Source organism: Tardiphaga robiniae, assembly GCF_001618955.1.
Lineage (GTDB): Bacteria > Pseudomonadota > Alphaproteobacteria > Rhizobiales > Xanthobacteraceae > Tardiphaga > Tardiphaga robiniae_A.
The window spans coordinates 545566-660908 of record NZ_LVYV01000001.1; the positions used below are offsets into that span (position 1 = coordinate 545566).

The following is a 115343-nucleotide window of genomic DNA, read 5'->3' on the forward strand; positions in this document are numbered from 1 at the left end:
ACTACCTCGCCAAGCGCGACTCTGGCTGGATGGGTCAGATCTACTCGTTCCTGGGCCTCACCACCGGCGTGATCGTGCACGGCCTCGACGATGCCGAGCGTCAGGCGGCATATGCCTGCGACATCACCTACGGCACCAACAACGAATACGGCTTCGATTATCTGCGCGACAACATGAAGTACCGGCTGGAGGACATGGTCCAGCGCAAGCACTTCTATGCCATCGTCGACGAAGTCGACTCGATCCTGATCGACGAAGCGCGTACACCGCTGATCATCTCCGGCCCGCTCGACGACCGCTCGGAATTCTACAACACCATCGACACCTTCCTGCCCAAGCTCGAAAAGACCACCGACTTCGAGGTCGACGAGAAGCAGCGCACCGTGACGCTGACCGAAGCCGGTATGGAGAAGATCGAAACCCTGCTGCGCGATGCCGGCCAGCTCAAGGGCGAGAACCTGTACGATGTCGAGAACGTCTCCGTCGTGCATCACATCAATCAGGCGCTGCGCGCCCACTCGCTGTTCAACCGCGACAAGGACTACATCGTCCGCGACGACGAAGTGATCATCATCGACGAATTCACCGGCCGCATGATGCAGGGCCGCCGCTATTCGGAAGGCCTGCACCAGGCGCTGGAAGCCAAGGAACATGTGACGGTCCAGCCGGAAAACCAGACGCTGGCCTCGATCACGTTCCAGAACTACTTCCGCATGTACAAGAAGCTGGCCGGCATGACCGGTACGGCGCTGACCGAAGCGGACGAACTGTTCGACATCTACAAGCTCGAAGTCGTCGAAGTGCCCACCAATGTCGGCATCGGCCGCATGGACGAGGACGACGAGGTCTATCGCACCCAGGACGAGAAGCACGCCGCCATCCTCGCCGAGATCGAGCGCGCCAATGCGCGGATGCAGCCGGTGCTGGTCGGCACCGCCTCGATCGAAAAGTCCGAGGTGCTTGGCGAGTATCTGCTGAAGAACGGCTACAAGCTGATCGACTTCACCAAGCCGAAGGCGATGGACAAGCTCTATGCGGCCGCGCGTTCCGGCAAGCCGGCGAAACTGTTCGCGGTGCTGAATGCACGCTTCCACGAGCAGGAAGCCTATATCGTCGCCGAAGCCGGCGTCCCCGGCGCCATCACCATCGCCACCAACATGGCCGGCCGCGGCACCGACATCAAACTCGGCGGTTCGGTCGAGATGCGCGCGCAGATCGAAACCGCCGATATCGCCGACGAGGCCGAGAAGGCCGCCAAGATCGCCGAGATCAAGGCCGAGATCGAGCGTTTCCGCGAAATCGTGCTGAACGCCAAGGAAGTGGTCGAGATCGAGCCCGCCAAGGGCAGCAAGCCGGCCAAGACCGTCGAGAAGCCCGGCGGCCTCTACATCATGGGCTCCGAGCGCCATGAGTCGCGCCGCATCGATAACCAGCTCCGCGGCCGCTCCGGACGTCAGGGCGACCCTGGCCGGTCCAAGTTCTTCCTGTCACTGGAAGACGACCTGATGCGCATCTTCGGTTCGGATCGTCTCGATACGATGCTGACCCGCCTCGGCCTCAAGGAGGGCGAGGCCATCATCCATCCGTGGATCAACAAGGCGCTTGAAAAGGCCCAGCAGAAGGTCGAAGCGCGCAACTTCGACATCCGCAAGAACCTGCTCAAATATGACGACGTGCAGAACGACCAGCGCAAGGTGATCTTCGAGCAGCGCGTCGATCTGATGCAGAACGACAGCGTCGCCGAGACCGTCAACGATATGCGCCGCGCCTTCGTCGAGGACCTCGTCACCAAGCACGTGCCGGAAAACCAGTATGCCGAGCAGTGGGACGTGGCCGGCCTGAAGGAAGAGCTCAAGCGCGTGCTCGACCTCGATCTTCCGGTGGACGAATGGGCCAAGGAAGAAGGCATCGCCGACGAAGAGCTGCTCAACCGTATCGAGCAGAAGGCCGACGAGCACATGGCCGCGAAGGTCGCCCAGTGGGGCCCCGACGTGATGCGTTACGTCGAGAAGACGATCCTGCTGCAGACGCTGGATCATCTGTGGCGCGAGCATCTGGTGATGCTGGATCACCTGCGTCAGGTCATCGGCCTGCGCGGCTACGGCCAGCGCGATCCGCTGCAGGAATACAAGGCGGAAGCCTTCAACCTGTTCGAAGCCATGATCTCCAACCTGCGCGAGGCCGTCACCGCGCAATTGATGCGCGTCGAAATCGTGCCGCCGGACGTGCAGCCCGAGCTGCCTGTCATGGAGGCGCACAAGCTCGACTACAACACTGGCGAGGACGAAATGGCCTTCGCCAATGCGGCGCTGGCACCGATGGGCCAGCAGCAGCCCGCCGCCGCCCGCGATCCGAACAACCAGGACACCTGGGGCAAGGTCGGCCGCAACGAAGATTGCCCCTGCGGCTCCGGCAAGAAGTTCAAGCATTGCCACGGGCGGTATGCGTAAGGCGAGTTGGGCGAGCGGGGCTGCTGTTGGCTTGAACGGATAGTTCATCGCCTGCGGCACCCCCATCCCCGCCCCTTCCCCGCAAGGGGGGGAAGGGAGTCACAGCGTTCGGCTCAGGCGAAAGCGATCACCACAGTCTTTGAGATGTCCCGCGCTCTGCACTGCTCAAATTCGCAGTAAGTTGGCGCCGCTCTCAGCGCTCCCTTCCCCCTTGCGGGGAAGGGTCGGGGATGGGGGTCACCACGCTCTGAATGACCTGAAGCACTCCGTCGATATTCTCCAAAACGTCGTGATTCCAGAACCGCAACACACGATAGCCGGGGGCTTCGATATACGCCGTGCGCTTGGCATCAGCCTCACGCTGCCAATCATGCTGACCACCATCGAGCTCGATGACGAGCTTCGCCTTTCGGCTTGCGAAATCGACAATGAATGGGCCAATCGGCGCCTGACGCCTGAAATGCGAACCTGCGAGCGCGATGTCATGGCGAAGCCGCGGCCATAGAACACGCTCGGCATTCGTGGGCTCGGTGCGCATTTTGCGCGCGAAGTATCTTTGACGATCTTCCATTGCGGCTGACCCGATCGACAGGCCTTCGCTCGTGGCATCCCCATCCCCAACCCTTCCCCGCCTAGCAAAGCTTCGCTTCGTGCGAGAGGACGGGAGCAGGGGCGGCAGCGTTTCAGGATTTCAGCACGAAATAAGCTGGCGACAAAGCCACCGGGCTTCTACGGATCAGAAGATGAGTTAGAGAGAGCGACGCGCCTCAGCGCATCGCCGAGAAGCGATCCGTGAACGAATTCGCGGACACGACCGGGGCTGCGCCTGACAGCGCGGCTGTGCCGGCACCGCCGCCGGAAACCGGCGCGGATGGTTCGGCCGACAGTGTCGGCTTGAGCGGCGGGCGCGCGGTGGCGACGAGCGGTGCGGGTGCAGCGGTCGGCTTCGCTGCAGCTACAGAAGCAGGCGTCGCAGGAGCAGCCGACGGACCAGCCTTGCTGGCGACGGCCTTCGGCTTGGCGGCTGGTGTCGGCACGGGAACAGCTGGAGCCGTAGTTGCGGTCGCTGTCGTTTCCGAACCGCCGATACCGACCTTCTTGGCGAGATTGCTGAAGAAGCCACCATCCGACGAGGCCGACGCAACACGCGTGGAGGGCACGGCGACGACGGGTTCTTCCGATGCTGCGAACAGCGACGCCGAATAGGAGGCTGTCGCTGCGGCGGTCGCCTTCGGCGGATTGACGTGCGGCGGAATGGTGCCCGGTGCGCGCGAATAGGCGGCGGTCTGCACGCCCGGCGGCTCTGGATCCGACAGGCCGGTGGCGCCATCGGGCAACTTGGAGGCGAAGACGCGGTTCATGCCGCCGTCGATATCGGGACGGCGCTGCGCGACCGGCGTACCCTTGGCGACCAGTTCGGCAATCTTCGCATCATCCTGTGCCTGCTTGGCACTGACGGCATCAGCGATCTCGGACGGGATCTGGTAGACCGGGCACTTGGCCGAGGCATTGAACACCAACGGCTTGGTCGATCCCGCAGGCGCGGCCGGATCGAACACATACTTGTTCTCGCAGAACTCGACCTTCGGCTCCTGCCGCGTCACTTCGAAATGATCATAGCCCTGCTTGATCATCTTCCAGAACGGCATGTTCGGGTTGTTGCGATGCTTGGCCATGTTGACCGGCGTCATCTTGAACGGAAACGCCGCGAACTGGAACGAGCGCTGCCCGCCGAAGAAAGACTCACGCCCCAGCGAATAGATCTCGGCGATCTGTTCGTCGGTCATGGCGAAACAGCCGCGCGATGAGCAATCGCCATGCACCATCAGCTGCGAACCGGTGCGTCCCAGCGACTTGTCGAAGGCGTTGGGGAAACCGGTATTGAACGAGAGATAGTAGGACGAGCGCGGATTCATCTGCGCCGGCGTGATCGCATAGAAACCTTCCGGTGCCTGACGATCGCCTTCCTTGACCTTCGGACCGAGGTCGCCGGACCAGCGGCAGATCGGATAGGTCTTCAGCAGCGCAAACTGGCCGGAGCGATTCTGCTTCCAGACTTCGAGTTCGGCTTCCTGCTTGAACACACGAACCAGCATCGGCGACTGTAGGTCCATGTCCTTTTCAGTCATCTCGGCGACGAGCTTGGGAGGAACAGGCTGGTTCGCCTTCGCGTTGCTGGCGAGCGACATGTCTTCGCCGTTGCAGCCGGCCAGCACCACGCCTGTCGCAAGTACGACCGACGTCAGCAGCGCGCGAACAAGCGAGCGATGTTTCAAAGCCAAGCTCCGCAGCCGACGGGACGTCGACACCCCAAGGAATAAAGACAAATGAGCCCTTATTCGTACGCAAATATTAGCCTTAAGGCCCCCCGCTCGCAAGGCAACTGGCCGTGAGCGGCAGGTTCCCTTCTGGCGATGGTCAACAGAGATTGAAGATCTCAGGCCGGGCGGAATTGCGGCGGTATCTGGCGGGAAGGCGAATTAAGCAGGCGGCGATGGGTTATGCTTAATGGTTTGGCAGCGCTCTCGGCCATTGTGGCCGGGCTTGTCCTGGCCATCCACGTCTTTGTTCACTCGACGCCCAAGACGTGGATGCCCGGCACATCCAGCGAAGCTCGCTTCGCGCTGGCCGGGCACGACGAACATTGGCAATCGCGTGGACGATCTCGGAGCGCCTCAGGAGCCCCGGACCACGGTCTTCAAGTAGTTGTACGCCTTGATGATTTCGATCAACCGGTCCTCGGTGGAGCGGTCGCCGCCATTGGCGTCGGGGTGGTGCTGCTTCACCAGCGCCTTGTACTGCGCCTTGACGTCGTCCAGCGTCGCGCTGGGGCCGAGACCCATGACCTGCAGCGCCTTGCGCTCGGCATTGAATATCTTGCGGGTCTCTTCCTTGATCGGCTGCTGCGGCTTGCGGGCCCGGCCGCGCCCCATACCCATGCCGTTCATCTCGTTGAACATGGCGAACGGATCGATTGCGCCGTCGAGATCGGGCTGCCCGGCCTTGGTTTTGTCCGCAGAACCATTGGCGCCCATCTTCCAGGTCGGACGATGGCCGGTCAGCGCATCCTTCTGGTACTTGGCGACCGCGTCCGGAGCCATGCCCTGGAAGAAGTTGTAGCCCTGATTGTATTCGCGGACATGGTTCAGGCAGAAGTGCCAGTATTCCTTGTCCTGCGCGCGGCCCTTGGGCGCACGGTGCGGACCCTTGTTCTTGCACTCGGGCCACTCGCACAGGATAGCTTCCTCGCGCGCAGCGGCCTGCTGCTTCGCGCTCAGCTTGTTCGGCTTGATACGGATGCTGTCGAAGAATTTGGATGAGTCGATGGGCATGGCTGACTATGACAACGCAATGCAAAAAGCTTCAAGTCTTGACATTCGGATTACCTCATTCGGCGCCTGCGCCGCACCAAAATGGTCGCCACATCGTGATTGACCATGAGCGGGGCGAACCGCTAAGCCGGCCATCATGACCATGAAAGATAACATCACAAAGAAGCTGACAGAGGCTTTCGCGCCCCTCAGCCTCGACGTGACCGATGAATCGCATCTGCATGCCGGTCACATGGGCCACCGCCCGGAGGGTGAAACCCACTTCAGGGTCAATATTGTGTCGGAGGCCTTCGAAGGGAAGAGCCGGATCGACCGCCATCGCATGATCAACGAACTGTTGGCGGCGGAACTCGCGGGAACGGTACATGCGCTGGCGCTGAAACCGCAGACGCCGACCGAAGCGAGCTAGGTTTCGTCGCGGCACCCTACACCGTCATTCCGGGGCGCGAGCGCCGCTTGGCGATCGCGAACCTCAGCCACTCCACTTGGAGTGGCGGGGAATCTCAGCATGGAGAGTCTCCAACAGCGCCAAGCCATGTCCAGCTTCCGGGTTCGCGTGCGCGAAGACACGCCCGCGCCCCGGAATGACGAGTGTGGGTTTCCTACTTCTTCAGCGACGCGATCGCCTCGAGGACGTTCGGCTTCAGCCCGGCGCCGCCCGCATCCAGATGTTCGAAGATCTTCTTCCGCATGCGCGGATCCCAGAACTTCTTGATGTGCTCGGCAATGCCGGCCACGGCGTGATCGTGGCCCTGGCTGTTGAAGAAGTCGCCGATCTGGTTGGCCATATAGATCAGCCGGTCAGGCGACGTCGATGTGTGGGTGTCCATGCTCTTGCCCTGATGCATCCGCGGTGACGCCGTGCTGACGCACGCGGTGCTGATGTGTGAAAACTTCGAACCCGTCGCTGCGCGCGATCGCGGCCAACGTAATGCCCGCGGCCTCCGCCATGCGGATGGCCAGCGCGGTGGGCGCCGAGACCGACACCATGAGCGGCGCGCCGATGGCAGCCGTCTTCTGCACCATCTCGACGGAGACGCGGCTGGTCAGCAACACCATGCCCTGCCCTGCATCGACCTTGGCCTGCGCCAGCGCGCCGGCCAGCTTGTCGAGCGCATTGTGACGGCCGACATCCTCACGCAACGCGATGATGCTGTCGGCCGGCGTCCAGAACGCCGCGGCGTGCACGGCGCGGGTCTGGATGTTGACCTTCTGCAGCGGCGACAGCGTCTCCATCGCCGCCATGATCTGGTCGAAGGAGAACACGCCGCCGGGCGCGACGATGGCCGCCGGCTTAACGGCTTCCGAGATCGAGTCGATGCCGCACAGACCGCAGCCCGTCGGCCCCGCGATCTGCCGGCGCCGCGCGCTGATGCTCTCGGCCTTCTCGCCTGCGAGCCACATGCGCAGCTCAACGCCATCGTCGAATTCAACGGCCTCGAAACTCTCGATCTCGTCGATCGAGGTGACCACGCCTTCGCTCAGGCTGAAGCCATAGGCGAAGTCGCGATAGTCCTGCGGCGTCCCCATCATGACGGCATAGGTGCCACCATTATAGGTGATCGCCAGCGCGGTCTCTTCCGGCACCGCGCGCAGCCCCTCGCTGACGCCGGACTGGCGCCAGATCTTGCGGGGGACTGAGCGAACCGGCTCGTGCATCTCTGGTTTCCAGACCTACTCCGCCGCTTCCACGACAGGCATGGCGATCCGGCGCGACTGGCGGGCCTGCTCGTCATATTCCTTCTGCCACTCGGACGGACCGTTCGAGGGCGAGATCTGCACCGCCGTCACCTTGTATTCCGGGCAATTGGTGGCCCAGTCCGAGAACTCGGTGGTGATGACGTTGGCCTGCGTGGTCGGGTGATGGAAGGTCGTATAGACCACGCCCGGCGCCATACGCTCGGTGATCAGCGCCCGCAGCGTTGTCTCACCGGCGCGGCTCTGCAGCTTCACCCAGTCGCCGTCGCGGATGCCACGCAGCTCGGCGTCATGCGGATGCAGCTCCAGACGATCCTCTTCATGCCAGACCACATTCTCGGTGCGCCGTGTCTGCGCGCCGACATTGTACTGGCTGAGAATACGGCCGGTGGTGAGCAGCAGCGGGAAGCGCGGCCCGGTACGCTCGTCAGTGGCGATGTATTCGGTGAGCATGAACTTGCCCTTGCCGCGCACGAAGCCGTCCATATGCATGATTGGCGTGCCCAGAGGCTGCTTCTCGTTACACGGCCACTGCACCGAACCAACTTCCTCGAGCTTCGCATAGGAGACGCCGGCGAAAGTCGGCGTCAGCGCCGCGATTTCGTCCATGATCTCCGAGGGGTGATTGTAGGACATCTCATAGCCGAGTGCCTTGGCGAATCCCAAGGTCACTTCCCAGTCCTCAAGACCATTTTTCGGCGACATCACCTTGCGGACGCGCTGGATGCGACGTTCGGCATTGGTGAAAGTGCCGTTCTTCTCCAGGAACGTGGAGCCCGGGAAGAACACATGGGCGTAGTTCGCGGTCTCGTTCAGGAACAGGTCGTGGACGATGACACATTCCATCGCTGACAGCGCGGCAACCACATGCTTGGTATTGGGATCGGACTGCAGGATGTCCTCGCCCTGCACGTACAGGCCCATGAAGGTGCCTTCCGTGGCAGCATCGAACATGTTGGGAATGCGCAGGCCCGGCTCACTGTTGAGCTTGACGTTCCACATCGCTTCGAACTGCTCGCGCACCGCATCGCCCGAGATGTGGCGATAGCCCGGCAACTCGTGCGGGAACGAGCCCATGTCGCAGGAGCCCTGCACGTTGTTCTGGCCGCGCAGCGGATTCACGCCGACGCCGGGACGGCCGATATTGCCGGTCGCCATCGCGAGGTTCGCGATCGCGATTACGGTGGTCGAACCCTGGCTGTGCTCGGTGACGCCGAGACCGTAATAGATCGCACCGTTGCCACCGGTGGCAAACAAACGGGCAGCGGCGCGCAGCTCCTTCGGATCGACGCCGGTCATGATGGCGGTGGCTTCCGGACTGTGGTTCGGCTGCGCGACGAAGGCCGCCCAGTCCTCGAACTCGCTCCAGTCACAGCGCTCGCGGATAAAGGTCTCGTCGGCGAGGCCTTCGGTGACGATGACATGGGCCAGCGCGGTGAGCACGGCGACATTGGTGCCGGGCATTAGGGGCAGATGGTGCTGTGCCTCGATATGGGCCGAGCGCACGATATCGGTTTGGCGCGGATCGACCACGATCAGCTTGGCGCCGGCGCGCAAACGCTTCTTCAGGCGCGACGCAAACACCGGATGGCCATCGGTCGGGTTCGCACCAATGATCATCACGACGTCGGTGTCTTCCACCGAGTCGAAATCCTGCGTGCCGGCCGAGGTGCCGAAGGTTGAGGACAGGCCGTAGCCGGTCGGCGAATGGCAAACGCGCGCGCAGGTATCGACGTTGTTGTTGCCGAAGCCGGCGCGGATCAGCTTCTGCACCACGAATACTTCTTCATTGGTGCAGCGCGACGAGGTGATGCCGCCGATGGAGTCCTTGCCGTGTTTGGCCTGGATGCCCTTGAACTTCTTGGCCGCGAAATTGAAGGCCTCATCCCATGACACTTCCTGCCATGGATCGGTGATCTTCTCGCGGATCATCGGATTGAGGATGCGCTCCTTGTGGTTCGCATAGCCCCAGGCGAAACGGCCCTTGACGCAGGAATGGCCGCGATTGGCCTTGCCGTCCTTGTACGGCACCATGCGCACCAGTTCTTCACCTCGCATTTCCGCCTTGAAGGTACAGCCGACGCCGCAATAGGCACAGGTGGTCACAGCGGAGTGCTCAGGCTGGCCGATCTCGATCACGGCCTTCTCGGTCAGCGTCGCGGTCGGACAGGCCTGCACGCAGGCGCCGCAGGAGACGCATTCCGAACCCAGGAAGCTCTCGCTCATGCCTGGCGAGACGCGGCTCTCGAATCCGCGGCCGGAAATCGTCAGCGCGAAAGTGCCCTGTACTTCTTCGCAGGCGCGGACGCAGCGCGAGCAAACGATGCACTTGGAGGGGTCATATGTGAAGTACGGATTGGATTCATCCTTCGCCATCCAGTGATCGTTTTCGCAGGCTTCCGGCGAATTGTGGGTGTGTTTCGGGCCAGACTTGGCGAACACATGGTTCTCGCCGTCATAGCCGTAGCGCACGTCGCGCAGGCCGACGGCACCGGCCATATCCTGCAATTCGCAATCACCATTGGCGGCGCAGGTGAGACAGTCGAGCGGATGGTCGGAGATATAGAGCTCCATCACGCCCTTACGCAGCGCCGCGAGCCGCGCATTCTGGGTATGAACCACGAGGCCTTCCATGGCCGGCGTGGTGCAGGAGGCCGGCGTGCCGGCGCGGCCTTCGATCTCGACGAGACAGAGGCGGCAGGAGCCGAAGGCATCCACCATGTCGGTGGCGCAGAGTTTCGGAATCTGCGTGCCCATCTCCATGGCGGCGCGCATGATTGAGGTGCCCTCGGGCACCGAGACGCTCTGCCCGTCGATGGTCAGCGTGACCATCTTTTCGGACTTCGAGCGTGGCGTACCAAAATCGATTTCGTGAACGAGCGACATGTGTAGCTCCTTTACTCTGCGGCCTGAAGGCGCGTGGGCACCGGGCCGAAATCATCAGGGAAATGTTTCAATGCGCTCATCACCGGATACGGCGTGAAGCCGCCCAGCGCGCAGAGCGAGCCGAACTTCATGGTGTTGCTGAGGTCCTGCAGCACGGCGATGTTCTCGGCGACGCGTTCACCGCGGCGAATCTTGTCGATGGTCTCGACGCCGCGGGTGGAGCCGATGCGGCATGGCGTGCATTTGCCGCAGGATTCGATGGCACAGAATTCCATCGCAAAGCGCGCCTGCTTCGACATGTCGACGGTGTCGTCGAACACCACGATGCCGCCATGGCCGATCAGGCCGTCGCGCTTGGCAAAAGCCTCGTAGTCGAATGGCGTGTCGAACAATTCGCGCGGGAAGTAGGCCCCGAGCGGACCGCCGACCTGCACCGCGCGGACCGGCTTGCCGGTGAAGGTGCCGCCGCCGATATCATCAATCAGCTCACCCAGCGTGATGCCGAAAGCGACTTCGAAGAGGCCGCCGAACTTGATGTTACCCGCGAGTTGGATCGGCATCGTGCCACGCGAGCGGCCCATACCGTAATCCGCATAGGCCTTGGCGCCGTTGTCGAGGATGAACGGGATCGCCGCAAACGAGAGGACGTTGTTGATGACCGTCGGCTTGCCGAACAGGCCTTTATGCGCCGGCAGCGGCGGCTTGGCGCGGACGATGCCGCGACGGCCTTCGAGCGACTCCAGCAGTGAGGTCTCCTCGCCGCAGACATAGGCGCCGGCGCCGACGCGGACTTCGAGATCGAATGCGTGCGCCGAGCCGCGAATCTTGTCGCCGAGGTAACCGGCGCGCTTGGCGGCAGCGATACCCTCATTCATCGCCTCGACGGCATGCGGATATTCCGAACGGATATAGATGTAGCCCTTGGTGGCGCCCACCGCGATGCCGGCAATGGTCATGCCTTCGATCACCACGAAGGGATCGCCTTCCATGATCATGCGGTCGGCGAAGGTGCCGCTGTCGCCCTCGTCCGCATTGCAGACGATGAATTTGCGATCGGCTTTGGTATCGGCAACGGTCTTCCACTTGATGCCGGTCGGGAAGCCGGCGCCGCCGCGGCCACGCAGGCCGGATGTGGTGACGTCGGCAATGATGCCGGCGCTATCCAGCGTCAGCGCGCGCGCGAGGCCCCTGTAGCCATCATGCGCGATGTAATCCTCGACCGACCGGGGATCGACGACGCCGCAGCGCACAAAGGTCAGACGCGTCTGCTTCTTGAGCCACGGAATCTCCTCCGCGACACCAAGACGCAGCGCGTGAGAGCCGTTTGCGACCATCGCATCGAGCACCGACGCAACGTCTTTCTCTTCGACCGGCCCGAAGGCGACACGGCCTTCCGGCGTCGCGACTTCGATCATCGGCTCCAGCCACAGCAATCCGCGCGAACCGGGGCGAATGATCTCGATTGCGAGCTTGCGCGTCGCGGCCTGGGCCTCGAAGGCAGAGACAAGTTCATCGGCGCCGACCGATACCGCAGCCGCGTCACGCGGGATGTAGATCTTGAGAGTCTTGTCAGACGATGTCATCGCTGTGCCTCCGCGACCAGCGCATCGATGCGCTTCTCATCGAGGCGGCCAACCAGACGACCATCGAGCATCGCCGATGGCGCCGTGGCGCAGAGCCCGAGGCAATAGATCGGCTCCAATGTAACGCGCTGATCCGCCGTCGTGTTTCCAAACTTTACACCCAATTTCGCTTCCGCGCGCGCCGCAAGTGCATCGCCGCCAGCCGCCTGGCAAGCCTCAGCGCGGCAGATCTTCAGCACATGCTTGCCGGCCGGCTCGTGGCGGAAGTCGTGATAGAAAGTGAACACGCCATGGACCTCGGCGCGCGACAGGTTGCGCGCCAGCGCGATCATCGGGATCGCCGGCTCCGGCACATAACCGAAGGCTTCCTGCATCGCATGCAGGATCACGATCACGCCGCCTTCCACATGGGACAGGCTCTCGATGATCTCGGTGCCTCGGTCGGCACTCCAAGACTCATAAGCATTGGGCTCGTAGGCTGCGTTCATCCCGGTACTCGATTGATCTTATGACTGGAAACCAATCAAAATTGGAATCGATCCAAAGATCAATAAAGCTGTCTCATGCTGCGATACGGAAACGGTATCGACACCCGGCGAAATCGATGAATTTGAAATGGTTAGCTTGGTTGCAACGCAGCAATTGCAGCGCCCGAAACGAAGATCTTACGCCTCCAGCGACGGCGCCACCTCCCGGGCGATCTGCACCAGAGTCGCCACCAGCGGGGTCATGGGATCGCGCTGGGGCACCACGAGGCCGACGCCATAATTCACCACAGGATCAACGATCGGGATCATGCGCACCGAGTCATTGGCGGTCAGACCCAGCGTCTCCGCCAGCTTGGCCGGCATCACGCTGGCCCAGCGGCCGGTCTTCACATGGGTATAGAGCACGATAATCGAGTTCGACGTCAGCATCGGCATCGCCTCGGCGCCGACCGACTTCAGGGCACGATCGATGATGCGTCGATTCTGCATGTCGGGGGTCAGCAAGCACAGCGGCACCTGGCCGACTTCGGACCAGGTGACACTCTTGCGATCGCCGAACATGCTGTCCGGCGAGGTCAGCAGCCGGTAGCTTTCTTTATAAAGCGGGATCGAACGCACTTTGCCGAGCGGTTCGTTCTCGATGTAGGTCAGGCCCGCATCGACTTCGAGATTTTCAAGCAGGCCGAGCACAGCCGTGGAGGTGCAGGACACGATGCGAAACCGCACATCGGGATGCCGCGCGCGAAACGGTGTCGTCAGCGAGGCGACCATGCCGAGCACCGTGGGAATTGCGGCGATGCGGATCTCGCCGGACAGACTGTCCTTGAGGCCGTTGATTTCCTGCTTCATCGCGCGAGCATCGCCGACGATGCGGCGTGCCCAGTCGAGGGCGCGTTCGCCTTCCGGCGTAAACCCCTGGAAGCGCGAGCCGCGCTGCACCAACATCACGCCGAGCATGTCCTCGAGCTGCTTGAGGCTGGTGGACATGGTGGGCTGCGTCACGCCGCAGGCTTCCGCGGCGCGGCCGAAATGCCGTTCCTTCGCCAGCGACAACAGCAGTTCAAGTTTTTCGATCAAGGGACGTCCCGCTCCGACCACATCATTTTTGCCGAGGTGCGGCGCGACGATCGCGTGTGTGGCCTTCGGTGCCCGCCCTCGGGGCAAAGCATATGGTGCGAAGCCGCTTTGCCGCAACCATCGCAGCAGGGCGAGCAGAGATCAGCCCCGGCCAAGCTTCCCGCTTCAAGATATAATCTGGTTGGGGTCTTTGGGGCGGTCTGCTTCGTCGCGGGGTCCAAGGCCCCGGCGACGACAGCAAACGGCAAGTACGATCAGCAAGAAGGCTGATCCGAGATCAACCCAGGCGGCTGATCTGCTCTTCGGTCACGACACGCTCGATGTTCTCGGACTTGCTCTTGATCCGGTAACGCGGGCGACCATCGGCTTCGATCGGAAGGCGAGATGTGATGGTGTAGATGCTGCGTTCCTTGATGGTGGAACGGCCCTGCGGCCCCTGCAGCTGGTGGTGAACGTCCTCATTAATTGCGTAGTTATGCGCCATTATTCATACTCTCCACGATGAGCGGCTTTTAGCCACAACTTGCTCAAAAAGCAAGAAATCTCTAGCAATTTCGGTCAGATAGCTCGTCAGTCCTGATATGCAACGATGGGCGACAGGTCATAATTTGGATGTCTCTGCGACAGATCCCATCTCATGCTGCCGATCCGGTCAGCAGCAATTCTGTCGTTTTCAGAGGGGGTTGGACTGATTCAAGGGCGTGCCGCCATGACACAGTTCCCGCGCCCTGGCCGCGTTAGCAATAATCGTGGAATACCAGCCGGGCCACTCGAATTGACCCAAAAAAGCCGAAAAACCACCGGCAGGGCATTGCCGGTGGTTTCGGAGATTTACAGCAGAGTGCGCGAGTCTCCTCGAAGACTTAGGGCCGTCAAAAAATTTGCCGGCTGCGCACGAAAATATTACATGAGCCAGAATGTTGAGCGCAATACCTGATTTGCTCAATCAAATATATTATTGGCCGCTATCGTGAGCGGAAAACATGATGTGGCCCGGCGCCAGCCCTGCCCGGGCCCGCTCGGCCATCTTGCGAAATGCCGTTTCGATATCACGCGCCAGACGCCGGGTGTCAAAGGTCGGCATCTTCAGACGATTGGCCAATAACTTCTCCCGGATCGACGACAACCGCTCGGGATTTTCCGCCAGTTCGATCGCCATGCACTCATAGTCGTCTCGCTTCGCCGTAATCAGCTCCGGCACACCCAGATTCTGCAGAAGACTCGCGGCGACGCGCCCTGCAAAGGTTTCTCCACGACACGTCAGCAACGGCAATCCAGCCCATAATGCGTCGCTCGCTGTGGTATGCGCGTTGTACGGCAACGTATCGAGAAACAGATCCGCACAACGATGTCGCGCCAGGTGCTCGGCCGGCGACATGCGCGCGGCAAAGACCAGACGCGCGGGGTCGATGCCCCGCAATTCCGCTTCGCGGCGCAGATTCGCCACAGCCGCAGCGCTGTCCTCCAGCAGCCAGAGAACGCTACCGTCAACGGCTGAGAGAATCCGCGTCCAGCTATCGAAGACATCGGGCGTGATCTTGTAGGCACTGTTGAAACAACAGAACACGAAGCCCTGCGCAGGCAAACCGACCTCGGCACGCGTGAATGCACGCGTCGATATCTCCCGGCGATCGTCATTGGCCTGATAGCAATTCGGCAGCCAGGCCACTTTCTCGCTATAGAATTGCCGGTGCTGGGGCGGCAGGACGTGCTGATCGGCGAGGATGTAATCCATGAAACCCGCGCCGAGCGTACCGGGAAAGCCGAGATAATTGACCTGGACCGGCGCGGCCCTGCGCGCGAATACGCCGGTGCGCTGCTCGCCGAAATAGCCGTTGAGATTGACGAGGATGTCGATGCGCTGCGCACGAATGGCGTTCACCGCCTGCGGATCGCTCAGTGTGGAGATATCGACGATCCCATCCACGGCGCCAGCGATGCGTCGCCTGATGTCGCTGCCGTCGTCATACCCGTTGTCGATGGCGAAAATCTCGAACGCGCTTTTGTCGTGCTGCTCCAGCACACCGACCAGCAGCAGCGAGGTCGCCTGCTGTCGAAATTCACCCGAGAGATAGCCGACGCGAATTTTTGCATTCGGCCCGGTCGGGGACGCACGCAGCGGTGGAGCTTGCATGGGAAAACGCGAGGCGTTGGTCAGCTCGGCGCAGCGCTGCAGACTGCGTTCCGAGATCGCAACGCCTTGCCAGCCGAACGGCTCGGCGGCCAGTTTGCCGGCTATGAGATCAGCCTCGATCTCGGCAATCAGCGCATTCGCGTCATGCCAGTCGCAGATCAGCATCTTCTGATGCAGCAGATTGCCTTTCAGCAGCGGCATGTCTGGATTGAGCTGACGCGCGCGGCCATAGGCCTCCACCGCTTCAGCCGGCATCCGCATCTGGCCAAAGACGTAGCCGCGGCCAAACCACGCTTCTGCCAGATCGGGCTGCAAGGCGAGCGCCGACTCGCAAGCCGCGAGGGCCTCGTCATAGCGCTTCAACTCCGCCAGCGACTTGCTCTTGTTGAAGAAGGCTGCGGCATAGCGCGGCTGGAGCGCCAGCGCGCGATCGAAATCAGCCAGCGCAGCCGGGTAGTCGCGCAGATCGTTCAGAACCGTGCCACGGTTATTCAGCGTTTCGGCATTGCCGGGATTGAGCGCCAACGCTTCGGCGAAGCGCTGCAGCGCCTCATCTGGCCGGTTCAGCGCCTTCAGCACCAGACCGTAATTGTAGAACGTAGCATCCGATGTTGCATTGATGCGCAGGGCGGCTTTCAGATGCGGTTCGGCCTCCGCATGGCGCTTCAGCGCGACCAGCACGATGGCGAGAATATTCAGCGCCGGGAAATGCTTCGGATCCTTGCGCAAGAACTTGCTGAACCCGCGCTCGGCCTCCTGGAGGCGGCCCTGCTGGAAGGCGGCGAATGCGCTTTGAAACAGTTCAGCTGGAGACGCCATGATCCTGCGGAGTTCGGGCTTTGCGGCTTGCGTGGCCGGGGCCACGCCGCCCGGTATAGACGCCCGCCTCTGCGGCGTCGAGAACGCCGACACGCCCTGATGGAAACGATTCCACACAAGCAAAAACCCCCGGCAGTTTCCTGCCGGGGGTCTTTGTTTCAAAGACTGGTCGTCGTGAGACGATCAGAATTAGAAGGAGCGCAGGATCTGCACCGAACCGTTGTAGAGGTTCTGGTCGGCCGTGTTGAGAACGGTACCGGCTGGCTTGCCCGACATGCTCGTCACGGTGTAGGTGCCGTTCAGGTTCTGATCCAGACGGCTGTAGGTGAACTGAGCCGACAGGGTCAGGTTCTGAACCGGTGTCCAAGCGGTACGGGTGCCGATCTGGGCGAGACCCAGGTCGAAGTTACCCGTGCCAGCGAACACACCTGCACGAGAAGCTGCAGCTGCCGACGAGTTGGTACCCGGGCCACCGGTGGTCAGGCCCTGGAAGGCGGCCATCATCAGGTCGTTGCCGGAGCCGTACGAGATATGGCTGTAGTTGCCGAACAGCGACGTACGCCAAGCCGGGTTCCAGTAATGCTCGTAGAAAGCGCTAACTTCCCAAGCGGAACTCTGGATGATCTGACCGCCGGTGGTGTACACGCCGTCCAGAACATAGCCGAAGCCGAGGGTGTTGCCATCAACCTTGGCGTAACGGCCACCACCCGAGGTGTCGGTCGTGCCACCGAAGACGTACTTGGCAGCGCCCTTGCCGTACGACGCTTCGATCTTCAAGCTGTCGCCTGCGCCGGTGGGCAGGTTCTTGAACTCGACCGCGCCGCTCACAGCGAAGCCATACTTGTCGTCAGCATGGCCGGTTGCTTCGTTCGCGCCGTAGAAGCCCGGGGTTGCAGCGTGCATCGCAGCAGCGAAGTGCAGGGTTCCCCAAGCCTGATCGAGGCGGATATTGCCGACGATGTCAGGAATGTGGTTGCCGCCGTAGGAGTTACCCAGGAAGGTGTTCGAGCTCGTGCCGTAGAAGGCACCCGTGAACGAGGCCGCGCCGGGACCAACGATGAAGGAGTTGGTGTTCCAGAGACCGGCGTTGCGGTAGGCCGATGCGTTTTCGATCGAGATCGTGCCCGACACGCCGTTACCGAATGAAGCGGTGTAAGCGAGCTGCGGGATACCGGTCGCGTTGTTCGAACCAGCGTTGAAGCCCGACGAGATGTACGGCTTGGCGAGCGCCCACTGGGGATCGAACTGGGAGACGGCCTTACCGAAGGTGAAGCCGGCGAACTGGATGAAGGCGTAGTCGACTTCGGTGTAACCGCCAGCGATCGATTCACGATCCTGGAGGAAGTCGAACTGAATGTTCGCGTAGGTACGAACCACGCCGTATTCGGTCGCGGTGCGGGTGTCCGTCGTCAAGTTGACGCGTTCACGGGTCGAGAAATAGTTCTTGGTCCAGAGATTGTTGCCACCGGCACCACCCTGCCAGAACGGCACGTCGTAGGTGCTGCCGTTGAACGCAACGTCCAAACGGATCGCGCCGCCGATCTTGATGCAGGTATCGGTGCCCGGGATGTAGTAGAAGCCTGCGCCGTAGAGCGAGCAGATCTTCACGTATTCCACTGCCTTGGCCTTCACCGGAAGATCGGCTGCCTGAGCTCCGCCGATGGCGATCAGACCCGCCGCCGAGCCGAGGATAAGGCTCTTAATCATCGTCATGTTAAACCTCCAAGTTGTCCAAAAGGGAAGGTTCCGGATCTGCCAGGCGCGTGCGCCCGAAGATTTAGTCCCCCAAGTCCCCAAACTAACCGCTCAAGTACTTCGCGCTTTCGGAAACACCCGCATAACGCGAGGCACTCAAGCGAACTACTTCAACGGGACGACTGAGGGTTTCCCCATCGCCGGAACTGAGAATGCCTGCGCAATTCTTAGAAGCAAAATACTTTATGAACTCAGGTAACTTTATCGCGATGCAGTGTGGTTTCCCGGCAACACACGAAATCGTGGTTTGCGCGTCACAATTCACTGATACAATTATAGAATTCTGAGAAGTGTGGGACAATGGAATGGCCGGCGGGGCGACAGCGACTATGCGTGGGGGATCTGCGGGCTGGAACGAAAATGAGCTTTCTATTTGGGTGACCGGCCAGAATCAGGAGATCATCCGACAGTTCATCTGGGACATCGCGTCGATCAACGTTCATCTTGAGGGAATCCGCCAGTTCTGGGCCAAGGAGCTCGGCATCAGCGGGCCGCAATGGATGATCCTGATGGCCGTCAGCGACCTCGATCGTGGCAACGGCGTGCCGGTCAAGGATGTGTCCGCCATGCTCCACGTCGACCCCTCCTTCGTCACCACCCAATCCAAGATGCTCGAGAAGAATGGCTTCATGCGGCGCGTCGCGTCCCGCGAGGATGCCCGCGTCGTGCTGATGTCGCTGTCCGACAAGGCCAGCAAGAAGATCTCCGCGCTATCGACCCGCAGGGAGTCGCTCGGGGATTTCATTCTCAGCGATTTCGACGAGCAGGCCTTGAAGGAGATCGCGCAGCACATGTCCCAGCTCAAGAATCGCCTCGAAAAGGCGACACTGATGCTGGAAGTCGAGAGCTGAAGAAAGCCTGACTAACTTAAAGAGATCCTGCCGAAGACGTCGTCAGGGCGGCCGAGCACTGCCCCAAGCGTGACCTCTACTTCGTCCTTGAGTCCAGACGATCGACAATCCAGTCAAAAATGAACTCGTTGCCCACTGTCGGAATATCGATCTGGGCGGGCGGGGCCACCGTTTCCGACGCGCGGAAGATCTTCAGTTCGATGTCGAGGCCGTTTTGTTTCATGACGCGGCAACATTCCGTGACGTGATCGACATCGAGCCAGTCGCGCTCGCCCATCGCAACCAGGACCGGGCATTTGATATTGGCGGCAACGCTGCTGCTGTTGAAGCCCTCGATTTCACTCGGACAGCCCAGACCAGCCCGGCCTGAAATGCGGCTGGCAATAAATGCGCGCTCGTGGAGCTCCCAGATTCCGGCATCGCAAACAGCTGCTGCAAAGCGGTCGTCGAGATTGGCCCCGCGCGTCGCAAAGGCAGCTCCCAGGCCGTCTCCGAAGATCGCAATTCGCTCTTGATCAATATCGCTGCGGTCGGCCAGGAAATCGACCCAGCCGCTGATCGCCGTTTCGACCTCATACCGACAAGGCGACCCGATCATCTCCTGGCTGTAGGATTGACCGGGCAAATCGACGAGCAACAGCGAGAGACCGCGGTCCAGCGCGTAGCTGGGCACCCTGTGCAGATGCTCTTCCTTGTAGTGGCCCTGCCCGACGACGCAGAGAACGACCGGCAGCGGCCGCGTCGCGCGCGGCGCAGGAACGAAGTATCCCTGCAACACACCGTCCCGCCACGGGATCTCGACGACCTCGCCGGCAGGCGTTGCATGCTGCACGTAAAGTCGGGCGCAATCCTGCATCAAGGCAATGGCGGCGCCCTGCCGCGGATCGCTGCAAGCGAGCATGACCTGAGCGGTGCGATAGTAGTTGGCCGCGCGCAGCCAGTTGCTCAGCGCCGTCGGGATGCGGCCGCTGGTCAGCGCCTCCGCGGCGCGGTCACGGTTGGTATCAGCCGCGCTATGCCATTCGCGATACCAGCTCTCGTCATCGCGCGGATTGATGCGCTCCGCCGCCAGGAAACATTCCGAAACGGTACTTCCGCCTTCCTGGGCCGCGCGCAGCACGCGCAGGAACTGCAGCGAAAAGTCTTCATGGCCAGGCCATTGCTGCCAGCCACGTGCTTGCGACGACGGGATGGCCCTGCCGAAATCGATAATGGTCACATCCCTGGCCCTTGACGGAGATCACTTGGAAGATCGACGAGAAGCATGGGTCTTGCGCCCATTTTTGTACTGGCCAAACACACTCGGGAGTCTGACTTTTCAGCAGTATTATCCGCGCTTTACGAGGGGGCAAGCATGATTATTATACCGCAACTGCACCAATTGAATGCTGCAGCGCCAACGAATTCTGCATCCAGGCCCGATGCCGCGTAACTCTCGCGACGGCTTGTTACTTCGGGACGATGGCCTGTGCGTCGACCCAGATTTGCGCATCGCTTTCGCGCGCCGGATAGCGTCGCAAACCCCTGCTCGGCCAGCCCGGCGACATACTGCCGTCTGCCAGATCGAACCAGGCGAGATGACGCGGACAGTGCAGCCGGCGATCAGCGACGCGGCCAAGACTGAGATCGGCCTGCTCATGTGGACAGGCGCGCTCGCAGGCGTAGATCGTCTCACCATCCTGCACGATGAGAACACCGAGGCCAGCAACGTTGACGCAAACGATCGTCTGTTCGGTCAGGCGCTCGCGCGAACAGACCGCGATCCAACGGGAGGGATCTCCGTCATCCGCCAAGATAGGCCCGTCGGACATGCTCGTTCTCGATCAGCTCCGCGCCGGCGCCCGACAGCACGACACGGCCGGACTCCAGCAGATAGGCATGATCGCACATCTCGAGCGCGGCGAAGGCATTCTGCTCAACGAGCAAAACAGTCGTGCCGGCATCGCGGATCGCGCGAATGATCGCAAAGGTGCGCTCGACGATGTTGGGCGCGAGACCAAGCGACGGTTCATCGAACATCACCAGGCGCGGCCGCGACATCAGCGCGCGACCGATCGCCAGCATCTGCTGCTCGCCGCCGGACAACGTCCCTGCCGCCTGCTTGCGGCGTTCGGCGAGGCGCGGGAATTCGCCATAGATGCGGTCGCGGTCCACCGCGACTTCGGATGTGTCGGAGCGCAGATAGGCGCCCATGTCGAGATTTTCGGCGACTGTCATGTGCGGAAATACACGACGCCCTTCCGGGCAATGCGCGATACCCTTCGTGAGCACCCGCTGCGCGCCGATGCCGGTGATATCTTCACCGTCGAAATGCAGGCTGCCGGAGCGCGACGGCACGAGGCCCGAGATCGCGCGCAACGTCGTGCTCTTGCCGGCGCCGTTAGCGCCGATCAGCGCCACGAGCTGGCCAGCCTTGACCGAGAGCGAAATGCCCTTGAGGGCCGAGATCTGGCCATAGGCGCAGACCATGTCACGTATCTCAAGCATGGACCGCGACCTCCTTGACCACATCCTTCGCGCCCTGACCGAGATAGGCTTCAATCACTGCGGGATTCTTGCGGATTTCATCGGGCGGTCCCTCAGCGATGATGCGGCCGTAATTCAGCACGACGATGCGATCCGACACGCTCATCACCATCGGCATGTCGTGCTCGACCAAGAGGATCGTGACGCCACGATCCCGGATATTGCGGATCAGCTGCACGAAAGTATGCGTCTCCGACGCGTTCATGCCGGACACAGGCTCGTCCAGCAGCAGCATCTTCGGCTGCGCGGCGAGCGCCAGCGCGACACCGACGAGACGCTGCTCGCCATAGGAGAGTGAGCCGGCGAGATCGTTGGCGCGCGCCTCGAGTCCGATCCAGCGCACCAGCTCGGCGGCACGTGCACGCTGCGCCTTCTCCGACGCGCGGGCACGCGGCAAGCCGAGAATCGCCTCGGCGAGGCCGAGCTTGCCTTTAAGCTCGCCTTGGCGATGCAGGCCGATCAGGACGTTGTCGTAGACGGTGTCGTTAGGAAACACGCTGGTGCGCTGAAAGGTGCGGATCAGGCCGAGATCCGCGATTTCATGCGGTTTCTTGCCCTTGAGGTCCGCGCCGCAATAGTTCACCGCGCCCTTGGCGGGCGTGAGGAAGCCGGTCATGACGTTGAAAGCCGTGGTCTTGCCGGCGCCGTTCGGCCCAATCAGGCTGACGATCTCGCCTTTGTTGACATGGAAGTTCATGTCCGAGATCGCGACGAGGCCGCCGAAATGGACCGCGACATGTTCAATGCTGAGTACTGTCTCGGCCATCACGCGTGCTCCTCGGCGGTGCGTTCGGAGACGGCGACGGACGCCCGTCTGGTTCCGCCGGCCCGGGCCAAACCGAGTTTCGCGGCAAGCGACGGCACGATGCCGCGCGGCATGACGAACAGGATGACGATCAGCACCACGCCATAGGTGATCCACTGTGCCTCCGGCGGCATGATCGGCCGCAGGAACACGGGCAGCAGGCCAAAGATGACGCCGCCGACGACAGGCCCGGCCAGCGATCCCTTGCCGCCTGACACCACCATGATCACCATGGTGACCGTCGAGATGAAAGCGAATACGTCGGGATCGATGATGCGGATGTAATGCGCGTAAAGGCTTCCCGCCGCGCCGGCGATACCGGCAGAGATCACCGCGGCCAAGGTCAGCGTCTTGGTGACATCGATGCCAACGGCAACCGCGAGCGTCTCGTTCTCCATCAGCCCGCGCATGGCGCGGCCGTAGTGGGAGTGAACGAGACGCGAGATCAGGAAGTACGAAATCGCGGCGACGGCGAGCACAAGATAATAATTGTGAAACTTGGTCTTCAGCACGAGATAACCAAGCCCCGGCAGACCTATGGTGATGGACGGAATATTGGTCAGCGCCAGCGGGCCTTGCGTCAGTTCGACCCAGTTCAGGGCGACCAGTCGCACCACTTCAGCGAATGAGATCGTGACAATGACGAAATAGGCGCCGCGCACGCTGAAGGACAGGCGTCCAACCAGATAGCCGCAGAAGCCCGAGATGACGATCGCCAGAAGGAAGCCTGCAATCGGCGGCCACGGCACGTGAACGATATGGAAATCACCGTAGATCGGCACATCGAATCCCAGCGATGTCAGCGCGCTGACATAGGCGCCGATGCCGAAGAAGGCGATGTGACCGAGGCTGAGTTGCCCGGTGAAACCGAGGAGCAGATTCAGGCTCATGGCGCCGATAATGAAGATGCCGGTGGTGATCAGCGCATTGAGCAGATACGGATCCGTCAGCCACATCGGCACAGAGGCAAAGAAGGCGAGACAGAGGAGCGTGACGATCTGTTTCATCCGACGCGCTCCGCCCGTGCGAACAGCCCGGTGGGTTTGAAGATCAGCACCATGATGATGATCAGGAAGCCCATGGCATCGCGATAGCCCGATGACACGTAGCCGGCACCGAGTTCTTCCGCCAATGCGAGAATGAAACCGCCGATCACAGCGCCGGTGATATTGCCGAGGCCGCCGAGAATGACGATAGCGAAGGCCTTCACCGCAGCGAGATCGCCCATCTGCGGGAACACGACATAGACCGGACCGAGCAAGGCACCGGCGGCGGCGGCAAGGCTCGATCCGATGGCAAAGGTGGAGGTGTAGATCAGGCTGACATTGACGCCCATCAGCGCCGCAGTGTCGGAATCCTGGAAGGTCGCGCGCATCGCCTTGCCGAGCTTGGTCAGGTTGATCAGCGAATAAGCCAGCACGATCAGCAGCGCGGCCGCAAATAGCACGAACAGGCGCAGCCACGACACGGACACCGGCCCGATCACCAGCGGTGCGTCGGGAAACGGATTATCGATCGACTTGGCGACACCGCCCCAGATCCACAGCGCGCCGGACTGCATCGCAATCCATGCACCGATCATCACCAGCATGGTGGTGTCGATATCAGCACCGCGCAGCGGTCGGAGCAAGGTAATTTCGATGAGAGCACCCAGCAGCCAGCCGGCGACGATCGCCACCGGCAGCGCGAGAAAGAAGTTCAGGCCGAGCTGATGCACGACAATGAACATCATATAGGCACCGAACGTGTAGAGAATGCCGTGGGTGAAGTTCACCACGTTCATGATGCCGAAGATCAGCGTCAGCCCGATGCCGAGCAGGGCATAGGTGCCGCCGAGCACAAGCATATTGACGAGGTGTTGGAGAAGCTGGTCCACGATCTATCCTTCTTGGTCATTCCGGGATTCGTGCGGGCGGCGCTTGCCGACCGTGACGAAGACCCGGAATCCCGCAGTGTTCATCCATGTCGAGGTTCCGGGTTCGCCCGCAGCTTGTGCTGCGGACGTCCCGGAACGACGAGTTTCGGATCAGAGATCCTTCATCACGATCTTGCCGCCAGAGATCTCGACCAGATAGACGTTCGGGAAGCTCTGGCCACTCTCCTGACCTGTAGGACCCGACTTCTTGAAGATGATGTCGCCGTTCAGTCCCTTGACGTCGATCTTCCAGAGCGCGTCCTTGATCGCTGCGGGCTCGGCCTTGCCAGCCTTCTCGATGGCTGCCGCGATGGTGCGGATACCGTCATAGCCGCGGAAGCTCTCGGTGCAGCCGGCGAAATCGAAGCCGCGCTTCTTCCACTCGTTGATGAAATAGGTGGTGGCTTCCGGGTTCGGCGTCTTTTCCGGCATCCAAGGCAAGAAGGTGGTCAGATGCATGGTGTCGTTGGCAGCGGCACCGGCCTGCGCGATGATCTGGTCGGGATTCTGCGAACCACCCGTGGTGATAATCCGCTTCTTCAGGCCGAGCGCTGCCGCCTGCTTGAAGATCAGCGTGAGCTGGTCGACCGCCGCCGTGATGATCACGGTCTCGGAGTCGGTTGCCTTGATCTTGGCGAGCTGCGCGCTCATGTCCTGCGCTGACTGGTCCATGGTCTCGACCAGACCGATGGTGATGCCTTTTTCCTTCATCATCTTGCTGAAGTCCTCGGCAGTACCGCGGCCCCAGTCATTGTTGATGACAAGGAAGTCCACTTTCTTCAGCGCCAGCTTGTCGACGATGTTCTTGAACGCCGCGGCCTCGACAAAGGACGGCGGCGAGATGCGGAACACGTAAGGATTGCCCGAGGTGGTGATCTTGCCGGCCGACGAGGTCTCGACGACCATCGCGGTTTCGTATTCGACCAGCTTCGGCATCACGGCAAGCGTGAGACTCGAGCCCCAAGCGCCGAGCATGACGGGTACCTTGTCGCGGGTGATCAGCTTCTCGGCGACGGCAGCGGCTTCCGTCGGATTGCTCTTGTTATCTTCGATGACGAGCTCGATCTTCTTGCCGAGCAGGCCGCCCTTGGCGTTGATTTCGTCGGCTGCGATCTTGGCGCCATTGACGACATAGGTACCCGAGGCGGCGAAGGCGCCGGTTAGCGGCTCATTGACGCCGATCTTGATGGTTTGCGCAGTGGCGGCGCTGCTCAGGAAAGCAATGGCCAGGGCGGTCGCCGAGGCGGCTTTGATGGTCCGTATCATATGGTCCTCCGGTGTTACGCTGATGAAGCTTGCGCAGTCCAACCCCGCCGTTCGCATGTCCAAGCGAACGTCGATCTCTCACGCTGATCCTCCGCGCCCGGTGAGGCGGCGAACGACATGCATCGCGCGCTCACGCAGGAGACCGAGGATTAACGAAACACCATTCAGATCGGCTGCCGCTGACGGCGCCGATCTCACATCGCCCGACAGGCGGCGATCGAGATTGCCTGCGAATTCCGCGACCAGCCGCGCCGCGAGATCGCGCACCAGCCCGCTGCGACCGACCTGCGCCAGCACGCCGGTGAGGCTGTAGCCGATGGTGAGTTCGACCCGCGTCGCTGCGCCTTTATCAAGCGGCACCAACCGGTAACGGATTTCGCCCTGGGTCGTGGAGCGGCTACGCTGGTCGTTACCAACGCCGAGAATACGCCCCGAAAGATTGGCTTCGTCGCGCTCGACGCGAGCCGCACCGTTGAAGTTCGCGGAGATGGGACCGATCTTGACGCGGATCGCGCCTTCGACGCGTTCGGGCTTTGGTGTACCGACCAGCGTGGCGCCGGGCAGGCACGAGGCGACGGCCGCGATGTCGTCGAACAGCGCGAACACTTTCGCGGATGGATGCGCGACGGTGAATTGCTGCTCAAGCGTCGTTGATGGCGTGAAGTCGGGGATGTCGAGCGGTGCGACAGCTTCCGACGGGGCATGCACAACAGGCTTTGCCACTGCAAGCTTTTGCGAACTGACGCAGGTCGCATGGCCCGACCCCGCCGGCCCCAGCACCTTGCGGCCGCCATCCGGTTCCGGCGCAATATCGCGCGCACGGCGTTCGGAGATCACCGACTGCACGGCGCGGACGATGCCCACATAGCCGGTGCACCGGCACAGATTGCCTGACATCCCGATGCGGATCTGCTGCTCGTCGGCATCCGGCAAGCGCTTCACCAGATCGCGCGCCGAGACCAGCATGCCCGGCGTGCAGTAACCGCACTGCAAGGCGTGCTCGCGCGTGAAGGCCGCCCGCAATTCGTCGGCGATCTCGTCGTCATCGAGCCCCTCGATGGTGGTGACGTCGGCGCCGTCGCAGGCCACCGCATAGGTGATGCAGGACCGCGTCGGCACGCCATCGACGAGGATCGTGCAGGCGCCGCAGACGCCATGTTCGCAGCCGAGATGCGTGCCGGTGAGATCGAGCATGTCGCGCATCAGGTCGGCGAGACTCGTGCGCGGCTCGATGTCCTTCTTCACAGCGCGGGTGTTGACGGTGAGTTCGACCGAATTCATGCCGCCGCCTCCGCAACAGCGCGGCGTAGAATGGTGACGTGAATATGCCGGTCGGCGGCATCGCTCATGCCGGCCTTCGCCAGCAGACTATCGGCGACGCGCGCGTCAAAGCGGGTCTTGAAATCACCGGCTATCCGGCCGCCGAACAGTTCTTCGGCATTCTCAACGATGATCGGCGCGGCCTCGACCGCGCCGATGACGACACGCGCGCGGCCAGCTTCGGGATCGATCAGCACGGCGCCGATGGCATGGGCAAATTCGCCCGTTTTGCGACAGCTCTTCACATATCCCCAACGCGCAGAGGCCGACATCACCGGCACACGCACGGCCTCCAGCATCTCGCCGGGCTGCAGCATGCTTTCGAGCGCACCGAGCATGAAGTCCTTCATCGCTATCAGCCGCACACCCTTGGCGCTACGCAGCGACAGCGTTGCGCCGAGTGCCGCAAACGTCGAGACCCAATCGGCCGAGGGATCGGCATGGCTGAGGGAGCCGCCGACGGTGCCGCGGTTGCGTACCGCGCGATAGGCGATGGCGCTGGCCACACGCTGCATGGCGCCGCGGGTGACGTCGGGAACACGGCCATCCTCGATATCGGCATGGGTCACACATGCACCGATCACCAGCTCGTTGCCGGCGACTTCCACATGCTTCAGCTCGGCAAGCCCGGTGATATCGACGATGGTGTCAGGTGCGACGAGGCGCAGGTTCAACATCGGCCCCAGCGACTGGCCGCCGGCCATGATCTTGACCACACCGTCACTGCTGGCCATTGCGGCCAGAGCTGAGGCGATATCGCGCGGGCGTTCATAGGCGAAGGGTGCCGGCTTCATGCGGCCGGCCTTTCTGCGTCGCGCGCGGCGAGGATGCCTTGCAGCACGCGGCGCGGCGTGATCGGCGACTGCAGCATCTCGACGCCGAGACTGCGCAGTGCATCGTTGACCGCATTGCCGATCGCCGCCGGCGGCGCAATCGCCCCGCCCTCGCCGATGCCCTTGACACCAAACTTGGTGTAAGGCGACGGCGTTTCCATGTGATCGAGCCACGGCGCCGGCACTTCGGTCGGACCCGGCAGCAGATAATCAGCAAGCGTCGTATTCAGCGGCTGGCCGGCACGATCGAACGGCATTTCCTCATAGAGCGCCGTGCCGATGCCCTGCGCGAGGCCGCCATAGATCTGGCCGTCGACGATCATCGGATTGACCAGCACACCGCCGTCCTCGACGATGACATAATCGAGAATTTCCACATCGCCCAAATCAGGATCGACGGCGACAGTTACTGCATGCGCGGCATAGCTGAAGGTGCCGCTGTCGCGCTGCGGCTTGTAGCCGGAAGTCGCTTCCAGCCCACCCGGGTCGACATCGCCCGGCAGATCCTGCGGGCGGCGGTACCAGGTGTGCGCGATTTCCTTCAGCGTGACGCTGCCATTGGGGCCGCGAATTTCGCCGTCCACCAGCACCACGCTGGCTTCATCGACCTGCAGCAGCTTGGCCCCGATCTTCTTGGCGCGTTCGCCGAGTTCGTGACAGGCGGTCGCCACCGCGCCACCGGCCATCACCATGCAGCGCGAGCCCCAGGTTCCGGTCGAATACGGCGTCATCGCCGTATCGCCATGCACAACGCGAACTTTTGCGACATCGACGCCAAGCATTTCGAACGCGACCTGCGACAGCGTCGTCTCAAGGCCCTGCCCGTGCGAGTGCACGCCGACTTTCAGCTCAAGCCCACCATCAGGCGTCAATCGCGCCGTGGCCTGTTCATGTCCGGGCACCATGGGAATGCCCCAGCCGGAATAGACAGAGGTGCCGTGCGCAGCTTGCTCGCAATAGATCGACAGGCCGACACCGATCAGACGGCCGTCCTTCTCGCCCTTGCGCTGACGCGCGCGAATGCCGTCGATATCAATCTGCGCGACCGCACGACGTAGTGCTTCGGGATAATCGCCGCTGTCGAAATGCTTCTTGGTGATGTTGTCGAACGGCATCTGCTCCGGCCGCACCAGATTGCGCAGACGAACGACGCCGGGCTCAAGCCCTGCCTCAGCCGCAACGAGATCGAGCATCAGCTCCAGCGCAAAACACACGCCCGTACGCGCGACGCCGCGATAGGGGAGGATTGGACATTTGTTGGTCGCCACCGAATAGGTCCGGCAGCGATAGGCCGGCATCTGATAGGGCCCGGGCAGGATGCTGACCACCTGCGCCGCCTCGAGGCAGGCGGAGAACGGGTAAGACGAGTAAGCGCCAGAATCGACGGTGGCTTCGCAATCGATGCCGCGCAACGTGCCGTCGTGATCGGCATAGACGGTGATCTTGTAGTGATGCTCGCGGCAATTCGCAGCCGCAACCAGATGCTCGCGACGATCCTCGATCCAGCGCACCGGGAAGCCACGCTTCATGGTCAGCCATGACAGGCAGACTTCTTCGGGCAGCAGGATGCCCTTGTGACCAAAGCCACCGCCGACATCCGGCGAAACGATTCTGATCTGTCCTTGATCCATCTCAAGGCAATCAGACAGACCGTTGCGCACAATGTGCGGCATCTGACTGCCCGTATAGAGCGTGAGCTGATCGAGACGATGATCGAACGTGGCGATGACACCCCGACCTTCGAGCGGCGACATGCATTGCCGCGCGGTCGAGATTTCGCGCGTCACCTTGATCGGTGCGTCGAGAGCGCTGGAGATATCGAGCTCGAAGAAGCTTTCGAGAAAGACATTGTCGCCCCAGTGCTCATGCACCAGCGGCGAGCCGGGCTCGCGCGCTTTCAACATGTCGTAGACGGCGGGCAATTCTTCGAGATCGAGCGTAACGGAGGCCGCGATATCCTCGGCCTCCGCACGCGTCGGCGCGACACACATGGCAACGAGTTCGCCGACCTGACGAATTTTATCGGTCGCCAGGATCGGCTGGTCGGACGGCTTGAAGCCGGCCAATCCCGTGATCGCACGAATCGGCTTGATGCCGACCAGATCGGCCGACGTGAACACCACGTCGCGATAGCGCTCGGGAATATGGATCGCGCGGATTCGCGCATGTGCCAGCGGACTGCGAACGAATGCGACGTCCTGCAATCCGGCCAGCCTGATATCGCCGACGAATTGCCCGCGCCCGCGCATGAGGCGATCGTCTTCCTTGCGCGGCACGCGCGCGCCGACGCCCTGCTTTGAAGCAGGCGCGGCAGAAGACAGATCGCGCTCATTGCGCATCGACGAACCCCCAGCGTCTTTCACGAATGTGCGTGGAACCTCAGGCCGCAACGGCCTGAGGCAGGATCGGCGCGATCGGATCGAAGCGGGTGCCGGCACGCAGGCAGAAGGCCGGCTGCAGCAGGCCGTTCGAAATCACCTCGGTATTCTCGTTGTCGCGCAGGATGTAGCGGCCGGGCTTCTCGACCAGCACCGAGACATCGGCATCCATGCCGACTTTCAGCGAACCGATCTTGTCCGACATGCCTATCATCTTGGCCGGGTTCGACGTCACCATCGGCACCACCTGCTCCAGCGTCAGGCCGAGCGAAATCATCGAGCTCATCGCCTGCACCAGGCTGAACTTGGCCTGGCCCTTGAACGGATGGTTCTCGTCGTCCTCGTGTTCATCCGGCGTGCCGGCAGGCGCGGGCACCTCGGTGTTATAGCCATGAATATCGGCGCCGAGCGTGTTCGGCACGATACCGGCCGCAATCGCCTTCTTGGCGAGGCGATAGGAGAAGTGGCTGCCATGACCCACGTCGATCTTGAGGCCGCGATCGATCGCCGCCTGGATCACTGGATGCACCTCGCCTTCGCGATTGACGAAGCCGCCGGGATGCCGCGTGAACGGATGCGCCAGCACGTCGCCTTCCTTCAGCAGCGGAATCACGCGCTCCAGAATCGTATCGACGTCCTCGCCATTGGTACCTGACTCCGGCAGCCCCCAAAGCTGACCGAAATGCACATAGACTGGCAGCTCGGCGCGCTTGCCTATTTCTGCCGCCATTTCCAGCACGCGAATGCCCCAGCGCGCGAAGCCGCCGATTTCAGCATGGGCCTTGATGCCGCGCACCAGATCGCGATTGGCGATCGCCGACTTCACGGTGGCGTCGATGTCGACGCCGTCCGGGCTGTAGAGGTTGGGATAGAAGTGACCTTCGAGACCGCCGACCAGATAGGCCGACAGAAACGCGTAGACCCTCGATTTCGCTGGCTCGGCGATGAAGTGGCGGAAGCCCGGCAGTGTCATGCAGGACGGACCGCCCTGATCGATCAGGGTGGTGACACCGGACTGCACGCCGACCATGTCGGGCTGCATGCCGAAACGACCACTGACATACTGAAAGACATGCGCATGAGTATCGATCATGCCCGGCAGCACCAGCTTGCCGGTGACATCGACGACGTCCTTCGCGCTGGTCGGCAGAATATCGGACTGCACAGCCGCGATCTTGCCATTGCGGATGGCGACATCCTTGATGCCGTCGATGCCGGCTGCGGGATCGATAACGCGACCACCGCGCAGCAGCAGGTCGAATGAGGCAGTAACAGACATGGCGATCTCCTTACGCTCTGGCGGAATTTAGAGGCCCACCAAAATACGAAGCATACTTCGTATTTTACAAAAGCAAAGTCCGTGCCATAAACATTGCGATGCGGTAGTTTTTCAACGCGCTCGCACCATACGAGCAGTAGCCGACACAAGGAGAGACTGCGTTGCCCCAGGCCAAACCGCGCCGTGACAAGCCCGTCCACAAGCCCTGGCCGCTGGCCCAGCGACCGGGATTTTTGATCAGACGGCTACACCAGATCCATGTCGCGCTGTTCCAGGAAGCCTGCAGTGCCTTCGAGATGACGCCACTCCAATACAGCCTGCTGTCCGCATTGGCGGCGCGCGGAACGGCCGATCAAACCAGCTTAGCTGCTGATATTGCTCTGGATCGCACGACGACGACGGGCGCGCTGAAGCGACTCGAAGCACGCAGGCTGGTCGAGCGTCCGGTCAGCGACGACGACCGCCGCGCCCGCATCTGCCGGCTCACACCGGCCGGTGCAGCCCTGCTCGACAAGATCGAGACCGCCGCACGCGAGGCGCACCGCGCCACGCTCGGCAACCTCACCAAGACGGAACAGACTGCGTTTATTGCCATGATGCAGCGCATTGTCGCAGCGAACAGCAGCCGCGACGGAGCCGCTGATCTATCGGTTTAAAGGTCGCCGAGACGGCTCTTTCCTGATTAGAACGACTATAAATTAATCAACCTGATCGCGGCGCAGGCAGACAATTATTCAGGACCGCAGCATCAGCCGTTCATCAGGCGGTGCGATTTCGGTGACGAGATCGCGGATTAGCGCCTTTTTCGGCAGCGGCGCCAGCGTCGTCATTCCCTCTTTGAGCCGAACCGTGCAGGCGTAATCGACCTTGCCGTCGATCAGCATCATGCATTCCTTGCACGCATTCGCATTGATGCAGGAGAAGCGAAACGCCAGCGAGGGATCCATGCTGCGCCTGATGGCGCGCAAGCCATCGAGAATGGACTGGCCGTGTTCGAAGGGAATGTCGAACGTGTCCTGATGCGGCGTTGCGCCGAGTGCGCCGCGCTGAATGCTGAGCGTCGCCTTCATGCGGCAGCCTTTCCGGTGGTGGGCATCACTTTGCGCAGGGTCATGTCGCCATCCGCCATCGCAACAATCTGGTTGACGCTCCACGCATCGTTCAGACCGAGATGATCATCACGCTGATGCGCGCCGCGGCTTTCGGTGCGCGCGAGTGCCGGCACGGCGACGGACTGCGCGACGGCGAACATGTTGCGGAGATCGAGCCAGTCCGCCCGCACGGGATCGAAGGCTTCGACCGACGCGAACGGTGTGTCGCCGATATCGGCCTTCAATTGTGCGATGGCCGATATTGCCGAACGCAATTTCGCATCGGTGCGGAACGGACCGACATCGTCAGCCATTACGGCCTGTAGCTTCACGATAACCGCTGCGGGATTTGGCGCATCACGTTTGCTGGCACTGCGCAGCAGATCGATTGCAGATTTCGCCGCATCGGCTGACCACATCGACGCATTCTGCTTCGCGCGTTCCGCAGCGCTGCGCCCCGCCCGCGCGCCGAACACGAAGGCTTCGGTGATCGCATTGCCTGAGAGCCGGTTGGCGCCATTGGCGCCGCCGACCGCTTCGCCGCAAGCGAAGAGGCCGGGCACGCCGGTCGCCATCATCTCGTCCACGCGAATGCCGCCCATATGATAATGCGCGATCGGCGCAACCTCGACCGGGCGCTGCGCGAGATCGATGCCGTTTTCGGCAAGGCGATCTACCACCGGCCCGAACGCCTTGCGGATCTCGGCTTCCGGCACATGCTGGAAACTGAGATAGGCGCCGCCGGCTGGGCTACCACGGCCGGCCTCGACTTCCTTGGTGATGGCATAGGTCGCGAGATCACGCGTGAGCTTGTAGGTGCCGTCGCTGCGCGCGTCCTTGGTCGCATAATCCGCCTCGAATTCGCGCATCTCGGAGTTCAAGAGCTTGCCGCCGAGCTTGTAGCGGAACGGGTCCCACATGATCGGATCCATGCCGACCAGCCGCGGCGCGAGATGGCCGATGGGGAAGAACTGCACGAATTCCATGTCGATCAGTTCGGCGCCTGCGCGCAAGGCAAGCGCATAACCGTCGCCGCCCATATTCGATGACGCACTGTTGCGGCGATAGAGCCCTGTGAGGCCGCCCGTCGCGATCACCACGGCCTTCGCCGCCAACGTCACCGCTTGCCCCGTCGGCAGATGCAGCGCCGTGGCGCCGCAGGCTTCGCCATAGCGCAGCGCGATGTCCACGATAGTGAGATCGCCGATACGGCGAATGCCGCTAGCGTTATTGAGCTGCGTGCGCAGCGTCTTCGACACCGCAGGACCAGTGGAGAGAAAATCCACATAAGCACAGCGCGGCCGATCATGGCCCGGCGCCTGCGCCTGTTTGATATGGCCGTCCTCGCGCGCCCAGCCGACCTTCCACGCATCCATCTCGCGCAGCCGCTGCGGGCCGTCTTCGCAGAGCAATGCCGCGAGACGCTCGTCGCAGAGCCCGCGACCGGCGGCGAGCGTGTCGGCGAAATGATGCTCCCAGTGATCCGGCGTCTGCTCGCCCAAGGCGGCTGCGACCGTCATCTGCGCCATGACAGTGGCACCGCCGCGCCCGATCAGGCTGCGATCGGCGAGAATGACCGACGCGCCACCCTTCGCTGCTTCCAGCGCGGCATACATGCCGGCGCCCCCGGCGCCGATCACGAGAACATCGGCTTCGAGATGGGCGGGAACCAAAGTATTGGGAGGAGGTGATGTCATGATCGGGCGAGTGTCTCTTCAAACGATAGCTTTGTCAGCAACCATCGTGCCAACATCACTACCGGGCCGCTTGAATGTAAGGCATTTTTGCCTTACATTGCTGGAACCAGTTTCTGCAGGAGGTCGCGATGAGTGTGCTGACGGTCACCGCCAAGGGACAGGTCACCCTGCGCAAGGACCTGCTCGATCATCTCGGTGTCCAGCCCGGCGAGAAGATCTCGATCGACAAACTCCCGGACGGCCGGATCGAGGTCAAGGCCGCGCGTCCGACGGGCAAGATTTCTGACGCCTTCGGCTTTTTGAAGAAGAAAGACAGCCCGTCCTTGTCGATCGATGAGATGAACAGGATCGCTGCGCGTGGCTGGGCTGGCAAACGATGAAGATCACGGCCGATACCAATATTCTGGTGCGAGCCGTAACGGGGGATCATGCCTTGCAGAGCAAGGCCGCTCAATCGGCTCTGGCAAAAGCGGAACTGGTCGCTTTGACGATTCCGACGCTGTGCGAATTGGTCTGGGTGCTATCGCAGGGTTACAAGATTGCGACGCCTGACATTTCAGAAACGATCCGACGTCTCGTCAATGGCGACAACGTCACCGTCAATCGGCCCGCCGTCGATGCGGGCCTGGCCATGCTCGATGCCGGCGGAGATTTCGCCGACGGCGCAATTGCCTATGAGGGAAGATGGCTCGGCGCAGTGACCTTTCTGTCATTCGACAAGAAGGCCGTGAAGCTGATGAGCGGGCAAGGAGAGACAGCGCAGCTGCTAGGCTAAGCGCTGTGCTCGCCTTTCGTCAGATCTCCGTGCGCAGGATCGCCCGCGCCAGCGTCTGTGCACGCGGAACGATACTCTCGATATCCAGCCACTCCAGATCGGTGTGCACATTGCCGCCGACGGGGCCGAGACCACAGAGCGTAGGCGTGCCCACGCTGGCGGTGAAACCGGAATCTGCGCAACCACCGGCAAATTCACCGGTCAGCGTGGTGAGACCCGAGTCGACAGCGGCCGCCTGATAGGCCTCGAACATTGCCTTGGCGGCGGCGTCCTGCACCAGCGGCAGGAATTCGCCGTTGATGTGCAGTTTCGCCGACGTGCCCGGCACGGTCGACGTCGCGATGATCTTTTCGATGGCGCCCATGATGGTCGCGCGATCGGCCGGATCGATGTAACGGAAATCGATCTCACCTTCGGCATGGGGCGCCGTGGTGTTGACCGACTGGCCGCCCGACACCAGGCCGACATTCAGCGTGATGCCCTTGTCCATATCGGTCAGTGCATGAATCTGCACGATCTTGTGCGCGAGTTCGCCGATGGCGCTGATGCCGACCGAGAAGTTGTTGCCGGAATGCGCGGCCTTGCCGAAGACTTCAAAGCGCATGAACACGCCGCCCTTGCGACCAGTGGTGATGTTGCCGGTCGGACGCCCAGGCTCCGAATTATAGACAGCGCGCGCGGCGCGGCCCTCGCGCTCGATGATCGGCCGTGACGAGCGCGACGCGATCTCTTCATCGCCGGTGATCAGCAGCTTGATCGGACACGGCGCCGCGTCGAACTTCTTCAATGCCGCGGCAACGAACACGTTGATGACGACGCCAGCCTTCATGTCGGCAACGCCCGGACCATGGGCAAGATTGCCCTTGATGGTGAAGGGACGCTTGGCGACTTCGCCTTTCGGAAACACCGTATCGCGATGGCCCATCAGCAGGACTGGCTTTTCGTTGCTGCCCGGCTTGCTGATCAGTCCATGCACCGCATCGCCATAGACATCATGCGGCTCGCGCCAGGTTTCGATGCCGTATTCGGCGAAGTGCTGTTCGAAACGAGCGCCGACGGCATCAACGCCTTCCTTGTCGAAGGAGCCGGAATCGATGTTCACGACGTCGCGGAGCAGGTCGATCATTGGCTGCTTTTGCGAGGCCAGCCAATCAATGATCTTGGTTTCCGTAGTATTCGACATGAATTGTCCTTCGGTCACTCTTGAGCGCTTGCGTCGCGCGTTGTTATTTGGCCATCGCCACGGCAGGTGCGGCACTTTCCTGCTTGCGCATCATCATGCGCGCAATGGCTTCGCCGATCGCCACCGTGGTGAAATGGGTATTGGCACGGCAGTCCGACGGCATGATCGACGCATCGGCGACGCGCAGACCTTTGAGGCCCTTCACGGTTCCATCCGGATTGACCACGCCACCCGTGTCCTTGAAGCCGGTCATGCGGCAGGTGCCGGCGGCATGCTGGATATCGCCGGTGTCACGGCGCAGCACGGCTTCGAGCTCGCGCGTCGGCAGCGCCGCCGCCTGCGACAGCGTCATGTCCGTATCGGTCAAGCGGATCCAGTCAGCGATGCCGGCCAGCGCCGGCTGCGTGGTGATCACGGCAAGCCGCTTCACGGCATCGACCATGCGCAGCATGTCGCGGGGGTCAGCCAGCATGTTCTCCTCGACGATCGGGTCGATCGACGCATCGGTGGATGCGAGCTTCAGCGTGCCGCGCGAGAAGGCATTGAACAGACCGGCACCAATCGCACCGGGATTACCGATGCCGCGATGATTGAACGCGATCAGGATCATGTCGCGCTTGCCGCCGTCGGCCAGGCCAGACGAATAGGTGACGCAGCAATTGGTGTGGCGGGTATCCTTGTCTTCCGGCGCGACATCGTCATGCAGCTTGATCGTGGTGCGGAACAGCGGATGGTCGAAGAAATTCCGGCCGACGGGCAGATCGCATTCCACGGTGATGCCCATGTCCTTCAGCTCGTCCGCCGGCCCGACGCCCGAACGCAGCAGGATCGCCGGACTGTGGATCGAGCCGCCGCATAGCACGATCTCGCGCGCGCTGATTTCCTGCGTGCCCTGCCCCTCGATGTGCACGATCACACCGGTCGCCTGACCGTCCTTGATCACGACGCGCTCGACGAGCGCATGCCCGCGGATTTCGAGATTGGCGCGGCCGCGCGCCGGCTCGAGATAGGCTTCATTGGTGGAGATACGGCGCAGATCGCGGCTGTTGATCGGATAGCAGGCCACGCCCTCGCCATCCGGCCCGTTGACGTCGTCGCACCAGGCGTAGCCCGAAGCCAGCGCCGCATCGCGCAAGCCCTTGTCGATCGGGCCCCATGTCTCCGGCGGCGCGCGATAGACCGGCAGCGGACCACCGCGGCCATGGCCGGGCCTGTCGCCGAATTCCAGATCGTCCTCGATCACCGAGAACAGCGGCATGATCTCCTTGGCGGACCAGCCGGTGCAGCCCAGGGCCGCCCATTCGTCGAACGCATCGGCCACGCCGCGGATCGCGATCTGGCCGTTCATCATCGACGAGCCGCCAAGGCCCTTGCCGCGCCAATAAAAGCGCTGGTCCTGCCCGGCGACGCGGCGCGAATGCAGCTGCGGCCACTGCCACTTCTCCTGGAATTCGCGCTGGTGGATGATCGGGATCGGGTTTGGCGTGGTCACTTCCCACGGCGCATCCCCCGCGCGCCAGTCGAGGCCGGCCTCCAGCAGCAGCACGCGCGTGGCAGGATTTTCGGAGAGCCTGGCAGCCACGGCAGCGCCGGCAGATCCACCGCCGACGACGATCACATCATACATAGTGCTTCATTTCTCTCTGCTGCGGCGCCTGCGCCGATCTTGACCGGCCGAACGCGTGCAAAATCCGTTCCCGCCATTATGCGCCCGGCGCACAGCAGACGCTAGCAGGCGGGCTGCAGAGGCAACACGCGGCAAAGGCATGGCGGTTCGAAAGATATGGCCATAAGTTGTGGCAGTGATGGATTGAATGGAAAGAACCGCCTCAGAGGGGATCGCCGGGCTTCTTCGTAGGCGGATCGTCATCAAGAATGGCACGCCAGCCGGCGCCATCGAGATCATCGAACTGGCCCGATCTCAGCGACCACATGAAGGCCCACAGGCCGAGCAACCCGAGCGCAAGCGCCAGCGGCACGAGGACGACGAGGGACTGCATGGTTGGACCCTATTTCAGCACGAGGCGATTCTTCGACAGGAACATGCGCTCGCCCCCCACCTCGCCTTCCAGCACCAGATCCCACAGGCCCGGCGCCAGTTCGGCAATCTTGCCGCGATAGATCGCGCCGCCCATGTCGACGAGCTCAACCGGCCGGTCCGCGCGACGATCCGCCGGCCGCTCCAGCCGCCCGGTGAAGGCTAATCCCGCGATCGGATTGCCGTTACGATCGCGCGCTTCGACACGGACGGCGGCATCACCTGCAGCATCGCGCTCGACCTGCGCGCTGACCTTCCAGCCGCGACTGCTCTGGCCGCGCGCGGCCTCGATCTCGTTGCCGTAAGCGAGGCTCGCTGTATAGGGACTATCCACCTCGACACCCGGCAGCGTCTCCAGCGCGAATTTCATCATGACGACATTGACACCGATGATCATGCCGAAGAACAAAACCAGGCAGATCAGGACGAACCGGCCGGTGATCGGACGAGGTGCGGCAACGGCGGCGCTCATGCTGTTCTCCTTTACGGTGCAACGAAATGATCGGTCGCCGACGCCATGTCGCCATGGACGGCATCGGTGACACGCATCACCAGCGGGAGCGACTTCTCGGAATTGCCTGCTGCAGGCGCCGTCACCAGTACACGCAGTTCGGTGGTCTGGTCGCGGCCCAGCACAATCTCCGGGCGGCCTGACGACACCGCATCCATGCCCACGACATGCACAGTGGCATTGACCGGCCCGTTGACATCGAGCGTGACCACGCGGCCAGCGCCACGCTTGTTGAGCAGCCGCACCGTATAGGCATTGCGGATCGAGCCGTCGCTGAGGCGCACGGCAACCGGATTACGATCGTGCAGCACATTGATGTCGAGCAGCGAGCGGTTCAGCAGCGCATAGAGCATAACGGCGCCGACGACAGCGATGAGACCGGTATAGACGATCGTACGCGGCCGAATGATGCGCGTGATTTCGGGCTTGCCCGCCTTGCGCCTGGCAATGTTGATATCGGTGTCATAGCCGATCAACCGGGTCGGCCGGCCGATCCTGGTCATCACGCCGTCGCAGGCGTCGATACACAATCCGCACTGGATACAATCCATCTGTAGTCCGTTGCGGATATCGATGCCCACCGGGCAGACATTCACGCACTGATGGCAATCGATGCAGTCGCCGGCAGGCTGGCCGAGCGCACGCAACTCCGCAGCCTTCTTTAGCGAGGTCCGTTGCTCGCCGCGATCGGTCTTGTAGGTGACGTTGAGCGCCCATTCGTCGGTGAGGGCCGCCTGGATGCGCGGCCACGGGCACATATAGAGACAGACCTGCTCGCGCATCCAGCCGGCCAGTGTGTAGGTCGTTGCCGTCAGGATCGCGATCCAGATATAAGCCAGCGTCGGTGCCTGGAACGTCACGAGTTCCCTCACCAGCGTGGGCGCATCGTTGAAATAGAGCACCCAGGCGCCGCCGGTCCACCATGCGATCAGGAGCCAGATCGAATGCTTCATCGTCAGTTCGACGAAACGCTGCAGCGTGAGACCCTCGGCTTCCTTCTTCATCCGCTCACGGCGATCGCCTTCGATCAAGCGTTCGACGGCAAAAAACAAATCGGTCCAGACTGTCTGCGGACAGAGATAGCCGCACCAGACGCGACCACCGACGGCATTCATCAGGAACAGCGTGAGGGCGGCAAGGATCAGCAGGCCGGTGAAGAAATAGACTTCCTGCGGCCACAGCTCGATGAAAAAGAAATAGAAGCGACTGTTCGGCAGGTCGACCAGCACCGCCTGATCGGGGGCACCGGGACCGCGGTTCCAGCGCACGAAAGGCAGCAGATAATAGATGCCAAGGCAGACCGCCATCAGCGCCCATTTGACGTTGCGATACCTGCCGGAGACCTTCTGCGGAAAAACCTTCTTCTGCGCCGCATAGAGCGGGCCGTAGTCGAATTCCTCGGGCGCAACGGGCTTGTTCATCGGAGGTCACTCTTGTCTCTGGAATGACCCTAGACTTCGCCGGTGCGGTGCAATTGATGTACGTCAAACGCGCGAGCTCGATTGCCCGCGCGCGCTATGACTTATTGTCCACCCCCCAGCGAATGGACATAGACTGTCAGCGCCTTGATGGTCGCCAGGTCGAGACGGCCGATCCAGGCCGGCATCACGCCGCTGCGGCCATTGGTGATGGTCTCGACAATCGTCGCCTCATCCGAACCGTAGAGCCAGATATTGTCGGTCAGGTTCGGTGCACCTATGTCCGGATTGCCCTTGCCGGCATCGCCATGGCACGAGGCGCAGTTGTCGGCGAACAGCTTCTGGCCGATATTGGCGTCGTAACCCTTGGCCGTCGGCAATCTCGACAGCGAGCGCACGTAGTTCGCAACCGTCTCGATCTCCGGCTTCTTCAACATGCCGTCGCGGCCGAAGGCGAGCATGGCGCCTTCATGCGATTCCGCATGGGCGGAACGCGCGCCGAACTGGATGGTCTTCTCGATCTGCTCCAGTGTGCCGCCCCACAGCCAGTCGTCATCGTTCAGGTTGGGGAAGCCCTTGGCACCGGCCGCACCAGTGCCGTGACACGGCGCACAATTGTCGCCGAACACCACACGGCCTCTGGCGCGCCCCAGTGCCAGCAGCGCCGGGTCCTTCTCGATTTCCGCGAGCGGTGCAGCGCCGAGCACCGCCATCTTACCTCCGCGGATCTTCTCGAGATTGGCGAGATCGACGGCGACATCCGCACGCGACGAATAGCCCGCAACGCCTTTGCTGTGACCCCAGATCATCGGCCAGGTCGGATACACCACCCAATAGCCGATCGCCCACACGATAGTGAGATAAAAGGTCATTACCCACCAGCGCGGCAGCGGCGTATTGAGTTCCTTGATGCCGTCCCAGGAGTGACCTGTGGTGGTCTTACCGGTGGCCTTGTCGAATTCGCCTTCGTGATCGCTCATGATCTGATCAATCCTCTCGCAACGGCTGACGCGCGGCGGCGTCAAACATCGCCTTGTTGCGGGGCCACAATGCGTAAGTCAGAATTGCGATGAAGATTCCGACAAAGACCGGCGTCCAGAATGTGAGGACGAGGTTCGACGCGAAGTTCTCGACGGTCAGGATTGCGCGCATGCTTCCATCTCCTCAGCGGAGGTTTGCTTTTTCGTTGTAGAGTTTGAAATCGACCAGCGTACCCAGCATCTGCAGATAGGCGACCAGTGCATCCATCTCGGTGGGCAGACCCGGCTTGCCGTCGAAGTTACGTGCCACCGATTTCGGGTAGCGCTTGAGCAGCGCGTCGGTATCGCCATTGTCGGGATCGGCCTGGGTCTTCATGTCCGCCACCGCATTGACGATCTGATCATCCGTATAGGGCACACCCACCGCACGGTTGGTGCTCAGATGATCGGCGATGTTCTCGGTGCTGACAGGCGTCTCGGCCAGGAACTTGTAAGACGGCATCACCGATTGCGGCACGATGGCGCGCGGATTGCTCAGATGCGTGACGTGCCATTCATCGGAATATTTCGCGCCGACACGCGCGAGATCCGGACCGGTGCGCTTCGAGCCCCACTGGAACGGATGGTCATACATGCTCTCCGCCGCCAGCGAGTAATGCCCGTAACGTTCGACCTCGTCACGCAGCGGCCGCACCATTTGAGAATGGCAGAGATAGCAGCCCTCGCGGACATAGACGTTGCGCCCGGCGAGTTCGAGCGGTGTATAGGGCCGCATGCCCTCGACGGCCTCGATGGTGCTCTTCAGATAGAACAGCGGCGCGATCTCGACGATGCCACCGATGGCGATGACGAGAATGATGCCCACGATCAGGACGATCGAGTTCTTCTCGAAGATTTGGTGCCGGCTCCAGAACGACATGATTGATCCTCACTCAGCCGGCTGCAGCGTGGCGCCGGGGCGCGATAGCACGCCCTCTTCCGCTTCGCCGACCCGCACGGTCATCCACAAATTCCAGGCCATGATCAGCGCACCGATCAGGAACAGTCCGCCGCCCGCGGCGCGGATGATGTAGAACGGGTGCATCGCCTCGACGCTTTCAATGAAGGAATATTCGAGGAAGCCCAGCGACGTGTAGGCACGCCACATCAGTCCCTGCAGGATGCCCGACACCCACATCGCGGAGATGTAGAGAACGATGCCGAGCGTCGCGATCCAGAAGTGCCACTCGACCAGCTTCAGGCTGTAGAGCCCCTTGCGATTCCACAGCCAAGGCACGAGGCAATACAGCGCACCGAAGGAGACGAAGCCGACCCAGCCGAGCGCACCGGAATGCACATGACCGATGGTCCAGTCGGTATAGTGGCTGAGCGAATTGACCACCTTGATGGACATCAGTGGACCTTCGAAGGTCGCCATGCCGTAGAACGCCACCGACACCACCAGCATACGCAGCACCGGATCGGTGCGCAGCTTGTCCCACGCGCCGGACAGCGTCATGAGGCCATTGATCATGCCGCCCCAGGACGGCATCCACAGCATGATCGAGAAGGTCATGCCGAGCGTCTGCGTCCAGTCGGGCAAAGCCGAATAGTGCAGGTGATGCGGACCGGCCCAGATATAGAGGAAGATGATCGCCCAGAAGTGCACGATGGACAGCCGATAGGAATAGACCGGCCGCTCGGCGCGCTTCGGAATGAAGTAATACATGATGGCGAGGAAGCCGGCGGTGAGGAAGAAGCCCACCGCGTTGTGGCCGTACCACCACTGGAACATGGCATCCTGCACGCCGGCCCAGGCGACATACGACTTGGAGCCGAAGACCGAGACGGGCAGCGCAAGGTTATTGCCGAGATGCAGCACCGCGATGGTGATGATGAAGGCGAGATAGAACCAGTTGGCGACGAAGATATGCGGTTCCTTGCGCTTCACGAGCGTCATCAGGAACACCAGCAGATAAGTCACCCAGACGATGGTCAGCCAGAGATCGGCATACCATTCCGGTTCGGCATACTCCTTGGATTGCGTGACGCCGAGCAAATAGCCGGTGCCGGCAATGACGATGAAGAAATTATAGCCGAGCACTACGAACCACGGCGCAAGATCGCCAGCGAGACGGGTACGGCAGGTCTTCTGCACCACGAAGAAGGACGTCGCGATCAGCACGTTGCCGCCGAAGGCGAACACCACCGCCGAGGTATGCAGCGGCCGCAGCCGGCCGAACGAGGTCCAGGGCAGATTGAAATTCAGATCGGGCCATGCGAGCTGCAAGGCGATTAGCAGCCCCACCGTGAAGCCGGAGATGCCCCAGAACACCGAGGCCACAGTGGCGAATTTGATCGGCCCGAAATTGTAATTCGGCCGCCCGTCGATCTCCTGCGGCGGCAATGCGCCGCGCTCGAAATAGCGATTGAGGATGACGAACACGGAGGCCAGGCTGGCGAAGCCGGCCAGCGTCACGTGAAAGGCATAGGCTGCATCTTCCGCCTTGGCCGCTGCGATGATGGAGAGAAATACGGTGACCGCGAGGATCACGGTCAGACCGGCCTCGCCGATCGTCATCCACTTCACGCTGTCAGTCTGGTTCGTCATGATGATTCTTTCCCGAGCACGCACCCATCAATCACGGCGGCGCGCTCAGTGAATTGATTGAAATCAAAGTTGGGGGAAGCTCGCGCACGCGCGGCATGATGCGTCAGGCGAGAGCGGGAGCCGCGACGGCTTCGGTGTCCAGTAGCCGGATGCGGCCCGGCAGAATCTCGATCGCGCCGCGGCGTTCGAGCTTGGCCAGCGTCCGGCACACAGTCTCGACGGTGAGGCCGAGATGATCGGCGATATCGCGCCGGCTCATCGGCACCGGCAGCGGATCGACATCGCGACCGAGCCGTGCCAGCCGGTCGCGCCAGTGCGTCAGGAACACGATAAGCTTCTCTTCCGCTGCACGGCGGCCCAGCGAAAACATCTTGTCATGCGCGTCGGCGATCTCGGTCGCCATCAGCGCGACGATCTCGTTCAGCACATAGGGCCGGTGACTGGCAAATTGCGCGAATTTCTCACGCGGGATTTCCCAGACCACTGCAGGACCGATTGCAGCGGCGGACACTTCATGATGCCCCTGCGTTGCGATCTCGAGGATGTCGCCCGGCAGCGCAAAACTTGTGATCTGGCGACGATTATCGCATTCGGTCCTGTAGATGCCGACCACACCCTCGACCACGCTGAAGCATTTGCCCGCCGGCGCTCCCTGCGTGAACAGGACATCCTGCGAAGTATAGGGCACCCGCTCGCCCAGGGTCATCAACTGGCGCAGATCGGCGGCGCCCAGATGAGACAGGAAGCCGCCCGGCTGCGCAGCCGCATTCGCACAAGGCGCAGCGAACGACGATGCAGCCATCAGCTTTGTCATGCGCTCCCCGGGTTTCGTTGGCCTCGCGGAAGTGCGGGGCACTTTTGGATAACCGGATCAGCGCGGCACACATTGATACACATCAATCGCCTCTTACCTCTCCCCGCATCTTGCGCGGGGAGAGGTCGGGTCGCGCGCATCGCGCGTGATCCGGGTGAGGGACGGCGCACTGCAGTTGCCGCCTAGCAAGACCTATCGAATCGAAGAAGCGGAGATGGCAGTGGCTGAGGTGCCACGCCCCTCACCCCACCCCTCTCCCCGCGCAGAGCGGGGAGAGGGAGCCGGCCGCGTCTGCCGCAACTATTCAACTCTAACGCGGCCGGATGAAACTAAAACATCTCGCTTTCGATGGCCGCAACCGTCCCGGCATCGAGCAGATGCGCACCCCAGCCGCGTTTCGCCAGCACATGCGACAGCCCCGGCGACACTAGCAGCAACAGCGCAGTCATCATCAGCGGCGCTACGCTGAGCCGGTCGATGCGCACCGGCGTGAGCTCTTCGGTGCTGCCGGCATAGTCGCCACGGCGACACCAGATATCGCGGCAAATGCATAGCAGATCTCGCCTGTCGCCGCCGCGCTGCGCACTGCCGAGCAGCACCTGCATGGCCTGATGCGTGACGACGCCCTCGCGCGTCGCCGGTGCGACATCCGGCGTCTCGCCAAGCGAGATGCGCAGCAGCAGATCGACCAGATCGACGCCGGCGAGCCAGGCGGCCATCGGCTCCACCAGCCGCGGATTGCAGTCGATATAGAATGGCCCGCTGTCATCGTCCGGCATGATGAAGTCGATCGACAGCGCGCCGTGCCAGGCGAGATGCCTACCGATGGCCGCGAGATCGCCGCGCACGCGGTCTCGCCGCACGCTGCGCTTGATGGCATCGCCACCCCCGGCACCCTCCATGATCTGGCGAGTGACGTGAAAGCCGACCAGTTCGCCGCGGCAGAACACGCCCTGCGCCTTCTCGGTCGCGCCCGCGGCATGGGCCTGCACCAGCACCTCACCGGCAAAGTGGTTGCCAACCTCAAGCTCTGTCGATGCCAACGCAAGGTCAGCACCGTCACGCACCACCCAGACGCCGCGGCTCGCAGTGCCGATGGCGGTCTTGATAACGCAGGGGAAGCGGACAGCGTTGCGGAGCACGTCAGCGCCGGCGACGATCTGGGTCTCGGGTTGCGGCAATCCAAGCTCGCTCAGCATACGGCTGAAACCGGCCTTGCTATGCGCCGCCCGGTAGCTCGCGAAGGACGGCAAGGCCAGGCCGGCCAGCGGCCTCAGCCGCTCCTGCACTTTCGCGAACAGGAAGCCCTGTTCGTGGACTGGCAGTAGTACGTCATAGTCGCCCGTCGCCAGCAGGCCTTCGATGAACCGCAGGAAGCCCAGGGGATTTTCCCGCATTCCCGGGCAGCGGTGATACATGCGGACAAATCGCGAGAACCGCGCCAGCCCGGCAGCGGCGGGATCGCAGACATCTACCACATGGCCGGCGAGGCCGAGCACGGTGACAGCCTCCCGCGCGGAGGTGCTGGTGCCTTCCGACAGCAGGATCCGCAGCGGCTTAAAATTCGGGCTGCTCGTCATCATGCTCAATCATGTCGCATTCCCGGGCCGTGGTCGCGTTTCCCGCTGCTGCCCTGCACGGGCCGCAACACCTGCATGTCGCAGTGCTGATAGACATTAACCTGCTGAGAACGTAGGCATAGCGCACCTTTTCGAGGCTGCAAAAAGCGGCCATCAGCCGCCTTGGTGGAAACGCATATGGTCGATATTCCGGCCTCGACCTCGCATCTCGCGTCGCGTGACCACGTCCCTTCGGCGACGCGGACGCTGACGGCGATTTCCACTGCGCATTGGGTCAGTCACTTCCACATCTTCGTGCTGCCAATGCTGTTCCCGTTCCTGAAGGACCGGCTCGGTGTCGGCTATATCGAACTCGGCTTCGCCCTCACCACTTTCGCTGTCGTCTCCGGCCTCACTCAGGCGCCGATCGGCTATCTCGTTGACCGCATCGGCGCACGCAAGATCCTGATCCTCGGCGTCATGCTCGGCGGCTGCGCGCTGATCGCGCTCGGCCTGTTGCTCAGCTATCCCGCGCTGATCGTCTGCGCCGCGCTGCTCGGCCTCGCCAACAGCGTCTATCATCCGGCCGACTACGCCATCCTCGCCGCGCATATGGACGAGTCGAAGATGGGCCGCGCATTCTCAATCCACACATTCGCAGGCTTTGTCGGCGGCGCGGTCGCGCCTCCCCTGATGGCGGCACTGCTGGTTGGTATCGGCGGCCAGGGCGCGCTGATCGTCGCGGGCGCCATCGGCGTGGCGATTGCACTGATGCTGATCGTGGTCAGCATTCCCGATGCCGGCGCGATGGCTGATGGCGATGACGCCAAAAATGCGGAGACGCCCAAGGTCAGCATGATGACCCCGGCGATCCTGATGCTGACGCTGTTCTTCACACTGCTGTCGCTGTCGCAGAATGGCATCAACAGCTTCGGCATCGTCGCGCTGATGAACGGCTACGGCACATCGCTGTCATCGGCGAACATCGCCCTCACCGCTTTCCTCGCGGCCAGCGCCGTCGGCGTGCTTGCCGGCGGCTGGCTGGCCGATCGGACCAGACACCACAGCCGCGTCGCCGCCGTTTGTTTCACGATCAATGCCGCCATCATCTGTGCCATCGCAGTATTCACGCTGCCGACGCCGGTGATCGTCGCGGCCATGACCACCGCGGGCTTCCTCGGCGGCGTGCTGACACCGTCGCGCGACATGCTGGTGCGCGAGGCCGCCCCTCCCGGCGCCGCCGGCCGCGCCTTCGGCATCGTCTCCACCGGCTTCAATTTCGGCGGCATCATCAGCCCCATCCTGTTCGGCTGGTTCATGGATCACGCGCTGCCGCATTGGGTGTTCGGCGCCTCCGCCTGCTTCATGGCGGCGACGGTGCTGCTGGCGCTGGTGTCGGAGCGCAAGCGATAACGGGTTGTCGTCCCCGCCTGCGTGGGGACGGCGGGGAGCGGTTCTGTTATAGTCTCCGCCGCATGCTCACGGTTCGCCATCTCACCAAATCCTATCGTTCAGCCCAGGAACAGGTCGCCGTGTTGCGCGGCGTCGATCTCAGCGTTGCCGCCGGCGAGAGCGTGGCGCTGACCGGCGAATCCGGCAGCGGCAAGAGCACGCTGCTGCATCTGATCGCCGGTCTCGATGAAGCCGACGGCGGCGAGATCACCCTTGGCGACATCGTCGTCACCGGCCTCCACGATTCCGCGCGCGCCGCGCTGCGCCGCGACCGGCTCGGCCTCGTATTCCAGCAATTCAACCTGATCCCGTCGCTGTCGGTCGCCGACAATCTGGCATTTCAGGCGCGCATCTCCGGCAAGCACGACGCAGCCTGGCAACGCGAACTCACCGAGCGCCTCGGCCTCGGCGCGCTGCTCAAGCGCTATCCCGAACAGCTCTCCGGCGGCCAACAACAGCGAGTCGCCATCGGCCGCGCGCTGGCCTCGAAACCGCTGTTGCTGCTCGCCGATGAACCCACCGGCAATCTCGACGAGAACACGGCTGACGAAGTCTTGGGGCTGGCGCGCGATCTCGTAGCCCGCACTGGCTGCGGTTTCCTGATGGTGACCCATAGCGAGCGTCTTGCTGCGACGCTGGATCGCCGCATCCATCTTCATGCCGGATTGATCGCGTGAGACGCGCGCTCTGGATCCTTGCGGTACTGCTCAGCCACTGGCGCCGGCATCCGATGCAGTTCGCGACGCTCCTGATCGGATTGATCGCCGCTACCGCATTGTGGAGCGGCGTGCAGGCGCTCAACCAGCAGGCCCGCACCAGCTATGACCGCGCCGCCGCGGCCTTCGGCGGAACGCGCACGCCGATGCTGGTCGCAACCAATGGCGGCGCGTTTTCGCAACAGCTCTTTGTCGATCTCCGCCGCGCGGGCTGGCCGGTGTCCCCTGTGGTCGAAGGCCGCATCTCCATTGGCGGCCGCTCGGTGCGCCTGCTCGGCATCGAGCCGGTGACCATGCCTGTCGAAGCCAGCGCTGCGACGGAGATCGGCAGGACGGGAGCACAGGCCTTTCTGACGCCGCCCGGGCAAGCCCTGATCGCGCCGGAAACACTGGCCAGCCTCGGCCTCACCGAGGGCGCAACGCCCGCGCTCAATGACGGAGCACTGCTGCCGCCCCTGAAGCTGCAGCCGCAACTCGCACCCGGCGTCCTCGTGGTCGATATCGGCATCGCCCAGAAACTGCTGAAGATGCCGGACCAGATTTCGCGCCTGCTGATCGGTAGTACCAAGGGTCCACGCGCATCGCTCGGCAGCGTCGTCGGCGATCGGTTGCGGCTGGTGAAGCCCGATGCCGAGACAGACCTCGAACGTCTCACCGACAGTTTCCATCTCAATCTCACCGCCTTCGGCCTGCTGTCCTTCTTCGTCGGGCTGTTCATCGTCAATTCGGCCATCGGCCTCGGCTTCGAACAGCGCCTGCCTATGCTGCGCACCTTGCGTGCCTGCGGCGTCTCAGCGCGGCAGCTCAACAGCGTGCTGGTGCTGGAGCTTGTCAGCATCGCGCTGATCGCCGGCGTCATCGGTCTCGTCTGCGGCTATTTCATCGCCGCATCGCTGCTGCCCGATGTTGCGGCCAGCCTGCGCGGACTCTATGGCGCGCAGATCCCGGGGCAACTCACACTGAAGCCCGAATGGTGGTTCGCTGGTCTCGCGATTTCCGTGACCGGCGCGCTGCTGGCGGCGACATCGAGCCTGCTGAAAGCCGTCCGCCTTCCCCTGCTCGCCACCGCGCAGCCCTATGCCTGGCAACAGGCACAGCATCGCTGGCTGCGGCTGCAAGGCGCGGGCGCATTGCTCGTGTTCATCGCCGCCGGGCTCGCGCTCTGGCTTGGCGATTCCCTGATTGCCGGTTTCTTCGTGTTGGCCGCTCTCCTGCTCGGCGCAGCGCTCGCATTGCCGGTCATCCTCGGCATCGTCCTTGCCGGAGGCGAACGCAGCGCGCGACGGCCACTCGTCACATGGTTCTGGGCCGACAGCCGGCTGCAGCTTTCCGGCCTGTCGCTGGCGCTGATGGCGCTGCTGCTGGCGCTTGCCGTCAATGTCGGCGTCGGCACCATGGTGGAGAGTTTCAGCCGCACGTTCACGGGCTGGCTCGACGGGCGGCTGGCGTCCGAGATCTATCTGAACGCGGCGAGCGAGAAGCAGGTGATCGAGATCAAGACCTGGTTGAAGACGCGTCCCGACGTGCAGGCAGTTCTGCCGGGCAGCCGCGCGGACCTACAGTTCAACGGCGCGCCGATCGAGCTTCTCGGCTTCGCCGATCACGCCACCTATCGCGATCAATGGCCATTGCTGGAATCGACCAGCGATGCATGGGATCGCGTGCGCAGCGGCAATGCCGCTCTGATATCGGAGCAATTGTCGCTGCGCATGAAGCTCAAACTCGGTGACCGCCTGGATGTGCCAACTCCGACCGGCAACTGGTCGCTCGACGTCGTCGCCATCTATGCAGATTACGGCAATCCGCAAGGCCAGATCGGCGCCAATGTGGATGCGCTGGTGAAGCACTTCCCGGAGATTTCGCAGACCCGCATGGGACTGCGCGTCGCGTCTGCGGATGTGCCGGCGCTGATCACAGCCATTCGCGCGCGCTTCGGCCTCGATGGCCGCAACCTCGCCGATCAGACGACGGTGAAAACGGAATCGCTTGCAATCTTCAACCGCACCTTCGCGGTCACTGCAGCGCTCAATGCCTTCACGCTCGGCGTCGCAGGCGTCGCGTTGCTCACCAGCCTGCTCACGCTGAGCAATTCGCGTCTGCCCCAACTGGCGCCGCTCTGGGCCATCGGCATCACGCGCCGTCGGCTGGCCGGGATCGAGCTGTTGAAGACGCTGTCGGTCGCCTTGATTACCTCACTGCTGGCGCTGCCGCTCGGCCTGCTGGTGGCGTGGTGTCTTATCGCCATCGTCAATGTGAAGGCCTTCGGCTGGCGCCTGCCGTTCCATGTGTTTCCGCTGCAACTGGTCCAGTTGCTCGGCGTTGCCATGCTGGCCTCGTTGCTCGCAGCCTTGCTACCGATCCTGAAACTGCTGCGCATGCAGCCGGCCACACTGGTGAAGGTATTCGCCAATGAGCGCTAGCTCGCTCACACGTCGCAGCTTGATCGGCGCCGCCGCATTGCTCGGCCTCGGCGGTTCACGCGCATTCGCCCAGGGCTTTGCCGGCCTCGGCCGCGACGCCGAAGGTTTTGCGGCTGTCGTTCCGGGCCGTCCCCTCACCTTTCCGGCCGATCACGGCCCGCATCCGGACTATCGCATCGAATGGTGGTACCTCACGGCCAATCTCACGGACGCATCAGGGAATGCCTATGGCGCGCAGTGGACGCTGTTTCGACAGGCGATGGCGGCGGGCGCGCAAGGTGACGGCTGGGCGACACCGCAGATCTGGATGGGTCACGCGGCGGTGACATCGATGACCGCGCATCATGCGGCCGAGAATTTTGCCCGCGGCGGCATCAGTCAGGCCGGTGTCACGACAACACCATTCCGTGCATGGATCGATGCGTGGGAAATGCGCGGGCTTGAGAACTTCGACGACAGGTCGGTTGCGCCGCTCGATGTGTCGGCATCGTCGGCGGATTTCAGCTACGGGCTACGGCTCGATGCAAAGCAGCCACTCGTGCTGCAGGGCGAAAATGGTTTCAGCCGCAAATCCGAACGCGGCCAGGCATCGTATTACTACAGCCAGCCATATTTCACCGCATCGGGCGTGCTGACCATCGACGGCAAGGAGATCGCCGTCACCGGCCACGCCTGGATGGACAGGGAATATTCGAGCCAGCCGCTGGCTTCTGACCAGACCGGCTGGGACTGGTTCTCGCTGCATCTGCCTGACAATGCGAAGCTGATGCTGTTTCGTCTCCGGCAGAAGGACGGCGCGCATTATTTTGCCGGCAACTGGATTACCGCGGACGGAAAATCCGAACAGCTTGCTCCAGGCGCTATAGATATGACGCCGACAGTCATGACCGAGATCGCCGGCCGCAGGATCCCGACGTCATGGAAGGTATCGATCGCATCGCGCGGATTACAGATCGCAACCTCGCCGCTGAATGCCAGGAGCTGGATGACGACGAGTTTCCCTTATTGGGAAGGGCCGGTGAGCTTCACCGGCAGCCACAGCGGTACGGGCTATCTGGAAATGACGGGATATTGAGGTGCGATAGCCACCACAATATCCGTCATGCCCGGGCTTGACCCGGGCATCCACGCCTTTCTTGTATCGAGCACACCGCTAAGACGTGGATGGCCGGGACAAGCCCGGCCATGACGGAGTTTTTGTCGCAGCTAATAGCGAATGACGTTACTTCGTCAGCGGGCAGCCGCTCTCGGCCGCGGTCGGATAGGCCTTGTCGCCGGGCACCACGGCGAGCTGCTTGTAGTAATCCCAAGGCTTCTTCGATTCCGACGGCTTCTTGACCTCGAACAGATAGAGGTCCTTCACCATGCGGCCATTGGCGAGCACCTTGCCGCCCTGGGCGAAGGCGTCATCGACCGGAAGTTCCTTCAGCTTCTTCGCGACGGTTTCGGAATCCTTTGTGCCTGCCGCTTTCACCGCTTTGAGGTAGGACAGTGTCGACGAATAAGTGCCGGCCTGGATCATGTTCGGCATACGCTGGGTGCGCTTGAAGAAGCGATCGGCGAACTCACGCGATTTGTCATCACGATCCCAGTAGAACGATTCCGTCAGCACCAGGCCCTGCGCCGCCTGCAGTCCAAGGCCGTTGACTTCGGCTAGCGTCAGCAAAAGACCGGCGAGCTTCTGGCCGCCGGCAACGATGCCGAATTCAGCCGCCTGCTTCACGGCGTTGGTCGTATCGAGGCCGGCATTGGCAAGGCCAATGACCTTGGCCTTGGAAGCCTGCGCCTGTAGCAGGAAGGACGAGAAGTCAGACGAGTTCAGCGGATGGCGAACGGCACCGAGCACCTTGCCGCCCTTTGCCTTCACGATATCGCCGGTGTCCTTTTCCAGCGAATAGCCGAAAGCGTAGTCCGCCGTAAGAAAGAACCAGCTGTCGCCACCAGCTTCGGTCAGCGCGCCGCCGGTGCCAACACCCAAGGCGCGTGTATCGAACGACCAGTGGAAGCCATAAGGCGTGCAGGCATCGCCGGTGACGCGCGACGAGGCCGCGCCGACCACGATGTCGATCTTCTTCTCTTGATTGGACAGTTCCTGAACCGCAAGCGCCACCGACGAGGTGGTGAGCTCGGTGATCATGTCGACGCCTTCGACGTCATACCAGCGCCGCGCGATGGAGACGGCCAGATCGGGCTTGTTCTGGTGGTCGGCGGTGACCATTTCGATCTTCTTGCCGAGCACCTCGCCGCCGAAATCCTCGATCGCCATCTTGGCGGCTTCGACCGAATATTTGCCGCCGTAATCGGCATAGACGCCGGACTGATCGTTGAGAATGCCGATCTTGACGGCTTGGTTCGCGCCTTGTTGCGCCGAAGCGGATGTCGCGAAGAGAAGACCGCACAGTGCAGCCGTCGACAACAGTCCGAATTTCATCAATGCCTCCCAGGTTTTAATTTGGGCGCACGCTATTTTAGAAGCGGAGGTCGAACCAGATAATCTTTCGGCCTAGACAGAATTTGCAGATCAGCTTTGCGTCATCGCGGAGCGCAAGTCGTCTCCGCAGTTGCTGCAACGCACTCATGTCATTGCTGCTTCTTCAGCGCCGCTTCGATACAGGCCAGTTCCCGCTCGATTTCGGCGACCATCGACACCGGATCGGCGTCGGAAATGAGGTGCATTTTCTCGTAAGTGCCATCCTGGATGCTTTTCAGGATGGCCATCCGGTCGGTCTTGTAGCCCTTCAAACGCTCGAAATCGCCACGCTCGGCGTATTTCGCGATGAGTTTCTCGAAGACGGTGCTCATGGGGAATTCCTTGGCATCGAAAGCGCGGGGAGCGATGCCCCGCGCCGTGAAATGGTCGGCGATCAGAGCCCGCGCAGGACCAACCGGTTAAGACGGCTTGCAAAGGCCGCCGGATCTTCCGGCAATTCGCCGTCGAGAATCTGCGCCTGTTCGAGCAGCAGGAACGCAATGTCCGACGCCTCGCCGCCTGCCGCCTTGTCCGCGCCCGCGATTTTCGCCACCAGCGGATGGCGCAGATTGATCTCGAGGATCGGCTTGGTGATGCTGCCGCGGTTCTGCATCGCCAGCATGCGCTCAAGCTCGCGGTCGGGGCCGGCGCCGCCGGCCACGAGGCACGACGCCGAGGTGGTCAGGCGTGTCGAGACCTTCACGTCGGAGACACGCTCGCCGAGTGCTTCCTTGATCACGGCAATGGTCGCAGCTTCATCGGTTTCGGTCTTCGGCTCGTCCTTGGTCGCGTCTTCATCAATACGCGGGATCAGATCGAGATTGACCTCGCCTTGGCTCAACGACTTCAGCGGCTTGCCGTCGAAATCCAGCGGCGCCGAGCTCCAGAACGCATCGACCGCGTCGGTCAGCAGCAGCACTTCGATGCCGCGCGACTTGGCGGCTTCCAGCTTCGGATTCGACTTCAGGCGATCGAGGCTGTCGCCAGCGAGATAATAGATCTCGGTCTGGTTCGGCTTCAGGTCCGCGACATAATCCTTCAGCGAACGCTTCTCGCCCGAAGTCGTGGTGAAACGCGACAGCGCCAGCAGCTTCTCGCGGCGCTCGAAATCCTCATAGATGCCTTCCTTGATCACCGGGCCGAAGGCGTCCCAGATCTTCGCGAAGGTCTCGGCATCCTTCTCGCTGAGGCTTTCCAGCTCGCCGATCACGCGCGTCGCCACGGCCTTCCTGATTTGCGCGAGCTGCGGATTGTTCTGCAACATTTCGCGCGAGAGATTCAGCGGCAGATCCTCGGCATCGATGACACCGCGGATGAAGCGCAGATAGGATGGCAACAGATCCGCATCATCGGTGATGAAGACGCGGCGCACATAGAGCTTCACATGGCCCTTGCGATTCGGCTCGAACAGGTCGAACGGCTTCTGCGACGGCGCGAACAGCAGCACCGCATAGGAATAGCGGCCCTCGGCACGGTAATGCAGCGTCATCGCCGGCTCGTCATAGGCATGCGCGATGGACTTGTAGGCCGCGCTGTAATCTTCCGGCGTCAGTTCGGACTTGGAGCGCTGCCACAGCGCGCTGGCCGAATTGATCTGACGCGGCACGGCATCGCCGTCCTTGAGCATGATCGGAAACTGGATGTTGTCCGAATAGGCTGACACGATGCGCTCGATCTCATAGGTATCGAGATATTTCTTCGCATCGTCCTTCAGATGCAGCACGATGGAGGTGCCGGTCGGCACGCTCATGCCGTCACTGACCTGGCCGATCTCGAAACCGGCCCCGCCGGTCGAGGTCCATGTGAACGCATCGTGGGTGCCGGCGCGGTGGCTGGTGACCACGATCTTCTCGGCCACCATGAAGGCCGCATAGAAGCCGACGCCGAACTGGCCGATCAGGTTCGAGCCGTCCTTGGCTTCGGTCAGCCGCGACAAAAACGACTTGGTACCGGACTTCGCAATGGTGCCGAGATTGTCGATCAGCTCCTGGCGGTCCATGCCGATGCCGGTATCGATGATCGACAGCGTATTGGCCGCCTTGTCCGGAATGATGGTGATGTTGGGCGACTGGCCGTCGGGGATCAGCTGGGGATTGGCGATCGCCTCATAGCGTAGCTTGTCGCAGGCGTCGGACGCGTTGGAAATGAGCTCACGCAGAAAGATGTCGGTCTCGGAATAGACCGAGTGAACCATCAGGTTCAGCAATTCGGCGACTTCGGCCTGGAACGGCTGGGAAACGGGTGCAGCGGTGTCAGTGGTCGTCATGAAAAGTGCCCGATACTGGTAAGGGAGAGATCACGCATATAGCGACGCGGATTTGCCGAGTCCATGGTGCGAACCGATGGATTCCGCGCGAAAAGGCCGATCGGGAACTAGAGCTGGCTATGCTAGCTTGAAGCTGCGACTTGCGATGCAAGAAGCCTGGTCGTCGCATCGAGGTCGACCAGAGGATAGACCTCGAACTGGGCCGGGATGATGTCGGCCCATTCGTTCAGGATGCGATGCAGCACGTCGTTACTCTCGACCCTGAACACCACCACGACGCCGCGGCCGACACGGGATAAATATGCTGGCAGATCCCGACGCCTGATACCCCGCCATCCACGGCCAGAAGCTCTGACGCGCGGCCGCCATGTCGGACGGACGATCGGCGCGCGGATTCGAGATCACCAGAAACAGCATCGCTGATCTCCTGTTGGCGCACTCAGAATGAGTCAGCCCTGCAGCGCGCCCGCATAGGCGCTTTCCAGCATGGCCAGGCATTCACGCGCACGCGCCTGCGCGATGTCGTTGGCGGTCTGGGAGATTTCGCGGAGATCGCGGATCGCCAGATCGACGGCGCTCAGCAGATCGATTTCACACTCATCGACCTGGGGGGCCGACGCACGCATTGGGAAGGGAATAACTACACTCACTGGCACGCCCGCTCTTCACGATTGCAACGTTCGAATCACTCGCGACTCATTTGGCCCGCGAATGGTTAAGCCAATCGGTAGGAAGCAACGGATCTGACGTAAAACTGTCGCGCCGCCGTCAATCCTGCCAGCGCACCGGCGGGATCAGACCGACGGACGGGTCATCGCCGGGGTCATCCGACGGCTGGATCGTGGGCCCTTCGTTCCGTTCGGGCGTCGCATCGATAATCATGGCTGGCGACGGAAGCCGTGGAACGGCCATGCTCTGCTGGCCGCGCCGATAGGACTCGAATTCGAGCTGTTTGGCGAAATACCGGAACAGCTCGGCCGCGTATTTGCGCTGCTCGGGGCTGGACGCCGAGGCGATCAGGAAGATCAGTTCGTCGGACAGTTCCGACGTGGTCGCACCGGTCAGGTCTTCGAGAACGCTCATCACAATGGCTCGGCCTATGAAGCCTTGAGCCTGCACGAGTGTGGTTGATATCGCGTTGTTCGTCAGAGCAATCGGGGGCGCGTGCATAAGCATCACTAATGACGCCCTAATTTGTGCCGTTAGGGGCACCGAACGTCCTACGGATGCGGCTGCGCATGACCAGACGCAATGAGATAGTGCCTGTTGCGCACTCCTGCCGCTTATTCGTGCAAGTCGGCGAACCCGGCACACGGAAAATTAAGCCACGATTAACCATGATCGGGCGATAAAGCGAAGGTAACTGATTGCTGTCAACGGGGATGCGACGATGGTCTTGGCGATGAATCGCAGCAGCAATTCTGCGCTTGCCAATGCGACTGAAGAGGCTGACGACAGCTCCGATATCTCCGCCCTGATTGGGCGGTTGACCGCCGAGGTCAATGAGATCGCCTGCGAAAAGACCAGGTCGATCCAGCACATCACCAACCAGATGAAGATGCTGGCGCTGAACGCGCTGATCGAAAGCTCGCGCGCCGGCGCGCAGGGCGCGGGCTTCGCCGTCGTCGCGCAGGAAGTGCGCAATGTCGGCCAGCAGGTCGAGACCATCGCGCGCGATCTGGAATCCCAGCTCACCGCCCGCACCGGCAGCCTGATGGCGTCGATCGAGAAGATGACCGAACGCTCGCGCGGCGAACGCATGGTCGACCTGTCGCTGAACGCCATCGAACTGATCGACCGCAATCTCTATGAGCGCACGTGCGACGTCCGCTGGTGGGCGACCGACTCCGCCGTCGTCGACTGCGCGGCCACACCGAGCGATGCCACCGTCGCTCATGTCTCCGAGCGACTTGCCGTGATCCTCGGCGCCTACACCGTCTATCTCGATCTCTGGCTGTGCGACATGCAAGGCAATGTCATCGCCAGCGGCCGTGGCGATCGTTTCAATGTCACGGGCCAGAATATCGCCGGCACCGCCTGGTTTCGCGATGCCCGTACGCTGCGCTCCGGCGACGACTACACCGCGGGCGACGTCGAGCGCCAGCCGCTCCTGAACAATGCGCAGGTCGCGACCTATTGCGCCAGCGTGCGCGAAGGCGGCAAGGCCAATGGCCGCGCCATCGGCGTGCTCGCGATTCATTTCGACTGGGAAGCCCAGGCTCGCGCCATCGTCGAAGGCGTTCGCGTCGATGACGACAAGACGCGCGTGCTGCTGGTGGATTCGAACCTGCGCGTCATCGCCTCGTCCGACGGCCAGGGCCTGCTCACCGAACGCATCGCCCTCGCTCTGAACGGCCGCCGCAGTGGCTTCTATCACGACCGTTCGGGCGGCCTCGTCGCCTTCCATGCCACACCGGGCTATGAGACTTACAAAGGTCTCGGCTGGTACGGCGTGATCATGCGCGGCGCCTAGCCGCACGATCTAGTCAATGGCGACTTCGCTGCGATAATCTCCCCTACGCCACGAGCGGGAGACAGCGATGACCGACGTCACTTTCGAACCGGCAATTCCGGTTCTGCGCATCTATGACATTGCCAAAGCGAAGGAGTTCTACGTCGACTTCCTCGGCTTTGCGATCGACTGGGAACATCGTTACGGGCCGGACTTCCCGCTCTACATGCAGGTGTCGCGCGGTGGCGTGAAGCTGCATCTCAGCGAACACTACGGCGACGGCACGCCGGGCAGCGTGGTCTATATCCGCGGCAGCAATATCGCAGCCTTCGCGAAAGAATTGAACGACAAGCAGGCCCGCTTCGCGCGCCCGAGTCCGACCGATACGGCCCCGAAGATCACCGACCCGTTCGGCAATGTGCTGCGCTTCGACGACGCAACCAACACGCACTGAGCCAATCGCTTCAGCCATCGCTGCAACGAGAGAACTCACCCGTTCAGCCAGTTCCTGATCTTTGCGAAGAACCCCGTGTCACGTCGCACGCTGACAGGCCCCACGGCAATTGGCCGCACCGGCTCACCATCAACGACCCGTTCCGTCCTCGCTGCCGCCAGCGCCATGGGCCCGACCTGCGCGAGAAACGCGTGTTCATGACTGCGCGTCAGCCGCGCCAGGGCGGCGTCAAATGGCAGCCACGCGACTTCGCTGATATCCTTCATCAGCTTGCGTGACGGCACGGGCGCAGCCTCCATATGCCAGAAATGCACGACCTTGGTCCGTTCGCCGAGCGGATAGGCCAGGGCGCCGAGATAGTCATGCACCGACGCAGCATGACCGGTCTCTTCCAGCACCTCGCGCTCTGCCGCGTCACGCGGCGTCTCGCCATTGTCGAGCTTGCCTTTCGGAAGCACCCAGTCACCGCGCTTGCGCAGGCACACCACGGCAAACAGCGGCGTCTCGCCCCGCTGCACGACAATGCCTCCCGCCGCCATGATGATATCGCGCGCCATGATTGTCCTTAACCGCTAACGCACAAAGACGCCATCGAGGTCATCCTCGATATGAGCATGAATGATGGAATCGAAATCCGGTTCCGCCTGGAAGCCCAGCGCCAGCGCGCGCGTGGTCTCGAACATCGTGGGCCATCCCGCAACCATCGCCATCGTAGCGGGATCTGGCACATGCTTGATACGTGTCACAACACTGTCACCTCCCACGCGGCGGAGCGCCGCAATCATGTCGGCGACCGATGCGCGCACGCCGGGCATCATCACCGTGCGGCGTGCGCCGAGCTTGGCGCTGTCGAGCGTTGCACCATGAAGTAGGAATTCCGTCGTCGCGCGCGGACTGGCATGTGTCTGCCCGACGTCGTCGGTTACCGGCAGCACCGCCTCACGCCCGGCCAGCGGCTCACGGATGATATTGGAGAAGAAACCCGACGCTGCCGCATTGGGCTTGCCTGGCCGCACGCAGATATTCGGCAGGCGAATTCCGATCCCGTCGAAGAACCCGCGCCGCGTATAATCGGCCAGCAGCAATTCGCAGATCGCCTTCTGCGTTCCGTAGCTCGACAGCGGCGTGTGAAAGAAATCGTCGGCGATCGGCCCGTTATAGGGCGCGCCGAAGGTCGCGATGGACGAGGTGTAGACGATGCGAGGGCGATAACCGTCACCCATCGCACGGATCGCCTCGAACAGATTGCGTGTGCCGTCGAGATTGACTGCGTAGCCTTTGTCGAAATTCTGCTCGGCTTCGCCGGAGACGACCGCAGCAAGATGGAAGATCAGGTCGGGCTTTGACGCCAGCAGGGCTGCGGGCGCATCCGGTTTTGCGAGATCGACCATGATGCTGCGCGCGCCGACCAGATCGCTGGGGACCGCATCGGCCATCACCAGATCGCCGATTTCCCCACCGCCGACATGACCGTCCCTCAACAGCCGCTCGCACAGCTTGCGGCCGATCATGCCGGCCGCGCCAATCACCAGAACCTTCATTCCTTGATCTTCACTCTTTGGGTGCCGACAGCTTGTAGATCTCCAGCGCGTCGGCATCGGCGCCGCGCACCGCCTTGCCCATGCGGAAGATCTGCGCCGCGAGCGCCGCCATCGGCACCGGCGTCGATGTGTCCTGCGCCACGGCGACGACCGTATCGAGGTCCTTGAGCATCGTGTGGATGTGGCCGAGCGGCGGCGAATGAATGCCCTGGGCCATGCGCGGCACGAACAGTTGCAGCGGGATCGAATCTGCAAAGCCGCCCGCGAGCGCTTCCGGCAGACGCTTGGCGTCGATACCGGCATTCACGGCAAGCCGCGTCGCTTCGGCCAGCACCGCCATGGCGCAGCCGACGATCACCTGGTTGCAGAGTTTGGTCATCTGCCCGGCGCCGGTCGGCCCCATATGCGTGAAGTTGCGCGCCATCGCCAGAATATAGGGCCTGATACGCTCGACATCGGCGGCCTCGCCGCCCGCCATGATCGCGAGCGTGGCTTCCTCCGCGCCCTTGGTGCCGCCCGACACCGGCGCATCGATCCAGCCCATGCCGTTCGCCGCCTTCAGCCGCGCCGCGATGGACTTCGTCTTGTCCGGATGGATCGAGGAGAAATCGACGACGAGCTTGCCGTTGCCATCGGCGCCGGACAGACCGTTGTCGCCGAACACCACTTCCTCCACCGCCGATGCATCGGTGAGGCACATGAAGATAATGCTGGCATGCGCCGCGACATCGCGCGGGCTGACGGCTGCTTTCGCACCGGCCTCTAGCAGCGCATTGGCCTTGCCGGGCGAGCGATTCCAGACGGCCACATCGTAACCGGCGCCGAGCAACCGCTTGGTCATCGGCAGTCCCATCAGGCCGAGGCCGAGGTAACCGAGCTTCTCTTTGCCGCCTGCTGAATCCACCATTTTGACTCCGTTGTCCTTCTACCGCGAGCCACGCTGCTCGCATCTGCGAGCTATCTACGCTGCGTCCGCAGCCGCAGCAACGATGATATCAACGCCTGCGCAACTGCCAATTGTTGCGCCACAGCACGAATGAATGTTGGGCACGGACCTCGCTTGCCAGAATATTTGAAGCATGAAAGGCTTCAAGACAGTGGGGCTTTTCTTTTGGCCGGGTCTGGCCATCATCAAACGGGAGTGAGCGGGCATGAAGCTGGGTTCTTCGAAGTGGCTGATGGCGGCGGCTCTCGCGGCGGGAGCGGTGTCGGGTGTTGCACAGGCGCAGACGATTCCGACCATCAAGGTCGGCTGGACCATTCCGGCCGAAGAATCCAAATACTGGATGATGAAACGCCCGACCGAATTCACCAATCTCGGCAAGACCTATAATATCGAATGGACCCAGTTTCAGGGCACCTCGCCGATGACGCAGGCGCTCGCCGCCGGCGCGCTGGATTGCGCCACCCAGGGCGTGCTGTCGCTCGCCAACGGCGTCAACGGCGGCAATCTCAAGGCCTATATCGTCGCGCAGCACGTGTCGGAAAAGCCCGGCAGCTTCTCGGTCTACTGGGCGGTGAAGGATGACTCGCCAATCAAGACCATCGCCGATCTCAAGGGCAAGAATGTCGGCATTTCCGTCATCGGCGGCGGTACCTACGGGCCGTTCAAGATGCTGCTGAAAGGCGCCGGTGTCGATCCCGAGAAGGACGTCAAGCTGATCGAGATCGGCTTCGCAGCTTCCGAAGATGCGCTGCGCCAGGGTCGCGTCGACGCGATCAACATGAACCAGCCATTTGCCGCGCGCATGGAAGCCAAGGGCGGCACGCGCAAGCTGTTCTCGCTGAATGAAGCGATGCCGAACATCGTGCATATCCTTGAAGCCTGCCGCGCCGATTTCGTCGACAAGAACCCCGAACTCGCCAAGGCCTATGTCGCCGACATCACCCTTGGCATGAAGAAGGCGCTGGCCAACCGCGAGGAAACGCTGAAGGTCGTCAACGAAGTCATGAAGGCGCCGATCCCGGTGCTGGAGACCTATCTGCTGAAGGAGAACGACTTCGCCCGCGACCCGGGCGCAGCACCGAACTTCCCGGCCATGCAGAAGATGCTCGATATCTACACCGAGGCCGGCATGCTGCCGAAGATGGACGCGATGCAGTTCAAGCACCCGACCATCGTCGCGCCGATCCAGTAGAGCAAGACACGATATCTCATTGTATGATGTCCTGAGGCCACGCCCCGCGGCGTGGCCTCACTGCATTGAACGACAAGACCAAGAAACCGAAAGATACGCCCCATGAAGAAATTGCGATCCCGCGTCACCACCGACGGCCTCGACCGTGCCCCGCACCGCGCTTTCATGCGCGCCATGGGCCTCGACGACGAGGCGATCGCAAAACCCATGATCGGCGTGGTGTCGATGAAGGGCGAGCAGACGCCCTGCAACATGACCCATGACTTTCAGGTCGACGCCGCCAAGACCGGTATTTCCGAAGCCGGCGGCACACCGCGCGAGTTCTCGACCATCTCGGTCTCCGATGCCATCAGCATGAACCATGAGGGCATGAAGTTCTCGCTGCTGTCGCGCGAAATCATCGCCGACAGTATCGAAGCTGTGATGCACGGCCTCGCCTATGACGCGCTGATCGGCTTCGGTGGCTGCGACAAGACGTTGCCCGGCGTCATCATGGGCATGGTCCGATGCAACGTGCCGTCGATCTTCATCTATGGCGGCAGTTCGCTGCCGGGACTGCACAAAGGCAAGACGCTGACCGCGCTGGATTCCTATGAAGCCGTCGGCGCCTTCATGACCGGCGACATCGACAAGCAGGAGCTGGACGCCATCGAACGCGCGTGTCTGCCGACCATCGGCGCCTGCGCCGGCCAGTTCACCGCCAATACGATGGCGATGGTGTCCGAAGCGCTGGGGATCACCATGCCCAATGTCTCGATGATCCCCGGCGTCTATGCCGAGCGCGCGCAGTTCGCCCGGCGCGCCGGACGTCTGGTCATGGACATGCTGCGCAACGATGGCCCGCTGCCGCGCGACATCGTTACGCGCAAATCGCTGGAGAACGGCGCCGCCATCGTGGCCGCCACGGGCGGCTCCACCAATGCCGCGCTGCATCTGCCGGCCATCGCCAACGAGGCCGGCATCAAATTTACCATCGACGATGTCGGCGAGGTGTTCGCGCGCACGCCGCTGATCGGCAATCTGCGGCCGGGCGGCAAATATGTGGCCAAGGATGTCTACGATATCGGCGGCACGGCGGTCGTCATTCGTGCACTGGTCGAGAGCGGCCATATCGACGGTTCGTGCCTGACCATCACCGGCCGAACCATCGCGGAAGAATACGGCAACGCCAACAAGGCCGATGGCGAGATCATCTACAGTTCAGCAAAGCCGATCATGCCCGATGGCGGCGTCGCGGTGTTGAAGGGCAACCTGTCCCCCGATGGCGCAGTGATCAAGGTCGCCGGACTGAAGAAGACAGTGTTCGAAGGCACGGCGCGCGTGTTCGAGGACGAGGAAAGCTGCGTCGCCGCGGTGAAGGACCGCAGCTACAAGGAAGGCGATGTGCTGATCATCCGCAACGAGGGTCCGGTCGGCGGACCCGGCATGCGCGAGATGCTCGGGGTCACCGCGCTCATCTACGGCCAGGGTATGGGCGAGAAGGTCGCGCTGATCACCGACGGCCGCTTCTCCGGCGCCACGCGCGGCATGTGCATCGGCTATGTCTCCCCGGAAGCCTATATCGGCGGACCGCTCGCGCTGGTGCGTGATGGCGATCCGATCCGGATCGATGCGCCGGCGCGGCGACTGGATCTGATGATCGACGAGGCGGAATTTGCGGTACGCAAGGCGGCGTGGACCCAGCGTCCGCCGCGTCACCGCGCCGGTGCGCTGGCGAAATATGCCAAGCTCGTCGGACAGGCGCCCGGCGGGGCCGTCACGCATGACGGCGGCGCGGAATGGCCGTGGTTTGAGTGAGTAATCCTGGCGCCGGCGTCGCGCTCCTTCTCCCCGCACTGCGCGGGGAGAAGGTCGGGACGACGGGCAAGGCAATGGCCTATCATCTCGCATGGTCTATCGGGTCGGGATCGGTGCGAACCGTGAGTGCGATTGTGCGACGACTACAGCGCGCCGCCCCTCACCCGCCGCGAAAACGCGGCGACCTCTCCCCGTAAAGAACGGGGAGAGGTTAGAGCGCCGTCGCGGCGCGCAGCTCATCCGCCGTCGCGTACTTCAGCCCGACAGCTTCGATCGCGCGTCGCGCCGCCGCAACCAGATCCTGATTGCCTTTGGCGCGGCAGCCATCCGGCAGCAATTCGTTGTTCTCGAAGCCGACGCGGATATGACCGCCGAGCAATGCGCCCGCGGTGACACAGGCCGTCTCCTGCGCACCGAAGGCGCAGACACTCCAGTGTTCGAATGTTGGCGCACCGGGCACGACGAACGGCAGCAGATCGGCCGGATGCGACGTCTGCCCCGCCGTATAGCGGCCGAGCACGAACAGCGCTGGCAGCTTCTCGAACGGCACCAGCCCGCGTTTGCGAAACTCTGCAAGCCGCACGGCGTCAGCCGCATCGTAGAGAATGATCTGCGGCGTCACGCGCTCGCGCTTCATCCAGCCGAGCAGATCGGCGAAGGCCTGCTCCTCGCCGGCATCGGGTACCAGTTCGCGCAGCGCCAGCGACGCCGCTTCCGGCTTCACCGCCTGCACCACGGCGCGCTGCTGCGCCGGTGTGTATTTGCCGAGCGCCTCGGAGGTGATCTGGATGACGAGCCTGTCGCCGACTGCACTGCGGATCGCCGCGATGGCGTCCCGATAGGCCGCCGCATCGAGCAGGTGACTGCCGTCGGCATTGCGCACATGGGCATGGATCATCGCCGCGCCTGCCTCAAGGCAATGCGCGGCCGTCACCGCCAACTCCGCCGGCGTCAGCGGCACGGCGGGATGGTCGGCCTTGACCTTGCGGCCGCCGTTTGGGGCGACCGCAATGGCAACGAGAGACATGATTTACGGAATCGCTGCGATGACGGCGATCTCGACCTTGATGGCGGGGTCCGCGAGCTTCGACTCGACGCAGGCGCGTGCGGGGCCAACTTCGGGCACCCAGGCATCCCACACCGTGTTCACGGCATCGCGGTCGTTGATATTCGGCAGCCAGACGGTCGCGCTGAGGATGTTGTTCTTGTCGGTGCCGGCTTCCTTGAGCAGCGCATCGATCTTGTCGAGCACCTGCTTGGTCTGCGTCTTGACGTCGCCCGAATATTCATCCGGCACCTGGCCGGCGAGGTAGACGGTGTTGCCATGGATGGAAGCCTGACTGAGACGCTTGCCGGGACCGAGACGCTTGATCATGCAGAAGTCTTTCATTGAGTGTGGAACGGAGTGACCCGGGCGCGACCATCCCCGCTCGGAACTGGCCCGTCAAGCCCATGACGCCACCCGGCACAAGTGGCCCCGCGTGGACCACTTCCACTATTCCGCGGCGCGGGCCCGCTTCACGGCATCGTCCATCAACGCCTTTGGCGCGGGCAGACGCAGCTTGCGGCCATGCTGCAGATAGAGCAGCGCGACGCGCTTCGGATCGGACAGGTTCCAGATTTCGACCGCGGGCAGCCGCCCCACCAGCGTCACGGACGGTCGATGGGCGATGACATGGGACAGGATCGCGGATTTCGGCCCCTTCCTGAATTTCCGGCGCACTTTTCGTGCGGCATTCTCATTGGCTGCCAGCCAACGGATCTTGGGTCCGCGGCCGCGGTTCAGAAGCCAAGAAAAGATTCGCAAAATGAATGGCATACGGCTTTTCTTTTTGCCCGGTTGCAGCGACGCTGGCGCGCTCGCGCTGTCTTGTCTTAGACCGGTTCATCGACAGGGGTAAAGCGGCGCGATCAAGGCGAAAGGTCGCGATGCCATAGAGAATGAAGCATTCCCTAGGGAATGACGCATTCCCCGGGGAACGACGCGCTCCCCCCCGGGAATGACACGTTCCCTTGGGATATACGCGACCCTCGAATCAGGAATAGACCTGCGCCATGTCCGTTCCCGTCGGCGCCTCGCGTCAATCGAAAAATCAGCCAGACGTGTTCCAGACCTCGGACGCATTGTCCGTGCTGCATTCGGTGTTCGGCCTGCCGGGTTTTCGCGGTGCACAGGAAGATATTGTCCGCCACGTGACCGATGGAGGCAATTGCCTGGTGCTGATGCCGACCGGCGGCGGCAAATCCCTGTGTTACCAGTTGCCATCCTTGCTGCGCCCGGGCTGCGGTATCGTCGTGTCGCCCTTGATTGCGCTGATGCGCGACCAGGTCGCCGGCCTGCTCGAGGCGGGCGTCAAGGCGGCGGTGCTGAATTCCACCCTGTCATGGGACGAAGCCAACGAGGTCGAGCGGCAGCTGCTCGCCGGAGAACTCGACCTGCTCTACGTCGCACCGGAGCGGTTGGTCACGCCGCGTTGCCTCGCCATGCTCGGCCGTGCCAGAATTGCCCTCTTCGCCATCGATGAGGCGCATTGCGTCGCGCAATGGGGCCACGATTTCCGGCCCGAATATATCGGCCTCTCGGTTATCGCCGAACGGTTCCCTAACATTCCGCGCATTGCGCTGACCGCCACCGCCGACGATCTGACCCGGCAGGAGATCGTGCAGCGGCTGGGCCTCGACGACGCACCGAATTTCGTCGCGAGTTTCGACCGGCCCAACATCAAGTACGAGATCGTCGACAAGACCAATGCGCAGAAGCAGTTGCAGGCTTTCATCAGCGACCGGCATTCCGGCGAGGCCGGCGTGGTCTATTGCCTGTCGCGCGCCAAGGTCGAGGACACCGCCGCGGCACTGAACAAGGCCGGCATCCTCGCGCTGCCCTACCATGCGGGTCTCGATGCGCGCCTGCGTGAAACCAATCAGGATCGCTTCATCAATGAGGACGGCGTGGTGATCGTCGCCACCGTCGCCTTCGGCATGGGCATCGACAAGCCCGACGTGCGCTTCGTCTGCCATCTCGATCTGCCGAAAAGCATCGAGGCCTATTATCAGGAGACCGGCCGCGCCGGCCGCGACGGCAAACCGTCCAATGCCTGGATGGCTTATGGCCTCTCGGACATCGTGCAGCAGCGCCGCATGATCGACGAGTCCACCGGATCCGAGACGTTCAAGGGCGTCTCGATCCGCAAGCTCGATGCGCTCGTCGGCCTTGCCGAAACCGTCGATTGTCGGCGCACGCGGCTACTGGGCTATTTCGGCGAAGAGGCGACCGGCACGCGCTGTGGCAATTGCGATAACTGCCTGACGCCGCCGAAAGTCTGGAACGGCAGTGTCGCCGCGCAGAAGCTTCTATCCTGCGCCTATCGCACCGGGCAGAAATTCGGCGCCATGCATCTGGTGGACGTGCTGATCGGCCGCCTCACCGACAAGGTCAAGCAGTTCGGCCATGACAAGCTGTCGGTATTCGGCATCGGCGGCGAACTCACCGAGAAACAATGGCGCGCCGTGATGCGACAGCTGGTGGCGCGCGGCTTTCTCTATGCGGATGCGGATAGCTTCAATGCGCTGAAGCTCACGGAAGAAGCGCGCGGTGTGCTGAAGGGTGAGATCGAACTGATGTTCCGCGAGGAAACCGGCGGTACCGGCCGCGCCCCGCGCAGTAAATCCCGCCGCGGCGATCTCGCGGCACCGCGCAGCGACAATGCCAATCCCGATCTGCTGGCCGTGCTGCGCGCCTGGCGCTCGGAAGTCGCGAAGAAGCGCAACGTCCCGGCCTATGTCGTGCTGCACGACGCCACCATCGACGGCATCGCCAGCGAACATCCCACCACACTCGACCAGCTCCGCGAAATCCCGGGGATCGGCGACAAGAAACTGGAGCATTACGGCGACGAGATCCTCGCGCTGGTGAATGCGACACCGGGACGATAGCGGCAGTTCCGAGCCCGGAGCACGAATGTCTCCAGCGAATGCGGGCGATCGACGCCACCGATGTCTATCGGGCGGGCTTGTAACCCTTGATGACGGACTCCGACTTCTTCAGGGCCGCCACAAGTTCCTCGCCGGTCATCAACGCAGTCGTCTGGCTGGACTTGATGGCGCCGCCCGCCGCAATCGCGACGGCGATGGCTGCCATGCTCTCGATATCCGGCACATCGGCGATCAGCATCACGTCATATTCGCCCAGGCAATACCAACCACCGATCAATGTTCCTCCGACCGCCTCCGTCGTCTGCCGTCCAACGGATTCAACGCGGTTCTGCGGATTCTTCATTTGCGCGGCCCATGATTCCGGCGTGTAGGCAGCCTGATACATATAGAGCGGCATGTTCGACCTCCGTCAGCCGGGATTGTCCTGACCTTTCACCGGGAGAAGAGCGCGAGCTTCGCCATTTTCACGGCACGACCTAACTCTATTCGCGCGATGATACCGGCAGCGATCTGCATGGTGGCGCCGATTGCCCAGCTCAAACAGATGATGCCAGCCGTCCTGGGGCCGACAGTTTCACCCAGAATGATACTGGAGACTGACGTGATCGCCGTCACCGATGTTATGAAGGTACCGGCCGCAGTGAGCAGCTCCACCATATCCGCACTGTTGCCCAGCCCGCGCCATAGCGGCAGATGCATGCGGTAATCGGCAGGAACCTGGGGCAGATCGATCCCGAGATAGAAGCCGGTAGCCCCATAAATGATCATGGCGAACACGACTTCACCCGAACCGATGACCTCGATGAAGCGGCCGACCTCGGCAACGAACAACCCGCAGGCAGCCCCAAGCAAAGCGAGTCCGGTCCGTTCGAGGATGTGCGCCAACCTGCTGAGGGTCGAGCGGGTGTGCCACGATGCGCTGGGCTTGATGATCATGTGATCCTCGTCTGCCCATGAGCCTGCCGAGGAGGAGTTTTGAGGTCCATCCTCCGCAATAACAAGCAGTGGTGCTTACCTAAATTGGATGGGTCGGCGGCACCTGCTTCGGTGAAGTGAAAACACGCGTCCGCATTCTCGCGGCGCTTGCGCGTCCGAGCTATGAGCATTCCTTCGACCCTCTCCGAAAAGAGGGCGTGCGGAACGCCGGGTGCCCGATGCACCCTTGGGCCTGATGCGAATGCGGTCTTCCGCATGGGGTAATGCATCAGGACTTTCGGAAAGCACGAGCGATTGCCCAGCGTTCCGCCTGCGGTGTTTTTTCGGTTGCTTGCACTTTGCCTCAACGAACGATCCGATCACCGAATTAAAGTCCCAAGGCGATGGGAAGGGAGCCTCAAGCGAGTAAGCCGGACACGTTTTGACTTGGTCGTCCGTCACACTGTCCAGAATTCTTTCCATCCCAAGGTCGGCCGTCTCCTTGCCAGTGGCAGTGCTGGCGCAGATCCGTCCTGCCCGAAGACAGACGTCACCCATGAACCGCGTAACGCCGCATCTCCGGCGTCCACCGCATCCAGCCCCGCGAACGTGACGATCGCGCTCGCCCCTCTCATCGGGGCCGGACGAAGGGGGATATAATCAAGATGGAGATATTGTTAACGGAGAGTAGGAAAAATATCTGGTAGGCTTCCTGGCCCCCAAACTGTCATTCCGGGGCGGGACCGACGCCGCAGGCGACGGGACCGAACCCGGAATCTCGACATGGGAGTCTCCGTAGAGCCAAACACTCCGGGATTCCGGGTTCACACCGATCCGCTACGCGGCTCGATGTGCCCCGGAATGACGAGAGTGAGTGAACACATCGAGATTCCCCGGAATGACAGCGTGGGGCGAAGCGCTTCGGACTTTGTCCGCCATTTCACGGCATTGAAGAATACGGATGACGCAAATACCGCCAAAGGCGCCAAAACCGCTGGATTCGTAAGTATCCGGTTACGCGACGAAACAAATCTCTGCACCCACGAAACAATTTTCTACACGGACGCCATCGGCTGGAAACCGGCCGGGACTACACCTCCAAGCAACAAGTAGCCGCGTAGACGGCAGGAGGCCGCCATGAACCACTCGATCCACAGCGCAGACCGCAGCACGCATCTCAAGATCGTCGTTGTCGCCTTGGTTGCCGGCATCGCGGTTGCAGGTTTCGGCATTGCCGCCCGCACGGGCACCAGCGACGGCACCCAGACGGCCCGCATCATCAAGGCCGGCCAGCCGACCGCGCTCACCAGTTCGAACACGACGGCGGTTCGCTGATTGTCGCATCAGGACACCGGACCGGTTTGACCTAAATCAGCGTGATGTACCGCTATCCCGGGATCAGCGGCACGCGCCGGTGATCCCGGCGCATCACGCGATTCAACCTTGGCACCCTCGACAGCCCCTCTGTCCTGCCATAGTAAATCCTTGAGCGCATCGACGCGCCGAAGATGCAGGACAGACCTTTGACTGTGACAGATGTGCCGCCGGGTGCAGGCGAAGCCAACAGCACCATTCGTCAAGCTTCCGCGACGAGTCCCAAGACCGCAAACCAGACTGCAACCGACGCGATCATCAATTCCTATGCCGGCCGATCGATGCCCATCGATCATCTGCGGACCTTCGTCACGCCCGAGATGAATTTCGCGACCCGCACCATCAAGGCGGGCGCACCGGTGCGGCCGCTGACTTACGGCAAGCGCGCGCTGCCAGACTTTCCGATCGTCTCCACCGCCGGCACCTTCGACATCTACGACTATGTCTCGCGCAACCGCGTCGCCGGACTTCTGGTGATGAAGGACGACGAAGTGCTGCTTGAGCATTACGACCTCGGCATCGATGCCGGTACGCGCTGGCTGTCGATGTCGATGGCGAAATCCTTCAGCACCACGCTGGTGGGCGCCGCCATCCAGGACGGCTATATCCAGAGCGTCGACGACCCGCTGACCAGGTATCTTCCCGAATTTTCCGGCACCGCCTATGAGGGCGTCAGCGTAAGGACGCTGATGCAGATGACGTCGGGCTTGCGCTGGAGCGACGACCAGACCGATGCGAATTCCGAGCGCCGCAAGATGCTCGCATTGCAGGTCGGGCAAGAGCCCGGCGCCGTCATGCGCTACATGGCCGAACGCCCGCGCGCCGCGACGCCCGGCACGCAATGGACCTATTCGACCGGCGATACCCATGTTGTCGGCGCGCTGGTGAAGGCCGCCACCGGCAAATGGCTGAGCGACTATCTCTCCGAGAAAATCTGGTCGAAGCTCGGCATGGAGCAGGACGGCGCGTGGTGGCTGGAAGCACCAGGCGGGTTAGAGGTCGCTGGCAGCGGCATGTTTGCCACCCTGCGTGACTATGCCAGATTCGGCCGGTTCATTCTTGACGACGGCGTGATTGACGGTGAACGCGTGCTGCCGGAAGGCTGGGTGCGCGAGGCCGGCGCGGCAAGGCAGATCAACGGCCGGCGCGTCGATTACGGCTATATGTGGTGGATCGTGCCGACGCCCGACGGCACGCTCGATGACGGCGCCTTCGTCGCGCGCGGTATTTTCGGCCAGATGCTGTACATCAATCCGAAACAGCGCGTGATCTGCGTGGTGCTCAGCGCACGCTCGAAACCGACGACGCTGAACGCGCCGATTCTGGACAATGATTTCTTCAATGCGGTGGTGAAGGCGCTGGCGTAATCGCGCGACCGCTAGGTGTGATGCGCGAAATCCGCCGGGGTCAGTTCGATCGGCTGGCCATGCGGCGTGCGATCGGCGGCGTGATCCCAGGCGTCGCGGTAGCGATGAAGCGCATCCGCCGTCGTCACGCCCTTCTCGGCGATCAGATTTTCCAGCGTCGCCAGCCAGTGTCGGTAATAGGTCTCCCCGGTGTCGGCATCGCCACCCGCTTGGGCGCGCTTGATCTCGGCAGCCAGCGCCGCAGCCCATTCCGTCCAGGTGAACACGCCGCGCTCATGCAGTGTCACGGCCATGGCAAAGGCCTGGGCCTCCCACGGCTCGCGAAACACCGGACCCTCGGCGTCACAGGGAATGCTCGGGATTTCGACCGTCGCACGCGTTGCAGCCTGAGTATTGGTCGTCATCGCGCGGACTCTCATCACTTGTTATCTGAACATGCTGCCAACATTGGAATCCATCACAGATGCCGCTGCAAGGCAATGTGTGGGGCAATGCTGAAACTGCGGGCTTGCATTGCCCAATGTGCAATCTTGCCGCGCACGCGAATTTGCGTCATTCGCTGCGCGTGGCCAATTGACTGAAGGTGGAATGCATATGAACGAGCCGAGCCTGATCCTCACCGGAGGTCGCATTTTCTGCGGCCTCAACGAAGGCTTCGTCGAAGCGATCGCGACCAAGGACGGCCGCGTGCTGGCGACGGGCAGCGCAGAGACAATCGCCGAGCTTGCCGGCCCGGATACGCGCATCATCGAACTCGCCGGTCGTACCGCCATCCCCGGCCTGAACGATGCGCATATGCATCTGCTGCCGCTCGGCCTGACCATGACCGAGATCAATCTGCGGCCGGAGACCGGCGCCAACAGCATCGGCGAGATCCTGCGCCGCGTCGCCGAGAAGGCCAAGACGGCCAAGCCCGGCGAATGGATCAATGGTCGCGGCTATGACCATTACGAACTCGCGGAAAAGCGCCACCCCACCGCGGAAGAGCTTGATCAGGTCGCGCCGAACAATCCGGTCTATCTCAAGCGCACCTGCGGCCATGTCGCCGTGATCAATACGCAGGCGATGCGCGCGGCCGGCATCGGCCACAACACGCCGCAGCCCGACGGCGGCATGATCGAGCGCCGCGACAACAAGCTGACAGGCCTGCTGGCCGAACGCGCGCTGCGCCTGATTGTCGATGCCGCGCCGAAACCAAGCGCCGAGCGCTTGCGAGACGCGATCGATAGCGCCGGCCGGTTCATGCTCTCGCAGGGTTTTACCAGCGTGATGGACGCCGCGGTCGGCATGACCGCGGGCATGGCTGAGATCGAGGCCTATGAAGACATGGCCAGGGACGGCTCGCTGCCACTGCGCACCTGGGTCTGCATCTACGGGAACACCGATGGCATCGGCGATCAGGCACATGCTGCAGGTTATCGCTTCGGCCGCGAGGTCGGCATGCTGCGCTACGGCGCGATGAAAGTGTTTGGCGACGGCAGCGCCGGCGGCCTCACCGCTGCGATGTCCGAGCCCTATCTGGTTGGCGATCCCGATAACCGCGGCATCTTCTGCTACACCGACAAGGAAATGCACGACTATCTCGCGCATTATCATGACCTCGGCTACCAGCTCGCGATCCACGCCATCGGCGATGCTGCCATCGAGCAGGTGCTGTCGGGTATCGAGAAAGCGGGTACGGCGGAGAACCCTATCCTTGGCCGCCGCCATCGCATCGAGCATTGCGGCTTCCTGAGCGACGGCCAGATCGCGCGCATGGCAGCCTCGGGCATCGATCCGGTCCCGCAGCCGATCTTCATGTATGAATTCGGCGACCTCTACATCACCAATCTCGGTCAGGCGCGCACCGACGTGGCCTATCCGATGCGCAAGTGGTTCGACGCCGGTCTGCATCCGGCCGCAAGCTCGGATGCACCAGTCTCCACCACCGATCCATTCAAGAACCTGTTCACGATGACGACGCGCATGTCCAACCGCCACACGGTGCTCGGCGAAGGGCAGAGGCTGTCGATGGCGGAAGCGATCCACGCCTACACTTACTTTGGCGCCTATACGCAATTCGCCGAAGAGCGCGTCGGCCGTCTGGTGCCGGGCCAGCTCGCCGATATCGCCGTGCTCAGCCACGACGTCTTCACCTGCGCGCCCGAAGAAGTCGAGAAAGACACCCGCTGCGATCTCACCATTCTGGGCGGCGACGTCGTCTTCGACAGACTGGGTCAAGTCGCGATCGCCGCCGAATAAAGGGAGCGCAAGACGCTGCGCTGAGCAATCCAGCGCATTCTTCTTGCGATCCCGATTCTGGTCTATGGGTGTCTGGTCGGCTGGTCCTGATGCAGGTAATGCCGACCAGAGCGGATCTCGACATCGAGCTGAAGCGCCAAACGCGCACGGGAGATGTCGTCATGACGATCACGGTCATCCGCAATGCCGACTATATCGTTGCGCAAGCTGACGGAAATCTCGCCGCTGTCGTTCCCGCTGGCCTGACAGAGCGCGCATGACAGCAAATTTCAGTCTTCAGCGCCTTGTAACAGACACACCTTCGGCCCGAGCTCGCAAAGCGACTGGCGCTATATAAGAGATCCCGCGGCGCTGCTGCCCAAATCGCAAGCGGAGGCGCGATTTGGCTGACGGAGAGAGTGTCCGTTGAAGTTTCGTCTGCTGGGCTCGGCGCAAGCCGCAGATGTTTGCGAAAGCCCTTAGTCCATAGTCTTTAATTGGCCCGACATTCAGGGTTTTCCATTCAAAGGCAGTGCGTGCAGTTCCCTCGCCAATCTAAGGTGATGACCCGATACTTCAGATGGGACGGGAGAATAGTTTCGGAGCGTGCGCCTCCATCAGACGGCACCGCGACGACCGTGTGTTGGACGCCGGTGCTGAAGGAGGCGCGGAACAACGCGAATGATCCGCACCCACGCATGGGTGATTACACTGGTCGAGGAAGAGGCGATGGCGGCATCCAGCAGGTTTGAAATCAGTATTCTGAAACACGATGAGCAAGAAATCATTCTCGCTACTCATCATCCCGCCATCGGAGAATTAGCGCGCGAGAAGCTCGAGAGCCTTCGTTCGAGGCTACGGGATCTCCATGGCAGGGAGCATACCCTCGCGCGACATCGACAGCGTGAGGCAAGAGGAAAAGCCGAACCCAGAGGTAATAGCTTTTCGGGAACGGCCGAGCATGCAACTCAGCGCAAGCAGGTCTTCGTTGCCGCTATCAAACGCCTCAACAAGGAGCTAAAGCGCCTGCAGAAATTCGAAGCGAGAAGGGAACTCGGAGAGGCCGCGCGGCGCGCATTAGCCCTGCGGCGGGCACAGCAGTTCACAAGACCGCATAATGATCTTCGCCCTAGCGAAGGAATGCGATCCATCCCGAACCAGCGCCGGAATACCAAGATCCCCCCTTCAAGGATTGGAAGGGTGTCGCAGGCCAATAAACGCGCGCAGGCTCGGCGAGACGCCAGTCGCGGAAGCAGTTGAAACCGCGCACGGGGAATTGCGCGACGAACTGAGGGCAATCTCTCGCATCCGCAAGATCCTCAATCAGCTCGCGATTGATAAGCTGTGGCTGGGGCGACGGTTGGAAGCATCCCCAGGGCAGCCCCGGGCTCAAGTATCGCGCTAAACAGCTACACGCACACGGGTGGGGGAGCCTTGCGGCAAAATATGCTGGTTTTCGGCGCGTTTCTGCTGAGACGCAGAACGCTGATATCGCCGACTAGGGCGGAGGGCTCACAGACCTACGCGGCCTCCGTCGGAGGCCGCCGCTTCGTTTGTATATGGAGGCTCCGTTGATCGGCTACGGGTCAATGGAGCGCCATTTCAATGACGATAAGAAGCCTTAACGGACGCGCTTGCGACAGGACGCACCTGTTCCGCTGACCGCTGCACGGCATTGGTCGATCGTGTCATAACTACAATCGGTGCCCCGCGACTGTGATTTGGCACACCACGCCCTTCCCTTGGCTTCGCTCTGCGTGGTGACGAATACCATGCTCGCGCTCGCGAGTATCGTCGAAACAAGCAGGGACAATAAAAAACGCTTTTTCAGGTTCTGCATCGCATCCTCCTTTTCAATCCTCGAAATAATGGATGACGCGATTGCATCACGATATCGGGTGTTAACCTGATCTGAGCCGCGGAATCACCCCTGCGATGACAGCAAAAGATCGTGATCCGCTGGAATGGCTATCGCAGGCGAAACGGTGCAATCGTGTCGCTCACCTGCAATAGCGATGCGATACCGGATGGGATCTTCCGCTCGATGCGCGGACCCAGCAACGACCATGGCGCCAGTAATAGCGGCTATGCCAATGTCGCCTGTGACTCCCCACGGCCGCGCCGGTGGCAGCACCGATGGCCGCACCGCGTCGCCCGCCGACAGCGCCGCCAATGATCGCACCGGACACTGCGCCACGTCCTGCTGCGCTTTGGGCAAGCGCATCCGCCAGCGGAACCACTGCAGACAGCGCGAGTAGAACTAGCAAGGCTGAGATCCGGCGCATTCGTAACTCCCTGACAATTTGATACTCTGTGACCGCTCAAACATCCCGATTTGAAATGCACTTCCAGAGCCAGAGCTATCGGGGAAAACCCTTGGTCGGTGCGCGTGACGCGCCCGGAGATCTCGCACGCCGTCATCTGGTAACGGAGCCAATGCCGACCGCATGTGTCAGCGCCTTACCAATTATTCACTGGGACACGCCGCTCCTCCGAATTATTGGAGGCCGATGCGATACTTTTTCCATATCCTGGACGGGCCGAAAGTTTTCCCCGATGAGATCGGAAGCCGCCTTTCAAATCCGAAGTTTGCGATAACGCAAGCGCGGGCCCTTGCTACGGAATTGGGCAAGGCCGGCGCGCTTTGCGGGTCCAGTCTGGTGTTCGTTCTCGACGAGAACGGCAACCGGATATTCAGATGCCGGGCCAACTGATGGACAGCCGCAAGGCGGACCATTTTAGTCCACACCGCGATCTCCTAACGAATTTGATAGATTTCTCCGCATCGAACGGTTTTGCATATGGCTGCCGTCGTATACGCGGATCGGGACGTCGCCAAAGAAGTTACTGAGTATCAGGGTAAAGCCCGATACCCGCTCGGGTGCTTTCCCTTATATCTCCCGTCGCGTTTTAGTTTTTCCAGGCCATCTTGCACCACGTCGTCATTTACGAGGTTCGGTCGTGCGGGCCAGAATCTTCAGATTTGCAAAGATCCTGATGGCGTTTTTCGGCATCGTGCTGATGACGATCTTCGCTGTCCGCATCTACGATTCGCAGCGAGGACTGCCACTCGAGACATGGCACACCTACGTTCCGCATGAGCTACATGCGAGCAAGCTGGATACTGCCGACTGGGCACAATATATGGCGGCTGAGGCGGAGCTTTTCGACGAAGTCCAGCGCGAGGTATCGCAGAAGCTCGATGCGACAGAACGTGTGCCACCCAATCGGTATTTCGAAGGCAGCCCGGTCTATCCCCCGCATTTCGTGCAGGATTTCAACCGCTCCTTTGTGCTGGAGCCGAAGGGGAAGCCGATCGGAGCGGTCGTGCTTCTTCACGGCCTGACGGACTCTCCCTACAGCCAACGCCATATTGCGCGCTTCTACCGCGATCAAGGCTTCCTGGCGATCGTCCCAAGGCTGCCGGCACATGGCACAGTTCCGGCCGCGCTGACCGATATCGCGTGGGAAGACTGGATGGCTGCCACGCGGCTCGCGGTGCGGGAAGTAAAGAAGCGGATGGGCTCACCCGTGCCGCTGCATCTGGTGGGATTTTCCAATGGCGGTGCACTGGCCATCATGTATGCGCTTGATGCCATCGACGACGAAAAACTGTCGCGACCCGACTGCCTGATACTGATCTCGCCGATGGTCGGCATCACCAGTTTTGCACGGTTTGCCGGCCTCGCGGGATTTCCGGCAATTCTGCCCGCCTTCGCCAAGGCCGCATGGCTCGACGTCGTTCCGGAGTTCAATCCCTTCAAGTACAATTCATTCCCGGTAAACGGCGCGCGTCAATCGCATCTTCTGACCCGGGCTCTGCAAAGGAGGCTCGCGCGCTATGCGAGTGAAGGCAGACTGAGTCAGTTTCCACCCATCCTGACATTCCAGTCGCTGATGGATTTCACCGTCAGCACGCGGGCCATCGTCTCCGAGCTCTATGCCCATCTGCCTGCCAATGGGAGCGAACTCGTTCTGTTTGACGTCAACCGCACCGCCCGATTTGGCCCCCTGCTCCGCACCAGCACCGATACCGCGCTGGCACGTATTGTACCGGGCGGCCCGCGGCGCTACCGCCTCGCCGTCATTACCAATTCCGGTGACAATAATGACGACGTGATCGAGCGTGTGACCGAGGCCGGCACTGTCGACGAGCATTCTCGCCCGATCGGCCTGAACTATCCACGGGGCTTCTATTCGCTGTCGCACGTGGCGCTGCCATTTCCGGTCAGCGATTCTCTCTATGGGGCGGAGCCGGACAAGTCCGAGGATTTTGGCGAAAACCTCGGTACCCTGGCGCCGCGCGGAGAACGCAATGTGCTGATCGCCAGCCTCGACTCGCTGATGCGGGCGTCATCAAACCCGTTCTTCCCCTATATGGTCGGCCGGATCGGTGAGAGCATTCTCACCCCCGCAAAGACCGTCCTACCCACCCGGTTAAAGCGATGACGACGAAAAATGACGACTATCGAAGAACGAGATTGGATATGCCCAGTGCCAGATTCAATCCGATCTGGCCCTCGACAGAGAGCGGCTGCAGCGTGATCGTACGGCGCGATCCGCCGACCAGGACGTTGGCACCGAGGCCCAGGCCGATGGCAACATTTCCGCTTGCGCCGACATAGCTGCCTCGCAATGTGCCGCGGCCGATATTACTGTTTCGCGCAAAGACACCCCAGAACAGTGTTCCTCCGCGCGTTACACCGACATCGAGGCCAACCCGTCTGATCGTGCCTCTGTAGTTATATTGCCGCGCAGCCACGCTCGACAGGAAGACACATTGCATCTCCTGGCGTGAGCCAAGAACCAGCCCGACTCTCGGACCGGTGCTGCATGTCAGTCCGCCGACGCGAAAAAGCTGCTGCGCGTGAGCCGATGCGGGTAGCATCTGCGGAATCAGGAAGGCACATACCACCGTCAATAAGCGAATGCTGAACATTTGCTTCCCTCTCGAAGCCGCGACAAAAATAGTCTCACGTCTGCCGCACGAGGCTAGCCGTCAGCACGCAATAGTTAATCGGGAAAAACCCTGAACAGGTCATGATGAGTACCCGGATTGCTCGGGAACAATGACCTGGATTCAGATACGCGCAGCAACGCGCGCGCCCGCAGAAGATTCCAGGTCATTCGCAGGGACTGGCGGCTGCTTTGCCTTCCTTTTGGCCGAATCCGGAAACCTTAAAATTCTGTAAGAAAGTTGCGGCGCCGATGGACGAACGCCATCTCCAGTTCAGACGATCGCTCCTGCAATTTCCTGTATATCGCAGGCCCGGATGGCGGGCCGCAAGAGCACAGTCATCGTCGTTCCTGGAGAGAGTGGTCGGGTGATGTTTGGATCAATCAAGGCATTCATCTCGCGTGCGATCGAAGACGCCAGTCAACGGAAAAACGTCGAGCAGAGAGAGCTTCTCATCGTGACTGCGGCGTTGCTTATCCACGTTGCAACCGTCCATAGCGAGCTATCGGATATCAGGCGCGCCAGATTGCACGCTATCTTCAAATCGCATTATGGGCTGGATGACGCGCCTACGACTCAACTGCTCGTTAATGCAGATGCACTCGCCCGTAGCGCGGTCGATCTTTATCGCTTTACCCGGCGGCTCAATGAGCTGCTCGATGACGATGGACGTCGACGGATCGTTCAACTGATGTGGGAGACCGTTTACGCGGATCAGCGGGTCAACGAATTTGAAGAGAATCTGATCTGGCGTGCGGCAGACCTTCTGGGTGTATCATCCCGGCAGCGCGTTGAACTGCGACAGCGTGTCATCGCTGGCATAAAGAATTTGGCCGCAGTGTCAGCCTGACGACACCATCATCGCATCTCTAGAGATGTCGATTGTCCGGCATACTCACTGGGCCAACAGTGTCGCTCCGAGAGCCAGTGTTAGTGCGAGCAGTGAAATTCCTGCCACATGCCATTGGCGGAGCATGCCCTCCGCTTGCTCGATGGTCTTGCCCCAGGCCGGAGCGATCTTCGCGCACCGGTCCAGAACCACGACGATATCTCCCTCGGGAATATGGGGCAGCCGTCGCACCCAGCGCCACAGCACTGCGGCCAAGATGGCGCCCAACAAAACCGGAAACAGCGCTTTCCACAGCAGCTCGGGCGCCAAGGGATTTGGCAACATTCCTTCGGGGACCGCGAGGAATAGCGCCCATGGTACGATGAGCGACACTGCAGCAGTCGACAACCATGGCCAGAACAAGCTCGGCGCCGCTGTCGCCTCCTGATCTGTTGATACCGTCGTCACAAGGCCTCGTACGAACTGCAGCATGAGCAGCGTCGTGCCGACAGCGGACAGCGTTGCAACCGTGTTGGCGGCCCCGTCCCCGAGCGGTCCGTCGACCACGATTTTTGCCAGGGCACCGCCGGTCAGCGGGAGACCGCCAAGGCCGACTGCAATGATCGCCACAGGGAGAAGGATGGGCAACAGATATCGGCGACCGGTCGCGGCGATCACACCGACGGAGAGAAACAGCGCGCCTTTGACCAGAACGTGGTTCGCAGAATAGAAGATCGCCGCCAGTGCAGTGCGGCCATCTCCGGCTATCATGCCCATACCAATGACGGCCACGATGAATCCCATCTGGCTGACGCTGGAATAGGCCAGCACAACCTTGGGCCTGCGTTGCGTCATTCCAATCACCACCCCGTAGAGCGCCGCGAACAAGCCTGCAGCTGCGAGTACCGTCCCTGCATGGGGCAGTGCTGTGTCGAGGGGAAGAAAGCGGATCATTCCGAGGATGCTTGCCTTGACGGCTGCGCCACTCAGTACTGCGGCAGCCGGCGCCGGCGCTGCTGCATATGCCCGTGGCATCCAGACGTGAAATGGAACAAGGCCTGCCTTCATGCCAAAGCCTGCGATCAATAGGCTGATGATCAGGTCGCGATGCGGCGACGTCGGTAGTGCGGCAGCGGCATCGCCGATTAACAGCCCATTGCCGGGAATATCCATCGCGAGCAACACGAAGGCGATGAGCAACAATGTCTCCGCCAGCAATCCAAGGCCGATATAGATCGCGCCGGCACGCCACGCTTCGGCCGTTTCATGCTGGATGATGAGGCCGCAGGCGCCAAGCGTCAGCATCGCCAGAAACAAATAGAAGCTCACCATGTCGGCAGCGAGAAATACACCGATGCAACCCGTCAGTGCGGTGAGCCAGCACACGGCGAACCGCCCGCGGTTCGGCCTGCCCTGCAGATACGGTGACGCATAGGCACCGGCCGTGATCCACAGCAGCGCAGCAACGCCGAGCAGCAACGCCCCGGGGAGATCAAGAGCGAAAGTCAAATGCAGACGGGCCGGGCCGACGACAAGCGGAGAATCGTCCGAGACAAAAAGAACGGCCGCAAATGCAGGGATCGGAGCAAACGCCAGATACGAAGGCATTCGCAGCAATGCCATTGGCCAGAGGCAAGCCAGCAGCATCCCGAGCGGAAAGAGCAAGGCGAAAGCCAGCAAGGGATAAGCCTCTATCATCGCAGCCAAGCCATCGGCGCCTCCGGACGACCAACCTGCAAAACATCGATCGGACCGAGCGCCACGAGCCCCAGCAATACCGAGAGCAACGCCAGCCCCAGCGCCGCTACTTCCTGATACTTCGGCACCGCGGCGTGCAGTGTCAGCGGCTCGCTCGGCGCCCCCATCGCACGCGACAGCACGATGAAGACATAGGCGCTCGTGAGCAGCCCGCCTGCGATAATCACGATTGCCCACCACCATTGCGCCGTTGCCACCGTCGCCTCCAGCAACAGCCACTTTGCCAGAAAGCCACCCGTTGGCGGCAAGCCGATCAGGCACACGCCACCGAGACCGAAGGCGAACATCGTCATGGGAAGCGCACGTGCGATCCCGCCAAGCTCCGAGATCTCGTCATGTCCAAGGGAGGCATAGACAAGTCCGGCAGCCATGAACATGGCTGCCTTGGCCGTCGCGTGCGAGATGGCCTGGAGCATGCCTCCCGTCAGGGCATCGCCATACTGGAGATGCAACGGGTCGGCAGCGAGCGGAAATATCAGAAACAGATAGCCAATCTGCGCGACCGTCGAATAGGCGATCAGCAATTTGAGCCGTCGCTGGCGTAGCGCAACGACATTGCCGCATATGATTGCCGATGCCCCCAGCGCCCCGACGAGTTGAGCGCCGGCCACGCTTAGCAGTCCCGGCATGACGTCGAACCAGAGCCGCACGATGAGAAAGAACGATCCCTTCACCACGACTGCTGACAAAACCGCGCTAGCAGCCGCCGGTGCGCCGGCATGCGCCGGGGGAAGCCAGAGATGCAGTGGGAAGAGCGCGGTTTTGGCGAACAGCCCGACCGTCATCAACGTCGCGGCAGCGAGCGTCGCTGGCTCAAGATGCACGCGTTGCGACATCAGGACGATGTCGAGGGTCCCATAGCTGCCATACAGCAACGCCGTTCCGATCAGATAGAGGATCGAGCCCAGCAGCGCAAAGAGCAGATACCGTAATGCGGCCTGCAAGGTCTCCGCGCGGCCATCGAGACAGACCAGCGGCACCGCAGCGAAGGTCAGCAGCTCAAGCGCAACATAGAGTGTGAACAGATCGCCACTGATAAAGATCATGTTCATCGCGCCCGAGATCGCCATGAGCATGACCCAGAACACCATCGGTGCGCGGGTTTCAACTGACACTGCACGACTGCCGAAATTCGCATGCGCGAACACGCCGATGAGGCAGATCACGATGGCCATTGCCACCATCATCGCGACTGAAAGTCCGTCGGCGCACAGCGTGATGCCCAGCGGTGGCTGCCAATTACCCACAATGTAGCTCAGCGACTTTTCGCTGTGCCATGCTTTCAGGAAGACAATGCATGCCACGCCAAGACCAGCGGGCAACAGAATCCCGGCAATTCTTTCGGCGTACCGTCCGCCAAGGACAAACGACAGCAGGATGCCGATCACCGGCAATATGATGGCCAGAACAAGAAGCGCCCCGTCGGCAGTTGTCGCTTCAAGCGCGGTTGCAGCCGGCATCAGGATTTTTCCTCGCCATCGCCGGTTCCAGAGCTGTCGGAACTGATCGAGGCACGACCGGTCTCATCCCCGAGACGCTGCACGAGCGCGATAGCCATGGCCGTCGCGGCGAAGGCGACGACAATCGCGGTGATCACCATCGCCTGCGGGACGGGGTCACCGCCGAGCCCGGCCACCGCCGCCCGCCTGGCGATAACGCCGAATAGCAGAAACACACCACCCCCAAGCAAATTGAATGCAAGGATCTTGCGTAACGGTTCGGGATTCGTGATGAGCCCGTACAGTCCGATGCCCACCAGCGCAGCGCCACACAAGCCGAACAGCGTTGCCGCGTTCATTGCTGTTGCGCCCGTTCCGGCGGTCCAGCGGCCAGCATGCCAAGCGCGACAGCGATCGACAGCGTGAGAGCGGCTTCCACGGCGACAATCAGCGGCTTGGCGTAACCTGCCGGGTAAGCCAGAAAAGCGTCGGCAAATACCCATCCAGCCAGGCCAATGGCAAGGAACAGCACCGGCCCGGCGACGAGCAGACCACGTAGCCAGAGCCGACCAATCGCAGGGGCCTTCTGTAGTCCTGCGACAATGACAAGGAGCCACATCGCAGCCAGCACCGTGCCGCCCTGAAAGGCACCACCAGGATCCTTCGCCCCGACCCAGCACATATAGATTCCGAACACGATTCCCACCGGCGGCAAAAGCTGAGCCAGAAAGATCAGCGTGGGATCGGACCGTGCGTAAACGTGCAAACCGGGCATTCCACCCCAAGCGCGATCCGGCGCCAACGACCAGACCCCGAGCAAAGCGAGCAGCAGGACCACCTTTTCGAGCAGCGTATCGAGCGCACGGAAAACGAACAGCACGCCGGCGACAGGGTTGCCGAGACCACTCTGCGGCAGGCTTTCCATCACCGTCGGTGCGAGCGTCGGAATGACCTCCGGCGGATGGAGCATGGCGATGGCGAGACCCGCCACGACCAGCGCACACAATGCACAGGTCGCAAGGCGCGCCGGCCGCCCAATCCATGGACCACCGACATTCACCGAGCGAGAACGCGCAACGGCGCCGAGCAGCAACAGGCCGGTCATTCCGCCGCCGATCGCCGCCTCTGTCAGAGCCACATCGACGGCATGGAGCCGAACCCATGCAATAGACAAAAGCAGCCCATAGACGACGAACATGACAACTGCGGCGAACGCCTTGCGCACAAGGATTGTTGAAGCACCGATCGCCAGGATCAACGCAACGAGAGCAACATCGAAGACGGAGGCGATGCTCATCCGTCTGCTCCGTGTTGACGTACCGCACCGGCGATCAGTTGGGTGACCACCGCCCCGGACAGCTGGACGAGCAGCCAGACGATCACCAATTTGACCGCCAGCAGGCTACTCGTCTGCGGCAGCAAGCCCAGAACGATCAGGCCAAGACCGAGATTATCAACCTTGGTCAGGGCGTGCAGACGCGTCAGCGTATCCGGAAAACGCAACAGACCCACCGTGCCCGCAAGGAAGAACAGCGCTCCTGCGGAGACCGCGCAAATGGTCAGGATATCCATGACGAGGCTCATGCGCCCCTCACTCCCCTTTGGCTTCGGATGACGCGCCGGACGCGTCTCTGACGAATGCGACGGCCGCAAACGCCGCGAACAGCGCGAGCATCACTGCCACATCCACGATGGGCGGCGTCTCGCTTGCGACCGCGAGCAAAAGAAGGATGGCGACTCCTCCCGTACCCAGCAGTTGGACGGCCATCAGGCGGTCCACATCGGCCGATCGCCGAAGAATGGCGAACAAACCCAGTGCCACCGTCAGCAGTACAAAGATCGAGGCACCCAACAGCAGGCTAGGCATCGGATTTTGCGCTTCCGAGCGCCCCCATGCACAGGGTTTCCTCCATCGACAATTGTTCGACGACGGGCTGCGTCACATCGAGACAATGAATGGCCAGACTGCCGTCACCCGACGTTCCGCACGGGAGCGTACCCGGCATCAGGCTCATGATCGCGCAAAACGTATTCCGCTTCGTGCCCGGCGGCAGCTGCGCCTGATAGGTGACGAAGCCCGGCTGCAACGGCAGCCGTGGGTGGAGCGCCCGCAGCGCAACGTCCACTCCCGCGACAATCGACTGATGAAAGAAATGCAGGGCGAATCCGGCAAACTTGATCGGGCGAAAACCCCACTGTTCGGCAGGAAGCAGCTTGAGACTTGCCCAGGTCGCTGCGGCAGCTGCAATCAGACCGGGCCCCAAATCGCCGGGATCACCGCGCGTCAGCGCCAGCCAGAAGCAGAAGAAGCCGATAGCGCGGATCACAGCACCGCCGATGACATCCGACCACCTCGCCGGACTCGCCTCACCGATATTTCCAGTCTCGGCAGAGTTCATGGAAGCCACCCGTTTCCGCAAAATCTGGTCGCAATGAGCTACCCTGCACGTTGCGCTACCCTGCACGTCACGCTCACAAAATGATCAAGGCCCTCTCAGCCTTGGAGATCACGGGGCAGGTCCATACTGCTAACGACTGTTGTCCGTGCTCCGCTTTGATTTCTGCTTGCTCTTCGTATTGTAAACGGGCTGCTGGGGTTCCTCGACGACGATCGGGTGTTGCGGAATTTTCAGACGATCGACTCGAATGTCGTCCCGCAGGGCATCCCGGTCCATCCGGTCGCCGCGTTCGACGGAGTCGCGTGGCTCCGCATTGGCGGCGAATGCCGTACAGATGAAGAGAATTGCTGTACCTGCCGCTACAATCAAATTCCGCATGATTGCCTCTTGTGTCCTGATCTCTAGAACGCGAAGTCGAGCCGCGGGCCGATCATCCAATCTCTATAATGACGCAGCGCCACGTTCGAATTTCGTGCCTCGTAGATGACGTTCGTCGTGAGCGATACGTTGCTGGCGATGTTGTATTTCAGGCCGAGAGACGCCGAATAGATCTGGTCCTGCCGGTCGCGGTTCAAGCCGTCTGTAAACCAGAACGCTTCGATGAAAGGCGTGCTGACGATCGACCATTTCGAATTCAGCTCGACCTCGATGCCAAGCAGCGCATCGGCACGCCAGCGCCTGGCCTCGGCGAGATCGGAGAAACGATAAGTGAGCTGGAGGAGCGGCGAGAGCGTGACATTGTCGAAGCTGAAATCGCGCGCGATGGCGCCGGTGACATCGTGGGAGGTGAAGGCGAGATCGCGAAACACGCCGTCGTAGTCATATCTGTTTTCGTAGGTTGCGCTTATTCTCCAGCCATACAGATTCTTCGTCAGGCGCGCGCCGAGACGCGCAATGGCGGCATTGCCGTCGTGTTCTCTGGAAAATGCTTCGAACTGAGCACGTGCAAAAATGCGGTAGGACAGATCCGGCGCAAGTTTGCCGTCCAGCCGCAAGCTTACATCAGGCTCATAGTAGAAGTCCCCTCGCCGGTCATCGCGCGAAAACAGAGCATTGGCCGTGTAGGTGGGCGACAAGGATCCAACAACGCTCCATGTCGGGCTCATCGACGTGTATTCGACCTTTCTGAGCTCGGTCAGATCTATGTCGGCAGCTACTGCCCCGCTGACATAGAGGAAGCTTGTTGCTGCCAGGATAATTCTGGATCCACGCATTGCACACTCCCCAGACAATTACTCTCCGTCGGTCGATGGTGCTGGCTTCGGTATTAACAGTCCCACGATCTCGCTCCCCCGAGCGAAGAATGGTCGATTACGTCAGTAATCCACGGCATCGCGGATGATCGGACAGGTCATACAGTGACCGCCGCCACGGCCGCGACCGAGTTCGGCGCCGACGATCGTAATCACCTCGATGCCTTCCTTGCGCAACAGCGTGTTGGTGTAGGTGTTGCGGTCGTAGGCATAGACGACACCTGGCGATGCACAAACGAGATTGGCGCCGCTGTCCCATTGGGTCCGTTCCCGCTGGTAGTCACTGCCACCGGCTTCGACCACGCGGAGCTTCTTGAGACCCAGTGCTTCCTCGACAACGCCGACAAACGACTTCTTCTCGGCATGCAACTCGACACCGCTCGGATGATCGCTCGGACGATAGGAATAGGTACGTGTCTGATTCATGAAGTCCGGCGCGAGCAGCACGCAGTCGCGGTCGGCGAATGTGAAGACAGTATCGAGATGCATGGCCGCGCGGATCTTGGGCATTGCCGCAACGATGACGCGCTCCGCGGCCTTCTTTTTAAAGAGGGTCGCGGCAAGTTGGCTGATCGCTTGGCGTGAGGTGCGTTCACTCATGCCGATCAGCACAACCCCCTTGCCGATGGGCATCACATCGCCCCCCTCCAGCGTCGCCAGCCCATGGTCCTCTGTCGGGTCGCCCCACCAGACATTGACGTTGCCGGCGAAATCGGGATGAAACTTGTAGATCGCTGTGGTGAGGATCGTTTCCTCATGTCGCGCAGGCCAATACAGCGCGTTGAGGGTGACACCACCATAGATCCAGCAGGTCGTGTCGCGCGTATACAGCGTATTCGGCAGCGGCGGGAGAAGGTATTCAGTCGCCCCCGCGGCCTCCTTCACCATCCTGAGTGCCGCGCCCCCATGTGCTTCGGGAAAGTCATGGGTCGACAGGCCACCGATCAGCGTTTCCGCGAGCTTTCGGTTTTCCAGCCCGGACAGGTAGCTTTTGAGCTCGTCGATGAAGCCAAGGCCAACCTGGTTCGGCACCACCTGATTGTCGAGGATCCAGGCCTTGCCCTCCGGGACTGCCAGCGTCTCGGCGAGCAGGTTATGCATCTCAACGACATCGACGCCGCGGTCCCGCATTTTGGTGACGAAGTCGAAGTGGTCGCGCTTCGCATTATCGACCCAGAGCACGTCGTCAAACAGCAACTGATCGCAGTTGGACGGGGTCAAACGCGTATGCGCAAGGCCCGGGGCGCAGACCAGAACCTTGCGCAGCTGGCCAACTTCGGAGTGCACACCAAACGGGACTTTTTTTGCACTGGCCATCATGAACTCCCATCGATTTCCTAGATGCTGATGTAGCCGGTGGCGAGGCCATGGATGCCGACAACGCATCCGACGACGGCGACGCCGAACAGAACCCATTCTGCCGGAGTGAAGAGCTGCTTGTTGAGCTCCCTCCGTGTGATGAAATACAGGATTGTGCCGGGCGCGTAGATGATGAAACCAAGCAGCAGAAATTTCATACCGCCGGCGAACAACAGGAAGATCGTGTAGGCCGTCGCCAGAACAGCGATGATCGTGTCCTTACGAAGATCGCTTGGATCGGTCTCGTAAGTCTCCTTGCGGTAGACCAGCATCAACGCGAACGCCGCCGAGAGGAAATACGGAATCAGCGACAGGTGGCTGCACAGTGAGAGAGCGAAGGTGAAGGCATCGTCGGAAAACAACGTCGCGATGAGCACAGCCTGGACCAGCAACGTGCTCATCAGGAGCGCCATTGACGGGACCTGATTTGCGTTTTCACGTGCCAGGAAGGCCGGCATGTCCTGCCTCTTCGCGGCAACCGACAGCACTTCGGCAGCCATCAGGGTCCAGGCAAGATAGGCCCCGAGCACCGAGATAATCACGCCGATGCCGATGAAGATGGCACCCCAATGACCAACGGCCGCTTCGAGCACGCCGCCAACCGAGGGTTGACGCAGTTGCGCCAGTTCTTCGCGGGGGAGGATACCGTATGCAAGAATGGACACCGACGCGAACAAGGCCAACACGGCCAAAAATCCCGTTACAGTCGCAATACCGACGTCCTCGCGCCGTTGCGCGAAGCGGGAGTAGTTGCTGGCGCCTTCGATGCCAAGAAACACGAAGACCGTTACCAGCATCGTCGCCTTGATCTGCGCGAAGAGATTTCCGTAGTCCCCGCTTGCACCGCCCCAGAGGTTGCCGACGAACACATCCGGCTTGAAGAAGAAGATCGACAGGACGACGAACAACAGCAACGGAATGAGTTTGGCAATCGTCACGATCTTGTTGATCGCTGCCGCCTCCTTGACGCCGCGCAGCACAAGGAAATGGAACGCCCAGACACCGACCGACGATAGTGCGATGGCAGTGACCGTATTGCCCTGACCGAGCGCGGGGAACAACGCGCCGAGCGTCGACTTGATCAGAATCCAATAGGAGACGTTGCCGACGCAGGCACTGGCCCAGTAGCCAAAGGCGGAGAAGAAGCCGACATAAGGCCCGAACCCCTCCCGCGCATAGGCGTAGACGCCCGCATCGAGATCCGGCTTGCGGTTGGCCAGCGTCTGAAACACAAATCCCAGCATCAGCATGCCGGCACCAGCGACGGCCCACGCTATCAGCGCTCCATAGATGCCGGTGGCCTGCGCAAAATTTCGCGGTATCGAAAATACACCGGCGCCGACCATCCCGCCGACCACCATGGCCGTGAGCGTCCAAAGCGGCAATTTCTGGTCACCTGCATTGCTCATGGCCAAAGCACTCCCATGTGCAGATGCGGTTGGCCTGCAGCAAATGGGACATACAGGCGACCACCTGCGACCGGGGTCTGCAAGACGCGGCGACGGGATTGAGGAATGATTGACCGCGAAGAGCGTGCGCACCGATTGTGTTGCGCAGCCTCACAAGCCGGGCGCTGGAAACACGCCGGTGCGCGCAAGGCGCGGGCAGATGTAAACAACATCAGGTCCTGCACCGGGCGTTCCCTTCCAACATCAACTACTGGAAAGAAGAGCACATTCGGGATGCACCACGATATCGGGTGATGCCCTAGATTGACGACGGGGAGTTACCCTAAGTGCCGAAGCGAGCGCCGGCGCGAAACAGGTACGACCTGACTATGCTTGCGTCGACCGGAGCGGGTCCGACGCCCCCTCTTTTCCCCTGAACCATGCCACATACAATGTCGGCAGAAAGATCAGAGTGAGAACCGTCGCAACCAACAGCCCACCCATGATCGCAAAGGCCATCGGTCCCCAGAACACCGTCGGAGCGATCGGGATCATGCCGAGCACGGTCGACACGGCCGTCAGCATGATCGGGCGAAAACGTGAGCTTGAGGCATCCAGCGCAGCGTCCCACACGCTCTTCCCCTCATCCCGTTCGGCGTCGATCTGACCGATCAGGATCACCGCATTTTTTGTAATCATGCCGAGCAGCGCGAGAATGCCCAAAATCGCAACGAAACCGAGCGGGCGGCCTGACAGCAGCAGGGCGGCGACCACGCCGATGAGCCCAAGGGGCGCCACGCTCAGGACGAGAAACAGCCGCTGAAAACTCTGGAGCTGGATCATGAGGACCGTAAACATGATCAGTAGCATCACCGGCACAACGGCGATGACCGACGCCTGCGATTTCTGACTTTCTTCGACCGTGCCCCCGACCACGATGCTGTAGGATGCTGGAATGGTCTTCGCCAGGGCAGCAATGGCCGGCGTCAGCGAATTGACGACGGATTCCGGAATTGCACCGGCAGTGATATCCGTCTGCACCGTCAGGGTCGGGATACGATCACGCCGCCAGATCAGCGGATATTCCTGCTCGTATTCGAAAGTTGCAAACTGGCTGAGCGAAACCGTCTGCCCGCCTGGCAGCGGAACTTGCAAATTGCGCAAATTGGGCAACGAGACGCGCTGCTCATCGACCGCGCGCGCAACGATATCGATCAAATAGATATCATCGCGAACCTGGGTGACCGTGGTGCCTGAGATGACCGTATTCAGCACGCCTGCCAGGGCTTGAGAACTCAGCCCGAGCAACCGGGCCTTGTCCTGATTGACCCGAATACGCACTTGCCTTGCCGGCTCGATCCAGTCGAAATTGACGCCATTCGCCTTGGGATTGGCGGCGATAACCTGGGCAAGCTTGAACGCAATTTCGCGCACCATGCCTGCGTCAGGACCACTGACGCGATATTGAACGGGCCAGCCGACCGGCGGCCCGAGCTCAAGAGGCGAGACCCGTGTAATCGCACCGGGAAAATCATTCGCCAGAAGCGTCTCCAGCTTTGCGCGGATACGCTCACGCGCTGCGACATCCTTTGCGACAACCACCGACTGGGTAAAGAAATCATTTGGCAGCTGAACATTGAGCGGAAGGTAGAACCGGATGGCGCCGCGACCCACATAGGTGCTCCAGCGCGCAACGTCCGCATCACCCTGCAGGGCGGCATCGAATTTCTGTGCGGCTGTCTGGCTGGCATAAATGGATGCGTTCTGCGGCAGACTGATATCGACGAGCAACTCCGGACGATCGGACGACGGGAAGAATTGCCGGGGGATGAACGGGAGAAGAAGAAATGAGCCGACGAAAAGCACCAGCGAGAGAACGATGGTCAGCCATTTCGCCCGCATGGCGAATAGCAGAAAGCCGCGATACCACCTGAAAACCCTGCCGGGCGCATCTGCCTTGCGTTGCGTCGGCGGCTTGAGGATGACAACGCCCATCAGCGGAGCGAAGATCACGGCAACGAACCAGGAGACGATCAGGGCGATACTGACAACGGCAAAGAGGGAGAATGTGTATTCTCCCGCGGAACTCGCCGCAAAGCCGACGGGCACGAAGCCCGCGATGGTCACCAGCGTTCCTGCCAGCATGGCGAACGCGTAGGTGCGAAAGGCAAAGCTTGCGGCCTGAACCTTGTCGTCGCCTGCGGCCAGGCGATTCAGGGTGGCATCCGTGGTGGTCATGGCATCATCGACGAGGAGCGCGAGGGCGATAATGAGTGCGCCGAGCGATATGCGCTGCATGTCGATTCCGGCAAGCTTCATGATCGGGAAGACGATGGCGAGTGTCAGCGGTATGGAAAGCGCAATGATCAGACCCGGGCGCACGCCGAGGCTGATAAAACTCACCACGAGAATGATGGCGATGGCCTGCAGCAACGACATCATGAATTCTGAAATGGCGCTCTCGACCGTGACAGCCTGGTCGGCAATGAGCTTCGGTTCGATGCCAATCGGCAGATCCGCCGTGATCGCAGCCATCGCCCGCTTGAGGCTCTTGCCGAGCGCGAGGATGTCTCCGCCGTCACGCATCGAGATGGCCAGGCCAATGGCCGGCTCGCCGTTGACGCGAAAGAGGGGCTGCGGCGGATCGGAATAGCCGCGTGTAATCCGGGCGATGTCGCTCAGGCGAATCATGCGCCCGCCGGCGACGAAATTGATGTCTGCAACATCCTGCTCGGACTGAAATGCGCCGGACACCCGAAGCGATAACGTCTCGTCGCCCGTTTGAATCGTGCCGGCTGGCCTTATGATATTTTGCGTCTGGAGAGCGGACAGCAGCGCCGTGCGGTCGATGCCAAGGCTTGCCAGTTCCTTCATCGAGAATTCAACGAAGATCCGCTCGTCCTGAGCTCCCAGCAACTCGATCTTCGAGACGTCGGGGACAAGAAGAAGCTTCGAGCGGACGTCTTCCACATAGTCGCGAAGCGCGCGGTGCGTGAAACCGTCGCTCGTGAAGCCATAGATAATTCCGAACGTATCGCCGAAGTCGTCGTCAAACCCGGGGCCGACCACCCCTGCCGGCAGGGTATGGCGGATGTCGCCAATGTTCTTGCGGACCTGATACCAGGTGTCGGAAACTTGCCGGGCGTTCGCGCTCCCCTGCAGGTTGACAAAGATTGTGGTGACGCCTGCCCGCGTAAAACTGCGCAGGAAATCCAGATGCGGTGTTTCCTGCAGCTTGCGCTCAAGGCGCTCGGTGACCTGTTTGACGGTCTCCTCGACCGTTGCTCCGGGCCATGCCGCCTGAACGACCATCGTCTTGATAATGAACGACGGGTCCTCGCTGCGACCGAGGCGGACATAGGACAGGACACCAAAGATAACGGCAACAATCATCACATAAATCACCAGGGAACGGTGTTTAAGTGCCCATTCCGAGAGATTGAAGCCGGTCATTGCTCTGATCCAAGAAGGCGTATTTTCTGGCCGGGATGCAGCGCCTGCACCCCCGCGGTCACGACGACCTCCCCCGTGTCGAGGCCCTGCGACACGACGACCTGCGCTTGCTCGAAGCGCAAGACGTCCACGTTTCGTATCGAAACCGTACGACTCGCGGGATCGACGATCCAGACCGCGGGCTGTTGATTGGCCCTCGTCAATGCCGATGCCGGGATCTCTATGATGGGGACGGCATCCATTTCCATGCGCCCCACGACGGTTGCGCCAAGCCGCATGGCCGACGGCGGATTCGTCAAGCCAACCTTGATTTCAAAGGTGCGCGTGACGGGATCGGCCTGGGCACCAACCTGACGGACACGACCGTGAGCCGTCACCGCAGGATCGTCCGTCAGGCTGACGGATATTTGCGGATCGCTCGGTGCCGATCGAAAAAATTGAGCCGGTACGTCAAAGACTGCGTCGCGGCCATCTTGCCGCGCCAGCCTGAGAATCATTTGCCCAGCCTGGACAACTTCTCCGGCGCCAGGTCCGACAGCGGTTATGACGCCCGGTGCGTCGACCTTCAGCTCGGTAAAGCTCACCAGATCATGGGCCGTCTTGAGCTGCGCCTCGGCGGCATCGACTTGCGATTGGGCGGTTTGTTGCGCCTGCGTTGCCTGGTCGTAATTGACGCGGGTGGTCCAGCCCTGCGCCAGCAGCGTCTGCTGGCGATCGAAATGGTTGCGGGCCTGGGTCAGTTGCCCCTGCGCGGCCGCGACAGCCGCCTGAGCCTGGCGCAACGTGTTCAACTCATTCTGGGATTCAAGCCGCGCGATGACCTGACCGGGCTGCACCCGATCTCCGGTTTTCCCGTTGTTTTCAATCAGCCGGCCCGAGATGCGAAATGCCAGCGCCACCTCGTCTTCCGCTTCGATACGGCCGGTGAATGAAAGCGGCGCGCCCGCAATGCTCTTCGCAACAGTGACTGTACGCACGGGCCGCACGACAGGAGCAGTCTCAGCAGACTCTCTTCCACACGCCGCCAGCAGAAATGCCGGCACAATTGTTAGAATAATTATAATCGTCCGATATCGTGCCACTCGGCATAGGTAGGCATGACGGGCATACGCAGGCATGAAGAAACCCTCGCTGAGCAAAATTGCACGCCAGATTCGCTGACCACCTCGCAAAAGCAGATAGCTGGCTTTTGCCTGCGTGATCGCCTACCCACCAATTCTTCTATGACTCAAAGTATTCTGGGGGTGCGGATATCTACCCGGTATCGGGGAAACTACTGATCGCACCAACGATTCTCTGGCGCCCTGCTGACACTCTCAAACCGCAGCAAGATCCAAGCGCTCAATTGAAGACGATGAGGTTCCTTGTGCAGAGCAAACGCGGCAATTAACTGAAATTACTTCTATTGCTACTCCGCATGTTTTCATCCCGATCATCATCAGTCGCGGCATCGGACGATCTGGCGACATCTTACTTGACGTCGATTCAATCAAGGGTATTTAGTAAGGATAACTTCGCGCAAGAGAACGATGGCATTTAACCTTAGTGGTTACTCGCCACTCGATCCAAGATGCATCGGACTACATGATGGCCCACAAGGCTCACGTAGACGACTCGTGTCGAATTCACGTTCGGGCAAAGGTCGTGGTTCACGACACTTTCAACGGCACTGCTAGCGCGCGAACAAAATCGAAACTTGGAAAATCAGGCTCGGGTAAGCAGCTCTTAGCGCTTCAGGAGGATATGCAGCAGCGGATTGCATCAGACCTTCACGATTCGACTTGCCAGCATCTGCTGGCCGCGAGTTTGAATATGATGCGAATGAGGTGCGCCGTCGCTGGCATCGGCAGCGCCATAAAAATTTGTGATGAGATCGACGCGTCGATCGGTGAGGCCCTTAGGGAAATCAGGGCATTTACCTACCTCCTGCATCCCCAGAATCTGCTCGACGGCGGATTGAAGTCGGCGATCGAGGAGTTTGCGGTGGGGCTTTCATCGCGGACATCGCTGGAAACGCATCTCAAGATCGATGCTGCGGTCGATGCATTGCCTAACGACACGCAGCGCTCGTTGCTAAGAGTTGTCCAGGAAGCACTCGCGAACGTCTTCAGGCACGCGAAGGCGACGCAGGTGACTATCTCGATCAAGGCCACAGACACCAACGTCACGCTTCGGATTAGCGATAACGGCTGCGGAATGCCAATCTCTCAGGCGAGAGATGGCCATCAAGCAGTATCATTTGGTGTTGGAATTCCGGCCATGAGAGCGAGACTGGATCAGATGGGAGGTACATTTGAGATCCACTCGTCATCCACAGCGGTATGTAGCGGGACCACGGTGCACGCGACCATTCCACGAGCCACCTCGCGGAAAGGAAACAAGCCAGTGAATATCCACCGGGGCGGCCGAGGATCGGCGAAGATCCGACCGTCGCATGGCTAAAGGTCAGCTAACGGATGCAACAATCCGACGCCCCGAGAGGACAATGAACTCCAAGGGCTGGATCTTCTCGATGAAAGTATTTTGCTGCCCGTAAGGAAATGACATCGGAGCACTGAGGATCATGAAGCAGATTATGATAGCCGATGATCATGACGCGGTGCGGGCTGGAATCCGTGCAGTTCTGGAACGACGTCCCGGATGGGAGATCGTCGGCGAGGCCCGCGATGGCAAAGAGGCTGTCGCTTGCGCCATCGAGAAGCAGCCGGATGTCGCTATCGTTGATTACTCGATGCCATTCATGACTGGCCTCGAAGTTGCGAGGCGGATGAAAGAGTACAAACTCACAACAGAGGTGCTGATCTTCACGATGCACGACTCGATCGCGCTTGAGCTACAGGCATCTCAAGTTGGCGTTCGCGCATTCCTGCGAAAATCCGATGCCAACAAAATGCTCCTGGCGGCCGTTGAATCACTGATGCATCACAGATCATTTTATGTCGGTGATACTTGCGACACAATGGGCGGATCGGCAGACGGAAGTACTTGCACAGGCCGATCACTTTCGCCGCGCGAGAAGACAATCGTGAAACTGGTAGCCGAGGGTTACAGCAACAAGCGTGTAAGCGAGACCTTGAACTTGAGTATCAAAACGACCGAGACCCACCGAGCTGCGGCGATGCGCAAGCTTAACGTAAAATCGACTGCAGGTCTGGTTCGATACGCCGTACGAAGCAATCTAGTAGAAGCGTGATTGCGCAACATGGTCGACGGCCTTCACGGAATTGGCAGTCGTGACGCATATCATTTCAAGGCGGTCGTTCTAGCGAGCTGCTTTCGTCAATTGGATATGGCCAGTGGTTCCAACGAATGGGAACGGCACTGTGAAGCAGATCTTGATTGCAGACGATCATGAAGTCGTGCGATCCGGACTACGCGCGATCGTCGAAAGCCGTGCGGACTGGGCCGTGAGCGGAGAAGCGAGCGATGGCAGGGCCGCGGTCGCCATGATCAGGGAGTTGAAGCCGGATATAGCAATTATCGACTACTCCATGCCCGTCCTGAATGGTCTGGAGGTGAGCCGTCAGATTAAGTTGCATCACCCCCGGACGGAGGTGCTCATCCTGACAATGCATGAAAGCAATGAAATCCTCACCGAATCCCTCCTGGCAGGAGTACGAGGCTTCTTGTTGAAGTCGGATGCGCGACATCATCTCATTGCAGCGATCGACGCACTACTCAATCACCGGCCTTACTTCACCGGTGTGGTCGTGGAAAAACTGCTTCACGACTACCTGGCCAGCAAGAAGGACAAATCGAAAGTCCTGCTGTCGTTACGCGAGCAGAACGTTGTTCAGCTGATCGCCGAAGGACACACCAACAAGTCCGTCGGCACGGTACTGAATCTCAGCGTGAAAACTGTCGAAGCCCACCGCGCATCCGCCATGCGCAAGCTTGGAGTTTCCTCTACTGCCGAACTGGTCCGGTATGCAATTCGCATGAAACTGATTGGACCCTAGTTGCTATGGAAAATGTGGGGGACCATGCCTGAGCTGAGAGTGGATCAAGCCATCCTAGCCAAGGACGTTCGAAGTGGGGATCTTCCGACGGCAGGCGCGAACGCCGGCCGGCGGCTGACCCTCGGGGGAGCACTCGTTATTCTGGGTGTTGCCAGCGGCATCTTCCTCGCATGGCGCGCGTCGTCCAGCCTTCTCATCATATTTGCGGCGATCTTGCTTGCATCGTTTCTCGATGCCTGCGCTCGGTCGCTTGGTCGATACATTCCGATCGGGCGCGCGTGGCGGCTAGCCATAGTGATCGTCATCCTGACTGCAGTGGTCGTGCTGGGGACAATATGGGGGATTGGAAAAATCCCCGAGCAGGCCCGGATCCTGATGCGCGTCATGGACGCACAACTGGATGTCCTGCAACAACGTCTGCTGGCTTTTGGCGTGGATCTGTTCGGCCCGGACGGAGGGCGCGACTTCTCCCGCTGGTTTCCCGATCACGACAAGCTCTTTGGCCACGCGCAATCGGCCGTCGGGACCGCCTCGAGTTTTCTTGCCAATACGCTCGTCATCATATTTCTCGGCCTTCTCTTCTCGCTCGATCCGCAGGCCTATCGCGACGGTGTCGTATTGTTGGTCAAACCCTCCTCGCGTGAGCGCATGCGTTCTGTTCTGGATGAAATGGGCGCCGTGCTGCGCTCATGGCTCATGGGGCAACTGATCCGGATCATCCTGATGACCGCCTGCGTGTGGCTGGCGCTCTATATGCTCGGCCTTCCAAGCGCCTTTCTGCTCGGCCTGCAGGCCGGTCTGTCGAACTTTGTGCCTTACCTCGGCCCGATACTGGCCAGTATCCCCGTGGGATTGGTCGCCATGCCGCTTGGTCCCTCGATGGTGATCTGGGCCATCGGGATCTACACCGTTATTCAATCCATCGAGGGCTATGTGATCGGCCCGCTCATTCAACGGCGCGCGGTGGAGCTGCCCCCCGCATGGACGCTGGTCGCCATCGTCCTGCTCGGCTCTCTGTTCGGCGTCCTGGGAATTGCGCTTGCAATGCCGCTATTCGCGATCGGGCGCGTCGCCGTTCTTCGACTCTATGTCGAGGACTGCTTGGGAGATGATCTGAACGACGGTCCTGACCTTAGGTAGAGGCGGGAAACTCCGACTAGATTGAAATATTACCCGTCGCAAGATTGTAGAGGCCGGCGGCGGCTGCCACGAGGATCGCTCCGAACAAGATGCCCTCGGCAGACGCAAAGACCGTCGCTTTCTGTTCCCGCCGCGCTATCACAAACAGGATCGTTACCGGCGCATAGAGAAGCGCCGAAAGCAGCAGGAAGGTGGGACCGCCTGCGTAAATCATCACAGCCGCGTAAATCGTGGCAAGCGCACCGCGCACCCAGTCGATGGCGCGGCAGCGCGGCTCCGTCTGATATGTTTCACCGGTCCATGCGAGTTTAAGTGCATATGCAGCGACGAACAGATAGGGGATGAGCGTCATTGAGCTCGTCATCTTCAATGCCAACGTGAAGGCATACTCGGCAAAATAGGTGACAAGCAGGAACAGCTGAATAAGGCAGTTGGTCAGCCACAGCGCGCCTGCGGGTACTTTGTTGACGTTCTCACGCGTGAGGAAAGACGGCATCGTGCCATTGACGGCCGCGGAATGCAGAACCTCGGCGGCGAGCAGTGACCAGGACAGATAGTTTCCAAGCACGGAGATCAGCAGGCCGATGCTGATGAATACCTTGCCCCAAGACCCAACGATCGCTTCGAGTACGCCTGCCATCGACGGCGTCGCGAGCGCGCTTAGCTCTGGGCGGAGCAGAATTCCATAGGACAGCATGGTGACCAGGACAAGCAAAGCGAGCACACCGAGAAAACCCAGAACCGTCGCGATCCCAACATCATTGCGGTCCCTTGCATAGCGCGAGTAGACGCTTGCTCCTTCGATCCCCACAAACACGAATACGGTGACAAGCATCGTGTTGCGAACCTGGCTCGACACACTGGCAAAGCTCGGCTCCTCACCGCCCCAGAAATTAAGTGCGAAGACATCGGCCTTGAACGCAAAAGCGGCAACGACGATGAACAGGAGTATCGGTATCATCTTCGCGAATGTCGCAATCGTATTGAGCGCAGCAGCTTCCTTGATGCCCCGGAGGATAAGGATGTGAACGCTCCAGAGCAGCAACGACGCGGCCACGATCGCAACGGGTGTTGTACCGTCGCCAAACACCGGAAAGAACTGTCCCAATGTCGCTTTGATCAGCACAAGACACGCAACATCGGCAAGGCAGCATCCGATCCAGTAACCGGCCGCAGATGCAAAGCCGGCATATTCGCCGAAGCCGGCCTCGGCATAGGCATAGATGCCAGTATCGAGATCGGGCCGACGCCGGGACAGCGTCTGAAAGACAAAAGCGAGCATCAGCATTCCGGTGCCGGCGATGCACCAGGCAATCAGAGCGCCGAGACCGCCCGTGGCGCGACCGAATGCCGATGGCAATGCAAAGATCCCGGAGCCGACCATCGAGCCGACCACGAGCGCAATCAACGCACCGCGCGAGAGCTTCTGATCGGATGAATTGGATGACGTTCCCATTTTTCTATTGAACCTGACGCTCGAAGACGATCGGTCGAATGAAGAAGGAGCAACATTGCCGCAGCAATAGGAGGGCACCGTTTCCAGGTCTCTCCGACATCGTTCCAGCTATCCGTTCGCACCTTCTGCAGTGGGCGACACGGTGTCGTCCTCATCGAGCAGAACAGTCGCCCTGGAAAGCCGGTCAAAGAGTTTTCTGCGAGCTGCAACGGGTGGCCACGCGTAAAGAAAGATTTCCGAAGGCTTCCAGATCGCAACCCAGCCCAGAATCAGAAAGCTCTCTGAAAGAACCCTTGAAAATGGTCCCTCCGTCATTCGCTGAGCAAAGACCCAGCCAAGCAAGAGGCAGATGAAAAGAATTACCATTCCGACGACGAGTGACAGCCGGCCGGTCTTGAATAACCCGCTCAGTTCACGTGAGACGGCATGGCTCCGAAGGCCAAAGTAGTATCTGACGGCGGCAGCTATATCAGACACATGCGTTTTCCGGAGTTCGTCAGGCGGCAGATAGATGACGATTTCAATTGGGACACGGTCGGAAAACTCCAGCGCACGGTCAACGATATAATCTTCAGCCTGTAGCGCGAGATCAGTCTCGCGAAACGGAGACGGGTCGAGCGTGTCGAAGAGCTGCGATACCTTGCGAAGCTTCATCTCTATTCGCCCGACTTGTGCACTTTCGGTCGAAAAGTTTCTCATAAAGCCTTTCTCGATCCCCTTCGAGCAACGAGGCGTGCTGGCGCGGCATCGATCAAAGCAGTTTCCCGACCGCGTTGGGACATCCGCTGCACTTTTGTCACTGCGCAACCGCCGCATGGATGTCCGACGAGCCGAGCTGTCCCAACAGACCATTGACGCTGTCACCAGTACAATCAGGTGTTTTCCCTAGGGCCAGGCGCTGGATCCAGATCGCGGAACGCCGATCGCGCCACATTCATTGCGTCGCGTCCGGCGACGCCTCACCCCAAGCTGGAAACGAATGGCGCCTGCGAACTCATCGGGAAATCCCCTAGGTCCCCTAAGGTGATCATCCGATATCGCATCGGCCTCGCAGAGGCCTAGGCTGACCTCCCAGAACAAGAATTTGAAGCCGGAGCTCCGCTCCTCCGGCGAGCCATGAGGTACGCTCCCAGACCATCAAATCAGGTAAGCAGGCGTGCCGCCCACAGTCGCGATACTTGAGATCCGCGAGGGTAGAAGGAATCACGATTGGATCGTCGATGAGTGAACTGGACCTGCCGCCGAGTCGGGATACTGAAGACATTCGCTTCAGAACGAGAAGCATCGTCCTCAGGCAGCTACCCTTTCTCGCCATCCTCGCGCTTGCAATCGCGGGCGTGGCCTATACGAATTTTTCAGGCAAACCGCTCATTGGCTATTGGGAGTTCCTTGCCCTCGCAATTGGCGTTGTATGCGTCGTAACCGAATGGACCGAGCTCGATGACAGGCAGGCTCGGGTTCGACTGGTGTGGACGCAAGCGCTTCACTGGATCGCGGTTCTTGTTACGATGAACATCATGCTGCTGGCGGGCGTTCAACAGCTTCTGCCCGCGCCTGCGACGAGTCTCGTGCTTCTGATATTGCTGGCACTCGGCACCTTTCTCGCCGGGCTGAACCTTATGTCGCTGCAAATGGGATTTCTCGGCCTCTCGATGGCTCTGGCAGTTCCCGCGATCTCCTGGATCAAGCAATCTGCGCTCTTTCTGATTCTGGTTGTGGTCTTCGTGATCGGCCTTGCCATGGCTTTCTGGTCGCTCCGGACGGATACGCGTCGATCTGAGCGAACGGCGTCTTCACGGCCCGCCTCGCCGGGCGATCCGGTTGCCGATCACGAAGACACATCAGACGAAGATACATCGGACATCGAAGCGGCTCGCCGGCGCCTTGGGCTAAGCGACGATTAGCGGATCTGACAAACCAGGAAGCTGCGTTAGGCCGCATGGAGATGCGCAGCTTTTTCATTTAAGAGTTTCCGTGGGAGCGATCCTTGTTGGGAGATGTCATGAAGCGCTTTACTGCTGCAGCAGGCTCAGGGCTGATTTTCTTGTGCGCTGCGTTCTCCGCGACTGCAGAGCCTCGCGATTCCGTCGAGCGTGGTCAAAGACTGGATTCTGAAGCAATTCGGGACGATGTCCGCACCAATCGCCTGAAGACACCAGCGTCCCCGCTCAACGTGGAACAACCGCGGCAACCACAAGGACAGACACTGCAGCGCAGAGGGCGACCACGCTTGCACGCCATGCCGCGACCTCCGAGCGAGCGACAAATGCGGCTGCGCCGGCAACAGAAATCAGTCGAGTGACAGGATTAATATAGCGGTTTACGCGGCTGGCGGACCACGATCCCGCATCGCGTGATGTCGTTGGCCTGGTTTCACGGGACTATCAAGCTAGCTGGCGCCACCACTAGCGTAACGTCAGCGTCGCTATTCCCGCGGCAAGGCTCACGCCGATCTGGCGCTCAAGCGACAGTGGCTGGAGCATCACAGTCCTGCGAGATCCCCCAATCAGAATATTCGCGCCCAGACCCGGGCCAAACGCAACGCTGCCACTCGCGCCGACGTAATTTCCACGGAGCGTACCCCGGCCGACCTGTGAGTTCCGGGCGAAGACCCGCCAGACCAGCGCGCTCGCTGGGGTCACGCCGAGATCCAAGCCGATGCGGCGCACTGTTCCCTCATAGATGTACTGCCGTGACGCATTTCGTATCCTGAACACACATCGCAGTGTCTGACGTGAACCGATAATCAGGCCAATCCGGGGATTGCTCATACATGTCAGTGTTCCTGCCCTGAATGCGGCGGAGGAAGCCGGCAGCGATGAGACGCAAAGCAAAAAGGATGCGCCGAAAAGTCCAAGCAGGGCCTTCTTGATCATGCGAGCCTCCACTTTCTGCGTGAGAATATGGCAGTGGCTACTCAGCGCCGCAAGTTCGTCACGTCAGACACAACTCACAGCTGATTCGATTTCGATTCGAATAGTTACGACGCGATGCGGCTCGGCGCGATTGCTCTGCTCGATTCATTTCCGCAGACGCGTGTCTGCCGGTCGGGCATCGACCGGCCATGTCAAGTTGATGACCTAGTGGTCGTATCCTCCGCCGCATCCACGCGGACGCTCGCGCCCGCCAGCACGTCGATCCGCTCCGGCTCAAGCAAGCAAAGCTGCTCATTCGGCCCGGCCGCAAGTCTGTGAACATAGAAGTGCGTGCAGGCCGCATCAGCAGCGGCCATGACTGGCGACGGAGCCGAAATGACCTTCAACGCGCCAAAGGTGCCGATCCAGTCAATATGGCGATGCCCGTGCATGACGATGGTCCGATCGGCAAACGTCTCCAGCCGACGTACAAACCAGCTGCCGTTGATCACAGCCGTGCCGATGCGTTCAGCAAACGCGGTCACTGGCATCGGATACTCCATCAGGTGATGGTGCAATGCGATTATCCAGCGTGCCTTCGGGAACTGAGCGATAAAGGCCTCCAGCCGGCGCGTCTGCTCGATCGAAACGAAGCCAAGTGCATTGGTGAAGGAGAAATGTGTTTCAGCATTGGAATTGAGAAGCGCTATGCCGAGTCCATTCTCCTCCAGAGGCGGAACGACCATCGGATACAAGTCATCGAAGACCCCACGCAGTCGCGCTGCACGCTGTAGGCCACCGAGATCTGCGAAATCCGCCATGTGACGGCGATACGGCGCCAGCACGTCGTTCAGTGTCGTTGTATGACCTTTTCCGTCTTTCACAACAAACGCACGATCGCCCTGAATGGCAGCGATGGCCGAAAGCGTGCGGACCTGCCGCAGCCGTTTACCCGGACTGAACGGTAGATCCAGCCGGGCCGGATTCGCCCGGTCCACGATGTTGATATCGTGATTTCCGGGCAGCACGAACGTACGCGAAAAGAGGTCCGGATAGCGCGACAGGACGTCCAGGAACTCCGCCCATTCGGTCGCCCGTCCAGCATCGGTCATATCGCCGCTGATCAGCACATGGTCGAGCGGATCAACAGCGTGAATAGCGGCCAGCCGCGCCATCACCTGCTGCAGACGCTCATTTCCCTGCGGCCCGGCGCGCCCGCTTTCAATGCGAAAACCGTAACGTTCGCCAACCACATGGAGGTCCGACAAATGAGCCACACGCCAGATCCTGGTGTGTGCCGGCGCTGCATCGAACGCGACAAGATCAACTGGCTGCGCCATACGGGCATCGGCCAGGCCCCAGACAAGCGATGCGCCGGCAAGGTAGCCGCATATCAAGACTGCGGCATTTGCCAGCGTCGGAATGATCAAACGATGAGGAACACCGAGGTCCTCCAGACTTCCTGTCCAGCGCGAGGCTGGCCACGCCCACATCGCGATCGCCACAGCGCAAATGGAGATGGCGATTCCTGCCGCGGCCGAATTCACCGCGCGCAACCGCGCTCGTCCTTGCACGGTCAGATTTCTTCCCAGCACCTTCTCCGTCAGATGCTGTAGCCCTTCACGGCCGAAGACATATCCGGGCTGGATGGCAAGCGCATTGAGAGACCAGAAGTTGATCTCGGCGACCCGAAACAGCGGCTTCCAGCCGATCCACCCCAGCGCGACGATCCCGATCGCCACCAGGAACGCGCCAATCTCCGTCAGTACGAGAACCTTGTCCGACAGAGTTGAGAGCCAGGCAGAAGCAACCAATGCCGCGAGACCCAACGACACCGCCGGCAGTAACAACGATACTGTCCAGGCAAACAGGAGCTTTGGCAGACTGACTTCAACAAGCAGGCTCCCGGCCATCGAGAGCAGGGTTCGCTGTTCAGGGCTGGCGGCATCATCCTCGATATCGCCCCGCCGCGGGTCGATTGTTTCTCTGTTCCGTTCCTTCGTTGGCTCGCCGTCTCCCGCGTCCCCTCTCTTCATGGCATCGCCTCTTGTGAGCAGGCATGATCCCGTCACCGGAGTAATGCTATCACATCTTCGACGACATTCGCGCACGTCAGGGTTTGACCCGATGCAACATCACCGCTCGTATGATGTAATTACTAAGGCATGGCGAGAGATGAGCGCCGCAAATGGAGACAGGTAACTGAAAATATCGCTCAATTTCTCGAACATGTTGCAACATGCAGATCCAAACTAAGCGGTTTAAGACTTCTGCAAATTGAGACAGCGAGGCATACCCATATCGAGCTCATCTTCCCGTCCTGATTGACTGACTACGCCTTTGGTAATATCCATTCTTGCCGTGCGATATCAAAAATCAGGCTGACACAAAGCCGGAACGGAGTCCCATGGACTCGCAATCGATCGCAACACAGGCTGAACGGCCTTATGTCCCGACTGGGAAATTGGTCCGCCCGGAGACTGTTCAAAGGCTGGCGTCTGAAGACCAGGGCCGCTTCACAACCACCTTCATTGTCGAACGATCATTCGCGGCTGCGATTTGCACGCCCATGCATACCCGCGTCCCACCATTGATCTTTCGATGCCGTCGCCATTCGAAGTCGCTGCGAGTACCGGCTCTGCCGTGCAGTTCCGGCGTCTCATATCCCCGACGTTCCTTTTTCTATCCGTGAAAGGAGAAGTCCTATGGAAGTGATGGATCGGCGAAACCTCTTGCAGGGCCTTCTGTTCAGCGCGGTCGCCACGGGCCTTGGCACGAGCGTCTTTCTGACGACTGCTAAGGCCGCGCCAATCCCGCTGCAGAAAGACCTTGCCAACAAGTTGGAGCCCCTCACCGAGAACGCCCAGGTGGTCGTGGTCGGCCGCCCGCCACGCAGGGTCCTTCACCGCCCGCATCGATCGTGGCGACGTCGTCGCCGTGTGTGCTGGTGGCGCCATGGTCGCCGCGTCTGCGCGTGGCGCTGATGGTGTGAAGCGCATGCGCTATGGCACGCGCGGCCTCAAATCATAGCGCAAAAGCAGCGCAGGAGCGGGAGGACAAGATGACGACGTATGGTAGCAGCTCCTCTGTAAGCGTCACCGGCTTGCCTTCACCGCCGTTCTGGATATGCGTACTGCTTGGCATCGTTCTGATTTTGGCCGGGCTCCTGATCCTCGGCGATGTCGTTCTCGCCACTGTCATCAGCACGCTGTTCATCGGCTGGACGGCCATTGCCGCTGGCGTATTCGAAATGATCCATGCGTTCTGGACCAAGGGATGGGGAGGATTTCTGTGGCAAATCCTCCTCGCCATTCTCTACATCGCATTCGGCATCGTTCTGGTGCAACAGCCCGTCGCCGGCGCAATCATCCTCACCTATGTCCTCGGTATATTGCTGCTGATTTCCGGCTTCATTCGCATGCTGCTTGGATTTAACCGCTGGAGCAAAGGGGGCTGGATCATGTTGGCTTCAGGACTCTTCGGCGTTCTGGCAGGCCTGGTTATTCTGACCGGCTTTCCCGGGACAGGCCTGTGGGTTCTTGGCTCTCTGCTGGCCGTCGACATGATCTCCCACGGATTGGCGTGGCTCGCTTATGCATGGCAGCTGAGAACCAAGGCAGCATAGCCGCAGAAGAAACCATCAACGACGCAGACCACGTGGCACCATAGAAATCTCTCAGTCAGGAGGATTGGAAATGTCAGATCTCGTTGCGATCATCTATCCATCCGAAGCAAAAGCCGAAGAGGTACGGCAGCGTCTGTTCAAGCTGCAGAAGGAATATCTGATCACGCTCAGCGATGCCGTTATCGCGGTGAAAACCGAAGCCGGTCCCGTCAAGCTGAACCAGTTGATGAACACCACCATGGCCGGCGCGGCCTCCGGCAGCTTCTGGGGATTATTGATCGGCGTGCTGTTCCTGAATCCCCTTCTCGGCGTGGCGCTGGGCGCCGCATCCGGTGCATTGGGCGGCGCACTGACGGACTATGGCATCAACGACGATTTCATGAAGGAGCTATCGGCAAACCTTCAGCCGGGAAATGCGGCGCTGTTCGTTCTCATCAAGAGCATCACTGCGGACAAGGTCCTTAAGGAAATCCAGGACGCCGGCGGCACCGTGTTGAAGACGTCCCTCGACGATGCCAAGGAGCAGGCGCTCAGGAACGCGCTCGCCAAGGCCACGGTCGAGCCCCAGGCTCAGGCAGCACCAGCGGCGTCCACGAGCGCTGCCTGAGCTTGCGAGACTGGCATATAGGCGCAACAGAAGCGCCCGGCGTGGATGTCTGCGTCAATCGCTCCTGTTCGTATCGTCGCTGTGGATAGCGAAGTCCGCTTGATCTTGCGCAGATCGAGCGGACTGTTGAAGGAGCAGCAAAGGACGCCTCAAGCGGCTAGCGTTATGCCAGCGACCTACTCCACCTTACCCATCTCTTTGAGCACTTCATTCGCGGCTTTGAACGCATCGAGGCCGGCCGGGATGCCGCAATAGACCGTGGCGTGCAACAGCACTTCCTTGATCTCGTCGACGGTGACGCCGTTGGTGATGGCGCCGCGGGTGTGCAGCTTGATTTCCGGCGCGCGGTTCAGCGCCGTCAGCATTGCGAGGTTCAGCATGCTGCGAGTCTTGCGATCGAGGCCCGGACGATTCCAGGCGTAACCCCAGCACCATTCGGTGGTGATGTGCTGGAATGACATCATGAAATCATTGGTCGACTGCATCGACTTGTCGACATAGGCAGCACCAAGCACTTCGCGCCGTGCGGCAAGACCGATGTCGAACATCCCGCCGAGGGTGATCGTCTGATCGTAGCTCATGTTTTCTTCCTTCTGTTTGCGATTGCGAGGGTTCGACGTCGTTCACCCGCCTGTCTCGATCATATGCCGAGATAGGCCGCGCGAACGGCAGGATTTTCATTCAATTCTGCAGACGTGCCCTGCAGCGCGATGCGACCGCTTTCCAAGACATAGCCGCGTGTCGCGACATCGAGCGCCAGTCCGACATTCTGCTCCACCAGCAGGATCGACGTTCCACGGCTGTGAATCTTGGTGAAGGCGTCGTGCATTTCCTCAACGACCTTCGGTGCCAGACCGTGGCTCGGCTCGTCCAGCAGCAACAGCTTCGGCTGCAGCATGAGCGCGCGCCCGACGGCGACCATCTGCTGTTCGCCACCCGACAGCGTGCCCGCCAACTGGCCACGCCGCTCGCGCAGACGCGGGAACAGCTCGAAGATGCCTTCCATGCGCGACGACAGGTCCTTGGCATGCCGCGCGGTGAAGGCACCGAGCATCAGGTTTTCTTCCACCATCATATCCGAAAACACATGACGCCCTTCCGGAACATGCGCGATGCCCAGCGTGGGGATGTCATGCGAGGCGCGGCTCGACAGATCATTGCCTGCAAACCGCAACGTGCCGGTGACATGCGGCACTAGGCGCGAGATCGCGCGCAGGATCGTGCTCTTGCCGGCGGTATTGGCGCCGATGATGCAGACGAACTCGCCTTCGAACATCTGCAGATCGATGCCATGCAGGACTTCGATCTCGCCATAACCGGCATTGAGGCCCTTGATCTCGAGCAGTGGCTGAGACGCACTCATTTGTGGGCCTCCATCGAACGGCCGAGATAGGCTTCCACCACCACCGGATCGTTCGCCACCTGCTCCGGCGTGCCATCTGCCAGAAGGCGACCGAAATTCAGCACCAGGATGCGATCGCAGATCGTCATGATCGCGCGCATGTGATGCTCGACGACCAGCAGCGTGATGCCGTCGTCGCGCAGCGAGCGGATCAGATCCATGATCTCCTGCATCTCGACCGGATTGAGTGCGGCCATCACCTCATCGAGCAGCAGCACTTTGGGGCCGGTGCACAATGCACGTGCCAGTTCGACACGCGCGCGCTCCGGGAACGAGAGATTGCCGGCGAGCTTGTGGGCAACAGATTTGAGCCCGACGCGGTCGAGGCAGATCAACGCCTCCTTGCGCGCGGTCTCGACATCATGACGCAACAGGCCTGCGGTGAGCACGTTGTCGAGCACCGAACTTTCGGCAAACAGCGCCACGTTCTGGAACGTCTTGGTCATGCCGAGCGCCGCGATCTTGTGCGGCTTCTGGCCGACGACACTGGTGCCGTCGAGCTGGATCGAACCACTGTCCGGGCGAATGAGGCCGACCAGCGTACTGAAGAACGTCGTCTTGCCGGCCCCGTTGGGGCCGATCAGGCCGACGATCTGACCTTTCGGCACCGAGAACGTCACATCAGACAGCGCCTGAAGCCCGCCGAAGCGACGCGAAATGCCACGCACATCGAGAATGGTCATGAGCGCGCCTTGTTCGAGAACCGCGCCATCAGCGAGTCAAACACGGTGATGAAGCCGCGTGGACGCCACAGAATGACGGCGATCAGGATGACACCGAAGATCAGTTGCGACAGGCCCGCTGCACCCGACGAGAACAGATCGTTCATCAGTTCCTCAACCGGAATGATGAACAGTGCGCCGAGGATCGGACCGATCGCCGTACCGACGCCGCCGAGAATGGCGATCAGCGCGACGCGAATGGAGATCGACGCGGCGCTGAACACCGTATCCGGATCGAAGAACACGGCGACCTGCGCATAGAGCGTGCCCAGCATGGCCATCAGCACGCCGGAGATAACAGCCGTCTGCAGCTTCACCTTGGTGGTGTCGATGCCGATCACTTCCGCGGCGGCCGGATTTTCCTTGATCGCGCGCAGCCGATAGCCCATGGCGCTGCGCCGGATCGCTTCGAAGATGACCGTCACGATGATCAAGGCGATCAGCGCGATATAGGCATGCGGCAATAGCTGCTTGAACGAGTAGGCAGCGATGCTTGGCGGGACGAACGGCACCGACAGACCGACAGGACCGCCGGTGAGCGACGTCCACACATTGGCGATGACGCGCATCACTTCGCCGAACGCCAGCGTAGCCAATGCAAAGTAATGTCCCTGCAGTCGCATGGTTGGGACGGCAATGATCAGCGCGGCGATGCCACCGAGGAAGCCGCCGGCGAACATGCCGATCCACGGGCTGATGCCGAATTTCAGCACCAGGATGGTGGACGTATAGGCGCCGATGCCGAAGAAGGCTGCGTGGCCAAGCGACGTCTGGTTGGCCAGACCACCGATGATGTTCCAGACCTGTGCCATCGCCGCGAACAGCAGCGTGAAGGTGAGCACGCGGATCCAGTATCCGGTCGGGCTGAGCAGCAGCGGCAACACAGCCGCAATGGCGATCACAGCCAGAATCGCGATCCAGCGTTTCATCGGGATGCTCCTACGAGGCCTTGCGGCCTTACCGCGAGCACGAAAATAAAGACGATGAACAGAATGAGGTTCTGCAACTGGATCGGAAAGAACAGCGACGACAATGCCTGAATGACGCCCACTGCCAACCCGCCGACCACCGCTCCCGCAACGCTGCCGAGACCACCGAGGACAACGACGGTGAACATGAGCACGACGAACTGGCCACCGACTCCGGGGAATACGGTGACATAGGGCAGGATCACCGCGCCGCCAAAGGCCGTGAGGCCGACACCGAGCGCGAAGGCGATCTTGTACATCAATGCAGTATCGATCCCCATCAACTGCGCGGCCATCGGGTTCTGCGCAGTCGCGCGCATCGCCCGACCGAACCAGCTCGTGCGCATGAACCACCACAGGGCCAGACCACAGGCCAGCGACATGCCGAAGGCGATCAGATACGGCACACTGATAAAGAGCGCGCCGAGCGACAGCGACATGGTCTGATAGGACGTGGTCACCGAACGAAACTGTGAACCGAACAGCAGCAGCGACCCGTTCTCGATGACGATCAACAGACCAACAGTGAGGAAGATCTGCGCCACCGAGGGCGCTTTCAACACGCGTGCGATCAACTGCCCCTGCACCAGCCAGCCGATGCCGAATGCGACCGCAAAGGACAGCGGCGCGGCCACCACCGGGTCAAGGCCGAGATAGGCCCAGGCGAACCACGACACGAACATGCCAATCATCAGGAATTCCGCCTGCGCGAAATTCACGATGCCCATCACGCCATAGACCAGCGTCAGGCCGATGGAGATGACGGCGTAGACGCCGCCCACCAGCAACCCGTCGATTATTGCTTGTAGAAATGACACTGCGATCTTTCTTCAGTTCGTCAGGACTTCCAGACCGCGGTGCCCTTGGCGACGTCCTTCGGCCACACCGTGACGAGCTCCTTGTTGCGCCATTGCGCCATCACGGGAACTGACAGGGTATTAAGGCCGGTGCTGTCGAATTCGACGGCGCCGCCGGTCATCGCCTTGGTCCAGCCACCGGTGAATTTTGCGCCGCGCAGCGCGATGGTGACGTCCTCGGCTTTGGCCGACTTCGCCTTCTCGATGGCCTGCACCAGCACGTCGAGAGCGACGGCGTGTTCCAGCGCTTCATGCACCATGAAGTACCCGAAGCGCTTGCGGAAACGTTCGGTGAGATCCGGCGCGAGATCGTAGTTGGCGGGCGCGATCGACAGCACGTTCTCCGCGAATTCGCCGAGGCCCTTTTCGAAGTCGGGAATGACATAACCGGCTGCGCCACCGATGGCCGGGATGGTGATGCGCTGCTGGCGCATGGTGCGGATCAGCAGCAGGCTGTCATTGAGATAGGACACCGGGAAGACGGCCTGGGCGCCGGACGCGCGCAGCTTGTTGATCAACGGCGTGGTGTCGGTGATCCCCAGCGGATAGGCATCGTCCATCGCGATGTCGATATTGGCTGCCTTGGCAGCAGCACGAAGGCCGGCCGCCTGTGCAGTACCATAGGCGGTGTCTTCATACATGATCGCGATCTTGTCGATCTTGGCGCCGGACGCCTGCGCAATCGCCAGCGTGTAGTCGAGCTGCGCCTTGCCGAGCGCAGAGGCCTTGGCGACGATCTGGAAGATGTTCTTGAAGCCGCGACCGGTAATCTGGTCAGCGAAGGACATGGTGAGCAGCGGAATGTCGCGGCGCTCCGTGACTTCCGAAATGGCAATGGTCAGCGATGATGCGAATGCGCCGAGGATCGCCGTCACTTCGTTCTGGGTGATGAGGCGCTGCGCGACGGTGCCCGCGGTGGTGGGCGTCGAGGTCGCGTCCGCAACGATCAGATTGATCTTGGCACCGCCGAGCGCCTTGATGCCGCCGGCTGCGTTGATCTCATCGGCGACCAGTTCGATGCCGTTGCGCGAATTGATGCCGAACTGCGCATTGGCGCCCGACAGCGGCATGATCACGCCGATATTGACCGGCTTCGCCTGCGCGCGCGCCGACGACACAATCATCGGGCTGGCCAGCAGAGACGCGGTTCCGGCGAGCAGCGAACGGCGGCTCAGGCCACCACGATGGGAGGTTGTCTTGGACATGGGCGTTTTCTCCGAATGCAGAACGGCCTTTGCGGCTTCATCGTCAATTCGACATAAAACAGATGAGCGGTCAAGCTGCTTGACAGATTGTCTGATAGACGGTCAACTTGACGCATGGCAAAGATCGAATCGGACCTGAATGTCTCGCGGGAATCGACCAGCCTACGACTGCTGGTTGAAAACCGACTACGCTCTGCAATCGGTAGCGGGCTGTTCAAACCTGGCCAGCGGCTGATCGAGCGTGAGCTGTGCGAGCAGGTCGGCGTCGGCCGCACCTCGATCCGCGAGGCGCTCCGGCAACTCGAGGCAGAGGGCCTTGTCACCACGATCCCGCATCGTGGCCCCATCGTCAGCACTATCAGCGTCGAGGAAGCCGAGCAGCTTTATGATTTGCGCGCGCTGCTGGAGGGCTATGCCGGCCGTGAATGTGCGCGGCTGCGCGATCCGGTGATCATCGAACGTTTGCGCAAACAGTTCGTCCAGATGGGCGCCGTTGCCGGTCAGGAAGACCGCAGCGACCTGTTGGCCGCCAAGACTGAATTCTATGCCGCGCTGCTCGAAGGCTGCGGCAATGTTTTCGTTGAACGCTTTCTGAAGATGCTGCTGAACCGTGTGACGGTGCTCCGCATGACGTCGATGACCCAGTCCAATCGCATCGGCCGCAGTCTTGCCGAAATCGAGACCATCCTTGTCGCGATCGAGGCCGGCGACGAAGATGGCGCCGAGCAGGCTTGCGTCCAGCACATCAAGAATGCCGCCGCGATAGCGCTGGAAGCGCTGCGGCGCGATAATCCCTGACAAGCGCGATCACCTGCCGCGCCAGATATCGACTAAAATAAGAACTTGAAGAGGAACGCTCGTGTCGCATTCAGCCGCTATCAATCCGCCCGCCAAGATCGCCGTCATTGGCCTTGGTAATATGGGACGCCCCATGGCCGCATGCATTGCGCGCGCGGGCTATCAGGTGGTTGGCTTCGATACGTTTGCCGAAGCCCGCGCCAAATATGCCGAAGCCGGCGGGACGTCGGCGGCCACCGTCGATGAAGCCGTCAAGGACGCAGCCGCGGTCATCACCTTGCTGCCCGACGGCAAGATCGTGCGCGCGGCCGTGGAAGGTTTCAAGGCCAAGCTCGCGCCGGGCACGGTGGTGATCGATATGAGCTCCTCCGCTCCGATGGGCACGCGCGCACTCGGCGAAGAACTCATCGCGGCAGGCCTTGCTTTCATCGACGCGCCGGTATCGGGCGGCGTGAAACGCGCCATAGACGGCACGCTGGCGATCATGGCCGGCGGTGACGGCAAGACCATCGATCGCGCCGATCCCGTGCTGAATGCCATGGGCAAGTCAGTCTTTCGCACCGGTCCGCTCGGCTCCGGTCACGCCGCCAAGGCATTGAACAACTACGTCTCGGCAGCAGGCCTCGCCGCTGCCGCCGAAGCCGTTGCCATCGGCGGTAAGTTCGGCATCGACCCGAACGTTCTCGTCGATGTGCTGAACGCCTCCACCGGGCGCAACAACTCGACCGAAAACAAGCTCAAGCAATTCGTTATTCCCGAAAAGTACACCTCGGGCTTTGGGCTGGCCTTGATGGCGAAGGATATCCGCACCGCCGACGAACTCGCACACCAGATCGGCGTCAGCGCGCCGCTGGCAGATGAAGTCACTGCACTGTGGGATGCTGCGCTGGAGAAGCTTGGACCATCGGCCGACCATGTCGAGATCGGCCGCTATCTCACTGCCAGGAAGTAGGTGACGTTGGGCATGGGCCTGATCGACGAGCTTCGCAATCGACTTGCGGTCGCGATTGCCGCGCCGGAGGTGCAGTCCTTTGCGCGCGGACTGGATATTGAAATTCAGTTTGGGATCGACGAGGCCGCCGTCGCGATCGCTTGTCGTAACAACCAACCGGTTGTCAGTATACCCAGCAATGCGCCAGACATCGCGCTATCCGGACCAGCCACAGCATGGCTGAAGGTGCTGGCGTCCTGCCCGCCGCCGACCTATCATTCGTTTTCATCGATCCAGCTACGCAACACCAGCTTCACCGTGACCGGCAATGCACTGGTCATTGCGCAGGCCCGCGCATTTCTTGAAGCCGTGTTTGCGAATCTGACGACGCCGGCCGCGCATGCGGTCGAAGTCGATCTCACGCGCCTTGAGGGCCGCTATCACCGCGTGCACAGCGCCGGCGGGCAGATTGCCGAAATCTATTCAGAGGCCACGGGCACCGGCAGGCCGGTGCTGTGCCTCCACACAGCCGGAGCGGATACGCGGCAGTTTCACGGCGTGATGTGCGATCCCGAACTCGGGCGCGACTGGCGCCTGATCGGCTTCGACATGCCGCTTCATGGCCGCTCGATGCCGCCCGTCGGTTGGGATGGCAGCATCTATCAGCTCGATCAGCCGACCTATCTGGACTGGTGCGCGAGCTTTATCGAACAGGCTATCGGCGAACCCGTTATGGTGATGGGCTGCTCGATGGGCGCCGGCATCGCCATGGCGCTCGCCGCAGAGCGACCTGATCTCGTGAAGGCCGTGATCGCGCTCGAAGCGCCCTTGCGCCCACGCGGCCGTCGTAACGACTATCTCACGCATGCCGGCGTCAATGGCGGCTGGCATTCGGCAGCCTATGTGCGCGGATTGATGAGCCCGTCCAGCCCCGCCGAAGATCGCCGACGCGCTGCATGGATCTATTCGCAGGGTGCGCCGGGCGTCTATGATGGCGACCTGGCTTTCTATTCAGACGAGTTCGACGGCGAGCAAATCGCCAAGCTCATCGATGGCCACAAGATCCCCGTGCATCTCCTGATCGGTCACTACGACTTCTCCGCCACCGTGAGCGATGCCTACGCGCTCGCCGAATGGATCGAAGGCGCCGTGGTGACAGAGATGCCGGAGCTCGGACATTTTCCGATGACGGAGAACCCGCCAAAAATGCTGGACTATCTGCGTCCCGTCTTCCGAGCACTGCGTAGTTTGCCGCTTTGAATGCGTGGGAATTATTCCGGGGGTTGCAGCCCCGGTGACGCCACCCAATTTTCGACCTTCGAGTAAAACAGAAACTGCTGTGCTTTCTTAAGCAACTCGTCTCTCTTCGGGCCGGGCTCCAAGGCGTCAGCTCGCTCAGCACAATTTTTCGCCATTCGCGCGTAGTCACTGGGTGTCATATGCGAATCCCCGGATTCAGCGTTGGCATACTACGAATCTAAATCTGGGCGAAAATTAGTTCGAAAGATCAATCTCAAGCCGAAGTGCGATATCTGAGTACTCACAGACACGACTACATTTACGTTTTTTGTGCCACCATGACAGTCGGATCGGCCAGACTCGGTACAACGATCAATCGCTTCACGGCGCCTGCTTTGTAGGCCTGCAAGAACGTTGTGTAGTCCTTGAACGATACGCAACCGTTCGAATCTCCCTTTGGTCCCATCAGGTAACTGTGCGTAAGTAACCCGGAGCGGCCAAACAGATCACCTTGACCCACCGGCTTCATTCTCAATGCTTCAACGCCGTGAAACGGCTTCTCTCGCTTGCTCAGTTCATATATCTGCGGTGGCGTCGCACCTCGATCATGGACGTGGATTTGCGTTGGATCGTCCATCAGTTCGCCAAGTCCGGAGTGAGCCTCGAGCCGCGTTCCGTCGGGCATGTAAACGGTGCGCGCGGAAATGTCGTAAAGCGCCGTCCGCGTTTCCGCCAATGTTGGAGGTGCACTGTCCTTTCCGTCACCGGAGATTCCACCCTCGGGTGACGCAGATGCTAAAACAGTTTCAGACGGCTGTAGCATCGCGAAGACTTTTTTAAGTGCTGCGCTTACGTTGGACAAAGGATCAGACGGTATTGACGCTTGATCGGGCAGAGACACAGCAATCAAATTGGCCGCCGACGGTCGGACTCTCGGTAGCGGCACTTTTCCATTCGCTGCCGAGATTCCGAGCGAGCTGTCGGCGGGAAGCACTGGCTGCGATCGCATTGCTTGCGCGAGCTGCGACTTAGCCCGTTGAACTTCTAATTCGGCATGAGAAGCCGACACTTCAAAATCAAACGCTTGCGGAAAACGCTGAACGAACGAGACGTCGTCGAGCTGGGGACCACTTGGATTTTTGGCCTTAAAGAAGCTCAGTACATTTTGAGGCTCCCGA

The 115343-nt window shown here is 61.2% G+C and carries 110 protein-coding genes (2 of these 110 only partly in view); 33 read left to right on the top strand and 77 right to left on the bottom strand.

Annotated elements, in window-relative coordinates; all coding sequences use genetic code 11:
* A protein-coding gene (secA, locus tag A4A58_RS02605; RefSeq protein ID WP_068729517.1) for a preprotein translocase subunit SecA crosses the window boundary here: on the top strand, positions 1-2450 show its 3' portion. Its footprint begins 397 nt before the window's first position; the window shows 2450 of its 2847 coding nt (coding positions 398-2847); its start codon lies beyond the left edge, outside the window; it ends in the stop codon at positions 2448-2450.
* Between the two features lie 193 nt (positions 2451-2643).
* On the opposite strand, the gene A4A58_RS02610 is transcribed toward secA, so the two are convergent.
* The 3 genes from A4A58_RS02610 to A4A58_RS02620 form a co-directional block, all read right to left on the bottom strand.
* A complete protein-coding gene (locus A4A58_RS02610; RefSeq protein ID WP_068729519.1) occupies positions 2644-3021 on the bottom strand; it encodes an endonuclease domain-containing protein in 378 nt (125 codons plus the stop codon).
* Between the two features lie 196 nt (positions 3022-3217).
* Complete coding sequence (locus A4A58_RS02615) at positions 3218-4726, bottom strand: L,D-transpeptidase family protein (protein ID WP_068729520.1); 1509 nt, start codon at positions 4724-4726, stop codon at positions 3218-3220.
* 399 nt (positions 4727-5125) lie between these two features.
* Positions 5126-5782 (bottom strand): J domain-containing protein, encoded by a 657-nt coding sequence (locus A4A58_RS02620; RefSeq protein WP_068729522.1) that lies wholly within the window; start codon positions 5780-5782, stop codon positions 5126-5128.
* A 136-nt stretch (positions 5783-5918) separates the two neighbouring features.
* On the opposite strand from A4A58_RS02620, the gene A4A58_RS02625 reads away from it, so the two are divergent.
* On the top strand, positions 5919-6191 hold the full coding sequence (locus A4A58_RS02625) for a BolA family protein (protein WP_068729524.1): 273 nt from the start codon (positions 5919-5921) through the stop codon (positions 6189-6191).
* 193 nt (positions 6192-6384) lie between these two features.
* Here the strand turns inward: A4A58_RS02625 and A4A58_RS02630 are convergent, their stop codons facing one another.
* The 9 genes from A4A58_RS02630 to A4A58_RS02670 form a co-directional block, all read right to left on the bottom strand.
* A complete protein-coding gene (locus A4A58_RS02630; protein WP_068729526.1) occupies positions 6385-6612 on the bottom strand; it encodes a formate dehydrogenase subunit delta in 228 nt (75 codons plus the stop codon).
* Positions 6584-7441 carry a formate dehydrogenase accessory sulfurtransferase FdhD gene (fdhD, locus tag A4A58_RS02635; protein ID WP_068729528.1) on the bottom strand — a complete coding sequence of 286 codons (858 nt, stop codon included), beginning with the start codon at positions 7439-7441 and terminating at the stop codon, positions 6584-6586. Before fdhD ends, A4A58_RS02630 begins: the two co-directional genes overlap by 29 nt.
* Positions 7442-7456: 15 nt before the next feature.
* Complete coding sequence (fdhF, locus tag A4A58_RS02640; RefSeq protein ID WP_068729530.1) at positions 7457-10366, bottom strand: formate dehydrogenase subunit alpha; 2910 nt, start codon at positions 10364-10366, stop codon at positions 7457-7459.
* 11 nt (positions 10367-10377) lie between these two features.
* Entirely contained in the window at positions 10378-11949 is a 1572-nt protein-coding gene (locus A4A58_RS02645; RefSeq protein ID WP_068729532.1) for a formate dehydrogenase beta subunit, read from the bottom strand.
* Positions 11946-12437, bottom strand: a complete 492-nt coding sequence (locus A4A58_RS02650) for a formate dehydrogenase subunit gamma (RefSeq protein WP_068729534.1) — start codon at positions 12435-12437, stop codon at positions 11946-11948. The genes A4A58_RS02645 and A4A58_RS02650 overlap by 4 nt, the downstream gene beginning before the upstream one ends.
* Positions 12438-12614: 177 nt before the next feature.
* On the bottom strand, positions 12615-13514 hold the full coding sequence (locus tag A4A58_RS02655; RefSeq protein WP_068729536.1) for a LysR family transcriptional regulator: 900 nt from the start codon (positions 13512-13514) through the stop codon (positions 12615-12617).
* A gap of 277 nt (positions 13515-13791) precedes the next feature.
* Positions 13792-13998 carry a hypothetical protein gene (locus A4A58_RS02660; protein WP_068729538.1) on the bottom strand — a complete coding sequence of 69 codons (207 nt, stop codon included), beginning with the start codon at positions 13996-13998 and terminating at the stop codon, positions 13792-13794.
* Between the two features lie 471 nt (positions 13999-14469).
* A complete protein-coding gene (locus A4A58_RS02665) occupies positions 14470-16467 on the bottom strand; it encodes a tetratricopeptide repeat protein (RefSeq protein ID WP_068729540.1) in 1998 nt (665 codons plus the stop codon).
* A 189-nt stretch (positions 16468-16656) separates the two neighbouring features.
* Complete coding sequence (locus A4A58_RS02670) at positions 16657-18180, bottom strand: porin (protein WP_068729543.1); 1524 nt, start codon at positions 18178-18180, stop codon at positions 16657-16659.
* A gap of 419 nt (positions 18181-18599) precedes the next feature.
* On the opposite strand from A4A58_RS02670, the gene A4A58_RS02675 reads away from it, so the two are divergent.
* Positions 18600-19073 (top strand): MarR family winged helix-turn-helix transcriptional regulator, encoded by a 474-nt coding sequence (locus A4A58_RS02675; RefSeq protein WP_244499635.1) that lies wholly within the window; start codon positions 18600-18602, stop codon positions 19071-19073.
* Between the two features lie 76 nt (positions 19074-19149).
* On the opposite strand, the gene A4A58_RS02680 is transcribed toward A4A58_RS02675, so the two are convergent.
* The 11 genes from A4A58_RS02680 to A4A58_RS02730 all read right to left on the bottom strand — a co-directional run bounded on the left by A4A58_RS02680 (position 19150) and on the right by A4A58_RS02730 (position 31395).
* Positions 19150-20292 (bottom strand): alpha/beta hydrolase family protein, encoded by a 1143-nt coding sequence (locus tag A4A58_RS02680; protein ID WP_244499636.1) that lies wholly within the window; start codon positions 20290-20292, stop codon positions 19150-19152.
* Between the two features lie 229 nt (positions 20293-20521).
* Positions 20522-20884 carry a Rieske (2Fe-2S) protein gene (locus A4A58_RS02685; protein ID WP_081421668.1) on the bottom strand — a complete coding sequence of 121 codons (363 nt, stop codon included), beginning with the start codon at positions 20882-20884 and terminating at the stop codon, positions 20522-20524.
* Positions 20856-21560 carry an ABC transporter ATP-binding protein gene (locus A4A58_RS02690; protein WP_068729545.1) on the bottom strand — a complete coding sequence of 235 codons (705 nt, stop codon included), beginning with the start codon at positions 21558-21560 and terminating at the stop codon, positions 20856-20858. The genes A4A58_RS02685 and A4A58_RS02690 overlap by 29 nt, the downstream gene beginning before the upstream one ends.
* On the bottom strand, positions 21553-22365 hold the full coding sequence (locus tag A4A58_RS02695; protein WP_068729546.1) for an ABC transporter ATP-binding protein: 813 nt from the start codon (positions 22363-22365) through the stop codon (positions 21553-21555). Before A4A58_RS02695 ends, A4A58_RS02690 begins: the two co-directional genes overlap by 8 nt.
* The gene (locus tag A4A58_RS02700; protein WP_068729548.1) at positions 22365-23411 is read right to left on the bottom strand and encodes a branched-chain amino acid ABC transporter permease; all 1047 of its coding nucleotides are present in this window, start codon (positions 23409-23411) and stop codon (positions 22365-22367) included. Before A4A58_RS02700 ends, A4A58_RS02695 begins: the two co-directional genes overlap by 1 nt.
* Positions 23408-24280: a branched-chain amino acid ABC transporter permease gene (locus A4A58_RS02705; protein WP_068729550.1), complete on the bottom strand. Its 873-nt coding sequence runs from the start codon at positions 24278-24280 to the stop codon at positions 23408-23410. Before A4A58_RS02705 ends, A4A58_RS02700 begins: the two co-directional genes overlap by 4 nt.
* A 150-nt stretch (positions 24281-24430) precedes the next feature.
* On the bottom strand, positions 24431-25585 hold the full coding sequence (locus A4A58_RS02710) for an ABC transporter substrate-binding protein (RefSeq protein WP_068729552.1): 1155 nt from the start codon (positions 25583-25585) through the stop codon (positions 24431-24433).
* A 78-nt stretch (positions 25586-25663) separates the two neighbouring features.
* Entirely contained in the window at positions 25664-26866 is a 1203-nt protein-coding gene (locus tag A4A58_RS02715; RefSeq protein ID WP_068729553.1) for a xanthine dehydrogenase family Fe-S subunit, read from the bottom strand.
* Complete coding sequence (locus tag A4A58_RS02720) at positions 26863-27699, bottom strand: FAD binding domain-containing protein (RefSeq protein ID WP_068729556.1); 837 nt, start codon at positions 27697-27699, stop codon at positions 26863-26865. Before A4A58_RS02720 ends, A4A58_RS02715 begins: the two co-directional genes overlap by 4 nt.
* Entirely contained in the window at positions 27696-30077 is a 2382-nt protein-coding gene (locus tag A4A58_RS02725; protein WP_192855878.1) for a xanthine dehydrogenase family protein molybdopterin-binding subunit, read from the bottom strand. Before A4A58_RS02725 ends, A4A58_RS02720 begins: the two co-directional genes overlap by 4 nt.
* 40 nt (positions 30078-30117) lie before the next feature.
* Positions 30118-31395: an amidohydrolase/deacetylase family metallohydrolase gene (locus A4A58_RS02730; RefSeq protein WP_068729560.1), complete on the bottom strand. Its 1278-nt coding sequence runs from the start codon at positions 31393-31395 to the stop codon at positions 30118-30120.
* A 161-nt stretch (positions 31396-31556) separates the two neighbouring features.
* Here A4A58_RS02730 and A4A58_RS02735 point away from each other — a divergent pair, with 161 nt between their 5' ends.
* Positions 31557-32051, top strand: a complete 495-nt coding sequence (locus A4A58_RS02735) for a MarR family winged helix-turn-helix transcriptional regulator (RefSeq protein ID WP_244499637.1) — start codon at positions 31557-31559, stop codon at positions 32049-32051.
* Positions 32052-32129: 78 nt separating this feature from the next.
* Here A4A58_RS02735 and A4A58_RS02740 read toward each other — a convergent pair whose 3' ends face one another.
* The gene (locus tag A4A58_RS02740; RefSeq protein ID WP_068729562.1) at positions 32130-32465 is read right to left on the bottom strand and encodes a 2Fe-2S iron-sulfur cluster-binding protein; all 336 of its coding nucleotides are present in this window, start codon (positions 32463-32465) and stop codon (positions 32130-32132) included.
* A complete protein-coding gene (locus tag A4A58_RS02745) occupies positions 32462-34183 on the bottom strand; it encodes an FAD-binding protein (protein WP_068729564.1) in 1722 nt (573 codons plus the stop codon). The genes A4A58_RS02740 and A4A58_RS02745 overlap by 4 nt, the downstream gene beginning before the upstream one ends.
* Before the next feature lie 128 nt (positions 34184-34311).
* On the opposite strand from A4A58_RS02745, the gene A4A58_RS02750 reads away from it, so the two are divergent.
* Together A4A58_RS02750 and A4A58_RS02755 are read left to right on the top strand one after the other, a co-directional pair.
* Positions 34312-34563, top strand: coding sequence for an AbrB/MazE/SpoVT family DNA-binding domain-containing protein (locus tag A4A58_RS02750; protein ID WP_068729565.1), 252 nt, complete (start codon positions 34312-34314; stop codon positions 34561-34563).
* Positions 34560-34958, top strand: coding sequence for a type II toxin-antitoxin system VapC family toxin (locus A4A58_RS02755; RefSeq protein ID WP_068729567.1), 399 nt, complete (start codon positions 34560-34562; stop codon positions 34956-34958). The genes A4A58_RS02750 and A4A58_RS02755 overlap by 4 nt, the downstream gene beginning before the upstream one ends.
* Positions 34959-34977: 19 nt before the next feature.
* Here the strand turns inward: A4A58_RS02755 and A4A58_RS02760 are convergent, their stop codons facing one another.
* From A4A58_RS02760 to A4A58_RS02810, 11 genes are all read right to left on the bottom strand, one after another.
* Positions 34978-36141, bottom strand: a complete 1164-nt coding sequence (locus tag A4A58_RS02760) for a M20 family metallopeptidase (RefSeq protein ID WP_068729569.1) — start codon at positions 36139-36141, stop codon at positions 34978-34980.
* A 43-nt stretch (positions 36142-36184) separates the two neighbouring features.
* The gene (locus tag A4A58_RS02765) at positions 36185-37768 is read right to left on the bottom strand and encodes a GMC family oxidoreductase (protein WP_068729571.1); all 1584 of its coding nucleotides are present in this window, start codon (positions 37766-37768) and stop codon (positions 36185-36187) included.
* Between the two features lie 202 nt (positions 37769-37970).
* Positions 37971-38141 carry a cbb3-type cytochrome oxidase assembly protein CcoS gene (gene ccoS / locus A4A58_RS02770; protein ID WP_068729573.1) on the bottom strand — a complete coding sequence of 57 codons (171 nt, stop codon included), beginning with the start codon at positions 38139-38141 and terminating at the stop codon, positions 37971-37973.
* Positions 38142-38150: 9 nt separating this feature from the next.
* Positions 38151-38651 carry a FixH family protein gene (locus A4A58_RS02775; RefSeq protein ID WP_068729576.1) on the bottom strand — a complete coding sequence of 167 codons (501 nt, stop codon included), beginning with the start codon at positions 38649-38651 and terminating at the stop codon, positions 38151-38153.
* An 11-nt stretch (positions 38652-38662) separates the two neighbouring features.
* Entirely contained in the window at positions 38663-40111 is a 1449-nt protein-coding gene (ccoG, locus tag A4A58_RS02780) for a cytochrome c oxidase accessory protein CcoG (RefSeq protein ID WP_068729578.1), read from the bottom strand.
* A 101-nt stretch (positions 40112-40212) separates the two neighbouring features.
* On the bottom strand, positions 40213-41088 hold the full coding sequence (gene ccoP, locus A4A58_RS02785) for a cytochrome-c oxidase, cbb3-type subunit III (protein WP_068729580.1): 876 nt from the start codon (positions 41086-41088) through the stop codon (positions 40213-40215).
* Positions 41089-41095: 7 nt separating this feature from the next.
* The gene (locus tag A4A58_RS02790) at positions 41096-41260 is read right to left on the bottom strand and encodes a cbb3-type cytochrome oxidase subunit 3 (protein WP_068729582.1); all 165 of its coding nucleotides are present in this window, start codon (positions 41258-41260) and stop codon (positions 41096-41098) included.
* A 12-nt stretch (positions 41261-41272) separates the two neighbouring features.
* The gene (gene ccoO, locus A4A58_RS02795) at positions 41273-42007 is read right to left on the bottom strand and encodes a cytochrome-c oxidase, cbb3-type subunit II (RefSeq protein ID WP_068729584.1); all 735 of its coding nucleotides are present in this window, start codon (positions 42005-42007) and stop codon (positions 41273-41275) included.
* 9 nt (positions 42008-42016) lie between these two features.
* Positions 42017-43648 (bottom strand): cytochrome-c oxidase, cbb3-type subunit I, encoded by a 1632-nt coding sequence (ccoN, locus tag A4A58_RS02800; RefSeq protein WP_068730406.1) that lies wholly within the window; start codon positions 43646-43648, stop codon positions 42017-42019.
* Between the two features lie 133 nt (positions 43649-43781).
* Positions 43782-44492, bottom strand: coding sequence for a Crp/Fnr family transcriptional regulator (locus A4A58_RS02805; protein ID WP_068729586.1), 711 nt, complete (start codon positions 44490-44492; stop codon positions 43782-43784).
* Between the two features lie 329 nt (positions 44493-44821).
* The gene (locus tag A4A58_RS02810; RefSeq protein WP_244499638.1) at positions 44822-46072 is read right to left on the bottom strand and encodes a hypothetical protein; all 1251 of its coding nucleotides are present in this window, start codon (positions 46070-46072) and stop codon (positions 44822-44824) included.
* Between the two features lie 177 nt (positions 46073-46249).
* Between A4A58_RS02810 and A4A58_RS02815 the strand changes: the two genes are divergently transcribed.
* The 4 genes from A4A58_RS02815 to A4A58_RS02830 all read left to right on the top strand — a co-directional run bounded on the left by A4A58_RS02815 (position 46250) and on the right by A4A58_RS02830 (position 51714).
* Positions 46250-47464: an MFS transporter gene (locus tag A4A58_RS02815; protein WP_068729589.1), complete on the top strand. Its 1215-nt coding sequence runs from the start codon at positions 46250-46252 to the stop codon at positions 47462-47464.
* Positions 47465-47526: 62 nt separating this feature from the next.
* A complete protein-coding gene (locus A4A58_RS02820) occupies positions 47527-48180 on the top strand; it encodes an ABC transporter ATP-binding protein (protein ID WP_068729591.1) in 654 nt (217 codons plus the stop codon).
* Entirely contained in the window at positions 48177-50639 is a 2463-nt protein-coding gene (locus tag A4A58_RS02825; RefSeq protein ID WP_068729593.1) for an FtsX-like permease family protein, read from the top strand. Before A4A58_RS02820 ends, A4A58_RS02825 begins: the two co-directional genes overlap by 4 nt.
* Positions 50629-51714 (top strand): lipocalin-like domain-containing protein, encoded by a 1086-nt coding sequence (locus A4A58_RS02830; protein ID WP_068729596.1) that lies wholly within the window; start codon positions 50629-50631, stop codon positions 51712-51714. The genes A4A58_RS02825 and A4A58_RS02830 overlap by 11 nt, the downstream gene beginning before the upstream one ends.
* 147 nt (positions 51715-51861) lie before the next feature.
* On the opposite strand, the gene A4A58_RS02835 is transcribed toward A4A58_RS02830, so the two are convergent.
* The 6 genes from A4A58_RS02835 to A4A58_RS02855 form a co-directional block, all read right to left on the bottom strand.
* Positions 51862-53070, bottom strand: coding sequence for an ABC transporter substrate-binding protein (locus A4A58_RS02835; protein ID WP_068729598.1), 1209 nt, complete (start codon positions 53068-53070; stop codon positions 51862-51864).
* Between the two features lie 149 nt (positions 53071-53219).
* Positions 53220-53441, bottom strand: coding sequence for a hypothetical protein (locus tag A4A58_RS02840; protein WP_068729600.1), 222 nt, complete (start codon positions 53439-53441; stop codon positions 53220-53222).
* A gap of 62 nt (positions 53442-53503) precedes the next feature.
* Complete coding sequence (gene htpG / locus A4A58_RS02845) at positions 53504-55375, bottom strand: molecular chaperone HtpG (protein WP_068729602.1); 1872 nt, start codon at positions 55373-55375, stop codon at positions 53504-53506.
* Positions 55376-55497: 122 nt separating this feature from the next.
* Positions 55498-55650, bottom strand: coding sequence for a hypothetical protein (locus A4A58_RS31385; protein ID WP_244499639.1), 153 nt, complete (start codon positions 55648-55650; stop codon positions 55498-55500).
* Between the two features lie 174 nt (positions 55651-55824).
* Positions 55825-56001, bottom strand: coding sequence for a hypothetical protein (locus A4A58_RS29485; RefSeq protein WP_244499640.1), 177 nt, complete (start codon positions 55999-56001; stop codon positions 55825-55827).
* A gap of 142 nt (positions 56002-56143) precedes the next feature.
* Positions 56144-56458: a hypothetical protein gene (locus tag A4A58_RS02855; RefSeq protein ID WP_068729604.1), complete on the bottom strand. Its 315-nt coding sequence runs from the start codon at positions 56456-56458 to the stop codon at positions 56144-56146.
* A gap of 319 nt (positions 56459-56777) precedes the next feature.
* Between A4A58_RS02855 and A4A58_RS02860 the strand changes: the two genes are divergently transcribed.
* Positions 56778-57848, top strand: coding sequence for a methyl-accepting chemotaxis protein (locus A4A58_RS02860; RefSeq protein WP_244499676.1), 1071 nt, complete (start codon positions 56778-56780; stop codon positions 57846-57848).
* Positions 57849-57915: 67 nt separating this feature from the next.
* Entirely contained in the window at positions 57916-58281 is a 366-nt protein-coding gene (locus tag A4A58_RS02865) for a glyoxalase superfamily protein (RefSeq protein WP_068729607.1), read from the top strand.
* Positions 58282-58316: 35 nt separating this feature from the next.
* Here A4A58_RS02865 and A4A58_RS02870 read toward each other — a convergent pair whose 3' ends face one another.
* Genes A4A58_RS02870 through A4A58_RS02880 form a run of 3 tightly spaced genes read right to left on the bottom strand, consistent with a single transcriptional unit; the run spans position 58317 to position 60729 of the window.
* Positions 58317-58838, bottom strand: a complete 522-nt coding sequence (locus A4A58_RS02870) for an NUDIX hydrolase (protein WP_068729609.1) — start codon at positions 58836-58838, stop codon at positions 58317-58319.
* Positions 58839-58853: 15 nt separating this feature from the next.
* Positions 58854-59822, bottom strand: a complete 969-nt coding sequence (denD, locus tag A4A58_RS02875) for a D-erythronate dehydrogenase (RefSeq protein WP_068729611.1) — start codon at positions 59820-59822, stop codon at positions 58854-58856.
* Between the two features lie 10 nt (positions 59823-59832).
* Positions 59833-60729, bottom strand: coding sequence for an NAD(P)-dependent oxidoreductase (locus A4A58_RS02880; RefSeq protein ID WP_068729612.1), 897 nt, complete (start codon positions 60727-60729; stop codon positions 59833-59835).
* A 271-nt stretch (positions 60730-61000) separates the two neighbouring features.
* Here A4A58_RS02880 and A4A58_RS02885 point away from each other — a divergent pair, with 271 nt between their 5' ends.
* Positions 61001-61960 (top strand): ABC transporter substrate-binding protein, encoded by a 960-nt coding sequence (locus A4A58_RS02885; RefSeq protein ID WP_244499677.1) that lies wholly within the window; start codon positions 61001-61003, stop codon positions 61958-61960.
* Positions 61961-62062: 102 nt separating this feature from the next.
* A complete protein-coding gene (gene ilvD, locus A4A58_RS02890; RefSeq protein WP_068729615.1) occupies positions 62063-63757 on the top strand; it encodes a dihydroxy-acid dehydratase in 1695 nt (564 codons plus the stop codon).
* A 211-nt stretch (positions 63758-63968) separates the two neighbouring features.
* On the opposite strand, the gene A4A58_RS02895 is transcribed toward ilvD, so the two are convergent.
* From A4A58_RS02895 to A4A58_RS02905, 3 genes are all read right to left on the bottom strand, one after another.
* Complete coding sequence (locus tag A4A58_RS02895; protein ID WP_068729616.1) at positions 63969-64784, bottom strand: 3-keto-5-aminohexanoate cleavage protein; 816 nt, start codon at positions 64782-64784, stop codon at positions 63969-63971.
* Positions 64785-64787: 3 nt separating this feature from the next.
* On the bottom strand, positions 64788-65132 hold the full coding sequence (locus A4A58_RS02900; RefSeq protein ID WP_068730407.1) for a RidA family protein: 345 nt from the start codon (positions 65130-65132) through the stop codon (positions 64788-64790).
* A 120-nt stretch (positions 65133-65252) separates the two neighbouring features.
* Positions 65253-65480 carry a hypothetical protein gene (locus A4A58_RS02905; RefSeq protein ID WP_139069771.1) on the bottom strand — a complete coding sequence of 76 codons (228 nt, stop codon included), beginning with the start codon at positions 65478-65480 and terminating at the stop codon, positions 65253-65255.
* A 332-nt stretch (positions 65481-65812) separates the two neighbouring features.
* On the opposite strand from A4A58_RS02905, the gene recQ reads away from it, so the two are divergent.
* Positions 65813-67690 carry a DNA helicase RecQ gene (gene recQ, locus A4A58_RS02910; RefSeq protein WP_068729619.1) on the top strand — a complete coding sequence of 626 codons (1878 nt, stop codon included), beginning with the start codon at positions 65813-65815 and terminating at the stop codon, positions 67688-67690.
* Positions 67691-67754: 64 nt separating this feature from the next.
* Here recQ and A4A58_RS02915 read toward each other — a convergent pair whose 3' ends face one another.
* Positions 67755-68087 (bottom strand): GYD domain-containing protein, encoded by a 333-nt coding sequence (locus A4A58_RS02915; protein ID WP_068729622.1) that lies wholly within the window; start codon positions 68085-68087, stop codon positions 67755-67757.
* A gap of 35 nt (positions 68088-68122) precedes the next feature.
* On the bottom strand, positions 68123-68626 hold the full coding sequence (locus tag A4A58_RS02920) for a hypothetical protein (RefSeq protein WP_068729624.1): 504 nt from the start codon (positions 68624-68626) through the stop codon (positions 68123-68125).
* Positions 68627-69742: 1116 nt separating this feature from the next.
* Between A4A58_RS02920 and A4A58_RS02925 the strand changes: the two genes are divergently transcribed.
* Positions 69743-69940 carry a hypothetical protein gene (locus A4A58_RS02925; protein ID WP_068729625.1) on the top strand — a complete coding sequence of 66 codons (198 nt, stop codon included), beginning with the start codon at positions 69743-69745 and terminating at the stop codon, positions 69938-69940.
* Between the two features lie 194 nt (positions 69941-70134).
* The gene (locus tag A4A58_RS02930) at positions 70135-71346 is read left to right on the top strand and encodes a serine hydrolase domain-containing protein (RefSeq protein WP_244499678.1); all 1212 of its coding nucleotides are present in this window, start codon (positions 70135-70137) and stop codon (positions 71344-71346) included.
* 11 nt (positions 71347-71357) lie between these two features.
* Here the strand turns inward: A4A58_RS02930 and A4A58_RS02935 are convergent, their stop codons facing one another.
* A complete protein-coding gene (locus A4A58_RS02935) occupies positions 71358-71750 on the bottom strand; it encodes a nitrile hydratase accessory protein (RefSeq protein ID WP_068729628.1) in 393 nt (130 codons plus the stop codon).
* A 190-nt stretch (positions 71751-71940) separates the two neighbouring features.
* Between A4A58_RS02935 and A4A58_RS02940 the strand changes: the two genes are divergently transcribed.
* The 3 genes from A4A58_RS02940 to A4A58_RS02945 all read left to right on the top strand — a co-directional run bounded on the left by A4A58_RS02940 (position 71941) and on the right by A4A58_RS02945 (position 74826).
* Positions 71941-73587, top strand: a complete 1647-nt coding sequence (locus tag A4A58_RS02940; RefSeq protein WP_068730409.1) for an amidohydrolase — start codon at positions 71941-71943, stop codon at positions 73585-73587.
* A 98-nt stretch (positions 73588-73685) separates the two neighbouring features.
* Positions 73686-73847: a hypothetical protein gene (locus tag A4A58_RS30710; protein WP_158005637.1), complete on the top strand. Its 162-nt coding sequence runs from the start codon at positions 73686-73688 to the stop codon at positions 73845-73847.
* 400 nt (positions 73848-74247) lie between these two features.
* The gene (locus A4A58_RS02945) at positions 74248-74826 is read left to right on the top strand and encodes a hypothetical protein (protein WP_244499641.1); all 579 of its coding nucleotides are present in this window, start codon (positions 74248-74250) and stop codon (positions 74824-74826) included.
* A gap of 361 nt (positions 74827-75187) precedes the next feature.
* On the opposite strand, the gene A4A58_RS29490 is transcribed toward A4A58_RS02945, so the two are convergent.
* A complete protein-coding gene (locus tag A4A58_RS29490; RefSeq protein WP_081421672.1) occupies positions 75188-75406 on the bottom strand; it encodes a DUF3551 domain-containing protein in 219 nt (72 codons plus the stop codon).
* A 670-nt stretch (positions 75407-76076) separates the two neighbouring features.
* Between A4A58_RS29490 and A4A58_RS31795 the strand changes: the two genes are divergently transcribed.
* Both A4A58_RS31795 and A4A58_RS02955 read left to right on the top strand, forming a co-directional pair.
* Positions 76077-76280 carry a DUF6894 family protein gene (locus tag A4A58_RS31795; protein ID WP_068729630.1) on the top strand — a complete coding sequence of 68 codons (204 nt, stop codon included), beginning with the start codon at positions 76077-76079 and terminating at the stop codon, positions 76278-76280.
* Between the two features lie 307 nt (positions 76281-76587).
* Positions 76588-78015, top strand: coding sequence for an alpha/beta hydrolase (locus tag A4A58_RS02955; RefSeq protein ID WP_244499679.1), 1428 nt, complete (start codon positions 76588-76590; stop codon positions 78013-78015).
* Positions 78016-78031: 16 nt separating this feature from the next.
* Here A4A58_RS02955 and A4A58_RS02960 read toward each other — a convergent pair whose 3' ends face one another.
* On the bottom strand, positions 78032-78505 hold the full coding sequence (locus A4A58_RS02960) for a DUF992 domain-containing protein (protein WP_068729634.1): 474 nt from the start codon (positions 78503-78505) through the stop codon (positions 78032-78034).
* A gap of 334 nt (positions 78506-78839) precedes the next feature.
* On the opposite strand from A4A58_RS02960, the gene A4A58_RS02965 reads away from it, so the two are divergent.
* Positions 78840-79373 (top strand): TerB family tellurite resistance protein, encoded by a 534-nt coding sequence (locus A4A58_RS02965; RefSeq protein ID WP_068729636.1) that lies wholly within the window; start codon positions 78840-78842, stop codon positions 79371-79373.
* Between the two features lie 45 nt (positions 79374-79418).
* Here the strand turns inward: A4A58_RS02965 and A4A58_RS02970 are convergent, their stop codons facing one another.
* From A4A58_RS02970 to A4A58_RS03030, 13 genes are all read right to left on the bottom strand, one after another.
* The gene (locus tag A4A58_RS02970; protein ID WP_204378156.1) at positions 79419-80861 is read right to left on the bottom strand and encodes a proton-conducting transporter transmembrane domain-containing protein; all 1443 of its coding nucleotides are present in this window, start codon (positions 80859-80861) and stop codon (positions 79419-79421) included.
* Between the two features lie 185 nt (positions 80862-81046).
* Positions 81047-82570, bottom strand: a complete 1524-nt coding sequence (locus A4A58_RS02975) for a complex I subunit 5 family protein (protein ID WP_068729639.1) — start codon at positions 82568-82570, stop codon at positions 81047-81049.
* Positions 82570-82908 carry an NADH-quinone oxidoreductase subunit K gene (locus A4A58_RS02980; protein ID WP_068729641.1) on the bottom strand — a complete coding sequence of 113 codons (339 nt, stop codon included), beginning with the start codon at positions 82906-82908 and terminating at the stop codon, positions 82570-82572. The genes A4A58_RS02975 and A4A58_RS02980 overlap by 1 nt, the downstream gene beginning before the upstream one ends.
* On the bottom strand, positions 82905-83846 hold the full coding sequence (locus A4A58_RS02985; protein WP_068729643.1) for a hydrogenase subunit MbhD domain-containing protein: 942 nt from the start codon (positions 83844-83846) through the stop codon (positions 82905-82907). Before A4A58_RS02985 ends, A4A58_RS02980 begins: the two co-directional genes overlap by 4 nt.
* On the bottom strand, positions 83843-84133 hold the full coding sequence (locus A4A58_RS02990) for a cation:proton antiporter (RefSeq protein ID WP_068729644.1): 291 nt from the start codon (positions 84131-84133) through the stop codon (positions 83843-83845). Before A4A58_RS02990 ends, A4A58_RS02985 begins: the two co-directional genes overlap by 4 nt.
* A 7-nt stretch (positions 84134-84140) precedes the next feature.
* Positions 84141-84416, bottom strand: a complete 276-nt coding sequence (locus A4A58_RS02995) for a monovalent cation/H+ antiporter complex subunit F (RefSeq protein ID WP_068729646.1) — start codon at positions 84414-84416, stop codon at positions 84141-84143.
* Entirely contained in the window at positions 84409-84948 is a 540-nt protein-coding gene (locus A4A58_RS03000) for a Na+/H+ antiporter subunit E (RefSeq protein WP_068729647.1), read from the bottom strand. Before A4A58_RS03000 ends, A4A58_RS02995 begins: the two co-directional genes overlap by 8 nt.
* A 129-nt stretch (positions 84949-85077) precedes the next feature.
* Complete coding sequence (locus tag A4A58_RS03005; RefSeq protein ID WP_068729649.1) at positions 85078-85326, bottom strand: hypothetical protein; 249 nt, start codon at positions 85324-85326, stop codon at positions 85078-85080.
* A 23-nt stretch (positions 85327-85349) separates the two neighbouring features.
* A complete protein-coding gene (locus A4A58_RS03010; protein WP_068729652.1) occupies positions 85350-86162 on the bottom strand; it encodes an outer membrane beta-barrel protein in 813 nt (270 codons plus the stop codon).
* A gap of 102 nt (positions 86163-86264) precedes the next feature.
* Positions 86265-87518, bottom strand: coding sequence for an arginine deiminase (gene arcA, locus A4A58_RS03015; protein WP_068730411.1), 1254 nt, complete (start codon positions 87516-87518; stop codon positions 86265-86267).
* A 20-nt stretch (positions 87519-87538) separates the two neighbouring features.
* Complete coding sequence (locus A4A58_RS03020) at positions 87539-88969, bottom strand: basic amino acid/polyamine antiporter (RefSeq protein WP_068729654.1); 1431 nt, start codon at positions 88967-88969, stop codon at positions 87539-87541.
* Positions 88970-89335: 366 nt separating this feature from the next.
* Positions 89336-92401 (bottom strand): efflux RND transporter permease subunit, encoded by a 3066-nt coding sequence (locus A4A58_RS03025; RefSeq protein ID WP_068729656.1) that lies wholly within the window; start codon positions 92399-92401, stop codon positions 89336-89338.
* Positions 92398-93519, bottom strand: a complete 1122-nt coding sequence (locus A4A58_RS03030; protein ID WP_081421729.1) for an efflux RND transporter periplasmic adaptor subunit — start codon at positions 93517-93519, stop codon at positions 92398-92400. Before A4A58_RS03030 ends, A4A58_RS03025 begins: the two co-directional genes overlap by 4 nt.
* Before the next feature lie 469 nt (positions 93520-93988).
* Here A4A58_RS03030 and A4A58_RS03035 point away from each other — a divergent pair, with 469 nt between their 5' ends.
* The 4 genes from A4A58_RS03035 to A4A58_RS03050 all read left to right on the top strand — a co-directional run bounded on the left by A4A58_RS03035 (position 93989) and on the right by A4A58_RS03050 (position 97500).
* Complete coding sequence (locus A4A58_RS03035; RefSeq protein WP_244499642.1) at positions 93989-94843, top strand: sensor histidine kinase; 855 nt, start codon at positions 93989-93991, stop codon at positions 94841-94843.
* Positions 94844-94964: 121 nt separating this feature from the next.
* Positions 94965-95594, top strand: coding sequence for a response regulator transcription factor (locus A4A58_RS03040; protein ID WP_068729662.1), 630 nt, complete (start codon positions 94965-94967; stop codon positions 95592-95594).
* 130 nt (positions 95595-95724) lie between these two features.
* Positions 95725-96360, top strand: coding sequence for a response regulator transcription factor (locus A4A58_RS03045; RefSeq protein ID WP_068729665.1), 636 nt, complete (start codon positions 95725-95727; stop codon positions 96358-96360).
* 39 nt (positions 96361-96399) lie between these two features.
* Positions 96400-97500 carry an AI-2E family transporter gene (locus tag A4A58_RS03050; RefSeq protein WP_244499643.1) on the top strand — a complete coding sequence of 367 codons (1101 nt, stop codon included), beginning with the start codon at positions 96400-96402 and terminating at the stop codon, positions 97498-97500.
* A 16-nt stretch (positions 97501-97516) separates the two neighbouring features.
* Here A4A58_RS03050 and A4A58_RS03055 read toward each other — a convergent pair whose 3' ends face one another.
* Complete coding sequence (locus A4A58_RS03055) at positions 97517-98956, bottom strand: basic amino acid/polyamine antiporter (RefSeq protein WP_068729667.1); 1440 nt, start codon at positions 98954-98956, stop codon at positions 97517-97519.
* Between the two features lie 108 nt (positions 98957-99064).
* Positions 99065-99610, bottom strand: a complete 546-nt coding sequence (locus A4A58_RS03060; RefSeq protein WP_068729668.1) for a hypothetical protein — start codon at positions 99608-99610, stop codon at positions 99065-99067.
* A 566-nt stretch (positions 99611-100176) separates the two neighbouring features.
* Between A4A58_RS03060 and A4A58_RS03065 the strand changes: the two genes are divergently transcribed.
* Complete coding sequence (locus tag A4A58_RS03065; RefSeq protein WP_244499644.1) at positions 100177-100860, top strand: hypothetical protein; 684 nt, start codon at positions 100177-100179, stop codon at positions 100858-100860.
* A gap of 501 nt (positions 100861-101361) precedes the next feature.
* Here A4A58_RS03065 and A4A58_RS03070 read toward each other — a convergent pair.
* Together A4A58_RS03070 and A4A58_RS03075 are read right to left on the bottom strand one after the other, a co-directional pair.
* The gene (locus tag A4A58_RS03070) at positions 101362-101832 is read right to left on the bottom strand and encodes a DUF992 domain-containing protein (RefSeq protein ID WP_081421674.1); all 471 of its coding nucleotides are present in this window, start codon (positions 101830-101832) and stop codon (positions 101362-101364) included.
* A 191-nt stretch (positions 101833-102023) separates the two neighbouring features.
* Positions 102024-103847, bottom strand: coding sequence for a metallophosphoesterase family protein (locus A4A58_RS03075; protein WP_068729672.1), 1824 nt, complete (start codon positions 103845-103847; stop codon positions 102024-102026).
* A 1025-nt stretch (positions 103848-104872) separates the two neighbouring features.
* Here A4A58_RS03075 and A4A58_RS03085 point away from each other — a divergent pair.
* Entirely contained in the window at positions 104873-105436 is a 564-nt protein-coding gene (locus A4A58_RS03085) for an HdeD family acid-resistance protein (protein WP_068730414.1), read from the top strand.
* 70 nt (positions 105437-105506) lie between these two features.
* The gene (locus tag A4A58_RS03090) at positions 105507-106043 is read left to right on the top strand and encodes a DUF1269 domain-containing protein (RefSeq protein WP_068729676.1); all 537 of its coding nucleotides are present in this window, start codon (positions 105507-105509) and stop codon (positions 106041-106043) included.
* 176 nt (positions 106044-106219) lie between these two features.
* On the opposite strand, the gene A4A58_RS03095 is transcribed toward A4A58_RS03090, so the two are convergent.
* Genes A4A58_RS03095 through A4A58_RS03120 form a run of 6 tightly spaced genes read right to left on the bottom strand, consistent with a single transcriptional unit; the run spans position 106220 to position 111197 of the window.
* Positions 106220-106624: a carboxymuconolactone decarboxylase family protein gene (locus A4A58_RS03095; RefSeq protein ID WP_068729678.1), complete on the bottom strand. Its 405-nt coding sequence runs from the start codon at positions 106622-106624 to the stop codon at positions 106220-106222.
* A 59-nt stretch (positions 106625-106683) separates the two neighbouring features.
* Complete coding sequence (locus tag A4A58_RS03100; protein ID WP_068729680.1) at positions 106684-107406, bottom strand: ABC transporter ATP-binding protein; 723 nt, start codon at positions 107404-107406, stop codon at positions 106684-106686.
* On the bottom strand, positions 107403-108128 hold the full coding sequence (locus tag A4A58_RS03105; RefSeq protein ID WP_068729682.1) for an ABC transporter ATP-binding protein: 726 nt from the start codon (positions 108126-108128) through the stop codon (positions 107403-107405). Before A4A58_RS03105 ends, A4A58_RS03100 begins: the two co-directional genes overlap by 4 nt.
* A complete protein-coding gene (locus A4A58_RS03110) occupies positions 108125-109096 on the bottom strand; it encodes a branched-chain amino acid ABC transporter permease (RefSeq protein WP_068729684.1) in 972 nt (323 codons plus the stop codon). Before A4A58_RS03110 ends, A4A58_RS03105 begins: the two co-directional genes overlap by 4 nt.
* Complete coding sequence (locus tag A4A58_RS03115) at positions 109093-109953, bottom strand: branched-chain amino acid ABC transporter permease (RefSeq protein WP_068729686.1); 861 nt, start codon at positions 109951-109953, stop codon at positions 109093-109095. The genes A4A58_RS03110 and A4A58_RS03115 overlap by 4 nt, the downstream gene beginning before the upstream one ends.
* A gap of 20 nt (positions 109954-109973) precedes the next feature.
* Entirely contained in the window at positions 109974-111197 is a 1224-nt protein-coding gene (locus A4A58_RS03120) for an ABC transporter substrate-binding protein (protein ID WP_068729687.1), read from the bottom strand.
* A gap of 114 nt (positions 111198-111311) precedes the next feature.
* Here A4A58_RS03120 and A4A58_RS03125 point away from each other — a divergent pair, with 114 nt between their 5' ends.
* The 3 genes from A4A58_RS03125 (at position 111312) to A4A58_RS03135 (ending at position 114186) form a co-directional block, all read left to right on the top strand.
* The gene (locus A4A58_RS03125; RefSeq protein WP_068729690.1) at positions 111312-111995 is read left to right on the top strand and encodes a GntR family transcriptional regulator; all 684 of its coding nucleotides are present in this window, start codon (positions 111312-111314) and stop codon (positions 111993-111995) included.
* Positions 111996-112056: 61 nt separating this feature from the next.
* Positions 112057-112947, top strand: coding sequence for an NAD(P)-dependent oxidoreductase (locus tag A4A58_RS03130; RefSeq protein ID WP_081421676.1), 891 nt, complete (start codon positions 112057-112059; stop codon positions 112945-112947).
* Positions 112948-114186, top strand: coding sequence for an alpha/beta fold hydrolase (locus A4A58_RS03135; protein WP_068729692.1), 1239 nt, complete (start codon positions 112948-112950; stop codon positions 114184-114186). It begins immediately after the preceding gene.
* A gap of 298 nt (positions 114187-114484) precedes the next feature.
* Here A4A58_RS03135 and A4A58_RS29505 read toward each other — a convergent pair whose 3' ends face one another.
* Positions 114485-115343: the 3' portion of a DUF2778 domain-containing protein gene (locus A4A58_RS29505; RefSeq protein ID WP_244499645.1), read on the bottom strand. Its footprint extends 113 nt past the window's final position; 859 of the gene's 972 nt are visible here — the last part of the coding sequence; its start codon lies off the right edge, out of view; the stop codon is at positions 114485-114487.

Excerpts from the sequence above, each read along its gene's own strand:
- A4A58_RS02610 (WP_068729519.1), bottom strand. The coding sequence starts at position 3,021 with ATGGAAGATCGTCAAAGATACTTCGCGCGCAAAATGCGCACCGAGCCC.
- A4A58_RS02620 (WP_068729522.1), bottom strand. The coding sequence starts at position 5,782 with ATGCCCATCGACTCATCCAAATTCTTCGACAGCATCCGTATCAAGCCG.
- A4A58_RS02625 (WP_068729524.1), top strand. The coding sequence starts at position 5,919 with ATGACCATGAAAGATAACATCACAAAGAAGCTGACAGAGGCTTTCGCG.
- A4A58_RS02630 (WP_068729526.1), bottom strand. The coding sequence starts at position 6,612 with ATGGACACCCACACATCGACGTCGCCTGACCGGCTGATCTATATGGCC.
- fdhD (WP_068729528.1), bottom strand. The coding sequence starts at position 7,441 with ATGCACGAGCCGGTTCGCTCAGTCCCCCGCAAGATCTGGCGCCAGTCC.
- fdhF (WP_068729530.1), bottom strand. The coding sequence starts at position 10,366 with ATGTCGCTCGTTCACGAAATCGATTTTGGTACGCCACGCTCGAAGTCC.
- A4A58_RS02645 (WP_068729532.1), bottom strand. The coding sequence starts at position 11,949 with ATGACATCGTCTGACAAGACTCTCAAGATCTACATCCCGCGTGACGCG.
- A4A58_RS02650 (WP_068729534.1), bottom strand. The coding sequence starts at position 12,437 with ATGAACGCAGCCTACGAGCCCAATGCTTATGAGTCTTGGAGTGCCGAC.
- A4A58_RS02660 (WP_068729538.1), bottom strand. The coding sequence starts at position 13,998 with ATGGCGCATAACTACGCAATTAATGAGGACGTTCACCACCAGCTGCAG.
- A4A58_RS02665 (WP_068729540.1), bottom strand. The coding sequence starts at position 16,467 with ATGGCGTCTCCAGCTGAACTGTTTCAAAGCGCATTCGCCGCCTTCCAG.
- A4A58_RS02670 (WP_068729543.1), bottom strand. The coding sequence starts at position 18,180 with ATGACGATGATTAAGAGCCTTATCCTCGGCTCGGCGGCGGGTCTGATC.
- A4A58_RS02685 (WP_081421668.1), bottom strand. The coding sequence starts at position 20,884 with ATGTCCGACGGGCCTATCTTGGCGGATGACGGAGATCCCTCCCGTTGG.
- A4A58_RS02690 (WP_068729545.1), bottom strand. The coding sequence starts at position 21,560 with ATGCTTGAGATACGTGACATGGTCTGCGCCTATGGCCAGATCTCGGCC.
- A4A58_RS02695 (WP_068729546.1), bottom strand. The coding sequence starts at position 22,365 with ATGGCCGAGACAGTACTCAGCATTGAACATGTCGCGGTCCATTTCGGC.
- A4A58_RS02700 (WP_068729548.1), bottom strand. The coding sequence starts at position 23,411 with ATGAAACAGATCGTCACGCTCCTCTGTCTCGCCTTCTTTGCCTCTGTG.
- A4A58_RS02710 (WP_068729552.1), bottom strand. The coding sequence starts at position 25,585 with ATGATACGGACCATCAAAGCCGCCTCGGCGACCGCCCTGGCCATTGCT.
- A4A58_RS02715 (WP_068729553.1), bottom strand. The coding sequence starts at position 26,866 with ATGAATTCGGTCGAACTCACCGTCAACACCCGCGCTGTGAAGAAGGAC.
- A4A58_RS02720 (WP_068729556.1), bottom strand. The coding sequence starts at position 27,699 with ATGAAGCCGGCACCCTTCGCCTATGAACGCCCGCGCGATATCGCCTCA.
- A4A58_RS02725 (WP_192855878.1), bottom strand. The coding sequence starts at position 30,077 with ATGCGCAATGAGCGCGATCTGTCTTCTGCCGCGCCTGCTTCAAAGCAG.
- A4A58_RS02730 (WP_068729560.1), bottom strand. The coding sequence starts at position 31,395 with ATGTCTGTTACTGCCTCATTCGACCTGCTGCTGCGCGGTGGTCGCGTT.
- A4A58_RS02740 (WP_068729562.1), bottom strand. The coding sequence starts at position 32,465 with ATGAAGGCGACGCTCAGCATTCAGCGCGGCGCACTCGGCGCAACGCCG.
- A4A58_RS02745 (WP_068729564.1), bottom strand. The coding sequence starts at position 34,183 with ATGACATCACCTCCTCCCAATACTTTGGTTCCCGCCCATCTCGAAGCC.
- A4A58_RS02750 (WP_068729565.1), top strand. The coding sequence starts at position 34,312 with ATGAGTGTGCTGACGGTCACCGCCAAGGGACAGGTCACCCTGCGCAAG.
- A4A58_RS02755 (WP_068729567.1), top strand. The coding sequence starts at position 34,560 with ATGAAGATCACGGCCGATACCAATATTCTGGTGCGAGCCGTAACGGGG.
- A4A58_RS02760 (WP_068729569.1), bottom strand. The coding sequence starts at position 36,141 with ATGTCGAATACTACGGAAACCAAGATCATTGATTGGCTGGCCTCGCAA.
- A4A58_RS02765 (WP_068729571.1), bottom strand. The coding sequence starts at position 37,768 with ATGTATGATGTGATCGTCGTCGGCGGTGGATCTGCCGGCGCTGCCGTG.
- ccoS (WP_068729573.1), bottom strand. The coding sequence starts at position 38,141 with ATGCAGTCCCTCGTCGTCCTCGTGCCGCTGGCGCTTGCGCTCGGGTTG.
- A4A58_RS02775 (WP_068729576.1), bottom strand. The coding sequence starts at position 38,651 with ATGAGCGCCGCCGTTGCCGCACCTCGTCCGATCACCGGCCGGTTCGTC.
- ccoG (WP_068729578.1), bottom strand. The coding sequence starts at position 40,111 with ATGAACAAGCCCGTTGCGCCCGAGGAATTCGACTACGGCCCGCTCTAT.
- ccoP (WP_068729580.1), bottom strand. The coding sequence starts at position 41,088 with ATGAGCGATCACGAAGGCGAATTCGACAAGGCCACCGGTAAGACCACC.
- A4A58_RS02790 (WP_068729582.1), bottom strand. The coding sequence starts at position 41,260 with ATGCGCGCAATCCTGACCGTCGAGAACTTCGCGTCGAACCTCGTCCTC.
- ccoO (WP_068729584.1), bottom strand. The coding sequence starts at position 42,007 with ATGTCGTTCTGGAGCCGGCACCAAATCTTCGAGAAGAACTCGATCGTC.
- ccoN (WP_068730406.1), bottom strand. The coding sequence starts at position 43,648 with ATGACGATCGGCGAGGCCGGTCTGACCGTGATCCTCGCGGTCACCGTA.
- A4A58_RS02805 (WP_068729586.1), bottom strand. The coding sequence starts at position 44,492 with ATGACAAAGCTGATGGCTGCATCGTCGTTCGCTGCGCCTTGTGCGAAT.
- A4A58_RS02810 (WP_244499638.1), bottom strand. The coding sequence starts at position 46,072 with ATGACGAGCAGCCCGAATTTTAAGCCGCTGCGGATCCTGCTGTCGGAA.
- A4A58_RS02815 (WP_068729589.1), top strand. The coding sequence starts at position 46,250 with ATGGTCGATATTCCGGCCTCGACCTCGCATCTCGCGTCGCGTGACCAC.
- A4A58_RS02820 (WP_068729591.1), top strand. The coding sequence starts at position 47,527 with ATGCTCACGGTTCGCCATCTCACCAAATCCTATCGTTCAGCCCAGGAA.
- A4A58_RS02830 (WP_068729596.1), top strand. The coding sequence starts at position 50,629 with ATGAGCGCTAGCTCGCTCACACGTCGCAGCTTGATCGGCGCCGCCGCA.
- A4A58_RS02835 (WP_068729598.1), bottom strand. The coding sequence starts at position 53,070 with ATGAAATTCGGACTGTTGTCGACGGCTGCACTGTGCGGTCTTCTCTTC.
- A4A58_RS02840 (WP_068729600.1), bottom strand. The coding sequence starts at position 53,441 with ATGAGCACCGTCTTCGAGAAACTCATCGCGAAATACGCCGAGCGTGGC.
- htpG (WP_068729602.1), bottom strand. The coding sequence starts at position 55,375 with ATGACGACCACTGACACCGCTGCACCCGTTTCCCAGCCGTTCCAGGCC.
- A4A58_RS29485 (WP_244499640.1), bottom strand. The coding sequence starts at position 56,001 with ATGCGTGCGTCGGCCCCCCAGGTCGATGAGTGTGAAATCGATCTGCTG.
- A4A58_RS02855 (WP_068729604.1), bottom strand. The coding sequence starts at position 56,458 with ATGAGCGTTCTCGAAGACCTGACCGGTGCGACCACGTCGGAACTGTCC.
- A4A58_RS02860 (WP_244499676.1), top strand. The coding sequence starts at position 56,778 with ATGAATCGCAGCAGCAATTCTGCGCTTGCCAATGCGACTGAAGAGGCT.
- A4A58_RS02865 (WP_068729607.1), top strand. The coding sequence starts at position 57,916 with ATGACCGACGTCACTTTCGAACCGGCAATTCCGGTTCTGCGCATCTAT.
- A4A58_RS02870 (WP_068729609.1), bottom strand. The coding sequence starts at position 58,838 with ATGGCGCGCGATATCATCATGGCGGCGGGAGGCATTGTCGTGCAGCGG.
- denD (WP_068729611.1), bottom strand. The coding sequence starts at position 59,822 with ATGAAGGTTCTGGTGATTGGCGCGGCCGGCATGATCGGCCGCAAGCTG.
- A4A58_RS02880 (WP_068729612.1), bottom strand. The coding sequence starts at position 60,729 with ATGGTGGATTCAGCAGGCGGCAAAGAGAAGCTCGGTTACCTCGGCCTC.
- A4A58_RS02885 (WP_244499677.1), top strand. The coding sequence starts at position 61,001 with ATGGCGGCGGCTCTCGCGGCGGGAGCGGTGTCGGGTGTTGCACAGGCG.
- ilvD (WP_068729615.1), top strand. The coding sequence starts at position 62,063 with ATGAAGAAATTGCGATCCCGCGTCACCACCGACGGCCTCGACCGTGCC.
- A4A58_RS02895 (WP_068729616.1), bottom strand. The coding sequence starts at position 64,784 with ATGTCTCTCGTTGCCATTGCGGTCGCCCCAAACGGCGGCCGCAAGGTC.
- A4A58_RS02900 (WP_068730407.1), bottom strand. The coding sequence starts at position 65,132 with ATGATCAAGCGTCTCGGTCCCGGCAAGCGTCTCAGTCAGGCTTCCATC.
- recQ (WP_068729619.1), top strand. The coding sequence starts at position 65,813 with ATGTCCGTTCCCGTCGGCGCCTCGCGTCAATCGAAAAATCAGCCAGAC.
- A4A58_RS02915 (WP_068729622.1), bottom strand. The coding sequence starts at position 68,087 with ATGCCGCTCTATATGTATCAGGCTGCCTACACGCCGGAATCATGGGCC.
- A4A58_RS02920 (WP_068729624.1), bottom strand. The coding sequence starts at position 68,626 with ATGATCATCAAGCCCAGCGCATCGTGGCACACCCGCTCGACCCTCAGC.
- A4A58_RS02925 (WP_068729625.1), top strand. The coding sequence starts at position 69,743 with ATGAACCACTCGATCCACAGCGCAGACCGCAGCACGCATCTCAAGATC.
- A4A58_RS02935 (WP_068729628.1), bottom strand. The coding sequence starts at position 71,750 with ATGACGACCAATACTCAGGCTGCAACGCGTGCGACGGTCGAAATCCCG.
- A4A58_RS02940 (WP_068730409.1), top strand. The coding sequence starts at position 71,941 with ATGAACGAGCCGAGCCTGATCCTCACCGGAGGTCGCATTTTCTGCGGC.
- A4A58_RS30710 (WP_158005637.1), top strand. The coding sequence starts at position 73,686 with ATGCCGACCAGAGCGGATCTCGACATCGAGCTGAAGCGCCAAACGCGC.
- A4A58_RS02945 (WP_244499641.1), top strand. The coding sequence starts at position 74,248 with ATGATCCGCACCCACGCATGGGTGATTACACTGGTCGAGGAAGAGGCG.
- A4A58_RS29490 (WP_081421672.1), bottom strand. The coding sequence starts at position 75,406 with ATGCAGAACCTGAAAAAGCGTTTTTTATTGTCCCTGCTTGTTTCGACG.
- A4A58_RS31795 (WP_068729630.1), top strand. The coding sequence starts at position 76,077 with ATGCGATACTTTTTCCATATCCTGGACGGGCCGAAAGTTTTCCCCGAT.
- A4A58_RS02955 (WP_244499679.1), top strand. The coding sequence starts at position 76,588 with ATGACGATCTTCGCTGTCCGCATCTACGATTCGCAGCGAGGACTGCCA.
- A4A58_RS02960 (WP_068729634.1), bottom strand. The coding sequence starts at position 78,505 with ATGTTCAGCATTCGCTTATTGACGGTGGTATGTGCCTTCCTGATTCCG.
- A4A58_RS02965 (WP_068729636.1), top strand. The coding sequence starts at position 78,840 with ATGGCGGGCCGCAAGAGCACAGTCATCGTCGTTCCTGGAGAGAGTGGT.
- A4A58_RS02975 (WP_068729639.1), bottom strand. The coding sequence starts at position 82,570 with ATGCCGGCTGCAACCGCGCTTGAAGCGACAACTGCCGACGGGGCGCTT.
- A4A58_RS02980 (WP_068729641.1), bottom strand. The coding sequence starts at position 82,908 with ATGAACGCGGCAACGCTGTTCGGCTTGTGTGGCGCTGCGCTGGTGGGC.
- A4A58_RS02985 (WP_068729643.1), bottom strand. The coding sequence starts at position 83,846 with ATGAGCATCGCCTCCGTCTTCGATGTTGCTCTCGTTGCGTTGATCCTG.
- A4A58_RS02990 (WP_068729644.1), bottom strand. The coding sequence starts at position 84,133 with ATGAGCCTCGTCATGGATATCCTGACCATTTGCGCGGTCTCCGCAGGA.
- A4A58_RS02995 (WP_068729646.1), bottom strand. The coding sequence starts at position 84,416 with ATGCCTAGCCTGCTGTTGGGTGCCTCGATCTTTGTACTGCTGACGGTG.
- A4A58_RS03000 (WP_068729647.1), bottom strand. The coding sequence starts at position 84,948 with ATGAACTCTGCCGAGACTGGAAATATCGGTGAGGCGAGTCCGGCGAGG.
- A4A58_RS03005 (WP_068729649.1), bottom strand. The coding sequence starts at position 85,326 with ATGCGGAATTTGATTGTAGCGGCAGGTACAGCAATTCTCTTCATCTGT.
- A4A58_RS03010 (WP_068729652.1), bottom strand. The coding sequence starts at position 86,162 with ATGCGTGGATCCAGAATTATCCTGGCAGCAACAAGCTTCCTCTATGTC.
- arcA (WP_068730411.1), bottom strand. The coding sequence starts at position 87,518 with ATGGCCAGTGCAAAAAAAGTCCCGTTTGGTGTGCACTCCGAAGTTGGC.
- A4A58_RS03020 (WP_068729654.1), bottom strand. The coding sequence starts at position 88,969 with ATGAGCAATGCAGGTGACCAGAAATTGCCGCTTTGGACGCTCACGGCC.
- A4A58_RS03025 (WP_068729656.1), bottom strand. The coding sequence starts at position 92,401 with ATGACCGGCTTCAATCTCTCGGAATGGGCACTTAAACACCGTTCCCTG.
- A4A58_RS03030 (WP_081421729.1), bottom strand. The coding sequence starts at position 93,519 with ATGCCTGCGTATGCCCGTCATGCCTACCTATGCCGAGTGGCACGATAT.
- A4A58_RS03035 (WP_244499642.1), top strand. The coding sequence starts at position 93,989 with ATGGCCCACAAGGCTCACGTAGACGACTCGTGTCGAATTCACGTTCGG.
- A4A58_RS03040 (WP_068729662.1), top strand. The coding sequence starts at position 94,965 with ATGAAGCAGATTATGATAGCCGATGATCATGACGCGGTGCGGGCTGGA.
- A4A58_RS03055 (WP_068729667.1), bottom strand. The coding sequence starts at position 98,956 with ATGGGAACGTCATCCAATTCATCCGATCAGAAGCTCTCGCGCGGTGCG.
- A4A58_RS03060 (WP_068729668.1), bottom strand. The coding sequence starts at position 99,610 with ATGAAGCTTCGCAAGGTATCGCAGCTCTTCGACACGCTCGACCCGTCT.
- A4A58_RS03065 (WP_244499644.1), top strand. The coding sequence starts at position 100,177 with ATGAGTGAACTGGACCTGCCGCCGAGTCGGGATACTGAAGACATTCGC.
- A4A58_RS03070 (WP_081421674.1), bottom strand. The coding sequence starts at position 101,832 with ATGATCAAGAAGGCCCTGCTTGGACTTTTCGGCGCATCCTTTTTGCTT.
- A4A58_RS03075 (WP_068729672.1), bottom strand. The coding sequence starts at position 103,847 with ATGAAGAGAGGGGACGCGGGAGACGGCGAGCCAACGAAGGAACGGAAC.
- A4A58_RS03085 (WP_068730414.1), top strand. The coding sequence starts at position 104,873 with ATGACGACGTATGGTAGCAGCTCCTCTGTAAGCGTCACCGGCTTGCCT.
- A4A58_RS03090 (WP_068729676.1), top strand. The coding sequence starts at position 105,507 with ATGTCAGATCTCGTTGCGATCATCTATCCATCCGAAGCAAAAGCCGAA.
- A4A58_RS03095 (WP_068729678.1), bottom strand. The coding sequence starts at position 106,624 with ATGAGCTACGATCAGACGATCACCCTCGGCGGGATGTTCGACATCGGT.
- A4A58_RS03100 (WP_068729680.1), bottom strand. The coding sequence starts at position 107,406 with ATGAGTGCGTCTCAGCCACTGCTCGAGATCAAGGGCCTCAATGCCGGT.
- A4A58_RS03105 (WP_068729682.1), bottom strand. The coding sequence starts at position 108,128 with ATGACCATTCTCGATGTGCGTGGCATTTCGCGTCGCTTCGGCGGGCTT.
- A4A58_RS03110 (WP_068729684.1), bottom strand. The coding sequence starts at position 109,096 with ATGAAACGCTGGATCGCGATTCTGGCTGTGATCGCCATTGCGGCTGTG.
- A4A58_RS03120 (WP_068729687.1), bottom strand. The coding sequence starts at position 111,197 with ATGTCCAAGACAACCTCCCATCGTGGTGGCCTGAGCCGCCGTTCGCTG.
- A4A58_RS03125 (WP_068729690.1), top strand. The coding sequence starts at position 111,312 with ATGGCAAAGATCGAATCGGACCTGAATGTCTCGCGGGAATCGACCAGC.